96 protein-coding genes (1 of these 96 running past the window's edge) are annotated in these 115,343 nt (G+C 71.7%); 38 read left to right on the plus strand and 58 right to left on the minus strand.

The window, feature by feature from the left end; genetic code table 11:
- Positions 1–130: 130 nt before the first annotated feature.
- Both AC07AG_RS05825 and zapE read right to left on the minus strand, forming a co-directional pair.
- The gene (locus AC07AG_RS05825) at positions 131–1,495 is read right to left on the minus strand and encodes an alkaline phosphatase PhoX (protein WP_478752267.1); all 1,365 of its coding nucleotides are present in this window, start codon (positions 1,493–1,495) and stop codon (positions 131–133) included.
- 93 nt (positions 1,496–1,588) lie between these two features.
- Positions 1,589–2,680, minus strand: a complete 1,092-nt coding sequence (gene zapE, locus AC07AG_RS05830) for a cell division protein ZapE (RefSeq protein ID WP_478752269.1) — start codon at positions 2,678–2,680, stop codon at positions 1,589–1,591.
- A gap of 37 nt (positions 2,681–2,717) precedes the next feature.
- Between zapE and AC07AG_RS05835 the strand changes: the two genes are divergently transcribed.
- The 8 genes from AC07AG_RS05835 to AC07AG_RS05870 all read left to right on the plus strand — a co-directional run bounded on the left by AC07AG_RS05835 (position 2,718) and on the right by AC07AG_RS05870 (position 13,014).
- Positions 2,718–3,482, plus strand: coding sequence for a pyrimidine reductase family protein (locus AC07AG_RS05835; RefSeq protein WP_478752271.1), 765 nt, complete (start codon positions 2,718–2,720; stop codon positions 3,480–3,482).
- Between the two features lie 145 nt (positions 3,483–3,627).
- Positions 3,628–4,101, plus strand: a complete 474-nt coding sequence (locus AC07AG_RS05840) for an indole-3-glycerol phosphate synthase (RefSeq protein ID WP_249587098.1) — start codon at positions 3,628–3,630, stop codon at positions 4,099–4,101.
- A gap of 97 nt (positions 4,102–4,198) precedes the next feature.
- Entirely contained in the window at positions 4,199–5,593 is a 1,395-nt protein-coding gene (gene murC, locus AC07AG_RS05845) for a UDP-N-acetylmuramate--L-alanine ligase (protein ID WP_478752273.1), read from the plus strand.
- Positions 5,594–5,622: 29 nt separating this feature from the next.
- Complete coding sequence (gene msrB / locus AC07AG_RS05850) at positions 5,623–6,030, plus strand: peptide-methionine (R)-S-oxide reductase MsrB (RefSeq protein WP_453740765.1); 408 nt, start codon at positions 5,623–5,625, stop codon at positions 6,028–6,030.
- A 100-nt stretch (positions 6,031–6,130) separates the two neighbouring features.
- Positions 6,131–6,517 (plus strand): CU044_2847 family protein, encoded by a 387-nt coding sequence (locus AC07AG_RS05855; RefSeq protein WP_478752276.1) that lies wholly within the window; start codon positions 6,131–6,133, stop codon positions 6,515–6,517.
- 1 nt (position 6,518) lies between these two features.
- Positions 6,519–8,675 carry a VMAP-C domain-containing protein gene (locus AC07AG_RS05860; protein ID WP_478752278.1) on the plus strand — a complete coding sequence of 719 codons (2,157 nt, stop codon included), beginning with the start codon at positions 6,519–6,521 and terminating at the stop codon, positions 8,673–8,675.
- On the plus strand, positions 8,672–9,622 hold the full coding sequence (locus AC07AG_RS05865; protein WP_478752280.1) for an AAA family ATPase: 951 nt from the start codon (positions 8,672–8,674) through the stop codon (positions 9,620–9,622). Before AC07AG_RS05860 ends, AC07AG_RS05865 begins: the two co-directional genes overlap by 4 nt.
- A 2-nt stretch (positions 9,623–9,624) precedes the next feature.
- Positions 9,625–13,014, plus strand: coding sequence for an SAV_2336 N-terminal domain-related protein (locus AC07AG_RS05870; protein WP_478752281.1), 3,390 nt, complete (start codon positions 9,625–9,627; stop codon positions 13,012–13,014).
- Between the two features lie 30 nt (positions 13,015–13,044).
- On the opposite strand, the gene AC07AG_RS05875 is transcribed toward AC07AG_RS05870, so the two are convergent.
- From AC07AG_RS05875 to AC07AG_RS05885, 3 genes are all read right to left on the minus strand, one after another.
- On the minus strand, positions 13,045–14,373 hold the full coding sequence (locus AC07AG_RS05875; RefSeq protein ID WP_478752283.1) for a M28 family metallopeptidase: 1,329 nt from the start codon (positions 14,371–14,373) through the stop codon (positions 13,045–13,047).
- Positions 14,374–14,632: 259 nt separating this feature from the next.
- Positions 14,633–15,094 (minus strand): hypothetical protein, encoded by a 462-nt coding sequence (locus AC07AG_RS05880; RefSeq protein ID WP_478752284.1) that lies wholly within the window; start codon positions 15,092–15,094, stop codon positions 14,633–14,635.
- 93 nt (positions 15,095–15,187) lie between these two features.
- Positions 15,188–15,598, minus strand: coding sequence for an organic hydroperoxide resistance protein (locus tag AC07AG_RS05885; RefSeq protein ID WP_478752286.1), 411 nt, complete (start codon positions 15,596–15,598; stop codon positions 15,188–15,190).
- 175 nt (positions 15,599–15,773) lie between these two features.
- Here AC07AG_RS05885 and AC07AG_RS05890 point away from each other — a divergent pair, with 175 nt between their 5' ends.
- Entirely contained in the window at positions 15,774–16,274 is a 501-nt protein-coding gene (locus tag AC07AG_RS05890) for a MarR family winged helix-turn-helix transcriptional regulator (protein ID WP_478752288.1), read from the plus strand.
- 32 nt (positions 16,275–16,306) lie between these two features.
- Here the strand turns inward: AC07AG_RS05890 and AC07AG_RS05895 are convergent, their stop codons facing one another.
- From AC07AG_RS05895 to AC07AG_RS05920, 6 genes are all read right to left on the minus strand, one after another.
- Positions 16,307–17,338, minus strand: coding sequence for an ABC transporter substrate-binding protein (locus tag AC07AG_RS05895; RefSeq protein ID WP_478752290.1), 1,032 nt, complete (start codon positions 17,336–17,338; stop codon positions 16,307–16,309).
- A gap of 23 nt (positions 17,339–17,361) precedes the next feature.
- A complete protein-coding gene (locus AC07AG_RS05900; RefSeq protein ID WP_478752291.1) occupies positions 17,362–18,141 on the minus strand; it encodes an ABC transporter ATP-binding protein in 780 nt (259 codons plus the stop codon).
- A 1-nt stretch (position 18,142) separates the two neighbouring features.
- Positions 18,143–19,273 carry a FecCD family ABC transporter permease gene (locus AC07AG_RS05905; protein ID WP_478752293.1) on the minus strand — a complete coding sequence of 377 codons (1,131 nt, stop codon included), beginning with the start codon at positions 19,271–19,273 and terminating at the stop codon, positions 18,143–18,145.
- A gap of 84 nt (positions 19,274–19,357) precedes the next feature.
- A complete protein-coding gene (locus AC07AG_RS05910) occupies positions 19,358–20,641 on the minus strand; it encodes an MFS transporter (RefSeq protein ID WP_478752294.1) in 1,284 nt (427 codons plus the stop codon).
- 38 nt (positions 20,642–20,679) lie between these two features.
- Complete coding sequence (locus AC07AG_RS05915; RefSeq protein WP_478752295.1) at positions 20,680–21,507, minus strand: Rossmann-like domain-containing protein; 828 nt, start codon at positions 21,505–21,507, stop codon at positions 20,680–20,682.
- 95 nt (positions 21,508–21,602) lie between these two features.
- Positions 21,603–22,592: a pyridoxal-phosphate dependent enzyme gene (locus tag AC07AG_RS05920; protein ID WP_478752296.1), complete on the minus strand. Its 990-nt coding sequence runs from the start codon at positions 22,590–22,592 to the stop codon at positions 21,603–21,605.
- A 233-nt stretch (positions 22,593–22,825) separates the two neighbouring features.
- On the opposite strand from AC07AG_RS05920, the gene AC07AG_RS05925 reads away from it, so the two are divergent.
- Positions 22,826–23,719 (plus strand): GHMP family kinase ATP-binding protein, encoded by an 894-nt coding sequence (locus tag AC07AG_RS05925; protein ID WP_478753891.1) that lies wholly within the window; start codon positions 22,826–22,828, stop codon positions 23,717–23,719.
- A gap of 74 nt (positions 23,720–23,793) precedes the next feature.
- Here AC07AG_RS05925 and rbsD read toward each other — a convergent pair whose 3' ends face one another.
- The 8 genes from rbsD to AC07AG_RS05965 form a co-directional block, all read right to left on the minus strand.
- A complete protein-coding gene (rbsD, locus tag AC07AG_RS05930) occupies positions 23,794–24,183 on the minus strand; it encodes a D-ribose pyranase (RefSeq protein WP_478752297.1) in 390 nt (129 codons plus the stop codon).
- Entirely contained in the window at positions 24,180–25,115 is a 936-nt protein-coding gene (locus AC07AG_RS05935; RefSeq protein WP_478752298.1) for a ribokinase, read from the minus strand. Before AC07AG_RS05935 ends, rbsD begins: the two co-directional genes overlap by 4 nt.
- Before the next feature lie 65 nt (positions 25,116–25,180).
- On the minus strand, positions 25,181–27,127 hold the full coding sequence (locus AC07AG_RS05940; protein WP_478752299.1) for an ABC transporter permease/substrate-binding protein: 1,947 nt from the start codon (positions 27,125–27,127) through the stop codon (positions 25,181–25,183).
- A complete protein-coding gene (locus AC07AG_RS05945; RefSeq protein ID WP_478752301.1) occupies positions 27,117–28,697 on the minus strand; it encodes a sugar ABC transporter ATP-binding protein in 1,581 nt (526 codons plus the stop codon). The genes AC07AG_RS05940 and AC07AG_RS05945 overlap by 11 nt, the downstream gene beginning before the upstream one ends.
- Positions 28,694–29,710 carry a LacI family DNA-binding transcriptional regulator gene (locus AC07AG_RS05950; RefSeq protein ID WP_478752303.1) on the minus strand — a complete coding sequence of 339 codons (1,017 nt, stop codon included), beginning with the start codon at positions 29,708–29,710 and terminating at the stop codon, positions 28,694–28,696. The genes AC07AG_RS05945 and AC07AG_RS05950 overlap by 4 nt, the downstream gene beginning before the upstream one ends.
- Positions 29,711–29,865: 155 nt before the next feature.
- Positions 29,866–31,140, minus strand: a complete 1,275-nt coding sequence (locus AC07AG_RS05955) for a DUF1266 domain-containing protein (RefSeq protein ID WP_478752305.1) — start codon at positions 31,138–31,140, stop codon at positions 29,866–29,868.
- An 87-nt stretch (positions 31,141–31,227) separates the two neighbouring features.
- On the minus strand, positions 31,228–32,475 hold the full coding sequence (locus AC07AG_RS05960) for a cytochrome P450 (protein WP_478753893.1): 1,248 nt from the start codon (positions 32,473–32,475) through the stop codon (positions 31,228–31,230).
- A 169-nt stretch (positions 32,476–32,644) separates the two neighbouring features.
- The gene (locus AC07AG_RS05965) at positions 32,645–33,433 is read right to left on the minus strand and encodes an alpha/beta fold hydrolase (protein WP_478752307.1); all 789 of its coding nucleotides are present in this window, start codon (positions 33,431–33,433) and stop codon (positions 32,645–32,647) included.
- Between the two features lie 212 nt (positions 33,434–33,645).
- Between AC07AG_RS05965 and AC07AG_RS05970 the strand changes: the two genes are divergently transcribed.
- The 4 genes from AC07AG_RS05970 to AC07AG_RS05985 all read left to right on the plus strand — a co-directional run bounded on the left by AC07AG_RS05970 (position 33,646) and on the right by AC07AG_RS05985 (position 39,189).
- Positions 33,646–35,994, plus strand: a complete 2,349-nt coding sequence (locus AC07AG_RS05970) for a GTPase-associated protein 1-related protein (RefSeq protein ID WP_478752309.1) — start codon at positions 33,646–33,648, stop codon at positions 35,992–35,994.
- A gap of 230 nt (positions 35,995–36,224) precedes the next feature.
- Positions 36,225–36,884 (plus strand): vWA domain-containing protein, encoded by a 660-nt coding sequence (locus tag AC07AG_RS05975; RefSeq protein ID WP_249592785.1) that lies wholly within the window; start codon positions 36,225–36,227, stop codon positions 36,882–36,884.
- Complete coding sequence (locus tag AC07AG_RS05980) at positions 36,881–37,837, plus strand: PP2C family serine/threonine-protein phosphatase (protein WP_478752311.1); 957 nt, start codon at positions 36,881–36,883, stop codon at positions 37,835–37,837. Before AC07AG_RS05975 ends, AC07AG_RS05980 begins: the two co-directional genes overlap by 4 nt.
- The gene (locus AC07AG_RS05985; protein WP_478752313.1) at positions 37,831–39,189 is read left to right on the plus strand and encodes a protein kinase domain-containing protein; all 1,359 of its coding nucleotides are present in this window, start codon (positions 37,831–37,833) and stop codon (positions 39,187–39,189) included. The genes AC07AG_RS05980 and AC07AG_RS05985 overlap by 7 nt, the downstream gene beginning before the upstream one ends.
- 50 nt (positions 39,190–39,239) lie before the next feature.
- Here AC07AG_RS05985 and AC07AG_RS05990 read toward each other — a convergent pair whose 3' ends face one another.
- From AC07AG_RS05990 to AC07AG_RS06035, 10 genes are all read right to left on the minus strand, one after another.
- Positions 39,240–41,372, minus strand: a complete 2,133-nt coding sequence (locus tag AC07AG_RS05990; protein WP_478752315.1) for a hypothetical protein — start codon at positions 41,370–41,372, stop codon at positions 39,240–39,242.
- Positions 41,373–41,375: 3 nt separating this feature from the next.
- Positions 41,376–41,855 carry a hypothetical protein gene (locus AC07AG_RS05995; RefSeq protein WP_478752317.1) on the minus strand — a complete coding sequence of 160 codons (480 nt, stop codon included), beginning with the start codon at positions 41,853–41,855 and terminating at the stop codon, positions 41,376–41,378.
- Positions 41,852–43,372 (minus strand): hypothetical protein, encoded by a 1,521-nt coding sequence (locus AC07AG_RS06000; RefSeq protein ID WP_478752319.1) that lies wholly within the window; start codon positions 43,370–43,372, stop codon positions 41,852–41,854. The genes AC07AG_RS05995 and AC07AG_RS06000 overlap by 4 nt, the downstream gene beginning before the upstream one ends.
- Complete coding sequence (locus AC07AG_RS06005) at positions 43,369–45,246, minus strand: Hsp70 family protein (protein WP_478752321.1); 1,878 nt, start codon at positions 45,244–45,246, stop codon at positions 43,369–43,371. Before AC07AG_RS06005 ends, AC07AG_RS06000 begins: the two co-directional genes overlap by 4 nt.
- On the minus strand, positions 45,243–47,387 hold the full coding sequence (locus AC07AG_RS06010) for an Hsp70 family protein (RefSeq protein WP_478752323.1): 2,145 nt from the start codon (positions 47,385–47,387) through the stop codon (positions 45,243–45,245). The genes AC07AG_RS06005 and AC07AG_RS06010 overlap by 4 nt, the downstream gene beginning before the upstream one ends.
- Complete coding sequence (locus AC07AG_RS06015; protein ID WP_478752325.1) at positions 47,384–47,851, minus strand: nucleotide exchange factor GrpE; 468 nt, start codon at positions 47,849–47,851, stop codon at positions 47,384–47,386. The genes AC07AG_RS06010 and AC07AG_RS06015 overlap by 4 nt, the downstream gene beginning before the upstream one ends.
- Before the next feature lie 31 nt (positions 47,852–47,882).
- Positions 47,883–48,242 (minus strand): hypothetical protein, encoded by a 360-nt coding sequence (locus AC07AG_RS06020; RefSeq protein WP_478752326.1) that lies wholly within the window; start codon positions 48,240–48,242, stop codon positions 47,883–47,885.
- Positions 48,239–54,157, minus strand: coding sequence for a CHAT domain-containing protein (locus AC07AG_RS06025; protein ID WP_478752328.1), 5,919 nt, complete (start codon positions 54,155–54,157; stop codon positions 48,239–48,241). Before AC07AG_RS06025 ends, AC07AG_RS06020 begins: the two co-directional genes overlap by 4 nt.
- 9 nt (positions 54,158–54,166) lie before the next feature.
- On the minus strand, positions 54,167–54,880 hold the full coding sequence (locus AC07AG_RS06030) for a hypothetical protein (RefSeq protein ID WP_478752330.1): 714 nt from the start codon (positions 54,878–54,880) through the stop codon (positions 54,167–54,169).
- 167 nt (positions 54,881–55,047) lie between these two features.
- A complete protein-coding gene (locus tag AC07AG_RS06035; RefSeq protein ID WP_478752332.1) occupies positions 55,048–55,884 on the minus strand; it encodes a hypothetical protein in 837 nt (278 codons plus the stop codon).
- A gap of 313 nt (positions 55,885–56,197) precedes the next feature.
- Here AC07AG_RS06035 and AC07AG_RS06040 point away from each other — a divergent pair, with 313 nt between their 5' ends.
- On the plus strand, positions 56,198–56,671 hold the full coding sequence (locus tag AC07AG_RS06040) for a hypothetical protein (protein ID WP_478752333.1): 474 nt from the start codon (positions 56,198–56,200) through the stop codon (positions 56,669–56,671).
- A gap of 684 nt (positions 56,672–57,355) precedes the next feature.
- On the opposite strand, the gene AC07AG_RS06045 is transcribed toward AC07AG_RS06040, so the two are convergent.
- Entirely contained in the window at positions 57,356–57,862 is a 507-nt protein-coding gene (locus AC07AG_RS06045; RefSeq protein ID WP_478752335.1) for a hypothetical protein, read from the minus strand.
- Between the two features lie 124 nt (positions 57,863–57,986).
- On the minus strand, positions 57,987–59,207 hold the full coding sequence (locus tag AC07AG_RS06050) for a hypothetical protein (protein WP_478752336.1): 1,221 nt from the start codon (positions 59,205–59,207) through the stop codon (positions 57,987–57,989).
- Positions 59,208–59,651: 444 nt separating this feature from the next.
- Here AC07AG_RS06050 and AC07AG_RS06055 point away from each other — a divergent pair, with 444 nt between their 5' ends.
- Together AC07AG_RS06055 and AC07AG_RS06060 are read left to right on the plus strand one after the other, a co-directional pair.
- Positions 59,652–60,497 carry a PDZ domain-containing protein gene (locus AC07AG_RS06055; protein ID WP_478752337.1) on the plus strand — a complete coding sequence of 282 codons (846 nt, stop codon included), beginning with the start codon at positions 59,652–59,654 and terminating at the stop codon, positions 60,495–60,497.
- 201 nt (positions 60,498–60,698) lie between these two features.
- A complete protein-coding gene (locus tag AC07AG_RS06060) occupies positions 60,699–61,823 on the plus strand; it encodes an aminopeptidase P family protein (RefSeq protein WP_478752339.1) in 1,125 nt (374 codons plus the stop codon).
- A 15-nt stretch (positions 61,824–61,838) separates the two neighbouring features.
- Here the strand turns inward: AC07AG_RS06060 and treZ are convergent, their stop codons facing one another.
- A complete protein-coding gene (gene treZ / locus AC07AG_RS06065; protein WP_478753896.1) occupies positions 61,839–63,584 on the minus strand; it encodes a malto-oligosyltrehalose trehalohydrolase in 1,746 nt (581 codons plus the stop codon).
- A 178-nt stretch (positions 63,585–63,762) separates the two neighbouring features.
- Between treZ and AC07AG_RS06070 the strand changes: the two genes are divergently transcribed.
- Positions 63,763–64,314, plus strand: coding sequence for an FHA domain-containing protein (locus AC07AG_RS06070; protein ID WP_478752341.1), 552 nt, complete (start codon positions 63,763–63,765; stop codon positions 64,312–64,314).
- Positions 64,315–64,349: 35 nt separating this feature from the next.
- Here the strand turns inward: AC07AG_RS06070 and AC07AG_RS06075 are convergent, their stop codons facing one another.
- A complete protein-coding gene (locus tag AC07AG_RS06075; protein WP_478752343.1) occupies positions 64,350–65,600 on the minus strand; it encodes a M14 family zinc carboxypeptidase in 1,251 nt (416 codons plus the stop codon).
- 162 nt (positions 65,601–65,762) lie between these two features.
- Between AC07AG_RS06075 and AC07AG_RS06080 the strand changes: the two genes are divergently transcribed.
- A complete protein-coding gene (locus AC07AG_RS06080) occupies positions 65,763–66,929 on the plus strand; it encodes a cytochrome P450 (protein ID WP_478752346.1) in 1,167 nt (388 codons plus the stop codon).
- On the opposite strand, the gene treY is transcribed toward AC07AG_RS06080, so the two are convergent.
- Positions 66,912–69,353: a malto-oligosyltrehalose synthase gene (treY, locus tag AC07AG_RS06085; protein ID WP_478752348.1), complete on the minus strand. Its 2,442-nt coding sequence runs from the start codon at positions 69,351–69,353 to the stop codon at positions 66,912–66,914. The genes AC07AG_RS06080 and treY overlap by 18 nt on opposite strands.
- Positions 69,354–69,434: 81 nt before the next feature.
- Between treY and AC07AG_RS06090 the strand changes: the two genes are divergently transcribed.
- Positions 69,435–70,721, plus strand: coding sequence for an MFS transporter (locus AC07AG_RS06090; RefSeq protein WP_478752350.1), 1,287 nt, complete (start codon positions 69,435–69,437; stop codon positions 70,719–70,721).
- Here AC07AG_RS06090 and glgX read toward each other — a convergent pair.
- Positions 70,696–72,804, minus strand: coding sequence for a glycogen debranching protein GlgX (gene glgX, locus AC07AG_RS06095; RefSeq protein ID WP_478752352.1), 2,109 nt, complete (start codon positions 72,802–72,804; stop codon positions 70,696–70,698). The genes AC07AG_RS06090 and glgX overlap by 26 nt on opposite strands.
- Positions 72,805–72,962: 158 nt before the next feature.
- Between glgX and AC07AG_RS06100 the strand changes: the two genes are divergently transcribed.
- The 4 genes from AC07AG_RS06100 to AC07AG_RS06115 all read left to right on the plus strand — a co-directional run bounded on the left by AC07AG_RS06100 (position 72,963) and on the right by AC07AG_RS06115 (position 77,337).
- On the plus strand, positions 72,963–73,757 hold the full coding sequence (locus AC07AG_RS06100; protein WP_478752354.1) for a Tat pathway signal sequence domain protein: 795 nt from the start codon (positions 72,963–72,965) through the stop codon (positions 73,755–73,757).
- A gap of 64 nt (positions 73,758–73,821) precedes the next feature.
- Positions 73,822–75,141 carry a copper amine oxidase gene (locus AC07AG_RS06105; protein WP_478752356.1) on the plus strand — a complete coding sequence of 440 codons (1,320 nt, stop codon included), beginning with the start codon at positions 73,822–73,824 and terminating at the stop codon, positions 75,139–75,141.
- Between the two features lie 103 nt (positions 75,142–75,244).
- Entirely contained in the window at positions 75,245–76,486 is a 1,242-nt protein-coding gene (locus AC07AG_RS06110; protein WP_478752358.1) for an SAV2148 family HEPN domain-containing protein, read from the plus strand.
- A gap of 125 nt (positions 76,487–76,611) precedes the next feature.
- Entirely contained in the window at positions 76,612–77,337 is a 726-nt protein-coding gene (locus AC07AG_RS06115) for an exonuclease domain-containing protein (RefSeq protein ID WP_478752360.1), read from the plus strand.
- 99 nt (positions 77,338–77,436) lie between these two features.
- On the opposite strand, the gene AC07AG_RS06120 is transcribed toward AC07AG_RS06115, so the two are convergent.
- Entirely contained in the window at positions 77,437–78,291 is an 855-nt protein-coding gene (locus tag AC07AG_RS06120) for a phosphotransferase enzyme family protein (RefSeq protein WP_478752362.1), read from the minus strand.
- A gap of 180 nt (positions 78,292–78,471) precedes the next feature.
- Here AC07AG_RS06120 and AC07AG_RS06125 point away from each other — a divergent pair, with 180 nt between their 5' ends.
- Genes AC07AG_RS06125 through AC07AG_RS06135 form a run of 3 tightly spaced genes read left to right on the plus strand, consistent with a single transcriptional unit; the run spans position 78,472 to position 81,532 of the window.
- Positions 78,472–79,395: a carbohydrate ABC transporter permease gene (locus AC07AG_RS06125; RefSeq protein WP_478752364.1), complete on the plus strand. Its 924-nt coding sequence runs from the start codon at positions 78,472–78,474 to the stop codon at positions 79,393–79,395.
- Complete coding sequence (locus AC07AG_RS06130) at positions 79,392–80,228, plus strand: carbohydrate ABC transporter permease (RefSeq protein WP_478752366.1); 837 nt, start codon at positions 79,392–79,394, stop codon at positions 80,226–80,228. The genes AC07AG_RS06125 and AC07AG_RS06130 overlap by 4 nt, the downstream gene beginning before the upstream one ends.
- Positions 80,228–81,532 (plus strand): ABC transporter substrate-binding protein, encoded by a 1,305-nt coding sequence (locus AC07AG_RS06135; protein ID WP_478752368.1) that lies wholly within the window; start codon positions 80,228–80,230, stop codon positions 81,530–81,532. Before AC07AG_RS06130 ends, AC07AG_RS06135 begins: the two co-directional genes overlap by 1 nt.
- Before the next feature lie 62 nt (positions 81,533–81,594).
- On the opposite strand, the gene AC07AG_RS06140 is transcribed toward AC07AG_RS06135, so the two are convergent.
- The gene (locus tag AC07AG_RS06140; RefSeq protein ID WP_478752370.1) at positions 81,595–82,323 is read right to left on the minus strand and encodes a response regulator; all 729 of its coding nucleotides are present in this window, start codon (positions 82,321–82,323) and stop codon (positions 81,595–81,597) included.
- On the minus strand, positions 82,320–83,567 hold the full coding sequence (locus tag AC07AG_RS06145) for a sensor histidine kinase (RefSeq protein WP_478752372.1): 1,248 nt from the start codon (positions 83,565–83,567) through the stop codon (positions 82,320–82,322). The genes AC07AG_RS06140 and AC07AG_RS06145 overlap by 4 nt, the downstream gene beginning before the upstream one ends.
- A gap of 215 nt (positions 83,568–83,782) precedes the next feature.
- Here AC07AG_RS06145 and AC07AG_RS06150 point away from each other — a divergent pair, with 215 nt between their 5' ends.
- Entirely contained in the window at positions 83,783–86,032 is a 2,250-nt protein-coding gene (locus AC07AG_RS06150) for an MMPL family transporter (protein ID WP_478752374.1), read from the plus strand.
- Here the strand turns inward: AC07AG_RS06150 and AC07AG_RS06155 are convergent.
- Positions 85,930–87,030, minus strand: a complete 1,101-nt coding sequence (locus AC07AG_RS06155; protein ID WP_478752376.1) for an ABC-2 transporter permease — start codon at positions 87,028–87,030, stop codon at positions 85,930–85,932. The genes AC07AG_RS06150 and AC07AG_RS06155 overlap by 103 nt on opposite strands.
- Positions 87,031–87,111: 81 nt before the next feature.
- Here AC07AG_RS06155 and AC07AG_RS06160 point away from each other — a divergent pair, with 81 nt between their 5' ends.
- The 3 genes from AC07AG_RS06160 to AC07AG_RS06170 all read left to right on the plus strand — a co-directional run bounded on the left by AC07AG_RS06160 (position 87,112) and on the right by AC07AG_RS06170 (position 90,056).
- Complete coding sequence (locus tag AC07AG_RS06160; RefSeq protein WP_478752378.1) at positions 87,112–87,558, plus strand: MarR family winged helix-turn-helix transcriptional regulator; 447 nt, start codon at positions 87,112–87,114, stop codon at positions 87,556–87,558.
- An 85-nt stretch (positions 87,559–87,643) separates the two neighbouring features.
- Positions 87,644–88,864, plus strand: coding sequence for a macrolide-inactivating glycosyltransferase (mgt, locus tag AC07AG_RS06165; protein WP_478752380.1), 1,221 nt, complete (start codon positions 87,644–87,646; stop codon positions 88,862–88,864).
- Positions 88,865–89,087: 223 nt separating this feature from the next.
- Complete coding sequence (locus AC07AG_RS06170) at positions 89,088–90,056, plus strand: CDP-alcohol phosphatidyltransferase family protein (RefSeq protein ID WP_478752382.1); 969 nt, start codon at positions 89,088–89,090, stop codon at positions 90,054–90,056.
- 114 nt (positions 90,057–90,170) lie between these two features.
- Here AC07AG_RS06170 and AC07AG_RS06175 read toward each other — a convergent pair whose 3' ends face one another.
- On the minus strand, positions 90,171–92,435 hold the full coding sequence (locus AC07AG_RS06175; protein ID WP_478752384.1) for an MMPL family transporter: 2,265 nt from the start codon (positions 92,433–92,435) through the stop codon (positions 90,171–90,173).
- Positions 92,436–92,804: 369 nt separating this feature from the next.
- Here AC07AG_RS06175 and AC07AG_RS06180 point away from each other — a divergent pair, with 369 nt between their 5' ends.
- From AC07AG_RS06180 to AC07AG_RS06195, 4 genes are all read left to right on the plus strand, one after another.
- Positions 92,805–94,013: a S8 family peptidase gene (locus AC07AG_RS06180; RefSeq protein WP_478752386.1), complete on the plus strand. Its 1,209-nt coding sequence runs from the start codon at positions 92,805–92,807 to the stop codon at positions 94,011–94,013.
- Positions 94,014–94,094: 81 nt separating this feature from the next.
- Positions 94,095–94,658 (plus strand): DUF1697 domain-containing protein, encoded by a 564-nt coding sequence (locus AC07AG_RS06185; RefSeq protein ID WP_478752388.1) that lies wholly within the window; start codon positions 94,095–94,097, stop codon positions 94,656–94,658.
- Complete coding sequence (locus tag AC07AG_RS06190) at positions 94,651–95,034, plus strand: nuclear transport factor 2 family protein (protein ID WP_478752390.1); 384 nt, start codon at positions 94,651–94,653, stop codon at positions 95,032–95,034. The genes AC07AG_RS06185 and AC07AG_RS06190 overlap by 8 nt, the downstream gene beginning before the upstream one ends.
- Before the next feature lie 32 nt (positions 95,035–95,066).
- Entirely contained in the window at positions 95,067–96,110 is a 1,044-nt protein-coding gene (locus AC07AG_RS06195) for a ketopantoate reductase family protein (RefSeq protein ID WP_478752392.1), read from the plus strand.
- 6 nt (positions 96,111–96,116) lie between these two features.
- Here the strand turns inward: AC07AG_RS06195 and AC07AG_RS06200 are convergent, their stop codons facing one another.
- From AC07AG_RS06200 to AC07AG_RS06275, 16 genes are all read right to left on the minus strand, one after another.
- Positions 96,117–96,641, minus strand: coding sequence for a GNAT family N-acetyltransferase (locus AC07AG_RS06200; protein ID WP_478752395.1), 525 nt, complete (start codon positions 96,639–96,641; stop codon positions 96,117–96,119).
- Positions 96,642–96,687: 46 nt separating this feature from the next.
- Positions 96,688–97,545 carry an SCO6745 family protein gene (locus tag AC07AG_RS06205; RefSeq protein ID WP_478752397.1) on the minus strand — a complete coding sequence of 286 codons (858 nt, stop codon included), beginning with the start codon at positions 97,543–97,545 and terminating at the stop codon, positions 96,688–96,690.
- Positions 97,546–97,556: 11 nt separating this feature from the next.
- Positions 97,557–98,327: a sirohydrochlorin chelatase gene (locus AC07AG_RS06210; RefSeq protein ID WP_478752399.1), complete on the minus strand. Its 771-nt coding sequence runs from the start codon at positions 98,325–98,327 to the stop codon at positions 97,557–97,559.
- Positions 98,328–98,332: 5 nt separating this feature from the next.
- The gene (locus AC07AG_RS06215) at positions 98,333–99,235 is read right to left on the minus strand and encodes an ABC transporter permease (protein ID WP_478752400.1); all 903 of its coding nucleotides are present in this window, start codon (positions 99,233–99,235) and stop codon (positions 98,333–98,335) included.
- Complete coding sequence (locus AC07AG_RS06220) at positions 99,222–100,013, minus strand: ABC transporter ATP-binding protein (protein WP_478752402.1); 792 nt, start codon at positions 100,011–100,013, stop codon at positions 99,222–99,224. The genes AC07AG_RS06215 and AC07AG_RS06220 overlap by 14 nt, the downstream gene beginning before the upstream one ends.
- Before the next feature lie 65 nt (positions 100,014–100,078).
- Complete coding sequence (locus AC07AG_RS06225; RefSeq protein WP_478752404.1) at positions 100,079–101,209, minus strand: aliphatic sulfonate ABC transporter substrate-binding protein; 1,131 nt, start codon at positions 101,207–101,209, stop codon at positions 100,079–100,081.
- Positions 101,210–101,439: 230 nt separating this feature from the next.
- Positions 101,440–102,813, minus strand: coding sequence for a sulfate adenylyltransferase subunit 1 (locus tag AC07AG_RS06230; RefSeq protein WP_478752406.1), 1,374 nt, complete (start codon positions 102,811–102,813; stop codon positions 101,440–101,442).
- A gap of 2 nt (positions 102,814–102,815) precedes the next feature.
- A complete protein-coding gene (cysD, locus tag AC07AG_RS06235) occupies positions 102,816–103,754 on the minus strand; it encodes a sulfate adenylyltransferase subunit CysD (RefSeq protein WP_478752408.1) in 939 nt (312 codons plus the stop codon).
- A complete protein-coding gene (gene cysC / locus AC07AG_RS06240; protein WP_478752410.1) occupies positions 103,751–104,365 on the minus strand; it encodes an adenylyl-sulfate kinase in 615 nt (204 codons plus the stop codon). The genes cysD and cysC overlap by 4 nt, the downstream gene beginning before the upstream one ends.
- Positions 104,365–105,078, minus strand: a complete 714-nt coding sequence (locus AC07AG_RS06245; RefSeq protein ID WP_478752412.1) for a phosphoadenylyl-sulfate reductase — start codon at positions 105,076–105,078, stop codon at positions 104,365–104,367. The genes cysC and AC07AG_RS06245 overlap by 1 nt, the downstream gene beginning before the upstream one ends.
- Positions 105,075–105,254, minus strand: a complete 180-nt coding sequence (locus AC07AG_RS06250; protein ID WP_478752413.1) for a hypothetical protein — start codon at positions 105,252–105,254, stop codon at positions 105,075–105,077. The genes AC07AG_RS06245 and AC07AG_RS06250 overlap by 4 nt, the downstream gene beginning before the upstream one ends.
- On the minus strand, positions 105,251–106,948 hold the full coding sequence (locus AC07AG_RS06255; RefSeq protein ID WP_478752415.1) for a nitrite/sulfite reductase: 1,698 nt from the start codon (positions 106,946–106,948) through the stop codon (positions 105,251–105,253). The genes AC07AG_RS06250 and AC07AG_RS06255 overlap by 4 nt, the downstream gene beginning before the upstream one ends.
- A gap of 116 nt (positions 106,949–107,064) precedes the next feature.
- Complete coding sequence (locus tag AC07AG_RS06260; protein WP_323178717.1) at positions 107,065–107,148, minus strand: putative leader peptide; 84 nt, start codon at positions 107,146–107,148, stop codon at positions 107,065–107,067.
- 195 nt (positions 107,149–107,343) lie between these two features.
- Positions 107,344–107,907 (minus strand): GNAT family N-acetyltransferase, encoded by a 564-nt coding sequence (locus tag AC07AG_RS06265; RefSeq protein WP_478752417.1) that lies wholly within the window; start codon positions 107,905–107,907, stop codon positions 107,344–107,346.
- Between the two features lie 97 nt (positions 107,908–108,004).
- A complete protein-coding gene (locus AC07AG_RS06270; protein ID WP_478752419.1) occupies positions 108,005–109,297 on the minus strand; it encodes a GAF domain-containing protein in 1,293 nt (430 codons plus the stop codon).
- Positions 109,298–109,639: 342 nt separating this feature from the next.
- Positions 109,640–111,277, minus strand: a complete 1,638-nt coding sequence (locus tag AC07AG_RS06275) for an acyl-CoA dehydrogenase family protein (RefSeq protein WP_478752421.1) — start codon at positions 111,275–111,277, stop codon at positions 109,640–109,642.
- A gap of 17 nt (positions 111,278–111,294) precedes the next feature.
- Here AC07AG_RS06275 and AC07AG_RS06280 point away from each other — a divergent pair, with 17 nt between their 5' ends.
- Positions 111,295–112,437 carry a YihY/virulence factor BrkB family protein gene (locus AC07AG_RS06280; RefSeq protein WP_361054391.1) on the plus strand — a complete coding sequence of 381 codons (1,143 nt, stop codon included), beginning with the start codon at positions 111,295–111,297 and terminating at the stop codon, positions 112,435–112,437.
- A gap of 118 nt (positions 112,438–112,555) precedes the next feature.
- Here AC07AG_RS06280 and AC07AG_RS06285 read toward each other — a convergent pair whose 3' ends face one another.
- On the minus strand, positions 112,556–113,416 hold the full coding sequence (locus AC07AG_RS06285; protein ID WP_478752424.1) for an NAD(P)H-binding protein: 861 nt from the start codon (positions 113,414–113,416) through the stop codon (positions 112,556–112,558).
- Between the two features lie 80 nt (positions 113,417–113,496).
- Between AC07AG_RS06285 and AC07AG_RS06290 the strand changes: the two genes are divergently transcribed.
- The gene (locus tag AC07AG_RS06290) at positions 113,497–114,432 is read left to right on the plus strand and encodes an AraC family transcriptional regulator (protein ID WP_478752426.1); all 936 of its coding nucleotides are present in this window, start codon (positions 113,497–113,499) and stop codon (positions 114,430–114,432) included.
- A 26-nt stretch (positions 114,433–114,458) separates the two neighbouring features.
- Positions 114,459–115,178 (plus strand): DUF6597 domain-containing transcriptional factor, encoded by a 720-nt coding sequence (locus tag AC07AG_RS06295; protein ID WP_478752427.1) that lies wholly within the window; start codon positions 114,459–114,461, stop codon positions 115,176–115,178.
- A gap of 21 nt (positions 115,179–115,199) precedes the next feature.
- On the opposite strand, the gene AC07AG_RS06300 is transcribed toward AC07AG_RS06295, so the two are convergent.
- Positions 115,200–115,343 carry the final stretch of a VOC family protein gene (locus AC07AG_RS06300; RefSeq protein ID WP_478752429.1) on the minus strand. 276 nt of this gene lie beyond the right edge of the window, so 144 of the gene's 420 nt are visible here — the last part of the coding sequence; its start codon lies off the right edge, out of view — the gene reads right to left on this strand; its stop codon occupies positions 115,200–115,202.

Here is a 115,343-nt window from a genome sequence, read left to right on the forward strand (position 1 = left end):
GGGGGGGGGGGGGGGGGGGGGGGGGGGGGGGGGGGGGGGGGGGGTGGGGGGGGGGTGGTTGGGGGGGGGGGGGGGGGGGGGGGGGGGGGGGGGGGGAAGGAACCCCCCCCCCCCCCACCCCGCCCTCAGGTCAGGTCCTGTGCCAGGGTCCCGTCACGGCGAACGTCGTGCCGGGGGTGTAGCAGTTGACGTACATCGTGTCGTGGTCCGGCGAGAACGAGATGCCCGCGAACTCGCCCCACTCGGGCTCCTCCGGGGTGCCGATGTTCTGCCGGCCGCGGGCCATCGCGTAGACGTCGCCGCGGCGCGTCAGGCCGTACACGTGCTGGGCGCCCCCGCCGTCCTCGGCCACCATCAGGCCGCCGCTGGGCGCGAGGCAGATGTTGTCGGGGGACTCGCCGGGCAGCTGGATGTCGGTGCTCGGACCGAAGACGATCACGAGGGTGAGGCGGCGCTCGGACGGGTCGTAGCGCCAGATCTGGCCGAAGTGGTCGCCCGCCGAGCCCTCCGCGCTGTGCGCGAACGACGACACGAAGTAGACGGACTTCCCGCCCCAGTAGCAGCCCTCCAGCTTCTGCGCGTGCGTGATGCCCTTGGGGCCGAAGTCCTGGTCCCTGATGGGTGTCTGGGCGGCCAGCGGGTCAGGTACGTCGACCCACTCGATGCCCTTGAAGCACGCTCCCGTCTCCTGGATCGCGGACAGGTCGGGCACGCCCGGCACCCGCATGGCCTGAAGCCTGCCGCCCGCGCGGAGTGAACCGCGGCCGCCCTCGGGCTTCTTGGGCAGGAAGCGGTAGAAGAGACCGAAGGGCTTGAGGAAGGCGTCCTCGGTCTCGTAGACGACTCCGCGCCTGGGGTCGACGGCGATCGCCTCGTGCTGGAAGCGGCCCATCGCGGTGAGCGGCACGGCTCCGGTGCGCTGCGGGTCGACGGGGTCGACCTCGAAGATGAAGCCGTGGTCCTTGGTGTAGCCGTTCGTCCCGGCCTTGTCCTCGGTCTCCTCGCAGGTGAGCCAGGTGCCCCAAGGGGTGGGCCCGCCCGCGCAGTTGACCGCGGTACCGGCGATCGCGACGCGCTCGCTCAGGACGTTGTTGTGGCGGTCGAGCGAGAGCGCCGTACAGCCGCCCTTGCCCATCGGGTCGTAGGTGATCCCCTTGACCGTGGGCACGGGGATTCTGCCGTTGTGGCGGTTCTCGTGGTTGCGGACCAGGTGGGTGCCGCCGTGCTTGCCGCGGAAGGCGTCCATGCCGTCGAAGTTGCTCGGCACCTTTCCCTCGCCGGACGGCAGGTCGCCGCCCTCACGCGAGAGGACCTTGTAGCGGAAACCTTTTGGCAGATCGAGCAGCCCGGCGGGGTCGGGCACCAGCGGCCCGTACCCGGCCTTGCCCTGCGCGGCCGCGCTCCCGGCGAAGAGCTCCGAGAGTGCGCCGGTGAAGGCGATACCCGCACCCACCGCTCCGGTGCGGGCGAGTACTTGACGTCGTGTCGTGGACATTACGGTCGACCTCCTGCTGGCGGACAGGAACATGACCGGATGTGTGTACCACGCGCCCAGGCGTGCGGGAACCACGCGCGTAGAGGCGAGTCGCTACGCCCGCACGAGTCCCTTCGCGTCCCGAGCGAGCGCCGTGAGCCGGGAGATCGCCCGGAAGTACTTCTTCCGGTAGCCGCCGTTCAGCATCTCCTCGCTGAACAGCTGGTCGAAGGGGACCCCCGACGCGAGCACGGGGACCTCACGGTCGTACAGCCGGTCGGCGAGCACCACGAGGCGCAGCGCGGTCGACTGGTCGGGGACCGGCGTCACATCGGTGAGGCAGACGGCGCCGAGCCCGTCGGTGAGCGCTCCGTACCGGCTGGGGTGGACGCGCGCGAGGTGGTCGAGCAGCATCGGGAAGTCGTCGAGGCTCGCGCCCTCGGTCGCGTACGCGGCCTTGGTGACCTGCTCGTCCGAGTACGGAGCGGGAGCCTCCGGAAGACCCCGGTGGCGGTAGTCCTCGCCGTCGATGCGCAGCGACCGGAAGTGGGTGGACAGACCCTGGATCTCGCGCAGGAAGTCGGCGGAGGCGAACCGGCCCTCGCCGAGCTTGCCCGGCAGCGTGTTCGAGGTCGCGGCGAGCGCCACGCCCTCCTCGACCAGCCGCGCGAGCAGCGAGGACACGAGCACCGTGTCGCCCGGGTCGTCGAGCTCGAACTCGTCGATGCAGAGCAGCCGGTGCCCGCTGAGGGTGCGCACGGTCTGCTGGAAGCCGAGCGCCCCGACCAGGTTCGTCAGTTCGACGAAGGTGCCGAACGCCTTCTGCTCGGGCGCGGCGGGCGTCGCGTGCCAGAGGGAGGCGAGGAGGTGGGTCTTGCCCACTCCATAGCCGCCGTCGAGGTACACGCCGCGGGGGCCTGTGGGGGCGGCCGCCTTCTTCTGGAACCAGCGGCGCTTGCCCGCGCCGGACGCGTGCGCCCCGCCGAGCCCGGCCGCGAAGCCGCTCAGGACCCGCACGGCCTCGGTCTGGCTCGGCTGGTTCGGGTCCGGGATGTACGTATCGAAGCGGACGGAGTCGAAGCGCGGGGGCGGCACCATCTCGGCGACCAGACGGTCGGCGGGGACATGGGGCTCGCGGGCGCACAGCGACAGGGGAGCCGCTTCGGCTATGGGGCTCTGCCCGGGGGCGGCGGTGGAGGACGACACGGTTCCTAACTCTAAGCGCCGTGCAAGACTGCTGGACATGCGACGCCTGTTCCCTGTGACCGACCAGACAGACGAAACATCAGTACGAGAGTGGGGGCTGGGGGAGCTGGCCGACGCGTACGCCTATCCCTCGGGCGGCGCCACCTGGCTGCGCGCCAACATGGTGTCCACGCTCGACGGGGCGGCCCAGCACGAAGGCCGGTCGCAGCCCATCTCGAACGCCACGGACATGCGGATCTTCGGCACCCTGCGCGGGATCGCCGACGCCGTGGTCGTGGGTGCGGAAACGGTCCGCCAGGAGGGTTACCGCCCGGCACGCGCGCGTGAGGCCTTCGCCGAGCGCAGGGCGGCCGCCGGGCAGACGGTGGCGCCCGCGATCGCCGTGGTCAGCGCGAGCCTCGACCTTGATTTCACCCTTCCGCTTTTCACCGCGCCGCCGGTGCCCACGCTCGTGGTGACCGGCGCGGCGGCGCCCGCCGAGCGGATCGCCGCGGCCGAGAAGGCGGGCGCCGTGGTGGTGGTCGCGGGGGAGGGGGCGGCGGTCGAGCCCGAGCGGGTCGCACCCGCCCTGGCCGAGCGCGGCCTGACCCGGCTGCTCACGGAGGGCGGGCCCCGGCTGCTCGGCCAGTTCGTGGCGGCTGGGGCCCTGGACGAGCTCTGCTGGACGGTCTCCCCGATGCTCACCGCGGGGGACGCGCAGCGGATCGCCTGGGGGTCCGCGTTGGCGGTGCCGGAGCGATTCGCTCTGGCTTCCGTACTGGAGGAGGCCGGGTTCCTCTTCACCCGATACCGTCGAACCTGACAATCAGCGGAATCGACCGTTCCGTTTCGCTTCCGCTGGGCACACTAAAAGTCGCAGACCCCGTGCGGCCACGGGGCAGGATGGTTTCCGCAGGGGCCTGTCGAGACGGACTCTCGGCAGCCCACGGATGAGAAGGGCGCCTGTCGTGTTCACAAGCGTATTGATGATCGAGAAGGCCCTGACCTCCGCCGACGTGGAGTTCGTCACCACCTTGCACGGCGACGAGACGGTCACCTTCCGGGTGCTGCTCCAGCCCCGCGGCGATCAGGCGGACCGCCTGCTGCGGGCCATCGACGACGTGGCTCTCGGGGAGCTCGACGAGGCGGCGAGGGAAGGGGACGTCCCGGAGGGGCAGGATGCGACGGCCCCCGCGCAGAAGGCGCTGGAGGTCTCGCTGATGGCCCTGCACGCGGCGGGCTGCGAGGCGACGGGACAGCTGATCGAGGACCACCCCCTCGACGCGCTCAAGCAGCTGGTCGACGAGGCGGACGCGGACGAGGTCATCGTCCTGACCGACCCGCACTACGTGGAAGAGTTCTTCCACCGCGACTGGGCCTCGCGGGCGCGGCACAAGGTGGGGGTTCCGGTCCTGAAGCTGTTCTCGCACACGGAGGACTGAGCGATGTGCCTGCCGGACGGCCCAGGCAATAGTCTGGGCCCTGCTCATCTGCCGTAACTCTTTGCCGCAACTCTTGGACTCTTGGGGAGACACACGTATGGCACCCGGCCTGCCCACCGCCATGGACCGACCGCACTTCATCGGCATCGGCGGCGCCGGAATGTCGGGCATCGCCAAGATCCTGGCCCAGCGCGGCGCCAAGGTCGCGGGCAGCGACGCGCGGGAGTCGGCCACGGCCGAGGCCCTGCGGACCCTGGGCGCCACGGTCCACATCGGCCACGGCGCCGCGCACCTCGCCTCCGACGCGACCTGCGTGGTCGTCTCCTCCGCGATCCGTGCCGACAATCCCGAGCTGGCCCGCGCCACCGATCTCGGCATCCCGGTCGTGCACCGCTCGGACGCCCTGGCCTCCCTCATGGAGGGCCTGCGCCCGATCGCGGTGGCCGGCACGCACGGCAAGACCACGACGACGTCGATGCTCGCGGTCACCCTCTCCACCCTCGGCCTCGACCCCTCGTACGCGATCGGCGGCGACCTGGACGCCCCGGGCTCGAACGCGCTGCACGGCGAGGGCGACATCTTCGTGGCCGAGGCGGACGAGAGCGACCGCAGCTTCCACAAGTACGCGCCCGAGGTCGCCATCGTCCTGAACGTGGAGCTCGACCACCACGCCAACTACGCGTCGATGGACGAGATCTACGAGTCCTTCGAGACCTTCGCGGGCAAGATCGTCCCCGGCGGCACCCTGGTGATCGCGGCGGACCAGTCCGGCGCGGCGGAGCTGACGCGGCGCGTGCGCGAAGCGGGCGACCTGAAGATCGTCACGTACGGCGAGTCCGAGGGCGCCGACCTGCGCATCCACAAGGTCACGCCGCGCGGCCTGACCAGCGAGGTCACGGTGATCCTCAACGGCAAGTTCCTGACCTTCACGGTCTCGGTCCCCGGCCGCCACTACGCCCACAACGCGGTGGCCGCCCTGGCCGCGGGCATCGCGCTCGGCATCCCGGCGCACAACCTCGCCTCCGCCCTCGGCTCGTACACCGGCGTCAAGCGCCGCCTCCAGCTCAAGGGCGAGGCGAAGGGCGTCCAGGTCATCGACTCGTACGCGCACCACCCCACGGAGATGACCGCGGACCTGGAGGCGATGCGCTCCTCCGCGGGCGACTCGCGCCTCCTGGTCCTCTTCCAGCCGCACCTCTTCTCCCGCACCCAGGAGCTGGGCAAGGAGATGGGCCAGGCCCTGGCCCTCGCGGACGCCTCCGTGGTCCTCGACATCTACCCCGCCCGCGAGGACCCGATCCCCGGCATCACCAGCGCCCTGATCATCGACGCGGCCGTCGCGGCGGGCGCCGACGTACGGGCCGTGCACGACAAGACGGAGGCCGCGGCGGTCGTCGCGGGAATGACGAGGCCCGGCGATCTCGTTCTCACCATGGGAGCGGGCGACGTCACGGACCTCGGCCCGCAGATCCTGGCCGAGCTGTCGAAGTAGCAAGTCGAAGGATTAAGGGGTTCAGTCTCATGTCGTACGACGTCGAGAAGCCGGACGAGCAGTGGCGCGCGGAGCTCAGCCCCTCGGAGTACGCGGTCCTTCGCCAGGCCGGCACGGAGCCCGCGTTCGTGGGTGAGTACACCGACACCAAGACCAAGGGCGTCTACTCCTGCCGCGCGTGCGGCGCGGAGCTGTTCACCTCACAGGAGAAGTTCGAGTCGCACTGCGGCTGGCCGAGCTTCTTCGACCCCAAGGACACGGACGCGGTCGAGCTGCTCCAGGACTCCTCGCACGGGATGGTGCGCACGGAGGTCCGGTGCGCGCGGTGCGGGTCGCACCTCGGTCACGTATTCGAGGGCGAGGGGTATGCCACGCCGACGGACCAGCGGTACTGCATCAACTCGATCTCTCTGACGCTGGCGCCCGAGGAGGGCTGAGACGCCGACTCGGCCCCCTCGCGGGGGCCGAGAACCGCGGCGACCGCTCCGCTTCCGCCGAACCCGGTACGCCGTCGTCGCTGATCGGCACAATGTGTAGGTGCCCAACTTCACTGAGCTCGAGCTCGCCGACGGGACCGCCATCCGTTTCGAGGTGTTCCCCGCCCAGGGGCAGCCGCCCGTGCCGGGGCCGGAGTCGGACGGTGACCTGCCCGACGGCATGGGCCACAGCGTTCCGGTGTCACGGGGCGGCGATGCGGTGGCCGCGTTCGCCGTCGAGGCGCTGCGCGCCACCCTGCGGCCGCTCGGCCCCCTCATCCGCGAGGTCCATGACGCGGTGATGGAGTCCGAACGGCCCCCGCAGGAGGCGAGCGTGACGTTCGGCGTGCAGGTCGGACAGGACCTCAAGCTCGGCATCGTCGGCGGCAGCGCGCAGGCCCACCTCACCGTCTCGGCGACGTGGCAGCGCCCCGCGTCGGCCGGCTGACATGGGCTGGTTCCTGACCGAGGCCGGGTCCCCCTCGGCCGACCCTCGGCACTGCGTCGTCTCGGTGCTGCGCACCCGCGACGTCAAGACCGCGGGAGCCGGCGTGCTGTTGACCCCGACCCGGCTGCTGACCTGCGCTCATGTCGTCAACGACGCCCTGGGGCGCAGGCCGTTCGACACCCGGCACCCCGGTCGCGAGACGGTGCACGTGACCCTGCGGGGGCCGTCCGCCTCCGTCAACCACGAGACCAGAGTGGTCCATTGGGTGCCGCCGCGCCGGCTCGACGGCGCGGCGGAGGTGCAGGAGAAGAGCGACCACGAATGGCTCGGCGACCTCGCCGTGCTGCGCCTCGACTCGATGCCCCACGAGGCCGTCCCCTCGCCGTTGTGGCAGCCCATGGCGCAGGGCCAGTCGCTGCGGGCCTGGCACGGCAGCGGCATGAGCAGCTCCTTCGCCGACGTACGGGTCAAGACCTGCGACGACATGCTCGGGTACGTGGACGGAGAGCCCACCGGGATGGCCATCGGCCCCGCGTTCAGCGGCGGCCCGTTCTGGTCGGTCACCGACAACGCCGCCGTGGGCCTGGTCGTCGCCCACATCATGCCGCCCGCCGACCCTGCCACCGGGGCGGCAAGGCCCTTCAGCTCCCAGCACCTCTCGCGCCGCAGCTGGGGCATCCCCTGGCAGCGCATCGAGGCCGAACTGCGGTCCGTCGGCGCCGATGACCTCCTCGACGTTGCCGTGGCCGACCCGGACGACCCCGCGTTACCGGTGCTCACCGAACTCCTCGAGGGCGTCATGCCCTCACCCGTGCTGCGCGGGGACCACGCGCGAGCCGTAGCGCGCCGGTGCGGATACGGCCACCCGGGCGGCGAATCCGCCCCCACTCCCGCGGAGTTCGCCCAGCTCCTGGTCACCGAACCCCGCGCGCTCGCGGCGCTCACCGAAGTGCTGCGGCGCCCCGAACCCGCCGCCGTCCGCCCGCTGTTGAACGCCGGACAGTTCTCCCCGGTGCCCCGGCTGCTCTCGCCCGACGAGCACCGCAGACTCCACCAGACGCTGAAGGCGGTCCCCGCGGCCACCCTGGACCGGCTGCCGGAAGCGGTGCGCGCCGCACTGCCCCTGGCGGCCGCCTTCCCCCGGGAGGACTCCACCGACGCCTACCTCGACCACCTCGAATGCCTGCCGGGCGACAGCCGCACGGACGGGGAGGGGTTCCGGGTTCCGGCCCTGCTGCGGGTGATGGAGTACATGGCGGCCCTGTGCCTGCCCGCGCAGTGCGCACGGCTGCGGATGTGGTCGGACGGCGTCGCCAAGCGGCTCGGCATCCCCCGCTCGGCCCTCGCCGAACGCCGTTCCGACGCGGTGGACTGGTCCAGGACCCAGGGTCAACGCGACGTGCCACTGCGGGTGTTGGTGCAGGTGAGCAGCAGCGGGGAGGACCGCTACCGGCTGCGTGTCTGGTGCGACGAGGGCGCCGGGCCCCGTCAGGTGTCGACGGAGGGCGACGTCACGTTCAGCGCGGCGCTGGCCGCGCGGGAGCTGCTGCGGGTCCTGGAGTCGCTGCACCAGGCCTCGCCGAGCGACCGAAGACCCCTCGTGGAGGCACTGGTCGACCGGGCGGGACTGAATCTGCCGATAGACGAGTGGGAGAGCTTCGGGCCCGACGACCTGGTGCCGGGGGTCATCGGCGCGGAGTACCCACTGGTCGTCAACTGTCCGGAACTCCTGCGCCGCAACGAACGTTTTCTCCCTGACTGGCGCCGCCGCTGGCGCCAGCTCGACACGGGCGTCTCCCTGCTGTTCGCCGACGAATCGCTGGGCCGGCGCGAGATCTACGGCGCGTTGATGGACCACGCGGACGCCGTGCGCGTCGCGGTGGACGTCCCGCCGCGTCTGCGCGACGAGGTCGTGCAGGCCTGCCTGGTGGTCGGGATCCCGGTGGTCGTGTGGGACCGGGGCCTCGGGCGCGAGTCCCACGCCGTGGAGCGGATGAGCGGCGTCACCACCCGTGAACTCCCCGAAGGCGTGCGGTCGTACCGCGCCAAGACGGTGCACCAGCCCCGCGCCTTCCCCGGACGACCGGTCCTCGCCTGGGCCGACCCGGACCGCACAGTTCCGCAACTGCATCTGTCCGAGCCCCAGGAGGGAACATGAGCACGGACTCCAACGGCGGCTGGCGGATCTTCCGCGGCGACGGCACGCCCCGCCCCGTCACCATGCCGCCCGCCCCGCCCTGGCGCCGGTTCAGCCCGCCCGACGGATCGGCGGCGCCGCTGCCCTATCTGATCGCCCGGGAGCACGCGGACGTGGTCAACGCGGCCCTGCATCTGCGCAGGCCACTCCTGGTGACAGGCCCCGCGGGCACCGGCAAGTCCTCGCTCGCGCGGGCCGTCGCGCACGAACTCAGCCTCGGTGAGCTGTTGCGCTGGCCGGTCAACAGCCGCTCCAGCGTGCAGGACGCCCTCTATCAGTACGACGCCATCGGACGGCTGAGGGAGACCACCCTCAGCCGCGATCGCGGAGACCGCGAGCCCTCCATCGGCAACTTCATCCGGCTCGGTGCTCTGGGCACGGCCCTCGCGCCGACCGGCACACCCCGGGCGCTGCTCGTCGACGAGATGGACAAGGGCGACGTCGACCTGCCGAACGATCTGCTGACCGTCTTCGAGGAGGGCGTCTTCGAGATACCCGAACTGGCCCGGCTGCCCGAGGAGATGGCGACGGTCGACGTCCTGACGGCCGACCACCACGGCTCGGTCGCCGTCGAACAGGGCCGGGTGCAGTGCGTCGAGTTCCCCGTCGTCGTCATCACCAGCAACGGCGAGCGCGACTTCCCGCCCGCCTTCCTGCGCCGCTGCATCCGGCTCGACCTTCCGGTCCCGGACGAGGACCGGCTGCGCGCCATCGTCTCGGCACACCTGGGGGACGGAGCACTCCTGGAGGTCGACGACCTGCTGCAGGCGTTCCTGCGCCGCAGGGCACCCGGCGAACTCGCCACCGACCAGCTGCTCAACGCGGTGTTCCTGCGGGCAGGGGGAGTGGACCTGGACGCCGAAGGGCTGCTTGACGCCGTGCTCCACCAGCTGACGGGAACCCTCTGACCGTGGACCGCGGGGACGACACCCTGGGCGCCGCCCTGCGAGTCCTCAAGGCGGCGGGGCAGAGCCTCGACGCGCAAGAAGTCCTGGACGTGCTGTGGCTGGCCCACCGCCTGGCCGACGGCCCCGGAGAGCTGCCACTGGAACGTGCGAGCCGCCGCGCGCGGAGCCGCCCGGAGCCGTCCCCGCACACCGAGGCGCCCGAACCGGCCGGGGACGACGGCGAACCCCCCGAACCGGCCACGCCCGACGACGACCTGCCCGACCTCACCACTCCCGAGCTGCACGCCGCGTCCCTGCCCCCTCTCGTTCCCGACCGCCCCGCGCCCCTGCCGGCGGACGAGGAGCAGCCCGCCCTTCCGCTGCGTGTCCCCGAGGACAAGGCGCTGCGGCAGGAGCTGCTCATCGGCCGCGCGCTGCGCCCGCTGAAGCGCAAGCGGCCCAGCAGGTGGCGTCAGGAACTGGACGAGGCAGCGACCGCGGCGGCGCTGGCCGAGACACGGCTGCCCGACGTGGTCATGCGTCCGGCGCGTGAACGCTGGCTGCATCTGGCGCTGGTCGTCGACGGTGGCCTCTCGATGCTCCTGTGGCACCGGCTCGCCGCCGACCTGCGCACCGCGCTGCAACGCCTGGCCGCCTTCCGCTCCATCCGGGTCCTCGGTCTCGACACCCGCGGCGCCGACACCCCGGTCCTGCACGGCAGGCCCTTCGACAGCGGCGGCTCCACCATGTCGCCCAGCACCCTGCTGGACCCGACCGGACAGACACTGGTCCTCGTCGTCAGCGACGGCCTCGGCAGCGCCTGGCGGCGCGGCACCATGCACGACGCCCTGCTGGAGTGGGCCACCAGAGGCCCGGTGGCGGTGCTCCACACCCTGCCGCCCGCGCTGTGGGACGGCTCAGGCATCCAGGCCGACCGCTGGCAGGCCACCACCCGCAGGACCGGCGGTGCCAACACGTCGTGGGAGATCACCGACCGGGTGCTGCCCGTGGGCGTGGCCGACTTCTCCGGCGTGCCCATCCCCGTGCTGGAACCGGCGGCGGAGTCGCTGCGGGACTGGTCGCTGCTGCTCACCTCGCCGGGCACCACCGTCGAACTGCCTCTCCTGGCCCGCCCGCAGCGGCTCGCGCCGATCACGCCGGGGCGCGAGGTCCGCGGCATCCAGCACTTCCGCGACGCGGCATCCCCGGAGGCGTACCGCCTGGCCGCGCACCTGGCCGCCGTCTCCCCGCTGTCCGTCCCCGTCATGCGGCTCGTGCAGTCCGCCGTCCCGTGGCGGGCCCCGGCCGCGCAGCTGGCCGAGGTCTTCCTGGGCGGTCTGATGCACCCGTACCCGGCCCCCGTGCCGGGGCCGCTGCCCGCGAAGCACCGCATCTTCGACTTCACGGAGGAGACCAAGACCGCGCTCCTCGACGCCGTGCCCAGCTCCGAACTGCTGCGCACCGGGCGGGCCATCGGCCGGCGCCTGGAACAACTGGCGGGCCGCTCACCGGACTTCCCCGCCTGGCTCACCCACCCCGAAGGAGCGGACACGGTGCCCGCCGCCTTCCATTCCTTCACCGCGGTCGAACGCCGGCTCCTCGCACGGTTCGGCGTGGCGGCGCAGCCCCGTGGCCCGGCCTTCGACGCGCCGGACAGGCCCCGTGCGGAGCCGTGGGCACCCTTGACCCCGCAGGATCCCACGCGCCTCGGCCGCTTTCAGCTGCTCGGCCGCAGGGCAGGCACCCGCACCCTGGTCTACCGGGGCCGGGACGACAGCGGCGGCGAGGCGGCCCTGCGGGTGGCACGCCCCGATCTGCCCGTGGCCACCGAGCAGTTGCTGATCACCGAGGCCGAGGCGCTGCGCCGGATGAACGGGCGCTATGCCCCCGAGCTGCTTGCCTCCGGCCTCGACGCCCGCCCCGCCTGGCTCGCCATGCGGCTGGTCGCGGCCCCCGGGAACACGGATCTGCAGCCGCCCCGGCTCAATGAACTCCTCGCGTACGAGACACCGGAAGGCACCTCCGCGTTCGACATCCTCACCAGCCTGCTGCTCGCCTGGCACCTGGCGAGCGCGCTGAGCATCTGCCATCTCAACGGGCTGGTTCCGGCCGGTCTCACCCCGGACTCGGTGATGGTCCTGGAACGGTCCGTGGTGCTCGTCGGCCTCTCGGACTGTGTCGTGGACGGTGAGTTCTCCGGTGCGGGAGCAGCGCCGACGCGTGAGGACAACGTCAAGTCCCTCGGCGAACTGCTGCGGCTGATCAGCAGCAAGCGGCAGGCTGCCCTGCCCGGCCTGCCCGACGGCATGCAGCTCTGGCAGGGAACCACCTGGCAGCCCCTGCGCGACATGGTCAAGGAGTGCCTGGACGCGGACCCGGGGCGGCGGCCCACCGCTGCCTCCGTCGCCGACAGACTGGCCCGGTACGTCGCGATCGCGCAGGCCATGCGCGGTGACGGGAAGCCTTCCGGACAGCCGGCGGCCTCCTCCGGCCGTGTGCCGCCGCGCCCGCCCCTGCAGACCGCGGCGAGCGAGCAGGGCGCTCCCGCCGCTTCCCGCATCGGCCGTCGCAGACTCCGTGTGGACCTGGGGATCGGAGGCGCTCGCGCCGCGCACGAGAACCGCCTGGCCCTGGCCCGCCGCCCCCTCACGTACAGCAGACGCGTCACCGTGCTCGGCGCCCACCCGAGCTGCGGCCGGTCCACCACCACGTTCATGCTGGGCTCGCTGTTCGTGGCGGTGCGCGGCGAGCCGGTCCTCGCCATGGACGGCGCCCCGGTCAGCGGTGACCTGAACGGCTACCTGGTCCGGCAGAACACCGCGACACCCCGCGACCTCACCAGGCTGCCGATGGACGCGGGCCACGCCGACATCCGCCGCCTGACCAGCCTCGCCCCCTCGGGCCTCGAAATCCTCGCGCACCGGGCCAGCTACGCCGTCCGCAGCCCGGCCTACGCCGAGGAGTACCGCCGCATCCTCACGATGACGGCCCGCCACTACCCCGTGATGCTGACCGACTGGGCGGCGCCGACGCGGGACCCGGCGCTCGACGTGGCCCTGGACATGGCCGACCGTCTGATCATCTGCTGCACGACATCGGCGTACTCCGTGACGGCCGCCGCCGAGCTCCTCGACGACCTGCGCGAGCGGGGCCGCGAGAACCTGGCGGGCCAGGCCCTGATCGTCGCGTCCCGCCTCGGCGGCATCGACAAACCCCTGCGGGACGCGGAGGTCGAGGAGCGCTTCACCGACGTGTGCGCCGGCACCGTCCTCATCCCCTTCGACCTCCACCTCTCCGAACACCGCGCCAAGGAACTCGCCCGCCTCAGAGGACGCACGGCGGAGGCGTTCCTGGATCTGGCGGCGCGGGTCGTGTCGGGTCCGCGGGAGGCGGGAGCTCCCGACGCCGGGTAGACGCGGGAGCCGTCGCCGGACGGAGCTGGGTCAGAACGTCAGCTTCCAGCTGTTGATGTAGCCGGTGTCCTGCGCCGCCACGTCCTGCACGCGCAGCTTCCAGGCGCCGTTCGCCGCCTCGCTCGACGCGTTGACCGTGTACGTCGCGATGACGTTGTCCGCCGAGTCGTTGCCGCTGGAGTTCTTCAGGCGGTACGCCGTGCCGTCCGGGGCGAGCAGGTCGACGACCACGTCGCCGCGCCACGTGTGCCGGATGTCGACGTCCGCCTTGAGGGTGGCAGGGGCGTTGCCCGTGCGGCCGGTCACGTTCACCGTCGAGGTCACGGCCGCGCCGTTGTCCGGGATGGCGACGTCCGTGGTGTTCTCGTACGAGTCACCGGGCGGGGTGGAAGTCTCCGTGCCCAGGGTCCAGACGGCGTGGGCGATGGCGTCGCTGTTGCGGTCCAGGGCGGTGTCGTTGATGTTCGCCGTGGTGTCGCAGGACGAGTGGTAGCAGCGGTCGAAGGCCTGGCCCGCCGTGCCGCCCCACTTCTGGGCCTGGGCGCTGGACTTCGTACGGCTCGCGCCGGTGAACAGGCCGCCGACCGGGATGCCGACGTTCTTGAAGCTGGCGTGGTCGGAGCGGCCGTCGCCCTCGGTCTCTATCTCGGTGGGGACGTTCAGGCCCGCGTAGAAGTCCTTGAAGGTCTTCTCGATGACCGGGTCGTCGTCATAGACGAAGTAGCCCGGGTTCGGGGAGCCGATCATGTCGAAGTTGAGATAGCCGGAGACCTTCGAACGCTCGGTGGCGGGAAGGTTGTTGACGTAGTACTTCGACCCGACAAGACCCAGCTCCTCCGCGCCCCACCAGGCGAACCGCAGGTGCTTGGTCGGCTGCAGCTGCGCGCGCGAGACGGCGAGCGCGGTCTCCAGGACACCGGCCGAGCCCGAGCCGTTGTCGTTGATGCCGGGTCCCGATGTAACGCTGTCGAGGTGGGCGCCCGCCATCAGGACCTTGTTCGGGTCACCGCCGGGCCAGTCCGCGATGAGGTTGTAGCCGGTGGCGCCGCTCGAGGTGAACTGCTGCACGGTGGTGGTGAATCCGGCCGCGTCCAGCTTGGCCTTCGCGTAGTCGATCGATGCCTTGTAGCCGGGGCGTCCGTGGGCGCGGTTGCCGCCGTTGGCCGTGGCGATGGACTGGAACTGGGTCAGGTGCGCCTTGACGTTGGCGAGCGGGATGTCGGGGGCCGCGAGCGTCGGCGACGGGGCAGCGAGGGCGGTCGGCGCGGTGACGGCGATCAGCCCCGCGGCGGCGAGGGTGGCGACGCTCGCGGTGGCCCGTCTTATGGCGCGGGGCATGGCGGATCTGGAGATTCTCATGTGGGGCTCCGTATTCCGAACAGCAAGGGGGACGGAACGTACTGACGCCCTGCGACGCGGGTGCCGCAGGGCGCTGGAGCTGTACTGCTGAGCTGTACTGGGCTGCGCTGAGCCGGAGTGAGGTGTGTGGCGCGAAGTGCGTTGCCTGATATTGAAGGTGGGACGACCCACCGTCAAGGGAGGAAACCGGTCAGATGCCGGTCAGCCATATTCGGATACCGGACACGCTCCGGGCCCGGCTCACGGGGCCCGGCAGGGCTCAGTCCTCGTCCGGCGTCTCCGGACGCAGCAGCGGGTGCTTGACGCCCGGGAAGACCGTGGCGCGGATCACCGGCTCGGCGGACGCGCCCTGGACCACCGTCTCGGCGACGCCCCACGGGCGGCCGGGCAGGACGACGGTGATCGTGTACGAGGACGAGCAGCCCATGCAGTCGTAGCAGTCGACCCAGGTCTCGACCTCGGTGCGGCTGCCGGGGTAGCGGGCCACGTGGCGGTGGCGGGCGTGGCAGCGGTCGCACTTCTCGCCGGGCTCGCAGGTGCCGCCGCAGGGGCACGGCACGTCCAGGGTCTCGGCGGGCTGCCAGCGCTGGGTGACGACCGCCTCGCGGGTGGCGCCCATGTCCTTCATGGCCTTGAGGTTGCGGGCGGCGACGTTGTACGACTCGCCGGTCGACGTCATCCGGTTCCGGATCACGTCCTTGCGTCCGCGGTTCGTCGTCATGCTGGGCCTCCTGGGGTTCACGCAGCCCACCAGGAGGCCCATGAGATCGGTACCTCTACGGTACCCGCCGTCCGGCCCTCTCTTGTTCGATCCCTACTCGATGACGAGCTCGACCTCGATGTTGCCGCGCGTGGCCTTGGAGTACGGGCAGTACGCGTGCGTCGCCTCGACCAGCTGCTGACCGGCCTCGCCCGCCAGGGAGTCCGGCAGCTCCACGCGCATCACGACCGCGAGGCCGAAGCCCGCGTCGTCCTTGCCGATGGAGACCTCGGCGGTCACCGAGACGTCCTTGGTGTCGACCTTCATCTCGCGGGCGACCGCGCCCATCGCGCTGGCGAAGCAGGCCGCGTACCCGGCGGCGAAGAGCTGCTCGGGGTTGGTGCCCTGGCCGTTGCCGCCGAGGGCGGGCGGCATGGAGAGCGCGAGGTCGATCTGGCCGTCGGAGCTGACGGCGCGGCCCTCGCGGCCATTGGCGGTGGCGACGGCGGTGTACAGCGCGTTCATGGGTGTCCTCTTCCCTCGGGCGAAGTCGGTCGAAGCCGGTCGAAGCCGGGTGGAGTCAGTCGTAGTGGGGCGCAGAGCGAGAAGAACGGGGTTCGTTCGCTCGGTCACGTCAGTAATAGTTGCACACGATTAAGTTGTGCACAACTTAATCGTGTGTGCCAGGTACCCTGGACCCATGACGTCATCGCCGACCGCCGTACCTTCCGGACACGAGGTGCCCGACGTGCCCGACGTGCCCGACGACGCCGAGCTCCTCCGCCTCGACCACCAGGTCTGCTTCTCGCTGCACGCCGCCTCGCGCGCCTTCGGCGGCGTCTACCGCGATGCCCTCAAGGACCTGGGCCTCACTTATCCCCAGTACCTGGTGATGCTGGTGCTCTGGGAGAGCGGCCCGCAGCCCGTCAAGGCCATCGGCGAGCGGCTGCGCCTGGACTCCGGCACGCTCTCGCCGCTCCTCAAGCGCCTTGAGGCCGCGGGGCTCGTCCGGCGTGAGCGCAGTGCCGCCGATGAGCGCTCCGTCACCGTCCAGCTGACCGAGGACGGAGTGGAGCTGCGCGAGCGGGCCCTGCCCGTGCCGCGCCGGATCCTGGCCTCGACCGGCATGACGGTCGAGGAGGTCCTTGTCCTGCAGGGACTCCTCGGCCGCCTGACGGGCGCCCTCGACGAGGCTCAGTGAGGCTCAGTGAGGCTCACTGAGCGCGGTCGGCTTCACCGCTTCAGTTCCCGCACGTACTTCCCGAACTTCTCCAGGCCGTCGATGTTGCGCGGCCCGCTGATGCCCTCGTTGTAGTCGAGCACGAAGAAGTTGTTCTTCTTCACGGCGGGCAGCTCCTTGGTGTGCGGGGACTTCTTCAGGAAGTCGATCTTCTTCTTGGCGGGCATGTCGCCGTAGTCGAAGATGATGACGACCTCGGGCTCGGCCTCGGCGACGGCCTCCCAGTTCACCTGGGTCCACCGCTCGTCCAGGCCGTCGAAGATGTTCTTGCCGCCCGCGGACTTGATGATGTCGTTGGGCGGGACCTGGCTGCCCGCAGTGAAGGGCTGGTCCGTGCCGGAGTCGTAGAGGAAGACAGGGACCGGGTCGTCCTTGGGGGCCTTGGACTCGACGGCGGCCACGCGCTTCTTGAGGCCGCCCACGACCTCGTCCGCCTTCTCCTCGACGTGGAAGATCTTGCCCAGGCGGTCCAGGTCCGAGTACAGGGCCTTGAACGGGGTGACCTTCTGTGGGTACTTGGGGTAGTTGAAGCAGCTCTCCGTGTGCATGAAGCTCTGGATGCCGAGCTTGTCCAGGATCTGCGGGGTGATGCCCCGCTGGTCGCTGAAGCCCGAGTTCCAGCCGGCGACGACGAAGTCGGACTTGGCCTCCACGACGAGCTCCTTGTTGAGCAGGTCGTCGCTGAGCATCTTCACCTTCGCGTACTCCGACGCCCAAGGGGACTCGCTCACCGGCGGGTTGGCCGGTGGCATCACATAGCCGTGGACGTGCTCGGTCAGGCCGAGGCTGAACATCTTGTCCGCGCTGCCACCCTCGTAGACCACCGCGCGCCGCGGGGTCTTGTACGTGACCGGCTCACCGCAGCGCTTGACGGTGGTCTTCTCGGAGGGGCCCGCGGACTTGGAGTCCGCGTCGACCTCGGCGCCGCAGCCGCCCAGCAGCAGGGCGGCCGCGAGCGCGGATCCGACGGCGGTGCGTGTGCGTGCGCGTGTACGTGTGCGTGCGCGTGTACGTGTTCTGGGCATGGCCTGGTGGTGCCTTTCGGTGTTCAGAGGGGGGACGAGGGGCTCAGTGCGTAGAGGAGTTGGGGGTCGCCGGTCAGGGGGTGGCTGATCACGCTGGCCTTGACGCCGAACACCTCGTCGACGAGACCCGTGGTCAGCACCTCTGCCGGAGTTCCCGCGGCCACCAGCGCGCCCTGGGACAGCACCCCGATGCGGTCGCACGCGGCCGCCGCGAGGTTCAGGTCGTGCAGCACCACCAGGACCGTGAGGCCCGAGCCCTTCAGGAGCGAGAGGAGCTCGATCTGGTGGCGCACGTCGAGGTGGTTGGTCGGCTCGTCGAGGACCAGGATCCGCGGCTCCTGCACCAACGCCCTTGCCAGCAGCACGCGTTGGCGTTCACCGCCCGACAGGGTGAGTAGGCCGCGGTCGGCGAGGCGGGTCAGGTCGAGACGGGCCATCGTCCGTGCGCACAGGTCCCGTTCGCGCGCGCCGAGTGCCTGGTTCCCGCGCAGATGGGGGGCGCGGCCCAGGGCGACGACCTCCGCCACCGTGAAGTCGAGGTCCACCGCGCCGTCCTGGGCCATCGCGGCGACGACCTGCGCACTGCGGCGCGGCGTCAGGCGCGAGAGGTCGTCGTCGCCCACCCTGACCACCCCGGAGCTGGGGCGCAGCGCGCGGTAGACGCATTTGAGGGCGGTGGACTTTCCGCTGCCGTTCGGGCCGACCAGGCCCACGATCCGGCCGTCGCCCACCGTGAGGGACAGATCGCGGACGAGGACCTTGCCGTCGATCGTCACGGACATGCCGTCGAGTGCGAGCTCCATCTCAACGGCCCCCGAACATATAGCCCTTGCGCCGCATCAGCGCGATGAACACCGGCACCCCGACCAGCGCCGTGATGACCCCGAGCGGCAGCTCGCGCGGCGCCACGAGCGTCCGCGACACCAGGTCCACCCAGACCATGAACACCGCTCCGACCAGCGGTGCGACGGCCAGTACCCGCGCATGCGTGGCGCCGACCACCATCCGTACGAGATGGGGCATGACCAGGCCGACGAAGCTGATCGCCCCGCTCACGGCGACCATCACGCCGGTGACGAGGGAGGCGAGCAGGAGCAGGCCCTTGCGGTGCCGGTCGGGGCTGATGCCCAGGCTCGTCGCGGTCTCGTCGCCGAGCGCCAGGACGTCGAGCGCCCGGCTGTACCGGTACAGCACGGCGAGGCCGAGCAGCACACAGGCGGCCACGACGGGCAGGGCGCCCCAACTGGCGGCGCCGAAGCTGCCCATCGTCCAGTACAGGACCATGCTGGTCGCCTCGCTGTCCGGCGCGAAGTAGATGATCACGCTCATCACTGCCTGGAAGCCGAGCGCCATGGCCACGCCCGTCAGGACGAGCCGCAGCGGTGAGAGCCCGCCGCCGCGGCTCGCGGAGGCGACGTACACGAGAACGGAGGCGACGAGCGCGCCGATGAACGCCCCCGCCGACACCGCGTAGACGCCGAGCGCCGCGAGCCCGCCCGTGACCGTGACGCCGACCGCGCCGACCGATGCCCCGGAGGAGACACCCAGGACGAAGGGATCGGCGAGGGCATTGCGCACCAGCGCCTGGATGGCGACGCCGACCGCACTGAGGCCCGCTCCCACAAGTGCCGCCAGGAGCACGCGAGGTGTGCGGATCTGCCAGATGATCTGATACGTCGTCACCTCATCGGCGTCGATGCTCCCGCCGCTCATCGCCGCCCACAGGAGCCGGGCGGTGTCGCCCGGCGTGACGACGGCGGAGCCGAGGCCGATGGCCACGACGACGGAGACGAGAAGCGCGACGAGGAGCACGGCGCACGCCGCCGCAAGCCCCGCCCGGGAAGCGAGCCGGGCCCGCACGCCCCTGGCTGGAGGGGGTGGTTCGGGAGCCGGGCTGACGACTTCCGCAGGGGGGAGCGCGGGGGGCGGGGGCATGGCGGTCGGGCCTTTCAAGTCAGGGTGGAAGGAGGTGTGTTGGGGTCGGGGGAGGTGTGATGCGGCGGGCTTCTCCTGGCGCCGCTATACGGCGGGCCTCGCCGCCTCCTCCTGCTCAGGTCCCTCTCCCGCCGGTCCCTCTCCCACCGGCCCCGCCCGCAGCACGAACACCGCGGCCACCAGCGCCGCGACCACCAGCGCCCCGAAGGCCGCGGCGATCCCCGGATAGCCGGCGAGTCCGAGGCCGAGTCCGCCCAGGCCCGCGCCCACGAAGACCCCGAGGCTCATCCCCGCGGCGTTCACGCTCAGGGCCGCGCCCCGCTGGGTTCCGCAGCGCCGGACGAGCAGGCTGACCACGCACGCGGCCACCACGGCGTGGCCGGCCGCGTGCAGGGACGTCATGGCGAGCGCGAGCGGCAGCCAGTGCGTGAAGTAGAAGCCCACGACCGAGACGAGCGCGGCGACCAGGCCGATGGCCAGCAGCCGTTCGGTGCCGATCCGGGGCTCGGCGGAGTTCGTGATCCGTCCCGTGAGGAGATTGCTCACGAAGAACGAGGCTCCGCTGAGCGTCCACACGAACGCGAAGAGCCCGGGGTCGAGCTCGAACCGGTCGTCGTAGTAGGCCGCGAGGTAGGAGAGATACCCCATGAACACGGCCGTGCGGAGCAGGGCGATGAGCAGCAGCGGCACGACACCGGGGAGCGCACCGAGCGCCTTGAACGACGCTATGTAGCCCAGGCGTTGACCCGCGTCCTTCTCCTCCACCGGCTTGTCCTTGCCGCGCACGAAGAAGACGGCGGCCAGGAGCAGCGACACCCCGGTCACGGCGAAAAGGTCGCCCTGCCAGCCCCAGAAAAGGGCGGGCAGCGCGATGACTGGCGCCGCCAGCATCGCCGTCATCGACTGGGTCGCCGTGACGAGCGTCGCCGCGCGGCCCGCGGCCTTCCCGGATCCGAAGCGGTCGGCGGCGGCCGCCGTCAGCGCCGGGTTCAGCACCGACGTACTGGCGCCGACGAGCAGGCAGAACACGGCAAGCAGGATGAAGTCCTCGCTCGCGCCGAGGGCGGCGGACACGCCCAGCGCGGCGAGACCGCCCGCGGCGGCCCACTCCTTGCGCACCCGGTCGATCAGCGGGGCGAGCGCGGTGCCCACCAACAGGGCGGCGAGACCGCCGAGTCCGCGCAGGCCGCCCAGCGTGGCGACACTGCTGTCGGCGTCCTCGGCCATGGGGACCAGGTAGGTGCTGAAGACGGTGAACGGCAGCAGACCGACCGCGGACGCGACCAGGACCGGCCACAGCGCGCGGGCCATCCGCAGGTCGCCCGGCATCGCCTCGTCGTCGCCGTCGGCGGCGGCCCGGGAAGCCATTTCGGAACTCTGGGATTCGGAACCCTTGGAGTCGACGCTCACGCCGCCTCCCGGTAGCGGTAGAGGGGCGTCTCGTCGGCGCTGAACTGGGAGAACGCGAAGGGCTCCGCCGAGAGCCCGGTGACCCCCGCGGGCAGGAACGCGCGGGCCACGGCGCTGCCGCTCTGCGCGTACATCACCAGCGGCACCTCGTGCTCGCGGCAGTGCGCGAGGATCAGGTCGAAGGTGCCGTTGCTCAGCGTCATGCCGGTGGCGACCACGGCGTCGGCTTCCTTCAGGACCTCGGTCATGTCGTCGGTGATCCGGTCGCCCCACTGGGTCGTACGGAGATTGAGGTCGCAGGGCAGACAGACGCCGCCCCGCTCACGTATCGCCGCGACGAGGGGGTTGACCACGCCGATGAGCGCCACCTTCGCGCCCGGCTCGATGTCGAGCAGCCCGGCGATGGCGGCGTCGCGCGCCTTGGCCCGTACCTCGGGGGTCCCGGTGGGCAGCGTGACGCGCTCGGCTCCCGCGGCGTCCCGGTGCGGGCTCACCTGCGCGAGATAGGCGTCGAGCGCGGCGATGCGTACGGGTGTGGACTCAGCGCGAAGGAGCTTGTCGAGGGTGTGGCCCGAGGCGTTCTCGCAGAAGTCCGGGGCGAGTTCACCGGCCTCGAAGGAGCAGGCGCCGAACGCCGTGCCGACCCGGAGCAGCAAGTAGTGGTTGTGGTAGGTCACTTGGCTGCCCGCGAGGCGGGTCGTGTTGTACAGCCAGAACGCGCTGGTGACGGAGAGGTCCTTGGGGTCGGGTCCGTGGTCGCCCGCCAGGACGGCGTCGATGAGCTCCGCGACGTTGTGGGGCGTGCGCGGCTCGGGGTGTGCCATGTGGAGTGCTTTCAGAGTGGTGGTGGACGCGGGGGTGCGTGGTGCTGACGCTGACGCGGTACGTGGTGGTGACGCGGTGCGTGGTGCTGACGCGGTCACGGAAGGTCGGGCCAGGAAGTGGTCGACCAGGGATGCCTCAGCTCGTCGAGCGAGGTGATCTCATGCGGCTTCAAGGTGTCGATGTCCGGCGCCTGGGCGTGTTTCGTGTAGGCGCTCTCGACATAGCGGTGGCCCGTGTCCGCCGCGATGAAGACATACGTACGGGAGTCGTCTCGGCGCTTTTCCCACAGAGTGGTCAGATAGGCGGCCCCGGTGGAAAGGCCGGCGAAGATGCCGCTGGTCCTCAGGAGCGAGACCGCGCCGGACACCGCGCAGTCGAAATTCACCCAGTGCACGCGGTCGTACGCCTTGTGCCTGACGTTCCTGAATTCGATGGCGCTGCCGATACCGGCGATGATCATGTCGGGGTCGGCCACGCGCTCCGAGCCGAAGGTGACGCTGCCGAAGGGCTGCACGCCGACGAGCGACACATCGCGGCCCGCGTCCCGCAGATATCCGGCGATGGCGCCGGTCGACGCCCCTGAGCCGACCCCACCCACCAGGGCGAGCGGGCCGTCGGGGACCTCGGCGCCGATGGTCTCGGCCACGTCGCGGTAGCCGTAGTAGTGAATGCTGTCGTGGTACTGCCGCATCCAGTGGTACGACGGATTCGCCTCGAGTATCTCGGCGATGCGCCGCACTCTCAGCTCCTGGTCGAGCCGGAGATTCTTGGACGGACGCACCTGTTCCAGCGTGGCGCCGAGTATCTCCAGCTGGATGCGCAGGGTGTGGTCCACGGTCGTGGAACCCACGATGTGGCATTTCATTCCGTAGCGGTGACAGGCGAGAGCCAGGGCCTGTGCGTAGATGCCGCTGGAACTGTCGATGAGGGTGTCGCCGGGTTTCACGGCACCTGAATCCAGCAGGTGACGGACCGCCCCCAGAGCCGAATAGATCTTCATCGTCTCGAATCGGAGACAGACCAGGTCCGGCTCCAGGGATATGAGATCGGGTTTCTTCACCGCTTCGGCTATGTGGTCGTGCATGTCTGCCCTCTGCCCCCTGTGTTCGGTCGCCGAGCCGAGAGCATCACACTAGATGAAAATGATTGTCAAGACGGTTAGTGCTGTGGCAGCCTGTGGATCCGCAGGGGATGCCGGACGACGAGAGGAGACCTGTGAAGCTGTCCCAGGAGGTCGGACCGCGGCCCCGCCCGGCGGGCGTGAGGCCGGGCGTGAGGCCTGGCGCGGGGCCGGGTGCGGGAGCGGCCGGAACCGGAGTGGGCACCGCCTTCGGGACCTTCGGTGAGCTGCTTCAGGGCGTGCTGCCGGAGGAGGACGGGGACTTCCTGGTGACGTTGCCCGTCGCGCGATGGACGATGGCCACCTACCGGCGTGATCCCGGCTCCGAGGGTGTGGTGGTCCGTCCCGCCGGGAAGACCAAGGCGCTCCGACTCGCCCGTACGATCGGTGAGTTGGCCGAGCGGCAGACCGGCGTGCCGACCGGGGGAGGAACCCTCCACGTCAACAGCGTCATCCCCGAGGGCAAGGGCCTGGCGAGCTCATCGGCCGACCTGGTCGCGACCGCGCGGGCGGTCGGGCAGGCCCTGCGGGTCGAGATGCCGCCGTCCCGGATCGAGCGGCTGCTCGCGGACATCGAGCCCACGGACGGGGTGCTCTACCCCGCGATCGTCGCCTTCCACCACCGCACCGTGCGGCTGCGTGGCGTCCTCGGATCACTCCCGGTCATGGCCGTGGTGGGGATCGACGAGGGCGGTTCGGTCGACACGGTCGACTTCAACCGCATCCCCAAGCCGTTCACCCTGGCCGACCGCCACGAGTACGCGCGCCTGCTCGACCGCCTCGCGTGCGCCGTCCGCCGCCGCGACCTTGCGGAGGTCGGCAGGGTCGCGACCCGCAGCGCCCGGATGAATCAACTCCTGCGCCACAAGTGGTCGTTGGAGCCGATGCGGGAGATCTGCCGGGAGGTCGGCGGCCTGGGCGTCGCCGTCGCGCACAGCGGCACGACGCTCGGCATCCTCCTCGACACCGGCGACCCCTCGTACACGCAGCGCGTCAGTGCGGCGGCGCAGGCGTGCGCGGAGCTCGCGGGCGGAGTGACGGTGTACCGGACGCTGAGTTTCCCCGGGGGCGCCGGGACGGTCCCGGCCTAGCCCCGGAAGGGCCCGGGTCCGGGAAGGGCCAGGGTCCGGGACGGCTGGAGAACACCGGCCCGGGTCCGGGACGGCTAGAAGAACACCCCGCACCGCAACAGCACATTCGCGTACGGAGTGGCCTCACCGGTGCGTACCACCAGGCGGGCCTTCGCCGTGCGCAGCTTCAGCTCCTCGTGCGGGATCAGGGTCAGGGGCGTGACGCGGGAGACAAGGAGCCCGGCCGTCGCCGGGTTCGACTCGCGGACCTCATCCGCCGCCGTGCCGCCCTCCGTCACCAGCTCGGCGAGCAGCCCGTCAAGGACCTCGGCGAAGGACGGGACGCCCGCGCGGAACGCCAGGTCGACGACGCGTGGGCCCGGGGGTATGGGCATGCCCGCGTCGCAGATCAGGACCGTGTCCCCATGGCCCAACTCGGCGAGGGCGCCGGAGAGGTGGCGGTTGAGGATGCCCGTCCTCTTCATGCGGACGGCACCTCGTCGGACGTGGGGTACGACTCCTGCGCGCCCTGCCGGGTGACCGACGCCGCCCCGACGCGCGCCGCGTACGCAGCCGCCGTGGGGAGGTCGTCGCCCAGGCCGAGACGCCAGGCCAGGGCCGCCGTGAACGCGTCGCCCGCGCCGGTCGTGTCCACCGCGTCCACCTTCGGGCTGGGCACGGTGACGGGGGAGCCGTCGCCGTCCGCCGTCAGCGCTCCCTGAGCGCCCAGGGTGATCACCACCGAACGGGGGCCCAGGGCCAGCAACGCGCGCGCCCAGTCCGCGGGGGAGTCCGTGGCGGACGCGTCGTCGCCCAGGATGTAGCGCGCCTCGTGCTCGTTCACCACCAACGGGTCGCAGGCGGAGAGGACTTCGGAGGGCAGGGGAGCCGGAGGTGAGGGGTTCAGGACGAAGCGGGTGGCCGTCGGCAGGGTGCGTACGACCTCCGTGACCGTCTCGATCGGGATCTCCAGCTGGGTCGAGATCACCCGGGACGCGGCGAGCAGACTGCCCGCCGCGCGGATGTCCTCGGGGGTCAGCCGGGCGTTGGCGCCCGGCGAGACGACGATGCTGTTGTCGCCCGACGGGTCGACGGTGATCAGCGCGACGCCCGTGGGCGCCCCGCCGACCAGGACGCCCACCGTGTCCGCGCCCGCCGCGCGCTGCGAGTCGAGCAGAAGCCGGCCGTGGGCGTCGTCGCCGACCCGCGCGAGCAGGGCGGTGCGGGCGCCCAGGCGGGACGCCGCGACCGACTGGTTGGCGCCCTTGCCACCGGGATGCGTGGCGAGGTCGGAGCCGAGGACCGTCTCGCCGGGGGCGGGGCGGCGCTCGACGCCGATCACCAGGTCGGCGTTGGCCGACCCGACGACCAGGAGGTCGTACGTGGCGTCGTCGTGCTCGTGCGCGTGGTCGTGCATCTGTGGGTCCAGCTCCTGCTCGTACGGGGTGACGGTGATGGCGGGTTACGCGACGTGCGGCGGGGTCAGGAGAAGTCGGCCACGTTCTTCTTCGTGACCACCTTCACCGGGACCTTCACCATCGAATCGACGTCCTTGCCGCGCACCGCCTTCACCGCGTTCTGCACGGCGATCCTGCCCAGCTCCTTCGGCTGCTGCGCCACGGACGCGTACAGCGTGCCCGCCTCGACCGCCTTGAGGCCGTCGGGAGTTCCGTCGAAGCCGACCACCGAGACCGACTTGCCCGCCTTGCCGCCGAGCGCCTTGGCGGCGCCGAGGGCCATCTCGTCGTTCTCGGCGAAGACGCCGTCGATGCCGGGGTTGGACTGGATCAGGTTCGTCATGACGTCCAGGCCCTTGGTGCGGTCGAAGTCCGCGGGCTGGGAGGCGACGACCTTGATGCCGGGGTACTCCTTGATGCCCTCGGCGAAGCCCTTTCCGCGCTCGCGGCTCGCCGACGTGCCCGCGACGCCCTGCAGGGTGACGATCCTGCCCTTGCCGCCCAGCTTCTGAGCGAGGGTCTTCGCGGCCAGCTTGCCGCCCGCGACGTTGTCGGAGGCGACGAGCGTCGCCGCCTTCGCCTTGTTCACGCCGCGGTCGGCGGCGATCACGGGGATGTCGGCCTTGTTGGCGCCGCGCACGGCCGGGCCCACCGCGTCCGAGTCGACCGGGTTGACGATGATCGACTTCATGCCTTCGCCGGTGAAGTTCTGCAGCTGGTTGGTCTGCTGCGACGCGTCGTTCTGCGCGTCCGTGACCGTGAGGTCGATGCCGGCCTTCTTGGCCTCCGCCTGCGCGCCCTCCTTCATCTGGACGAAGAAGGGGTTGTTGAGGGTGGAGAGCGACATGCCGATCTTCGTCGACGTACCGGAGGAGCCGTTGTTGAAGAAGGAGACGGCGCCGACCACGGCCGCCACGAGCACGGCGGCGATCCCGAGCTTCAGGACCTGCGGCCCCTTCTTGCCGCCCCCGGCCGCGGCGCCGGTCGAGGCGCCCGGAGTCGCGCCCGCCTTGCGGCGCAGGGTGTCGAGGAGCACGGCGAGCGCGATGACGACACCGATCACGACCTGCTGCCAGAAGGCCGACACGGAAAGGAGGTTGAGGCCGTTGCGCAGGACCGCGAGGATCAGCGCGCCGATCAGGGTGCCCGACGCCTTGCCGACACCGCCCGCCAGGCTCGCGCCGCCGATGACGACCGCGGCGATCGCGTCCAGCTCGTAACCCTGCGCGGCCTGAGGCTGCGCGGAGACCAGACGGGACGCGAGGACGATGCCCGCGACGGCGGCGAAGAGGCCGGAGAGGCCGTAGATGACGAGCTTCTGCCGCTTGACGCGCAGGCCGGAGAGGCGGGCCGCCTCTTCGTTGCCGCCGATCGCGTACATGGAGCGGCCGATGTACGTACGGGCCAGGATGACGGCCGTGATCAGACCCATCGCGATCATCACGATGACGGGGACCGGCAGCCAGCCGCCGATCGTGTCACCGAGGTTGGAGACCGAGTCGGGGAACGGGATCGGGCTGCCCTGCGAGATGACCAGGGACAGGCCGCGGGCCACCGAGAGCATCGCGAGCGTCGCGATGAACGGCGGGAGTTTGCCGTACGAGACGAGCAGGCCGTTGACGAATCCGCACGCGATGCCGGTGCCGACGGCGAGGACGATCGCGAGCCAGACCGGCAACCCCTGTGAAGTCGCCGTCCAGGCAAGGACGGTGGCCGACAGCGCGGCCACCGAACCGACCGACAGGTCGATGCCCGCCGAGACGATGACGAAGGTGACGCCGAACGCCAGGATCGCCGTGACGGCGGCCTGCACGCCCACATTGAGCAGGTTCTGGGTGGTGAGGAAGTCGCCGGAGAGCAGCGACATCGCCACCAGGAGGACGACCAGGGCGCTCAGCGCGCCATTGTCGAGCAGGACGCGGCGCAGACCGGTGGCGCCACCCGCGTTGCTCTTCAGCGTTTCAGTGGCCACGGGAGGCCTCCCCTTCGGTTGTTCCGTTCTCGACTGCTGCCTGAACTGCCGTACTGCTGACGGCGAGTGCCATCACCGCGTCCTGTGTCGCGTCGTCCGCCGCGAGTTCGCCCGCGATGCGGCCCTGCGCCATGACGAGCACGCGGTCGCTCATGCCGAGGACCTCGGGCAGATCGCTGGAGATCATCAGGACCGCGTGGCCCGAGGCCGTCAGTTCGTTGATGAGCTGGTAGATCTCGACCTTCGCGCCCACGTCGATGCCGCGTGTCGGCTCGTCGAGGATCAGGACCTTCGTGTCGGCGAGCAGCCACTTGCCGATGACGACCTTCTGCTGGTTGCCGCCGGACAGGGTGCGCACGTGCTGGCCGATCCCGGCCATCCGCACGCCCAGCTGCTCGGCGATCCTTGCGGCCGCGACGCGCTGACCCTTGAGGTCCACGAGCCCGGAGCGGGTCGCCGAACGCAGCGTCACCAGACCGAGGTTCTCCTGCACGGAGGCGTCGAGCAGGAGCCCCTGGCCCTTGCGGTCCTCCGGTACGAGGCCGATGCCCGCGCCCATCGCGGCGATCACGTCATGCCGGGGCAGCCGCTCACCGCGTACGTCGACGGAGCCGGCGTCGTACGGATCGGCGCCGAAGACGGCGCGCGCCACCTCGGTCCGTCCCGCGCCGACGAGCCCCGCGAGGCCGACGACCTCACCGGCCCGCACCTCGAAGCTGACGTCACGGAAGACGCCCTCACGGGTCAGGCCCTGCACGGTGAGCAACGCGCCCCCGGTGTCCGGGCGTTCGCGCGGGTACTGCTGCTCGATGCTCCGGCCCACCATCAGGCGGACGAGTTCGTCCTCCGGGGTCGACGCGGGCACCTGGTCGACGCTGCGGCCGTCGCGCAGGACGGTGACGCGGTCGCCGAGTGCGGCGATCTCCTCCAGGTGGTGGGTGATGAAGACGACACCGACGCCGTCGGCGCGCAACTGCCGCACGATCGCGAAGAGTTTGTCGACCTCCTCGCTCGTCAGGACGGCCGTTGGCTCGTCCATGATCAGGACGCGGGCCTCCAGGCTGAGCGCCTTGGCGATCTCCACCATCTGGAGCCGGGCGATGCCCAGTTCGCGCACCTTGGCGCGCGGCGACACCTGGACGCCGACCCGCTTCAGGAGCTTCTCGGCGGCCTCCTCCATCGCCTTCCGGTCGATCATCCCGAAGCGGCGCGGCTGGCGGCCCAGGAAGATGTTCTCGGCGACGGTGAGGTCGGGTACGAGGTTGAACTCCTGGTAGATCGTGGCGATGCCGAGCCGTTCGGCGTCCTGCGCCCCGTGGATGCGGGCTTCCTTGCCGTCCACGAGGATGCGGCCGCTGTCGGGGCGGTAGGCGCCGGAGAGCATCTTGATGAGCGTGCTCTTGCCCGCGCCGTTCTCGCCGAGCAGGACGTGCACCTCGCCACGGCGGAGGTCGAAGTCCACGGAGTCGAGCGCGACGACACCGGGGAAGGTCTTGCGAATGCCTTCGATCCGCAGCAGTTCGGCCGCGTCGTGCTCTGTGGCGCGCGGCAACTCGTCCTGGTTGCTCACGTGGTGCTCCTCTGGTCGGTGGGGGACTCGCCGCAGGAGCGGCGTACGACGAGACGTGCGGGCAGGGTGACGGACCGGGGGCGTCTGCCCTCGATCCGGTCGACCAGGGCCTGCACGGCGGCCCGGCCCAGGTCACCGGTCGGCTGCGCGATGGCGGTGATCGGCGGATCGGTGTGCACGAACCACGGGATGTCGTCGAAGGCGGCGAGCCCGATGTCGTGCGGGACGCGCAGGCCGCGCGCGCGGATCGCGTCGAGCGCGCCGAGCGCCATCAGGTTGTCCGCGGCGAAGATGACGTGGGGCGGCTCGGGCAGTGAAAGGAACCGCTCGGTGGCCCGGCGCCCGCTGTCGGCCTGGAAGTCGCCCTGCCCGATGTGGTCGTCGGGCAGCGGGAGCCCGTACGCGCCGAGCGCCTCGCGGAAGGCCTCGACGCGCTCGCTGCCCGTGGTGGTGGCGGCGGGCCCGGCGATGATCGCGAGCCTGCGGTGGCCGATGCCGTGCAGGTGGGCGACCAGGTCACGGACGGCCGCGCGGCCGTCGGCACGGACGACGGGGACGTCCACGCCCGGGATCCAGCGGTCCACGAAGACCATCGGGGTGCTGGAGCGCGCGGTGTCGAGCATCAGCGGGGAGCCGCCGTCGGTGGGGGAGACCAGGAGCCCGTCGATCCGGCGGTCGAGGAGCGTGCGCACGTGGTGGTCCTGGAGCTCGGGCCGCTCGTCGGCGTTGCCGATGATCACGCTGTAGCCGAGTACGCGGGCCGCCTCCTCGACGGAGCGGGCGAGGGCCGTGAAGTACGGGTTCAGCACGTCGCTGATGACCAGGCCGAGCGTGCGGGTCTGGGCGGTGCGCAGCGAGCGGGCGACGGCGTTCGGACGGTAGCCGAGGCGCTCCGTCGCGGCGAGGACGCGGGCCCGTGCGGCCGGGCTGACCGAGGGGTGATCGTTCAGGACGCGCGAGACCGTGGCGACGGATACGCCTGCCTCGGCTGCGACGTCCTTGATGCTCGCCATCGCCGGTCCACCTCCTTGTGGAATCGATTACACGGAGGATTGGAATCGATTACACGGGTGGGTGGCAAGACCCTGGAGGGGCAGTGAGACCGGATTGTGATCCGGGGTGCTCAGGTGAGCGGAGTGGTCACCTCCGGCGGCGGGGCGTCACCGGATCACGCGAAGGGCACCGTCAGCCACGGGCTGTCCGGATCCGAGACCAGCTCGCGATGGGCCTGGAGCACCGTCGTGTACCAGTCGCCGAACTGCTCCTCGTCGAAGTGGAGGCAGCGGCCCAGGACGTAGCCCGCGGAGAACTCCTCCCACGACGTGTACGCCGACCGTGCCTCGCCGCTCACGCGCTCGATCGCCGTCTCCAGCTCCGCGTGGGAGGCGTACCGCGCGCCCCGGCCCCAGCGGGCCATCTTCGACGCGCGGCCGATGTCCCAGGCCGCGACCGTGCGGACGTGGCCGTCGGGCGGCAGGAGGCCGTCGGCGCGGAACCGGGACTCGTAACGGATGATCTTCCCGACGAGACCGCGCAGGGCCGCGACGAAGTCGTCCAGGTCGGGGTCGTCGCCCGGCTTGTGCGGCGATTCGGGCCCGCCGCTCTCGGCCATGCGGTTACGGATCGTCACCTCCACGCACTGGCGCCACAGCTCGGGATCGACGCGCGGGCCGAACTGCTCGATCAGCGACGTGCGGGCGCCGAGCACGAAGTCCCAGTACCACGGGCTGACTTCACGGCTCAGGAGCCGCTCCTGCGTACCGAGCCAGTCCTCGCGGCTGTGCACGCCCCACCACTCCGCCAGGCGCTCGACCTCGGAGTTGTGGCCCGCGCCGTGCCAGTCGAGGGTGTTCCAGGCGTCGCCGTTGGCGAAGCAGAGATGGGCGCCGCAGGCCAGGCCGTGCAGGAGGACCGGCGACTCGGGGGCGCCGGTGCGGCGGGTGTCGATGCGGTCGTGCAGGCGGCCGTCGACGTAGTGGTCCGCGTGCAGGTCCGCCCAGACGTCCCGCTCCTCCTCCGTCGTCAGGTAGAACTGCTGGCAGGGTGTGGCCGCGTTGACCACCAAGATGTCGATGTCGTCCGGCAGTTCGGCGGCGAGCGTGCCGAGCGTGACGAACTCGTACACCACCTCGGGGTGCGGACGGGGGAGCAGCCCGACGGTGTACATCTGCGCGATGCGGCGGCCGTCGGGGAGGTCGACGGTGAGGACCGGGCGGTCGGTCGCGCCCGGCTCGATGTCGGCCACCGACACCGGGCGGTACAGGCCGGTGATGGCTATCGCCCGCAGATACGTGTACCCGTCGTCGGCCTCGCACAGTTCGTACAGGTGCTCCTCGAGGTCGGCGGGCGCCTGCCAGGGAGTGCCGTCGTCGGGGGCGTCGACGTTCGGGAAGACGTCGTCGTGGTACTCGTCCTCGGCTGCGGGGGCGGCTGCGCCGTGCATGCGGGGTCTCCGTCGTGGGTGGCGCGCGCGGGTGCGCGCGGAGGGCATCGGGGCGGATCTTGAACCGTATCCGATGGCTCCGCGGGGCTACTTGCGCGCCTGCGGCTGCAGCCGCACCGGCACCGACTTCAGGCCGTTGATGAAGTTGGAGACCAGGCGCCGCGGAGGGCCCGCCAGTTGGGGAGGCGTGGGCTGTGCGGCGCTGAACTCCTCGTACAGAACACCGAGTTGGAGACGGGCGAAGTGCGCGCCCAGGCAGACGTGCGGGCCGTCGCCGAAGGAGACATGGGGATTCGGGGAGCGGGACAGGTCCAGGCGGTGGGGGTCCGTGAAGACGCGTTCGTCGTGGTTGGCGGAGGCGTGGAGGACGACCACCTTGTCCCCTGCGCTGATGGCCCGGCCCGCCAGGGTGGTGTCCTGGGCGGCCGTGCGGCGGAACGTGAGGACGGGCGGGTGATGGCGCAGGAGTTCGTCCACGGTCGTGGCGACCGGGACGTCGCCCGCGTGGAAGCGGCGGTACGCCTCCGGGTGCTCGGCGAACGCGAGCAGGCCGCCGGGTGCCGCGCTACGCACGGTGTCGTTGCCCGCGACGGTGAGCAGGAAGAAGAACATCTCCAGCTCGGGGTCCGTCAGTTCGGGGTCCGTCGCGAGGGTGGTCATGATGTCGTCGGCGGGCCGGCGGCGCTTGTGCGCCGCCAGGTCGTGGGCGTAGGCGAACATGTCGCGCAGCATCGAGGGCGAGCGCGGATCGACCGGCCTGCCGTCAGGGCCACGGACCGACTCACCCGCCTCGTCGGGGTCCTGGTAGCCGATGACGCGCTGCGTCCAGTGCAGGAGCAGGCCGCGGTCGCTCTCGGGGACGCCGAGGAGATCGGCGAGATTGAGCAGTGCGTAGTCGTCGGTGACGGCGGTGACGAGATCGCAGGCGCCGTCGGCGTCGCGGGCCCGGTCCGCCGCCGTGGCGAGCAGGGTGCGGGCCCGGTCGCGGGCCAGGGACGCGAAGCGTTCCACGCGCCTCGGCGTGAAGGCGCGGCTGACCAGGCGCCGCAGCCTGCCGTGGTCGGGGCGGTCCTGGTTGAGCATCATGCGGCGGATGAACGGCAGGTCGTCCGGGTCGGGATCGCGGATCTGCGTGGCGCCCAGGTGCGAGGAGTACGTGGTGGAGTCCCTCAGGACACGGACGACGTCCGCGTGCCGTGTGACCGCCCAGAAGCCCGGTCCTGACGGCCAGTCGAGCACCTGTGGCTCCTCCTGCCAGGCGACGGGGTGCAGGTCTCGGAGCAGGCGGTAGCGGTCGTGCGGGACCCCGGCCGCGTACTGCCGCGGGTCGAACACGTCGGGGACCGCTGCGGTTTCACTGCCCCGGGACGAGGTGACCGGCCCGCTCCTTCCCTCCGGCGGCCGGCTCACGAGACACCTCCGGGTACATGCCCGCGTTCCTGCCCGCATTCCTGCCCGCATTCCTGCCCACGTTCCTGCCCACGTTCATGAGGCATGCCCGCCTTCATGACGCGCCGCTGTCCCCGCCGTCCGCCCGCAGGAAGTCCTCCACCGCGCGGATGAGGGCGAGCGGCGTCTCGTCCATCGCGTAGTGGCCCGACTCGGCGAGTTCGGTGAGTTCGGCGCGTGCGTACCAGCGCAGCCACGTCCGGCGCATCAGATCCGCCCCGAGCGCGGGGTCGAGTGCCCCGACCACCGCGAGCGCGGGCACGGTCGAGCCCTCGATCCGGTCGTGGAAGTCCTCGCGCGCCCAGGAGTCGAGCCAGCCGCGGAAGGCCTTGGCGTCGCTGACGGCCAGGGAGCGCGCCACCATGCGGTCGAGCCAGGCCCCGGGCCGTACCCCGCCGGTGGTGATGTCGATGATCGCGCGGCGGTTCTCCGGCAGCCGGTCCGCCTCGGAGAACAGCTCCCACTGCTCGGGCGGCAGGTCGAGGCCGGACGCGGGCACGGGGGAGACACCGACCAGCCTGCGGATCCGGTGCGGGGCGATCGCGAGGACCCGCTGGGCGACGCTCGCGCCCATCGAGTGGCCGATCAGCGAGAACCGGTCCCAGCCGAGGCGATCGGCCAGGGCGACGACATCGGCGGCGCCCTCGGAGGCCGTGTACGCGCCGCTCGCGTCCTTGGCCTCCCCGTACCCGCGCAGGTCGGGCACCGCGTACTGGAACGAGGCGAGGTCGAGGTCCGCGAGCACCGGCGCGTACGCCGAGCGGTCGGCAAGCCAGCCGTGCACGGCGATCACCTTGTGCGGGCCGTCGCCCAGCAGGACATGGGGAAGCGCGAAGGAGGCCACGTCGACTCCGATCAGGGTCAGCGTCAGGAGACGGGCCGTTCGGTGGCGGCCCGCGCACCACCGTGGCCCCAACGCCCCCGTACCGCAAGAGCGCACGGCGTCGGCCGGCGTCAACCGCGTGCGGGGCGCGGGGGAGCCGGGTGAATCCCCGTGAAGAGGGGAAACTTGGCGGACGGCCTGCGATCGGGGCATGCGGTTGGTCAGAATGTGGCATGGCCATCCGCCGACTCAGCTACCGGCTCGACGAGGAGCCGGACACCGGAGCCGTCCGTCTGATCCCCGCACCGGCGGGACCGCAGGATCAGGAGAAGGAACAGACGCTCGAATCACCGGAGTTGACGGCGCTCGTGCAGGCCGTCGGACACCGTCAAGGTCTCAGCCGCAGCAGACTTCCGGACGGCGCGGGACTCCTGTGCCACACCGTCGCCGGGCCACCCGGAAGCGAGCCCGCCGAGCGCCGCGTCGAGGTGGCGTACGCGGACGGCACCGGTGAACTGCCCCTGTCCCTGACCCTGGGTGATGTCGCCCCTGAAGGGCTGATCGTCTTCGCCCGCGCGCACGCTCCCCGCGTCGAACCCTTCCTCGCCGACGTACGCCGTCTGTTCGACGAGCGGGCCGGGCGGCAGATCGTCGTCGCCGAGTCCGCCCCGGAGACCGTGGCCTGCTGGGTCGCCCTCGCCTGTGCCTCGCTGCCCGACGCGTACGCCGCATCGCTCACGTTCAGCACGCGGACCGCGCAGCCGCGCAGAGCGCCGCAGCAGATCCTCGGCATCGGGCCCGACGCGGACTTCGACCGGTTCGACGGGCCCACGCTCGATCACTTCTACCGCGTGCACGACGGGCTCGGCGGCCAGGGGAGCACCCCGATTCCCGACCCATGGGCCGAGGTGACCGCCCGGCAGTGGATCGAGGGGACACCGCCCGAGCCGCCGAGCGACGGCGACGACCCGTTCGCGCTCACCCGTCCGACCCTCGACATGCGGCAGTTGGCGGCCCTGTCGGACGACACCCGCCGGGACGTCGTGCGCGCCCATGCCCGGTCCGTGGCGAAGGAGGGCGCGGGCAGTCCCCTCGTCGACGAGCTGTACGGACTCTGCCGTGCGCTCGGGGCCGACGACCCCGAGGCGGCCGAACCGCTGGCCCTCGCCCTGGTCCGGCACTACGTGGCGGTGGCCGAGCAGCAGGGCACGCTGCCCGACCTCGCCGCGTGCGAGCGGCTCCCGCTGGGCGCCGACGCCTGGCAGCGGCTGCGCGGGGACTTCGGCAGCCGCGCGGACGACGTCCTGCGGCGCAGCCTCCATGAGCCCATCGGCGCCTGGACCGAACCGCTGCGGCTGGTGCTCGCCCTGGGCGCGGAACCCGGGCGTGGCCTGGGCAAGGCGACGGAACGGCTCGCCAACGCGCTGCTCAACCCCGGGCGGCGCGCCTGCGCGGAGTCCGTCGAGGTCCTGGAGGCTCTGGGCCACACGGGGCTGAACCGGCAGGTCCTGAGCCTGCTCGGCGGGGGACTCACCGAGGGCAAGCTGGGCAAGCTCCGTGACTTCGCCAACTCGCCCCAGGGGGAGTGGCTCCGGCGGCGCGTCGAGGCAGGCGAGGCGCCGCTCGTGCTCCGGCTCGCCGAAGCCGGTGCCCGCTTCCAGCGGCAGCCGCACTGTCTGCGGGGTGCCCGGCTCTTCGCCGCGCTCGCGGAGCTGGTGCCGGGCCGCGAGGCGGCCGATCCCGTGACGCTGCAGCGGCTGTGGCGGATCGTGTGGGGCGGCAAGCAGCCCGACCTCACCGACCTGGCGGAGCTCGCCCGCACCTGCTCGACGCGGCTGCTCGTCGACGCGGGATTCGCGGTCCCGCTCGCCGTTCTGCTCAGATCGCCGGAGCGGGTCGACCGCGAGCTCGTCGAGTTCGCCCGGGAGCTGCGGGCGACGGGGCAGCTGACCACGCTCCAGCGCGTCACGGCCGACCTGCTCATGACCTCGTACGAGTTCGCCGAGGGGCACCTGCCCCTGCGCGCCGCCGTCGAGCGCCTGCGCGTCCAGTCCGGGAAGGCCTCCCCGCTCGGTGCCGTCCTGCGGGAGGGGACCGGTGCCTGGGTGGGCCGGGGGTTCGCCCTGGCGGCCCCCGTCGAGTTGTGCCACCGTCCGACCCTGGACTTCCTGATGACCACGGGTGACGACGTCCTGCGGCCCTACCGCGAGATCTTCCTGGACGAAGGCGCACGCGAGGGGAGGATCCGCGAACTGCCGTCCCGCCCCGCCGACATCGCCGCGCTCCACTACATCTGGAGCCCCCGCCACGGGCACCCGATCACGGAGGCGTGGCAGCGGGTCGCCGACGAGCTGCTCACCCGTGTCCTCGCCCCCGTGGTGCCGCACCTGGACACCTGGACGCTCGGCGAGGTCGCCACGGAGATCGCCCGGCAGCCGCGCGGGGGGCAGAGGGTCCAGGAATGGAACGCCTGGCGCAGCCGGCTCGCCGGGGCGCAGGGGCCCCGGCCACCAAGACCGGGCTCCGCTCCTGGCCACGGCCCTGACCACGGCCCTGGCCCCGGCCCTGAGCGCTGCCGTTGACCCGGCGGCCCGGACCGCACGCCTGGGCCACCGCCCCGCCGAGCCATCGACCTCCCGATCCACCGATCTCCCGCCCCACTGATCTCCTGAGCCACCGATCTTCCCGATCCACCGATCTTCCCGATCCACAGACGCGCGAGAGGACCAGCGTGAGGAACACCAGCGACACCAGCGGAACCAGCGTGACCGTCGAGACCCATGCTGCCGCCGACAACTTCCCCGGCGGCAGCATGGCGAACCGCCCAGTCCACTTCATCTGGATGCTCGACTGCTCGGGCTCCATGGGCGTGAACGGCAAGATCGGCGAACTGAACTTCGCCATCCGCGAGGCCATTCCCGAGATGCAGCAGGCCGCCGAGTCCAACCCGGCCGCATCCCTGCTCGTACGTGCCATCTCCTTTGCCAGCGGCGCCAGTTGGCACGTCAGTGAGCCCACTCCGGTGGACCGCTTCGCCTGGGAGGACGTGCACACGTACGGCGGCACCGACATGGGCGCGGCGTTCAAGCTCGCCGCGGGTGCGCTGCAGACGCCGCCGATGCCGCAGCGCGCGCTGCCCCCGGTGCTCGCTCTCGCCTCCGACGGGCAGCCCACCGACGACTGGCGCGCGGGCCTGCGCGAGATCGACGCGACGCCGTGGGGCAAGCGTGCCGTGCGGGTCGCCGTGGCCATCGGGGACGACGCGGACAAGAGCATGCTCAAGGAGTTCCTCGCCAACCCGGAGCTCGAGCCCCTGCAGGCCAAGAACCCCCGCCAGCTCGCCGCGGCCATCCGCTGGATGTCGACGGCCGTCGTGAAGGACGCGTCGACGCCGAAGGTCGAGGACGCCAGGCCCGCGTCCCCGCTCGGACCCGCGCCGCTGACCAAGGACGACGAAGACGACATCTGGTGAGCGGGCCATCGACACCGGCACGGACACAGGCCACGACCGGCGGCCTGGCCATCCTCGGCGCCACCGTCAAGGGAGTCGGCAAGAAGTACAGCCAGGACAGCTGCGGCACCCTCTCCGTGGCCCAGGGGCGCGCCGCGGTGCTCACGGTGGCCGACGGGCACGGTTCCGCCGCGCACTTCCGCAGCGACCTCGGCTCCTGGTGGGCCGTCGAGGAGTTCACCGCGTGCGCGGAGGGCTTCGCGCGGGAAGTGGTGCGCGTCGGCGACGACGCGACGGGCTGGGCCGGTCTGCGCGCCGAGGCGCGCAGCCTGCCGCAGCAGGTGGCGCACCGCTGGCGCGAGCGCGCGCTGCTGCACGACTGGAACTCCCCGGCGCACGGTGGCCTCCGGCTGCCGGGCTCGGCCGGCGGTGCGCCCGACCTCGCCGTGTACGGCAGCACCCTCATCGGTGCCGTCATCACCGAACGCATGCTCTTCTGCTGGCAGTTGGGCGACGGTGACATCGTCCTCGTCGACGCGGACGGCACCCCGCGCACACCGCTGTCGACGGGGCCCGACATGGGCGACGAGACGGACTCGCTGTGCGAGCCGGAGCCATGGCGCAAGATGCGGTCGCACTGGCAGCCCTTCACCACGGGCCCGCCGCCGGCCGTGCTCATCTCCACCGACGGGCTCTCCAAGAGCTTCGCCGACCACCAGGGGTTCCTGGACTTCGCCACCGGCGTCACCGAGCGCGCCGCGGGTCAGGGTGTACCCGCGGTGCAGGCACAGCTCGCGGACTGGCTGGAGCGCGCCGCCAAGTACTCCGGTGACGACACGACGTTCGTGGGCGCTCTCGCGGCCACGGCACCCGCTGGGCCCGAGAGCTCAGCCGATCGCACAGCCCATCGCTCAGGCGATCGCTCAGCCCATCGCACAGCCGAACAGGAAGCCGAGAAAGGAACCGCATGGTGAACGGCATGCTCGCCGCCGGAAAGACCCTGGTGGCCGAGTCGGGGGAGAAGGTCACGGTCGCCGAGCTCTTCGGCTCCGGCGGCCAGGGCGAGGTCTACCGCGTGACGACGCCGCAGGGCGATCGCGCGCTGAAGTGGTACTACCCGCAGCTGGCCGACGCCCGCCAGCGCCAGATCCTCGAAGGGCTCATCGCCCGGGGCTGGAGCGACGACCGCTTCCTGTGGCCCACCGCCATAGTCCTCGACCCGGAGGGCCCCAAGAGCGGTGCGCCGGGCTTCGGCTATCTGATGGACGTACGCCCCGGACGCTTCCAGGACCTGCCCGCGCTGTTCCGCCGCGACCCCTCGGTGTCCGCCGCGACGATGCGCACGCTGGTCACCGTGGCACTGCACACCGTCGAGGCGTACCGGTCGCTGCACTCAAGGGGCATCGCCTACCGCGACATCAACTGGGGCAACATCTTCTTCGATCCGCGCACCGGGGACGTCCTGGTGTGCGACAACGACAACGCGGTGGTGGAGGGCGAGTCCGCCGCCGTCGCCGGGACCATGGACTTCATGGCGCCCGAGCTGGTCCGCCGGGACAAGGGGGCCCAGCCCGGCACGCAGACCGACCTGCACTCGCTCGCGGTGCTGCTCTTCCTGCTCCTCATGAACGACCACCCGTTCAACGGCGCGCAGGCCCTGCAGATCCGCTGCATGGACGAGGCGGCCAAGCGGCGTCTGTACGGCACCGACCCGGTGTTCATCTACGACCCGTCCGACGCCCGCAACCGCCCCGTGCCCGGCGAGCAGCCGACCGTGGTGGCCACCTGGGGCGCGCTGCCGCCGATCCTGCGCGACCTGTTCGTCCGTACCTTCACGGAGGGGGTACGGACCCCGGTCAAGCGGGTGCGCGAGTCACAGTGGTGCGACGCCCTGAGCCAGGTCCTCGACGCGATCACCCAGTGCGGTTCCTGCGGCAAACAGAACCTCACGCAGCCGGACGGCGCCGCCCCCGAATGCTGGAAATGCGGCCGTACGCTGGTGCTTCCGCCGCGGCTCGAACTGGTCACCGGCACCGGGACGTCACGCACCCGGCGCGGCATCAGGCTCGCCCCGAGCGCGCGGGTCTACGCCCATCACCTGGTCGAGTACCCCGACCGGCACGACTTCCGGGCCGTCGTCGGCGAGGTGACCGAACACCCCCAGAACCGGGGCAGGTTCGGGCTCACCAACCACACCAAGGACGTGTGGACCGCGCGGAAGGACGACGGGACCGTGCGGGACGTGGAGCCGGGGCGCACGATCGCGCTGCGGGCGGGTCTGCTCCTGGAATTCGGGGGTGGGGCGGAGGCGGAGGTGCGGGACTAGAACGGTGGGGCGGAGGTGCGGGGCTCGAAGGGTGCGGCGGAGGCGCGGGACTAGAAGGGGGCGGGCGTCCGCTTCGAGCGCCACCGCTGCCACCACGTCCGCCACCAGGGGGAGGCCACCGGCGGGACCGCCGGGGCCGGTGGCGGCTCGGCGGGCAGCACGGCCCGCGCCGACGGCACCCCGATGGCCACGGCATCCGGCCGCGGCAACGCGGTCACGGTGAACCGGCACTCCGCCGGGGAGACCTGGAGCGCCACGGCCTGGCCGGAGACATGCTGGCTGCGCGCCACGCGCCGCTCACCGCCCCGCGCGCCGTCCTCCCAGGAGATGAGCGTGAGCACGGCGGGCTCGGGCCACGCGAACCGCAGCTCCGCGCGGTCGGCGGCCACCCGGCGCACCTCCAGGTCCCGTACCTCCCCCTGGTGTTCGACGACTACGTTCGGCCCCGAGACGGCGCGGTCGCCGAGCACGCTCACGGCCGTCATCCGCAGCCGCTCACGGGGCGGCGGCAGCACGTCGACGGAGGTCGGCGGCGCGCCGTCGGGCGGTGCCAGCCTGCCGACGTGCTCGGACACGTCCGCGCCCGGCGGCACAGGGTGCGCGAACCACGGCACCAAGTGGCCCTCACCGCGCGACGGCGGCCGCCACGCGACGCGGACACGGCCGTCGTCGAGGCGCCGCACACTGAGCTCCTCCACCGGCGATGGCCAGCGGTCGACGCGGGCGGTGATGGTGCGCCCCGGTGACTGGACCAGGCGACCGGCGGGCCCCGAGTAGCAGCACTGGACCTCGTAGACGTACAGGCCGACGGCGAGCGGCGCGTCCAGGAGCTGGTCGTGCTCGCAGAACACCCGCTGCCCGGGGCCGTCCTCGCCGTCGGCCGTGCGCACGACACGGATCTCAAGGACCGAGGGGTCGGGCCGCCACCGCAGCCGCACGCCGTCCGGCACCGCTTCGGCGCGCAGCTCCGAGACGTCCGGGGTGAGCAGCACCTGCCGGGTGACGCGCGGCACCCCTGCGATGCGGTCGCCGCGCACCGGGAACACGGCGTAGCGCAGCGGGCGTCCGGTGGGGGCATCGAGGTCGACGGCCGTGCGGGCGGCGCTGCCCGCCGACACCTCGACGGCGAGCTCGGGCGCGCCTTCGAGGTAGCGCAGCACGCGGTACGACACCGTGTCCCGGCCATGGCTCGGGGCGTGCCAGGACAGCCGTACGGTCCGGTCCTCGACGACGGCCGTCACCTCCGACTCCTCGGTGGCGCGGGGGTCGTCGGCCAGGAGCGCGGCCACGCGCAGGAGGCCCGCCTGCGCGTCCACGTCGTCGCGGGCCTGCCGCAGCGCGCCGAGCCAGGCGGCCGCCGCGGCACGGAGGTCGCCCCGTTCCGTCAACTGCTCTGCCCTGAGCGTCAGTTGACGTACAGCGGCGGACCGGGCGTGGAGCGTGCCGAGCACCGTGGCAAGTACGTGATCCGTGGGCGCCGGGGGGATCAGCCGCGCGAGCTGTTCGGCCTCGCGCAGCCGCGTGCCCGGCCAGATGTCGTGGAGGGTCTCGGCGGCGTGCCGTGCGGCACCGGCCGCGGGGAAGCGGACGGCGGTGATGGCGGCCACGAGCAGGTCGGCCTCGCTGCGGTGGACACCGAGGGCCACGGCGTGCGCGGCGGAAGGCGGCGTGTAGACGGCCTTGGCCCCGCGCCCGTCCTTGGACCCGCGCCCGTCCTTGGCCCCCCGCTCCGCGGCGCCGTCGCTGAGGCGGCAGCACAGTTCCCACAGCACGATGCGGCGCAGGCCCATCGGGTCTTCGAGCAGGACGGATTCCAGGACGGTCAGGACGGCGGCCGCGTCCATGGCGCGCGGATGGCTGGAGGCGGTCCACCGGGCGCCGCAGTCCTGGACGTACGCCCGGTCGGCCCGCTGCCACAGGCCGCCGCGGGCGGGTAGCCACAGGCCGTCCAGGATGCGGAACCCGTCGTCGGCCGCCGCCTTCGGCAGGGTCCCGAACAGGGCCTGCGTCGACTGCGGGGGCGCGGGAGCACGGAGGGCGTCGGCCGCATGACGGAAGCTCAGTTTCTGCAGGACGTCGCGCAGCGCCTGATAGCCGCTCATCGCCGGGGTGGCGGGCAGCACGGGCAGGGGCAGGCCAGCCGCGTCGTCCGGCGGGCGCTCGCCCGGGTGCCAGTCCGTCATGGCTCAGCCGCCCGGCGTCGTGTAGAAGTACACCCGGACCTTCGCCGTCGACGCGGGGTCGCCCAGGTTGTGGAAGTCGTCCGTCGCCGTCTTCTTGGTGAACATGCCCGGACGGCCCTTGCCGAGCAGCGAGTTGACGCGGTGCGCGTACGTCTCGCCGTTGCCGGAACCGCCGAACGTCAGCACCAGCGCCGCCTCCCGGCCCGCCCACTTCCCGGTGTTCTTGTGGATCTGCCGGGTGAGATCACCCTTGTCCGCGCCCTTGACCCGGAACTCCTCCGGTTTCAGCTCCACCGAGCGCGGGCCCGTGGGGGGCTTGGACTGCGGTGGCTTCGATGGCCCCTTGGACGCTTTGGGGCGGTCGGCCAGGGGGTCGGGGCGGTCGGCCATCGACACCAGGGCAAGGACGAGGAGCAGATCGGCGAAGAGCCACCCCGCGAGGACCACCACGCTGATCCGCCCCCGGCGCCGCGGTCGGCTCACGCGTCGCTCCCGCCGGGCGGCTGGTTCCGGGGTTGCGGCGGCGCGTCGACGGGGCCCGCCGGAGAGGGGATGTGACGCCCGCGGCCGGGCAGCACACGGGTCGCTTCGCTCCGGAGATCGTCGTCGGGGCCGTCGGGGCCGTCGGGGCCGTCGGGGTCATTGGTGTGATTGGCGTGATTGGCGTGATCGGTGTTGTGGGGGCCGGCGGCGGTCGGCCCGTCGCCGTCGCCGTGCCCATTGGGCGGGTAGCCGTGGCCGACCGCCGGATCGCCGTTCGAGCCGCCCCACGCATGTCCGTTGCCGTCGGCTCCGGCCGACGCGGGCACGGTCCGTGTCCCGAGCAGGGCCGATGCGGGCAGGGTGGCCGAGCCCGGCAGGCCCGGCGCCCCCACCAGCGCCCCGATCCGTGCGTCGAGCCGCGCCGCCGCGTCCTGCCAGTGCGCCGCCGCCGCGTCCCACCGCTCCGTCGCCTCACGCATGCCCTCCACCGCGTCGCCCGTGCGCCCCGTGCTGGCGACCAGCGCCTGGGATGCCCGGTCGGTGGCCGCCGCCACCGACTCCGACTTCGTGACGAGCGACTGCTGGGCCGCGATCAGGGACTTCAGGGAGGTCTCGACCGTGTCGCCCGCCGCCTTGACGCGGTCGGCGATCCCGCGCGCCGCGTCCGCGCCGGCCACGCTCGCCTTGTCCGCCGCCGTCCTGCCGTCGCGCAAGGTCTGCTCGATGCGGGACGCCGCGACGCCCAGCTTCGGCACTTCGATGGTGAGCGCGTCCGCCGCGGCCTTCAGCGCGTCGATGGACCTGCTCACCGCCGTCGTCGTGCCGGTGAGCGCCTTGTGGCTGGTCTCCGCCTTCGACGCGAGCTGCCGCATCTGGGTGGCCGCCTTGGTCAGCTCGGAGGTGAACTGCTGGGGCGACGCGCTGCGGTGCGGGGCGAGCACCATCTGCGTACGCGTGAGGACGGACGCCAGCTCGGCGAGCAGGCGCTCCCGTTCGCTCTGCTGCTCCGTCTCCTCGCGCTCCGTGCGCGCCCGCACCCTCGCGTGCCACACCGAGAGCAGGACGAGGAGGGCGATCAGGAGCACCGCCATCAGGGCGACGTTCTCGAAGCGGCCGAGGGCCGACAGATGCCCGCCGAAGCCGGACTGCCACAGCTGGAGGAAGGGCCGCGTCGACTCCTTGGGGTCCTCCTTGCTCAGCTCCCCGTACGCCCGCACCGCCTCCCGCAGCCCGAACCACGTCACCAGGAGCGGGATGAAGACGAGGATCCCCAGCGCGGCCTCCAGGCGGCCGTCGTGCCGCCCCGCCTGCCCGAGGGGCGCAGTGACCACGCTCTCGGGGCGTACGTAGGCGTCCACGAGGTCCACCTCGGCCCACCGGTCGAGCTGGTGGGCCGGTTTCAAGTCCTGTGCCAGTACCGACAGTTCGGCCGAGCGGGGCGCGAGTGATGGATGGGCTGCCAGACGCTGCAACTCGTCGACGAGTTTCTGCTTGTCCAGCAGTTCTGCGGGCGTCAAACGCTTCCCCCTGTTCTCGGGCCTCGCCGGCTCCTTCCGTCGCGGTTCAACCGCCGCAACAGGGCCTCGGCATCGGCGTGTTCAGGATCCCATGTGAGGCACTTCCCCAGGGCCTCAATCGCCTCATCGCGCCCCCCGAGACGCTGCACCTCGACCGCGTGCCGGTAGGTGCGCTCGGCGAGGAGCCCGCGCACGCGCTCGCTGGTCGGGTCATGGCTGTACGCACACCGCAGCCACCGCTCGGCGTCGGGGAAATGGCCGGGCGCGGAGTCGGCCATCGCGGCCGCGCAGTGCACGTCGATCATCGCGTCGAGCACGTCGGCCCCCGCGGCCTTGGTGGCCGCCCCGAGCCACGCCGCGTGCGAGGCCTGCACGGCATCGTCGTACCGCCCGAGTTCCAACAAGCTCTCCGCGCGGGCGAGTTGCCGCAGCGCGATCCGGTCGGCGGGAGGCGGTGTGTCGGGCTCGGCGGCCACCGGCGGCGGATCCGGCAGCGCTCTCGGCGCCGCTTCCTGTGCGCGTGGTGCCTGCGGTGTGTGCGGTGCCTGTGGCGCCTGCCCTGCCTGCGCCGCCTTCGACGTGAGCGTGTCGAGCAGCGCCCCCGCCTCCGCGACGATCCCCCGCAGCAGCGCCACCGCCTCATCCGTGCGCCCCTGCCCCGCGAGCACCCGCGCCCGCTCCACGTCCCGGCCGGGCGGCGCGCCCCGCACCGGCTCCGTGCCCCCGCTCCCGCCCCCGACCAGCGTGGCCGTCAGGGCAGGCGGGTCCGAGAGCGTGTCGTCGGCGGGGTCGGCGGGCTGCAGCGGGCCCTCCTCAAGGGCGGCGGACCCGGCGGCCGCACCGCCCGCGAGCCGCACCGCGTGCTTCAGCGCCCCCAGGGCAAGCAGCTCGGGCGGTGCCTGCACCCGGTGGCCGCCGAGCTCGGCCACCCCCGAACTCACCTGTTCCATCAGGGTGTTGCCGCCAGTGAGGAGCAGCGTGTCGACGTCCGCCGGCGTCATTCCCGACTGGTCGAGGAGCGAGCGTGCGCGGTCCACCGTGCGCCGCACGTGCAGGGCGAGGAAGGCGTCCAGATGGGGCCGGGTGATCCGCACCTCCAGCGGCGGCCCCGTGCCCACGTCCAGGGACAACTCGGCGGCCCCCGCGCTGCCCGGTGTGCTCAGCGCCTCCCGCGCCTCCTGCGCCCGCGCCCGCAGCGCGAGCCACACCTCCGGTGCCACCCCCGACACCGCCCCGGGCCCCCGGTGTCTGCGCAGCAGCCGTACGGCCGACGAGAGCACCTCCCCGTCGAACGCGCGACCGCCCGAGGTGACCGCACCCTCGTGGCCGAGCGCGCGGTAGTGCCCGCGCACGCCGCGGACCAGGCCGATCTCGAAGCCCTCGTACCCCATCCCGTACACGAGGAAGGTGCCGCTCTCGCGCTCCGACGCGTGCCCGACGACCGCGGCCATCGCGTCGCTGATCAGCCGCGTGGGCGCGAGCCCCGCGTCCCGCGCCGCGTCCCGCAGTGCCGAACGCTGCGCCGACTGGTAGGCCGCGGGCACGCTGATCACGGTCTGCGCGACCGTCCCCGACGTCTGTGCCTCGACACGCTCCCGCAGCACCCGCAGCATCCGGACCACCAGGTGTTCGGGTGGGAGCGACGCCCCCCGCACCCGGACGGGCCGCCCGCTGCCGAGCCGGCTCTTGACGCCGGGGAAGGCGACGGGCAGCACGCCCGCAGGGGCGGGTTCGCACAGCGGCCACGGCCAGTCGCCCGCCGCGTGGTCGAGCCGACGCGCGGCCTCTCCGGGCAGCGCGAACAGCGCGCGCACGCCCGTGCTGCCGAAGTCGAGCCCGAGGCACACAGGGGTGCGCCCCACCGCCGCGGTCATCCCTCGACCGTGTCTTCCCCGACCTGGAGGATGCCGCCGTAGTCGGGCCGGTCGGGCAGCGACTGCACCCGGCGCTCCGACTGGGCCACCGCCACCAGACTGCGGAGGTTGCGGGCCTGCTGCGCCGTCTGCACCCGGTTGCCTTGCCGGTGGGCCTGCTTGACGAAGTCGACCGCTTCGTTGATCTGCCGCACCGTGTCCGGCGGCGCGCCCTCCGACGCCAGCTCGGCCTGCCGGAACTGGCTGGCAAGACCGCACTGGTGGAACACGTCGTCGAGCAGCAGCTCGGTGAGCCGCTTGTACTCGCCGCTGTCGCCCATCGCCGCCGCCCGCTGGGCCTGCTCGATGTCGCGGCGCACCTTCATCGCCTGCACCGGCTCGATGTACGTGCCGTACCGCTTCAGGAAGTGGTCAGCCTCCCGCTCGGCGTACCCCAGCTCCTCGCGCAGCACATGGCTGTCGACCTCCGCACCCGTCTCCGGCGGCGGGGTCCTCGGCCGTTCGCGGTTCGGGGTCGCCTCGAGCGTCATGTCCGTGCCGCGCACACTGATGCGTACGGTGATGATGCGGTCGGCGGAGTAGTTGAACGACACGTCCACGTGCCGGTTGACCTCGATCTCCTGCGGCAGGTCGAACTCGACGACACCTTGCTCGTGGTTCTCGCTCGCCACCTGGCTGTCGCCCTCGTAGACCGGGACGCGGATGCGGCGGCTGTCGGTCGCGTGGAAGGTGCGCTGCCGTGGCTCGGGCAGCGGGTAGGGCGAACCGGCCGGGATGATCTCGACGAACACGTCCCGCTGGGAGCCCTTGACCGCGGCGATCCCCATCGCCATGGGCGTCGACTCGTAGAGACCCGTGGAGCCGACGGGCCGGGCGTTGACCAGGCTCTCCGCGCAGTCCTCACAGGTCTGCGCCGAGTCGTCGTTGACCTTCGCGCACTGCGGGTCGGGGCACTCCACGCCGTCCAGGGTCTCGGCGAGCACCCCCGCCCCGAACGCCACGCACTCCATGGGGTTGATGTTCCTGCGGACCTTGTCCTTGCCGAAGTACGCCTCGACCGCTTCGTAGACGGGCCGCGTGAGCGTGCCGCCGCCCACCAGGAGGACGTCGGAGATGTCCGTGGGCGTCAGTTCGTAGCGGCCGAGGGTCTCCGTCACCAGGCCCATCGTCCGGGACACGAGGGGTGCGATCATCGCGTTGAACTCGCCCTGGGAGAGCGTCATCTCGACGTCGACGAGGACGCCCTTCCGGCTGCGGTGGGCCGCCGGGATCACGATGTACGTCTCGTCGAGGTCGTTCAGCTCCCGCTTGGCGCGCTCGGCCGCCTTCTTCGCCTGGAAGAGGAACGCCTTGTCGCCCGACGGGTCGACCTGGTGCTCGTCCTTCATCCACTGGATGATCCGCTCGACGATGGCGAGATCGAAGTCGTCGCCGCCGAGCCAGATGTCGCCGGCCGAACGCAGCACCTGGAACTGGCTGTTGCCCTCCCGGTCCTTGACCGCGTTCAGGACCGAGATGTCGAAGGTGCCGCCGCCCAGGTCGTAGACCAGGACGCGGCTGCGCTCGCCGCCCGGCTTGTGCAGGCCGAAGGCGACCGCGGCCGCCGTCGGCTCGTCCACGATCTTCTTCACCACCAGGCCCGCACGCTCGGCCGCCTCACGGGTCGCGGCCCGCTGGGCGTCGCGGAAGTACGCGGGCACGGTGATCACGGCGTGCGTCACCTGCTCGCCCAGGGTCCGCGTCGCGTCCTGGACGAGCTTCTCCAGGATCATCCGCGAGACGTCGGCGGGCGTCAGCGTCTTCTCGCCGAGCACCACGTGCGCGCGCGGGTCGTCGTCGGGGCCCGCGACGATCTCGTAGCTCAGCCTGTCGCGCGCCTCGGCCACCGAGGTGTCCGCGAAGTCCCGTCCCATCAGGCGCTTCACGGACACCACGGTGTCCTTGGGCTGCCTGATCGCCCAGTTCAGCGCGTCCTCGCCGACCAGCGGCTGGTGCGGGCGGTCCTGCCGGGCCAGGCCCACCACGGACGGGGTGAGCCGCTCGCCCTTGCTGTTGGTGAGCACCGCGATGTCCGCGCGGTGCGGGTCGTGGGCCGCCACCGCGCTGTTCGTGGTGCCGAGATCGATGCCGATGGCCTTCATGAACGCTCCGTTCCCTGCTCGGCGCCGCCGGTCACGGCGACAACTACCCGGGCGGCGCGCAGGACGTGCCCCCGGTATCGGTATCCGCGCTGCAGAATCTCCAGGACTTCGTCGTCGGCAGCTCCGGGTACGGTGCGGACCTCGGCGACGTGGTGGGTAGCCGGGTCGGCACGCTCGCCGACCCGGCCCACGGGCTCGACTCCCTGTCCCGTCATGGCCGTCTCCAGCTGCCGGGCGATCAGTTCCAGACTTCTGCGGTACGCCCGCGGGTCGACGTCAGCCCCTTCGGCGAGCAGCCGGTCGAAGGAGTCCAGCGTGTCGGCGAGCACGAGGAGCAGCTGTTCGGTCAGCGCCCGGTGGGCGGCGTCCCGCGCGGTGAGGGCCAGGGAGTTCTCGTAGGCGAGGCGCGCGGCGGTGGCCGTCGTCGCGGGGCGCGGGTGCGGGTGCGGGTCCTGCGTGCTCATCGAAGGCGGGCTCCTCGGTGTCGCGGGGGCGTCACGTGTCGAAGGTGATGAGGTCGTCGAGGAGGCGGGCGGTTTCCTCCGGGAGCGGAAAGGCGGTCGGCTCGGGGTGCTCGGCGGCGGCGAGGGCGCGGTCGAGACCGGCCTCCGCTGCGGTGGCGTCCGACTCCAAGTCCACGTCGTACAGCAGCAGTTCGGCCACCATCCGGCGGTGTACGACGCGCAGCTCGTCCCATGCCTGCTGGGTGACCGGTGTCATCAGGCGCCGGGCGAGCAGCTCGAAGGAGACGTCCTGGAGGTCGGCGTGCGACGTCCGGGGGGTGACGCCCACCTCGGCGAGCGCGTCGTAGGGGAACGGGCCGCCGTCCCAGGCCGTCGACGGGTCCTTGATCACTGAGCCTCCTCCTGTGTGTCCCGCGTCCCGTCGCCGTCCGTCAGCGCGTCGAGTCTGCGCCGGACGGCGTCGAGCAGCGCGCGCCGGATGCGGCTGTTCGTCGGGTCGGCGCGGGTGGCGCGGATCAGATGGTGCAGGGTGCGCTGGATGTCGCCCGCGCCGAGGGACTCCTCGGCGCGGTCCGTCAACAGCCCGGCCCAGGCGGCCAGTTCATTCTCGTCGGGCGGCGTCTCCTCGCTGTCGCTGCGCATCAGGTCGCGCAGTCCGTCCACCCCGAGATCCCGGGCGAGCAGCCGCTCCAGCTCGTCGAGGGCCTCGCCGAGCGTCTCGCGGTAGCCGTGCGTCAGGGCCTGACCGAGGCCCACGTCGAGGAGGCCGAGCGCCTCGTGGAGGATCTTCAGGCGGCCCGGGATCGTGTGCGTGTGCGCGTCGAGGGTGAAGACCAGGGCGCGCGCCAGGTTGTCGCGGGCGTGGCTGGACGCCGGGTTGAGCGTCAGGGCGCGGCGCAGGTCGGCCTCCGCTCCATAGGCGTCGGAACGCATGCCGTACTTGGTGCGCGTGTAGCCGCGCCACACGCCGCGCATGGAGAGCAACGCCGAGAGCTTGGTGGTGAGTTGGTTCACCAGATCGCGGTCGAGCGGGTGCAGGACCGGCGGCACGGCCTCGACGAGCGTGATGGCTTCGTCCAGGCAGTCGCCGCGCTGGGCGCCGCCCCGGTCGACCAGGGCCTCCACGCGGCCGAGCACGGTGCCGACCACCGCCTTCTTGCTGCGGGCCTGCATCCCGGCCCGCCGGGACACCCTGACGAGCTCGGCCCACTCGTCGAGGGCGCGGGCGAGGCCGCCCGCGCCGTCGGTGAGGGCGGTGCGGGCCAGGGCGAGGCGCACGCGCACGGCCAGCTCGACGCCGTCCTTGAGCAACTTTGTCTGCCGGTCGGGCAGTTGGACGTACGCGGGATTGCGGCGCAGGAAGTCCTCGCAGTGCGCGCAGGCCTCGATGTGCGCGGACGGCGTGGGTCCTGCCGCCGGGCCCGCGCAGTCGGCGGGCAGCGTGGTGAGGGTGGCGAAGGCGGGCAGTGCGCGCAGGGCGGGCCCGAACTTGTGGACCTCGGAGAGGACGAAGCTCTGCGCCAACTCGGAGAAGGCCCAGCGCAGTTCGCGTACCGCGTAGACGCCGGGGTCCTTGCCCTGCCCGGCCGCCGCGTCCAGGGCCGCGGCGAGTGCGCCGAGCGGTGCTTCCAGGTGGAGCAGGCGCAGGTAGCGGGGGCCGCAGGCGAGCGGCGCGGCGCCCGCGCCCGGCACGTCACGCAGGCCGCCCATGTCCTTCAGGACGCGGGCGGCGCCCAGCTCGGCTTCGAGCAGGGCTGCCAACTCCTGGTAGGCGGCGGCCTGTTCGGGTCGGTCCTGCTCGGTGTGGCGCTGTTCGCAGACGGACAGCTGCCCGAAGAGGTGCTGGCTCAGTTCGAGGCGCAGCTGGGCCATGTCCTCGCCCGGCAGGTCCCGTGCGTAGCAGGCGGCACGCTCGGCGCGCCAGCCGTCCCAGTACTCGTCGTCGCTCAGCAGCGTCGCCCAGTAGGCGAGCGCCGCCTCCCAGGCGGTGACCGCGTGCTCCCAGGCACCGCTCTGCTCCAGCTCCTGCGCCTGCCAGAACCGGGCGGCGGCCAGTCCGTGGACGACGGCCATGTCCCCCGGAGCCGCCGCGAGCCGCCGCTCCCACTCGGCGGCGGCCGCTTCCCGGTCCCGGGCGAGCAGCAGCAGGAGGGGCGCGTCCTGCGGAAACCGCTCGCACAGATCGCCGACGAGTCCCGCCCCTGCCCCTTCGTCCGGCGAGAGCCCGGCCATCGCGTCGCGCAGCGCGGCGGGGGAGTGCCACCGGTACAGGAGTGCGTCCAGCTGGAGCCGCCGCGCCGGAAGCCGCAGCCGGTCCCAGGCGACGCGCTCGGACCATGTCATGCCGCCGCGTTCGAGGAGCGTGTACGAGGCGTCGTTGACGACGTCCATGGTGGCGCCGGGATCGACGCCCGCGTCACGCAGCGCGAAGTACGGGTACGTGCGGTCGCTCGACGCGAAGGGGTCGGCCACGAGAGGGGCGCTGGTGAGCCCGTCGGCCCACGGCAGCAGTTCGAGCAGCCGGCGGAGCCTGCGGCACCGCGCGTCGGCCCGGTCGAGACCGCCACCGGCCCGCTCGTAGGCGGCGACGGCATCGCTCCACCGCCCGTCCGCCTCCAGCAACCTGCCCTGGGCGTACGCAAGATGAGCCTCCGCGTCCCGATGCCGCAGGCACCCCCGGAAGGCATCGGCGGCCTGCTGCCACTCCTGGTGGGCGTCGGCCAGGCGCCCGCGCGCGTACGCGCCGAGCGCGGCGGCGTCCCGGTGATCCCCGAGCGCGGCGGCCTCGTCCTGGACCCGGTCCCAGTCCCCCTCGGCCTCGGCGAGCCGCACCAGGGCGTACCTCCGGCGAGCGGCGACGTCCTCGAACGCTCCCTGCTCCACGGCACCGAAGGCGGCCACGACGGCACGCCACTCCACGGCACTCGCGGCGCCCCCCTCGGCGATCCGCGCACGCGCGTACCGCCGCCGCACGACGACATCGGCCCAACTGTCGGGCAGCGCATCGTAGGCAAGGCAGACGTCACTCCACGCGCCGACGAGCTCGTGGGCGCGGGCGAGGGCGTAGCGGTGGAGGTGGCGGAGTTCTTGGCCGGGGTTGTCGTGGGGGTCGGGGTGAGGGGCGTCGTCCGTGTCGCCGTACGCGGGAGGGGCGCCGTCCGTGTCGCCGTACACGGCATGCGTGCCTTCCGCGTTGGCGCCCTCCGTGCGGGCGTCCCGCGCGTAACCGTCGCCCCCTTCGGCACCTGCCGGAATCGCCCGTGCGTAGATCTCGCAGGCGCCGCCCCAGTCGCCCGCCGCCTCCGCAAGGCGGCCCTCCGCCTTGCGTCGCAGGATGCCGACCGCGCCCGCGCGGCCCGTGTCCGGTACGTCCGTGAGCAGGCTGAGCACCGCGCCCCAGTCGCCGCGCAACTCGGCGGCGACGCGGGCGCGCGCGTAGCGGCGGCGGTCGCGGACCTCGCCGTGGGCGTACGTGTCGGGCAACCGGCCGAAGCCGTCGATCACGCCGGCCCACTCGGCGCGGGCGTCGGCCGCCCTGCCGCGTGCGTACAGGAGGCGGTCGGGCACGTCGAGGAGGTCCGACGACAGCCGGGTGAAGCAGGCGAGCGCGTCCTGCCAGCGCGACTCGTCCTGGCGGCGGCGCCCCTGCGCGTACGTCCGCAGCGCGTCGGCGTCGTCGAATCCGCAGCCCGCATCGGCCGGGCCCGCATCGGCGCACTCCCCGAACGCCTCCGCCGCCTTCGTCCAGTCGCCGCCGGATGCCGCGACCTGGCCCCGGACGTAGCACTTGCGCGGCCCCACGTCGCGGTAGCCAGGGGGCAACAGGTCGAGGTTCGCCAGCGCATCCGCCCAGTTCCCGACCCCCGCCGCGTCCAGTGCCGCTCGGTACGTCCGCTCCCGCAGCCCGCTCAACCACGGCTCCGTGTCCCACCCTTGAGCGGCGGCGGCCTCCAGCTCGACGAGCGCCTCGGGCCAGGCTTCCCGCTCCGCGGCACACCGGCCCCGCGCGTACAGCAGCCGTACGCCTGCGTCCAGGAAGCCACCGGCGCGGGCGAACCCCTCGGCGGCTTCGGCCCAGGCGCGCCCGCCCTCGGCGACTCGTCCGGAGGCGTAGGCGTGCCAGGAGGGCAGGTCGGGGCCGGGGTCGGGGCTGGGGTCGGGACCGGGGCCGGGGCCGGGGCTGTCTGCGGTGCTGCTTCCGGGGCCTTTTCCGGAGTTCTTCGCTGCGGGGCCCTCTCCGGGGTCGGTTCCGGGACCCGCCCCGGGAGCTTCGCCGGTCCGCCGCGACTCTCCGCCCTCCGCCCTCAGCGCCTCCGCCTCCGCCTCGGCCACCGCCTCCGCGAACCCCGCGTACGCCGCCCCCCAATCCTCCGCCTCGACCGCCCCCCGCCCCCGGACGTACGCCGCCCGCGCCACGGAATCCGCGAGCCCCGCGCACGCCACGTACCCCGCCTCAGCCGTGCCCCACTCCCCGGCGTCCTGCGCGACCCGGCCGCCCACGTACGCGGCGCCCGCCCTGGCACCCTCATGGCCGGAGCGCCGGGCGACGACATCGGCGTACGCGGCTGCGGCGGTCGCCCAGTCGGTGCGGTGGCGGGCCCGCTCGGCGGTGGCGAAGGCCTCGGCCACGTGGAGTTCGTCGCGGGCCGCGGCCAGGCGGGACGCCGCGCCCCTGATGCCCGCGGGGTGGGCGGTGAGCAGCTCCTCGTACCGCGCGATCGCCTCGGCCCAGTTGCCGGCCTCCTCGGCCGCGCGCGCCCGCTCCGCGAGCCCCGTGAGGTGCCGGAGCCGCTCCACCTCCGCGGTGAGGCAGGCCGGCGGCGGTCCGGGCAGCGCGTCACGCAGGGACGCGAACTGGTCGACGACGGCGTCCGCGTCCCGCTCGGCCGCCAGCAGGGCGCAGAGCTTCTCCAGCTCGTCCCAGGCGAGTTCGAACGCCGCCTCCGCCCGCAGCCGCCGCTGCTCGTCCTCGAACTGACGGGTCTCGGCCCGCAGTATCCGCTGCACCTGCGCCCACTGCCCCAGATCGCGCTGGAACCGCGCCGCACCGATCAGAACCGTCGAGTCGACGTGCCCGACCGGGCTCTGGAAGGCCCGCAGCGCGTCCGCGCCCTCGCGCAGCGGATCGGCGACCGCGCCGCCGTCGTCCCGTACCTCCCGCGCCTTGAACAGCCAGCCCTGCCGACAGGACTCGTGCAGGAACAGCGTGGGCGTCGCCCACTCCACCGCCGTGTGCCCCGGCAGATGCGAGATGCGGCGTCGCGCCGCGCCCACGGCCTCGTCGATGGTGCGGTTCGCCGCGAGCCCCTTGAACAGCTCCGGGCTGAACTGCCCCGCCGACACATCGCTCACCCGCCCCCGCATCGCCACCACGGCAGGCACGCCCCCGCCGATCAGCGCCTGGGCTAGCCCGGAGAACGGCTCGGCGAGCGAACTGTCCGCCCCGGAACAGAGGTTGAGCGTCACGAGGCGCAGCCCCGGGGCCTTCAGGAGGATCCCGCTCAGCAGGTCGGCGGGCACGCGGTCGACTCCGCCGTCCTCGGTCTCCAGGGCCACCACGCCCTTGCCGAGTTCATGGTCGTACGTCCCGTGCGCGATGAGCAGCAGCGCGGTCGGCAGCGGGGAGTGGGCGCCGATGGCCGCCTCCAGGCTCTTGCGCGTCGCACGGCCGAGCACCGTGGTCCGCACCGCGACCTCGGGCAACTCGTGCCGTAGAGCGGCCACTTCGGCGTCGGGACGCAGCGGCGGGAGGCCCGCGCCGACGGGCGACGCGCAGGCCACGAGCAGCCGGATCAGGCTCGGCTCGTCCGCGGGCTCGGGAAGCCGCTGGCCCAGCGGGCCGCCGGGCAGCGAACGCACCAGTGAGTACCCGTGGTTGAGGGCGAGCGACTGCTGCGGCTGTCCCGGCGGCGCGCACAGCGCCTCCAGCGGGAGGTCGCGCAGCTCCTCCGGCACGTCGAACCGGATCCGCAGCCCGCGCGCGGGCCGCATCCGCTGCGCCCGCTCCAACGCCAGGCCGACGCACGCACCGACACCTTCCGGGTGCCGCTCGCCTCCGCCCGTACCGAAGAGCAGGCTGAAGACGCCGCGGCCAAGGCCCCTGAGCTGCGCCACCGTGTGCTGCTCGCCCATGGGGGACAGGCCGAGCTCGGCCGAGATCAGCTGGTCCCACTGGGCGCGGAACGCGGCGGGTTCGCCGTTCACCGCGATCACTTCGGCGGCGGTCGCGGGGCCGTTGGCGGTGACGAGATAGCGGGACATGCCGATGGGGCGGATACGGATGCGGAGTTCTTCGTAGGCGAGCATCGGCTGCCGTCACCTCCCGCTCTCTTGCTGCTCCGCCGTGACGTGATCCAGGTCGGCGACGGCCGCGTCGAGCTGCTCGGTCAGCTCCGGGTCGTCGGGGAAGTGGACCAGTGCCGCGCTGAGTTGGCCCACTGCTTCCCGCAGGGTCGCCCTGGCTCCGGACACGCTCCCCGAACGCCATCGCCGCGCCGCGAGCCCGCGCAGTACGACGCCGAGGCTGACCTGCGCGCGCAGCAGATGCGGGTTGAAGGCGACGGAGCGCCTCAGATCCTCGGCGGGTGCGTCGAGCGAGGTGCCGTCCCGGTTGACCGCCATGATGCCCCGGTCGGCGAGCAGCCGCGCCAACTGCCCTTCCAGGCGGCCTCTTTCATTGGCTCCGGTGATGGCACGCACCGCGTCGAGCGTGTCCACGGCCCGCGTCGGATCCCCGGCGCGATGCGCTGCCCGCGCCGCGCCGAGCGCCAGGTCGACGACCGCAGCCTGGGTCTCGCGGTACCGCTCCAGCTCCCTGCTGTGCACGAGGGCGCGCCGCCAGGAGGCCGCCGCGGCGCCGAAGTCGGGCCGGGCGGCGGTGAGTTCGCCGCGCCCCAGATCGATCCGGGCCCGCAGCGCGAGGGTGCGGGCGTCGCGCGCGAGGCGGTGGTGCTTGTCGGGGTGCCCGGCGTAGGAGGGGTTCAGCTCGTCGAAGCGGCCGCAGTCCGGTTCGCAGATGGCGGCGGCCACGCCGGGCGGACTCGCGGAGTCTTTACGCGGGGATGCGCTCGCCCGAGTCGTGGTCGTCCGCTCGCGACACCTGCGGCAGCGCAACTCGGTGAGGGCGGCGAGGGCTTCGCCGGGCTTGCCCTGCCGCAACAGCAGCTGGGCGAAGCCAAGTTCGGAGAAGGCGTACGTCAGCCGATCCCGCCCGTCAGCACTGGCACCCGCGCCCGCCTGGACGCCTGCGCCCGCACCTGTATCGGCACCGGCACCCGCGGCCGCCTGGACGTCTGCCCCCGCACCTCCATCGGCACCGGCGCCCGCACCTGCATCTGCGCCCGCCCCGGCACCCGCACCGGCGCCCGCATCGGCGCCAGCGCCCGGACCTGCATCGGCACCTGCGCCTGCGCCTGCGCCCGCACCTGCGCCTGCGCCTGCGCCCGCACCGCCATCGGCACCGGCACCGGCACCGGCACCTGCGCCCGTACCCGCATCTGTGCCAGCGCTCGCACCTGCGCCCGCCCCGGCGCCAGCGCTCGGACCTGCATCGGCACCTGCGCCCGAATTGGTGCCTGCGCCCGCACCGGCATTGGTGCCTGCGCCCGCATCGGCATCGGTACCAGCGCCATTGGCGCCTGCGCCCGCGCCAGCATCTGCGCCCGCATCCATATCTGCGCCAGCGCCCGCACCCGCATCGGGGCCCGCGCCAGCGCCCGCACCGGCATCGGGGCCCGCGCCAGCGCCCGCACCGGCATCGGGGCCCGCGCCAGCGCCCGCACCGGCATCGGCGCCCGCGCCAGCGCCCGCACCGGCATCGGCGCCCGCGCCAGCGCCCGCACCGGCATCGGCGCCCGCGCCAGCGCTCGCACCGGCATCGGTACCAGCGCCCGCGCCAGCACCTGCGCTCGCACCCACATCTGCGCCAGCACCCACATCTGCGCCAGCACCCACATCTGCGCCAGCACCCACATCTGCGCCAGCGCCCGCATCGGCGCCAGCGCCAGCACCCGAACCGGAATCAGCCCCGACACCGACGATGCTCGCGGCGAAGGCCCCGAAGTCGTCGACCAGGCCAAGCCCCGCGACACGCAACGGCCCGCACACCAAGGCCTCACCGCCGGGCCCGGCAGCGAACCCGCCCACCCCGGCCAGGATCTTCGCGGCCTCCGCCTCCCGCTGAAGCAGCGCCCCCGGCGGCACGCGGCACCCGGCGTCGCCCTCCGGCATCCGCCGCTCAAGCAGCTCTCGCAGATCGGCCCGGAGCCCGGCGGCGAGTGCCGCCTCCACGGGTACGCCGAACCTGCTCTCGGCCGATGCGCGCCGGTGCTCCCAGAAGGAGTCGTCGTGCAGGAGCGCGCCCCAGGCGGCGACACACCGCTCCCAGCGTTGCGCGGCATCACCGGCCGTACGGCCTTTCGCGTCCCCCGAGTTGAGCAGTGCGAGGGCCAGCGTGTGGGTGATCCGGTGGTCGGCTGGGTCGCGTCGGGCGGCGTCCTCCAGGAGTTCGACGGCGGCTTCGCGCCGCCCGCCGAGCACGAGGGCGACCGCGTACAGCGGCACGGACTCGCGCTCCACCGGCCCGGGCAGCCGCCGCGAGGCATCGATGAGGCGGGCGGCCCGATCCCAAGCCCGAGCCCCACCCCCATCCGGAGCCCCATCCCGAGCCCCACCCTCATCCCGACCCCGAGCCCCATCCCGACCCTGATCCCGACCCTGATCCCGATCCCGAGCCCCATCCCGAGCCTGATCTCGACCCCGAGCCCGAGCCCTATCCCGAGCCCCACCCCGTACCGCCCCGGACTCCCCACGCCCCCCTGAACCGCCCGTCATCCCGGCCAGCGCCGCCTTCCGCAGCAACAGGGCAAACTCCCCCGACGTGCCGCCACCGGACAGCGCCTCCATCACCCAGCGTGCGTCGGCGTCCAGCGCGTCCTTGTCGCTCGCCGCGCGCAGATCGTCAAGGGCATCCGCGTACCGCCCCAACCGCACGCGCACGTAAGCCCGTTGGACCAGCGACCGGCGGTGGGGTCTCGCACACCCGAGTGCCGAGGTGAAGTACGCGTCCGCGGCCTCGTACGCCGCCCGATGTGCCGCCGCGCACCCCAGCCAGTGCAGGGGCTCGGCCTCGTTGGGACGTAACTCGTGCGCCCGCTCGAACTCGGCGGCGCCTTGCTCGGCGTCCCCCGCCGCGAGGCGGACCCGCCCGAGGCCGACATGGACGCGGCCCAGGAGAGTCTCGCGGATTCCCTCGTCGTCGTACGCCCTGTCCCTGTCCCTGTCCCCGTCCCGGTCCCCGACCAGGGCGAGCGCAGCCAGGAAGTCCCGCTCGGCGGCGTCCCCGTCGTGGCGCGCCAAGCTCGACTCGCCCCTGGAACACGCCTCTTCCGCCCCGGACCACGCCTCCTCCGCACGGCTCAGGTCAGCATGCGGCCCCACGTCACACCACCCCCCTTCCCCGTTCCCCGCAACCGTTCCCCGCTCCCGTTCCCCGGTCCCGGCGGGTCAGCCGGCCGCTTCGTCCAGTTCGGAGCGCCAGCGGCCCTGCGCGCTGTCGTAGTGCAGCGGTCCCTCGCTGAACCGTGCCAGGTCGAGGCCCAGAAGCTGCTCGTACGCCTCGCCCGGCAGCCCCGGCTCCAGGATCACGCTCAGTCCCGTACGCCGGTCCTGGAGCACCAGCGGCCGAGGGGCGGGATCGGCAGGATCGGTGGGATCAGCGGGGTCGGAGGGGTCGGAGGGATCCGCCGCGCGCGACGAACGGCGCACGACATCCTTGAACGCCGTGTACGAGTCCTTGACCGCCTCCGCGCCGAGCCCGCTCAGGAACGCCTGCAAGGGCAGGGACGCCAGCATGATCCAGGGGATGTCCGCCGCGCCCCGGTGGTCGACCGCGCGGCGCACCCGCGCCGTGTGGACGCCGAGACCCTCCAGTGCGGAGATCAGCTCCCGCCGCAGGTCGTCAGAGGCGTCCCGGTCGAGGAGCAGCTCCGCGGGCAGCGGTGCGTCGGTCATGTGGGCGGTCCTTCCCGGAGGTGATCTCGATCCCCCGCCCGGAGCCGATGCCGTACTCCCGCTCCTGCCGAGCTGATCTCCGTCCCGCAGCCTAGAGGCGGTAGCCGCACCGGTGCGGGAAAATCTACGATTCCGCCGCTGCCGCCTCCACGGCCCTCCGCTCCAGCTCGGCGAGGCGCGCGTCGGCCGCCGCGCGGCCCTCGTCGGTGTCCTGGAGCGACCGGTGCAGACGCTGCGCCCGTATCGCCTGGGTGTAGTCGCCGATCAGTGCCAACTCGTCGCGCAGGACGGCCAGTTGAGCCGCATCCGAACCCGTGTCGTCCAGCTCACGGATCAGGTAGGTGCGGGCGGCCTCCACCATCCCCTGGTCCCGCGCGAGTTCGAGCCAGGTGGATTCCGGTTCGTCGTCGGGGTCCATCCCATAGTTGGAATCGTCGAACGAGCGAGCCCACTCCTGGACTTGACCGGCCTCACCCGGGAGCCCGGCGAGCCCGCACCAGGTGTCGTACGTCGTCTCATGGGCCTCGCGCAGCAGCGGCAGGTCCTCGGCCAGGCCATGGAGCCCCACCAGGACCACGGCGAGCCGCAGTTCGTCGGACATGGAGGCGTCCGCCTCGTGCTTGAGGAGGTGGCGCAGGAGCGCGCGGTCGGTGTTCCGCCGGTCGTACTGCGCGGCGCGCAGAGCCGCCACCCTGCGCGGCCGGTCCCCGGCGACGCCGTCCCAGACCGTGCGGTCGCCCGTCCGCAGCAGGGCCAGGTCGGTGCGGCCCCTGGCGAGCACCTGTTCCCACAGGGGCGGGCGCGGATGCGGATCGAGGCGCTGGTACGCCAAGTGCTCGACGGCGTTGAGGAGGAGGTGGTCCGGTTCGGTGCGCAGGAGCGCGGCGTGCAGGCGCGCGACGAGCTGTGCGGGGGAGCGTTCGGGGAACCCGAGCGCGGCCCGCAGCTCGGCGCGGCGCGCGTCGAGATCGGGCACGCAGTCCTCGCGGAAGTCACCCTCCGTGTCGGCGATCTCGGCGAGTATCCGCGCCTCGCCGTCGGTCGGCGACAGACCTACGTAGTCGTGCCAGCCGGGCAGGCCGACGAGGATCTCCAGGGCCTCGTCCACGGTGTCCCCGATGGTCCCCGCGGACCCCTCGGAGTCGGCGTACAGCACGGATCCGTCCCCGCACACGAAATACGTGCCCCCGGAGTCGTCCCCCGCGACCGGGTCCAGCGGCCCGCCCGACGCGAGGCGGACCTCTTCGACGTGGTCCGCGCGGGACAGGTCGAATGCGAAAGGGAACGCGGCCAGCTCGGCCAGACGTGGGTCCTGTCGCAGCAGACGGAGTGCACGTTCGGTCATGCTCCGAAAGTAACAGCGGTCACTGACGGCAGACCCTCAACAGGACTACCCGATTCCATATGCGGTTTCCGATACTTTTCTTGCAGAATGAGGGATTCGTGGAACTTGGCTGAGGCGCCGCCAGTCTTCTGATGTAAGGGGGCGGCCACTGACCGGGCCGTTCAACGGGCCGCACGACAGCGGCCGTTGCACTGCTCTGCATCGCCTTCTTGCTTTGCATTGATCAACGTGGTCATACCGAAGGAGGCCCTGAAGTTCGACCACGGGGCGGGGCACGGCGGTCATGACGGGGGCCACGGCGGGAGCGGGCACGAAGGGAGGCCACGCGGGCTGACGGAGGCTGCGGGGCGGCCGGTGTCCGCGTCGGCCGCACACGTGGACGTCACTCGTTCGTGAATCGTCGCGCCGGGTCACGCCGGGTAGGGCTGTGGCCGGAGGCGAGCCATGGAACAGACTGCGTTGCGTCCCAAGCCGATGCCCGGACAGGATTCCGGCGGAGGCGGCGGCAAGTTCGGCATCGGCCGGAAGCTCGGCATCGGCCGGAGGTCCGGCAGAGGCGGCGGGCTCGGTATGGCCCGGAGACTCGGCATGGGCCGGAAGACCGGTGCCCGGCGGACATCCGGCACGGGTCACAGATCCGGTCCCGGCCACCGCCCGCACGCCGCGCGGCGGCGCGGGCGGCGGATGATCACCCTGCTCCTCGGGCTGCTCTTCTCGGCCGTCCTCGTGCTGTCGGGGGTGGGGCTCGGCACCGTCAGCGCCACTGTCATCGGCATGAGCAAGCTCGCCGACATGCAGAAGGAGGCGCAGAAGCAGGCCCAGGCACAGGGCGGCGCCAAGGGGCAGGGCGGCGGGCGGGCGGGACCGGGAGGACCGGGAGGACCAGGAGGACCGGCGGGGCCCGGCGCGCCGGCTGCTCCGGGCACGGCCTCCAAGTCCGACGCCCCGCCGAAGCCGCCGCGGAAGGAGCCGGGCAAGGCGCCGGACAAGGCTCCGGACAAGGCCGGGGAGCGGGCCGCCGCGCGCCCCGCCATCGGCGTGGAGGCGGTCGACGCCCCCAGGGGCGCAGGTGCCCTGCTCGTCGGCGTGCACAGCCCGGGTCCCGGCCACACCGCGGGTCTCGTACGCGGCGACGTGGTGCTCGCCTTCGGCGGGACCCGCACCGCTTCGGCCAAGGCCCTCGCGGCCGCGGTCGCCGCCGCTGACCCGGGAAGGAACGTCACTGTGAGCGTCCGCCACGAGAGCGGAGTGCGGCAGTCCCTGTCGGTGACGCCGGGCTTCGTGACGTGAGGTGAGGGAGTGGCGTGAGGTGAGGGACGTGGCGTGAACGGGGAGCGAGGCGGCAGGGCTCGACGCCCTGTCGTGACGTGGCGGGGGCCGCCGTAACCCGGTCGCGTACGCGCGGCGGTGCGGGCAGGATCGGCTTCATTGGCAGCGCGCCGTACGAGCAGCAGGCCGTACGCGCACCAGTGAGCAGCCCTGGAGGCCCCCATGACCGGCACCCCCGCGCCCTTCACCGCCGACGACTACAAGGCCCGCATGGACCGCGCCGCGGCCACGGCGGCGGACGCGGGGCTCGCGGGACTGCTCGTCGCGCCCGGCCCCGACATGGTCTGGCTCACCGGCTACCGGCCGACCGCCGACACCGAGCGCCTCACCGTCCTCGTGCTCGCGGTGGGACAGGAGCCGGTGCTCGTGGTGCCCACCCTGGAGGCCCCGGACGCACAGCGGGCGGCGGGCGCGAGCGCGCTCTCGCTGCGTGACTGGACCGACGGGAAGGACCCCTACGCCGCGACCGCGCCGCTCCTGGACGTCGACGGCCGCTTCGGGATCAGCGACAACTCCTGGGCCATGCATCTGCTCGGTTTCCAGAAGGAGCTGCCGAACACCTCCTACGTGTCCCTCACCGAAGCGCTCCCCATGCTCCGCGCCGTCAAGGACGCCGCGGAGCTCGAGCGCCTCGCGGCGGCCGGTGCCGCCGCGGACTCGACGTACGAAGAGATCAAGAAGGTTCCGTTCGCGGGCCGCAAGGAGACCGACGTCGCCGCCGATCTCGCCGATCTGCTGCGGCAGTTCGGGCACTCCCAGGTCGACTTCACCGTCGTGGGATCCGGCCCGAACGGCGCCAATCCGCACCACGAGGCGGGCGAACGCGTCATCGGCCACGGCGACATGGTCGTCCTGGACTTCGGCGGCCTGCTGCACGGCTACGGCTCGGACACCTCGCGCACGGTGCACGTGGGCGAGCCCGATGCCGAGGAGCAGCGGGTCCACGACATAGTCCGCGAGGCGCAGGAAGCCGGCTGCCGCGCGGTGCGGCCCGGCGCCGCCTGCCAGGACGTCGACAGGGCGGCGCGGGCGGTGATCACCGACGCCGGGTACGGCGATCAGTTCATCCACCGCACCGGGCACGGCATCGGTGTCACCACCCACGAGCCGCCTTACATGATCGAGGGCGAGGAGCTGCCGCTCGTGCCCGGCATGTGCTTCTCCGTGGAGCCCGGCATCTATCTGCCGGGCCGCTTCGGAGTGCGCATCGAGGACATCGTGACGGTCACCGATGACGGCGTACGGCGCCTGAACTCCACGCCGCGCGAGCTGACGATCGTCAACTGACCGCTGCCGTCGGCCTCATGGCGTCGCGAGCACCGCGCACGACTCGGCGGGCAGCCGCAGCAGCCCGTCCGCGCCCGGCGCGGTGACCGGCTCCCACGCCGCGAGCACCCGCGCTCCCCGGCCGCCCAACGGGATGTCGACCGCCTCCTTGCCGATGTTCACCGCGATCCGCAGATCACCGCGCCGGAGTGCGAACCAGCGCGCGCTCTCGTCGTACGCGACCCGCAGCGCCGCCATATCGGGGTCGAGGAGGTCGCCGCGGGCGCGGCGCAGGGCGATCAGTTCGCGGTACCAGGCCAGCACGCGCGCGTGCGGGTCGGTCAGGGGCTCGGCCCAGTCGAGGCAGGAGCGGTTCCTGGTGGCCGGGTCCTGCGGATCCGGGATGTCGCCCTCGGCCCACCCGTGCGCGGCGAACTCCCGCCGCCTGCCCCGGCGCACGGCATCCGCGAGCTCGGGATCGGTGTGGTCCGTGAAGAACTGCCAGGGCGTGGCGGCGCCCCACTCCTCGCCCATGAACAGCATCGGCGTGAAAGGCCCGGTGAGGGTGAGCGCGGCGGCGCAGGCGAGCAGGCCGGGGGAGAGGGTGGCGGAGAGCCGGTCTCCTTGTGCGCGGTTGCCGATCTGGTCGTGGGTCTGCGTATAGCCGAGGAAGCGGTACGCGGGCGTCCGGGCGCGGTCCACGGGACGGCCGTGCCTGCGCCCCCGGAAGGTCGAGTACGTGCCGTCGTGGAAGAACCCGCCCGTGAACGTCTTGGCGAGCGCGGCGAAGGGTGCGTGGGCGAAGTCTTCGTAGTAGCCGTGCGATTCGCCGGTGAGCGCGGTGTGCAGCGCGTGGTGGAAGTCGTCGTTCCACTGCGCGTGCAGGCCGAGCCCGCCCTCCGCGCGCGGGGTGACGACCCGCGGATCGCCCTGGTCCGACTCGGCGATCAGCGAGAGCGGCCTGCCGAGTTCCCCGGCCAGCTCGTCCACGGCCGCCGAGAGCTCCTCCAGGAAGTGCCGCGCGCGCGTGTCGCGCAGCGCGTGCACCGCGTCCAGGCGCAGGCCGTCCAGACGGTAGTCGCGCAGCCAGGCGAGGGCGCTTTCGATCAGGTACGCGCGTACCTCGTCCGAGCCGGGGGCGTCCAGGTTGACGGCGGCGCCCCATGGTGTGTGGTGGGTGTCCGTGAAGTAGGGGCCGAACGCGGGCAGATGGTTGCCGGACGGGCCGAGGTGGTTGTGGACCACGTCGAGCACGACGCCCATGCCGCGCGCGTGCGCCGCGTCGACGAATCGTTTCAGCGCCTCGGGGCCGCCGTACGGCTCGTGCACGGCCCACAGGGACACGCCCTCGTACCCCCAGCCGTGCCGCCCCGGGAACGGGCAGAGGGGCATCAGCTCCACGTGCGTGACACCCAGTTCGGCGAGGTGGCCGAGCCGCCCCGCGGCCGAGTCGAGCGTGCCGTCCGGTGTGTACGTCCCCACATGCAGCTCGTACAGGACCGCGTCCCGCACCCCGCGCCCCGCCCAGGGCGCGCGCCAGGCGTACCGGTCGTGGTCGACGACGGCGCTGAGCCCGTCGGGGCCGTCCGGCTGGCGCCGCGAGCGGGGATCGGGCAGCACGGGGCCGCCGTCGAGCGAGAAGCCGTAGCGCGCCCCGTCGGCGGCGTCCGCCTCCACCGTCCACCACCCGGCCCGGCCTTCGGCGCGCTCCAACGCGCGCGTGGCGCCCTCGCACAGCAGCGCGACGCGCTCCGCCCCCGGTGCCCACACCTCGAACTCCACTGACAGTTCCCCCTTGTCTGTCATCTGTCCGTCATCCGCTGCCGGTCATCCGTGTTGATCTGTCCTCATCCGTACGTCATCCGTGGTGACGCCCGTCCATCGTGCTGCAGAAGTGATCGGTGCGGGGTCGTTCCGCGTTTTCTGGACACCCCGGCCGAGCTGACCGACAATCAGCAGGGTGACGTCGTCCTTTGAGATCCACACGTACCCCGCGCGGCTGACCGACGCCGAGCGCGACAGGGCACTTGAGGTGCTCAGGGAGGGCGCTGCCCTCGGCAAGCTGTCGCACGACACGTTCGTGCGGCGCATGGAGCTGGCGCTCGCCGCTCGCCAGCCCGACGAACTCGCCGCGCTCACCGCCGACCTGCGGACCGAGGGGCGCTTCTCGCGGGCGGTGTTCGGCACCGTCGGCGCGGTCTCCGGGTTCACGGTCCGGCTGCGCAGGGCCTGGCAGGCCGAGAAGCTGCCGAAGCTGCTCCTGCCGGTGCCGACGAACCCGCATCCGCTGCGGATCGGCCGCGACCCCGCGAACGGCCTCAGGCTCAGCCACGAGACCGTCTCCCGGGTGCACGCCGAGCTGAGCAGGCAGGGCGGCATGTGGGTGGTGCGCGACCTCGGGTCGACCAACGGCACGTCGGTGAACGGCCGCAGGGTGATCGGTGCGGCCGTCGTCCAGGACGGCGATCAGGTCAGCTTCGGGAAGATGGGCTTCCGGCTCTCCGGTTCGTGAAGCCCCTTCGGGGACGGCGCGCGGTGTGCGCGTCGTCAATCGCCCCGCACACGCGCGTGGCGTGCGGCCGCGACCGTCGTCCGTGACTGGTGCTCGACCTGGTCCTCCAGCGGCACCCAGCGCGCCCTGAACCGCTCGGCGAACGCGTCGCTCCAGTGCAGGACGAGCCGTTCGAGGCGGGGCGCCGCCCGGTCGCCCGCCGCCTCCAGGACCCGCAGCAGCATCGCGGCCGCCCGCAGCGGAAGGCGGCGCCCGAAGGCGTCGACGCTGCCGATGTACGCCATCGACGTCCCGGCGGGCGGCAGCCCTGCCCAGTCGTCGGCGAGGCCGGGCACCAGGTCGAGCGCCCAGCGCGCCGCGCGCAGCAGTGGTCCCTGCGCTTCGGGGAGCCGCGGCAGCGCCTCGCTGAGGATGTCCTCGACCAGGCGCGCGTCATGGCGCAGCCGCTCCGAGAAGCCGCGCAGCGCGAGCACCGGGGAGGGATGCAGGGTCAGGTCGTCCACCAGGTCGCTGGCCCACATCGGGACCTCGACGATGGCGGTCAGGCCGCCGTACCGGTGGGCGTGGTGCCAGGTGGTGTGCCGGGCGTCCTCGGGAAGGCTCGGATAGGCGGCCGCCGAACCGGGGCCCGGCAGCACATGCACCCCCGGCCCCGAGACCGGCCAGCCCGCGGCGTCCGAGGCCCCCGTCTCCACCGGGATGTGCAGCTCCGCCGCGGACTTGGCGAACGGCTCGGCGAGCCCCGGGATGTCCCGCGTCAACTGCACCCAGCTGCCGCCGAGATCGGTTCCGTGCAGGGACACCTGCAGGTAGGGCCGCAGTTCGTCGATGACGCCGGTCAGGGCGCGGGTCTCGGGCGGCAGCCGGTCGGGCGGCAGCACCGAGGGCGACCACTCCGGCTGTTCGGGTCCGGCGGGGCGGAAGAAGTGCCGGTGGTAGTCGAACAGGGTGCGCGGGGCGGGCGTGCGGTGCAGGTTCGCGCCGTCCGGGTCGGCGCACAGGAGGAAGTGCCAGGAGGTGTCCGCGCGGAGGTCCTCGTCCCGCAGGGTCCACTCCGCGAGGTTGAGCAGCGTCGAACCGCCGGTCGGTTCGTTCGAGTGGGCGCCGGCGACGATCAGGACGGCGCGGCGGGAGCGGCCGACGGACAGCAGGTGCAGTGGCCTTCCTGCGCGCGATGAGCCCACCTGGCGCAGGGTGCTGAGCTCGGGCCGGTGGGCTGCCAACTCCCGGGCGGACAGCACGAGTTCGGCCACATTGGGATACCTCTGCTCCGCCAGTTGACTCACCCCCGTCTTGTCCGCTGACGCAATCCGCAGTACGCCACGCGGTCGGGCGGGTGTCAAGCGTGCGGCCCAAGGGATGTCATCCCGCGGCGACCTTGTCCCACAGCGTCACCCGAATGGGCGTATGGAACTGCGTGAGGCGCCCTTCAATGATGCCCTGAATCCGTGCCAACGAGCTCGGCCCCCAGCGGGCAGCGCCTGTCACCGGCTCCGCCGAGCTCGTCCTCGAACGCCGGACGGGCCGGGCCCGCCTTGCCCGCGAGGCCGCCCGCGGGTGCCGGACGCGTCGGGCTGCCCAGTCTCCTGGCCCCCGGCGTGGAGCGTGACCCCTATCCGGTCTATCGCGCCCTCCGCGAGGACTTCCCCCTCGTCCGCGACGAACTCCTCGGGGCCTGGCTGCTCAGCCGGTACGCGGATGTGCGGGCCGCGCTCGGTGACGCGCGGCTCGGGACCGCGGCCGACGGGCCGGGCCCGGCCTACCAAAGGCTCATCGAGCCCGTGCTGCGCGCCGCCGCCGAGCGCACCGCCCACGTCCTCGCCCGGCGCCTGGCCGGGCGGCGCGAGGTCGATCTCGTCGCCGAGTTCAGTGCCTGGCTGCCCGCCGCGGCCGCCGTCGCCGCGCTCGGGCTGCCCTGGGAGGACGCCGCCCGGGTGCGGGAGCGGTGTCGTACGGGAGGGCTCGCGCATCCCGGCGGTCTCCATCCGGACCTCGGCGGACTCCTGCGGCCCCACGTCACGCGGCGGCGCGCCCACCCCGGCGCTGACCTGCTCTCCGTGCTGTGCGGCGCCCGCGTGGACGGGCAGGTGCTCTCCGACGAGGCCGTCACCGGCCTTGCCGGGACGCTCCTCACCGGCGGCGAGGCCACCGCCCTCGCGCTGGCCTCCTTCCTGGCCAACCTCCTCGACCACCCCGCCCAGTTGGACCTCGTGCGCGCCCGCCCGCGGCTGATACCCGCCGCCTGGGCCGAGTCCCTGCGCCGGGACCCGCCCACCCCCGTCGTGCTGCGCCGCGCGACCGCGCCGGTGGCACTCGGCGGCACCACACTGCCCGCGGGAGCCCTCGTCGCCTGCCTCATAGGCTCCGCGGGACGCGACCCGTTCCGCTTCGCCGACCCCGACCGCTACGACATCTTCCGCGCGGATCCGGCCCACCTCGCGTTCGGCGCCGGACGGCACTTCTGCCCGGCCGCCACCCTGGCGGGGCTCACAGCCGAGTGCGGACTGCGGGCCCTGCTCGACGCGATGCCGGGCCTGCGCTGGGCCCCCGGCTTCAGGCCCGCGCCCCAGGGACTCATGGCGCGGGCCCCGCGCCTGCTACTCGTCCGCCCCTGAGACATCGGCGTCAGTGGATACGCGCTCCAGGAGCACCACCGGCAGCTCCCCGAAAAGCTCCTCCACGCGCGCGTGCCCCGTGAACTCCCGCCCCCGGGTGAGCAGATCGGCCCACCGCCCTTCCGGAAGCGCCAGTTCCGTCGTACTCCAGCCGCCCGCGTCGGCCAGGCGCAAGGAGAGCCGGGTCACCGCCGCGATCACCTCCCCGGAGCGCGCGAAAGCCACGCAGTGCGCCGCGCCGGGGCCCCGCGCCGCCAGCGGCTCGTACGTCGCCGCTCCGCCGAACAGCTCCGGGCGGCGCCTGCGCAGCCGCAGCGCGGTCGCCGTGAGGGCCAGCTTCTCCTCGGAGAGGTCCCAGCGGTCACGGTGCTGCTCCAGGTACTCCAGGACATGTGCCTGGAGCCGCACGGGCCGCCGGTTGTCCGGATCCACCAGGGCGCGGTACTCGCCCTCGGTGCCCTGGTAGAGGTCGGGCACCCCCGGCATCGCCAGCTGGAGCAGCGTGGCCCCCAGGACGTTCGCCCGCACATGGGGCCGCAGGCCGCCCGCGAACTCCGCGACCGTGTAGAGCGGCGGCCCGCAGGGACCGGCCTCCACGAACGCCGTCACGGCCTTCTCGTACGCCTCGTTCGGCTCGGTCCAGCTCGTGTGCAGGCCCGCCTCGCGCACGTGCTTGAGCAGGGCCTTCTGCAGCCGTTCGTCGTAGGGGAAGCCGAAGCCGACGGCCGTCTGCCAGGCCGCCCAGGCCAGTTGGGGATCCGGCGCGCTGGTGCCGCCCACGCGCGCAGTCTGCTCGGTCACGTCGACCAGGAGGTCGGCCCACCGCTCCGGGCACTGCGTGAGCACGCAGATGCCCGCCCGTACGTCCGCGCTGCGCTTCGTGTCGTGCGTGGTGAGCACCGTCCCCGCGTACGGCCAGTCGCGCTGCACGCGCGCGCAGTAGGCGTGAAAGTCCTCCGGGGCCACCGCGGGCCGCTCGGGGGAGCCGCCCACCTCGGCCGCCGAGAGGAGCGGTGCGTGCCGGTAGAACGCCGTGTCCTCGACCGCCTTGGCCCGCAGCGCCGACGAGGTCTGCGCGAACCGCGCGCGGAAGCCGTCGAGCGCGGGCCCGGACCCCAGACGGCCAAGGACCAGGTCGCGTACGACATCGACGGCCTCGGCCTCCTCCCGCACCGCGAAGGCCGCCTTGGCCTCGTCGGCGGCCCGCACCGTGAGCACCGAAGCCGGTTCGACGCCCCCGGAGACGTACGGCCGGTAGACGGGAAGCCGCACGAGCAGCTCCAGGAGCGCCGTGCGCAGCGCCCACGGAGCGTGGTCGCGCAGCGCGGGGTCCGGGGCGCAGAGCGCGGTCGCCTCGCGCGTGAGGCGGTCGGTCTCGGCGGCCAGCTCATGGGTGAGCACCTTGTACGCGGCGCGCCGCACCGTCGCCCCCCAGTCGCCGCCCCGGTCCACCGCGGGCGCCGCGAACCTCCGGTACTGGCCCAGGAGTTCACCCGCCCCCGCCGGGTCCGTGAAGAGGCCGTCGAGATGGCGCAGGGCGTCGTACCCGGTGGTGCCCGCGACGGGCCACGCGGCGGGCAGCTGCTCCCCGTCGCCGAGGATCTTCTCGACGACCGTCCAGCGCCCGCGCGTGGCCTCCTGGAGCCGCTGGAGGTAGGCACCCGGGTCCGCGAGTCCGTCGGGGTGGTCGATCCGCAGCCCCTCCACGATCCCCTCCCGCAGCAGTCCGAGGATCTTCGCGTGGGTCGCGTCGAACACCTCGGGGTCCTCGACGCGCACCCCGATGAGGTCCGAAATGGTGAAGAAGCGCCGGTAGTTGAGCTCCGTACGGGCCAGGCGCCACCAGGAGAGCCGGTACCACTGGGCGTCCAGGAGCTGCGGCAGCGGCAGCTCCCCGGTGCCTTCGCGGAGGGGGAACGCGTGCTCGTGGTAGCGCAGCTCGTTCCCGTAGACCCGCAGGCGCTCCAGCTCGTCCCCGACCCCGCGCCCGAGCACGGGAAGGAGCACCTTCCCGCCGCCCGCGTCCCAGTCGATGTCGAACCAGCGCGCGTAGGGCGATCCCGGGCCCTCCCGCAGCACCTCCCACAGGGCGTGGTTGTGGCGCGGCACCGCCGCCATGTGGTTCGGCACGATGTCCACGACGAGACCCAGACCGTGCGCCCGCGCGGTGCGCGACAGGGACCGCAGCCCGTCCTCGCCGCCCAGCTCGTCGCGTACGCGCGCGTGGTCCACGACGTCGTAGCCGTGCGCGGACCCCGGAACGGCCTCAAGCACCGGTGACAGGTGCAGATGCGAGACTCCCAGCGAGGCCAGATACGGGACGGCCGCCTCGGCGGCCGCGAACGGGAACTCCGGCTGGAGCTGCAACCGGTAGGTGGCGGTGGGCGGTGGTGGCACCGCGGGCTCTGAGCGCTCAGGCGTCATGCGAACGTACGTACCCGCCTGGCGGGCTTTCGTGCCATCGACTCATGCGTGTGTCCGGCCGGGCGTCGTTAGCGTCGGACGATGGCGACAAAGGAACAGACCGGACGGGACGAGTCCGGCGCACGCGGACTCCTGGACACCTACCGGGAAGTGATCGGACACACCGGAGCGCTCCTTCCGGTGATCTCGTTCCTCGGCAGGCTCCCCGTGGCCATGATCCAGTTCGGCAGCGTCCTGCTGGTCACCGAGACCAGCGGATCGCTCGCCACCGGTGGCGTGGTCGCCTGCGCGCTCGCCCTCGGCCAGGTGACCATGGGCCCGTTCGTCGGGCGTCTCGCCGACCGCCGCGGCCAGCGCGCCGTCGTCCTCGGCTTCTCGCTGCTCAACGCCGTGGCCATCGCGGCGTACACGCTCGGCGCCCTCCTTCGGCTGCCCACGCCCGCCCTGATCGTCCTCGCCGTGCTCGCCGGCGCGAGCATCCCCGGGATCGGCCCGCTGGCCCGCGCACGCGCCGTCCCGCTGGTCCGCGAGGCGGGCGGCGACGCCCGTCTGGTCAACACCGTGCTGTCCCTGGAGAGCACCATGGACGAGCTGTCCTTCGTGCTCGGCCCCGCCCTGGTGGGCCTCGCGGCCGTGGCGGGCCACCCGGCGTACGCCTTCGGGGCCGCCGCGCTCCTTGTCGCCGTCTGCGGCTCCGGGTTCGCGCTGCACCCCACGGGCCGGACCGCCCACTCGGCGGAGCGAGCGCCACGCACGCGCGCCGGCCGGGAGCGCCTTCCGCGCGAGGTCGTCGTCGTACGCGTCGGGCTCGTCTTCGTCGGCGTCCTGCTCGGCGCCTGTGGAGCGGGCATCACGGCCCTCACCGAGGAGTTGGGGCAGCCGGGCCAGGCGGGCCTCGTCTACGCCGCCATGGGCGTCATGAGCGCCGTCGTGGGGCTCTCCATGGCCGCGCTGCCCGAGCGCTTCGGCCTGTACGCGCGCTGGCGCGTGGCGACGGCCGCCGCGGCGCTGCTCTCGCTGCCGCTGGTGTGGACGGACAGCATGACGGGCCTGTACCTCGTGGTGACCGTGTTCGGCGCCATCTTCGCCCCGAACCTGATCACCGGCTTCGCGCTCACCGAGCGCTCCTGCCCGCGCCGGCGGCTTTCCGAGGGGATGACGTGGGCCGCGAGCGCCTTCGTCGGCGGCCAGGCGGTCACGCTCGCCGTGGCGGGGCGCCTGGCCGAGTCCTACGGCCCCGGGGCGGCGTTCGCGCTCGGCAGCGCGGCCGCCGCCGTCGCGTTCCTCGTCGCGCTCGCCGCCCGCCCCTCGGCGGACGACGGCGCGCACACCACCTCCTTGGTCACGCAGGGCGCCGCAGGACGGTGAGGCTCCGGTCGGTGAGCGTCAGGCGCTCGCCGGCCCCCGCCTTCGGCCCCGTGTCCGGCGGCACACCCTCCGTCCGAGCGGTGTCCACGACCACCTGCCACTGGCGGCCGTGATTGACCGGAATCACGAACTCCAGCGGCTCGGCCGACGCGTTGAACATCAGCAGGAACGAGTCGTCGGCGATCCGCTCGCCGCGCGTGCCCGGCTCGGAGATCGCGTTGCCGTTCAGGAACACCGTCAGCGCCCGTGCCTGCGAGGCGTCCCAGTCCTCCTGCGTCATCTCCTCGCCCTCCGGCGTGAACCACGCGATGTCCGAGAGCTCGTCGTGCGTGCCCTCGACCGGGCGGCCGTGGAAGAACCGCCTCCTGCGGAAGACGGGATGATCGCGCCGCAGCCACGCCATCGCGCGCGTGAACTCCAGCTGCGTGCTCTCGCCCTCGGGCCAGCGCACCCAGGCGATCTCGTTGTCCTGGCAGTAGGCGTTGTTGTTGCCGCCTTGGGTCCGGGCGAACTCGTCTCCGTGGCTGAGCATCGGCACGCCCTGCGAGAGCATCAGCGTCGCGATGAAGTTGCGCATCTGCCGCGCGCGCAGCTCCAGGACGTCCGGGTCGTCGGTCTCGCCCTCGGCGCCGCAGTTCCAGGAGCGGTTGTGGCTCTCGCCGTCCTGGTTGTCCTCGCCGTTCGCGTCGTTGCGCTTGTCGTTGTACGAGACGAGGTCGTGCAGCGTGAAACCGTCGTGGCAGGTCGTGAAGTTGATCGACGCCAGCGGGCGCCGCCCGTCGTCCTGATAGAGGTCCGACGAACCGGTGAGCCGTGAGGCGAACTCGGCGAGCGTGCGCGGCTCGCCCCGCCACATGTCGCGCACCGTGTCGCGGTACATGCCGTTCCACTCGGTCCACAGCGGCGGGAAGTTGCCCACCTGATAGCCGCCCTCGCCGACGTCCCACGGCTCGGCGATCAGCTTCACCTGGCTCACCACCGGATCCTGCTGCACGAGGTCGAAGAACGACGAGAGCCGGTCCACCTCGTGGAACTGGCGGGCCAGCGTGGCCGCGAGATCGAAGCGGAAGCCGTCCACGTGCATCTCCGTGACCCAGTGCCGCAGCGAGTCCATGATCATTTGAAGGACGTGCGGCGACCGCATCAGGAGCGAGTTGCCGGTCCCCGTGGTGTCCATGTAGTAGCGCGGATCGTCCGTCAGGCGGTAGTACGAGGCGTTGTCCAGGCCCTTGTAGGAGAGCGTCGGGCCCAGGTGGTTGCCCTCGGCCGTGTGGTTGTAGACGACGTCAAGGATCACCTCGATGCCCGCCTCGTGCAGCGCCTTGACCGCCTGCTTGAACTCCAGGACCTGCTCGCCCCGGTCGCCCCAGGAGGCGTACGCGTTGTGGGGCGCGAAGAAACCGATCGTGTTGTAGCCCCAGTAGTTGTTCAGGCCCATGTCGACCAGACGGTGGTCGTTCACGAACTGGTGCACCGGCATCAGCTCGAGAGCCGTCACCCCCAGCTGCGAGAGGTGATCGATGACCGCCGGGTGCGCGAGCGCCGCGTACGTGCCGCGCAACTCCTCGGGAAGATCCGGGTGCTGCATCGTCAGGCCCTTCACATGGGCCTCGTAGAGCACGGTTTCGTTGTACGGGGTGCGCGGCGGACGGTCGTCGCCCCAGTCGAAGTACGGATTGACCACCACGGAGGTCATCATGTGCGGCGCCGAATCCATGTCGTTGCGCTTGTCCGGGGCGCCGAAGCGGTAGCCGTACACCTCCTCGCCCCAGTCGATCCGGCCACTGACCGCGCGGGCGTACGGATCGAGCAGCAGCTTCGCCGAGTTGCAGCGGTGCCCCTGCGCGGGGTCGTACGGACCGTGCACACGGAAGCCGTACCGCTGGCCCGGCATCACGCCGGGCAGGTACGCGTGCAGCACGAACGCGTCGGACTCACGCAGCTCGACGGCTGTCTCCGAGCCGTCGTCGTGCAACAAACAGAGCTCTATGCGGTCGGCGGTCTCGGAGAAGACCGCGAAGTTCGTGCCGGCGCCGTCGTACGTGGCACCGAGTGGATACGCCTGCCCTGGCCACACCTGCATGCATACGACTCTTCCACTACCGCCCCCTCGGCCCGGGGTCACATTGGTCAGAGTCTCCCCGAAAGTGGGGCAACCACGCGGGAGTTGAAGCCGTCTAACCGACCGACCACATACTCGGTATGCCCCTTCTTGGGGCTCGTGGGGGAAAAGGGGAGTAAGTGCGAGAGCTAGTCAGACGCAACCTGGGCAAGGTGATGGCGGGCGCGGCAGTCGCGGTGGCCGCCACCGCGGTGCTTGTGGGCGTCACACTGCCGGGGGCGGGCGAGTCGGGGGGCCGCCAGGCCAACGCGGCGGACGCGAAGCAGAACGCGATCGCGAAGGACGGCGTCGTCGAGGCGGCGCCCGAAGAGGGTGAGAAGGGCATAGGCAGCGACCCGCTGACCGACGCCGAGATCGAGCGCGCCGAGAAGGCATCGGTGTCGGGCGCCATGCGCTCGAGCGCCAGGGACGTCGAGGGTGACCGCGGCCCGCAGCTCCTGTCGACGAACCTCAGCGAGCCGGACCCCAGTGACGCGGGTGCCGCGGGCGGCGCGGCTCCGCGCCGTGCCGAAGTCGTCTACTACGACTACAAGAAGGACGCGGTCATCACCAAGACGGTCAACGTGGAGACCGGCAAGGTGGAGGACTCGAACACCACGCGGAACGTCCAGCCGCCGCCCAGCCAGGAAGAGCTCGCCGAGGGAGCCCAGCTGCTGATCGCGGACCCGCTCGGCAAGGGCCTGAAGCAGGACTTCAAGCACGCCACGGGCAAGGCGCTGACCGGCCCGGGACAGCTGCAGCTGAGCGGCATGGTCTTCCGCAAGGAGACCGTCGAGAGCGTCCCGTCCGACCTGACCGAGTGCGGGAAGCACCGGTGCCTCCAGGTCGTCACCAAGGTCAAGAACGGCCCGTGGATCGACACCCGGTCCCTCGTCGTCGACCTGAGCACTCGCTCTGTGGGCCGCCTCGGCTGATTTCGGCCGCTCACGCACGACACCACACTTCAGCTTCTCCTCGTACGAGGGAGTTCACACCGCAATGCACGTCAACAGACTTTCGCGCGCCCGCAAGAAGGCCACCATGGCCTTCTCGGTCGCCGCGCTGATCGGCGGCGCGATCACCGCCGCCTCGCCCGCATCCGCCGCCCCCGAGGCGCCGAGCGCCCCCGCCGCGGCGGCCGCCGACTGCAGTGACGCCTACAAGATCGAGCAGACCGTCGACGGCGGCACGACCTGGCGCATGTGCTGGCACTACAACTCGCTGTCCGGCCTGATCCTCGACAAGATCAGCTACCAGCCCAAGGGGGAAGAGAAGCCGATACCCGTCCTGACCAGCGCCCGGCTCGCGCAGGTCCACGTCCCCTACGACGACGGCGAGGCCGAGTACGACGACGTCACCGGCACCGACTTCGGCCAGGCCCTGCAGAACCTGAACCCCGACGAGTGTCCCGGCGGCACCATCAAGACCGTGAAGGTCCCGCAGCGGGGCGACGTGAAGGGGCTGTGCACCACCACGCGCGCGCGTGGGCACGCGTACCGCCTCAACGACGACGCGAGCACCGGCGGCAACGGCAAGGTCTACACCGGCCAGGGCAAGGACCTGCTCGTCTACACCGTGAACAAGGCCTCCTGGTACGAGTACATCACCGAGTGGCGCTTCTCCTCGGACGGCACCATCACCTCCCAGGTCGGCGCGACCGGCAGCCTCTCGCCGTTCGACTACGACGGCGGCGACGGCCGCGGCTGGCCCATCGGCAAGGGCGACCAGGCCAAGGCCGAGAGCCACGCCCACAACGTCTTCTGGCGGCTCAACTTCGGCCTGGACGGCTCCCCGAAGGCCAAGGTCGAGCAGTACGACTCCAAGGTCACCCCGCCCACCGGCCAGGGCAGCCCCAAGACGAAGACCACCCGCACCAAGGTCACCAAGGAGCTCGCCGGTGACCGCAAGGACATGCGCTGGTGGCGCGTGGTCAGCGGCGCGGGCAAGAACGCGGACGGTCACCCCCGTTCGTACGAGATCGTGCCGGGTCCCAGCACCAAGCACGCCGGACGCCCCTTCACCAAGCACGACGTGTACTTCACCGAGTACAAGAAGTGCGAGCAGTACGCGAGCAACAACCCGGGGTGCGCCAACGGAGCACCGACGAGCGTCGACAAGTGGGTGAACGGTCAGTCCCTGACGCACCCGGTCACCTGGGTCCACGTCGGCTTCCACCACATCGCCCGTGACGAGGACCAGCAGCCGATGCCGGTCCACTGGCAGGGCTTCTCGCTGGCCGCGCGCGACGTGACCGCTATGAGTCCGCTCACTCCGCAGGACCTCGCCGGCCAGAACGGGCAGCCGCCGCTGGGTGGTTGAGAATCCACCCTTGCCATCCGGCTGCACCGCCCGCCGCTCCCGGAGTACCCTTCCTTGATCGTTGAACGGGGGAGTGCTCGGGGGAGCGGAAGGGGTGCGCTGGGTGAGCTCGGGAGGGCGGGAACTGCCCCCTGGTGACGAGGGTCACGAGGGGAGTTCCGCGGACGGCCCGCCCGGAGCGGTGTCCCTGGCGCGGCCGATGGAGATGGGATCTCAGATCGGACCCGAACTGGACTGGGGCGCCGACGCCTGGCGCGAGGTGCGCACGCGCGCCCAGCGCGCCGGGCGGGCCTACATCTGGCTGAATCTCGTGGAGCAGCGGCTGCGCGCGGTCGTGGCCGCTGTTCTGCGACCCATCTACGAACCCGTCCACGCCGACGACTGGGTGGTCGCCGCCGCAGGCCCCGCGGGGCAGGAGTGGGTGCAGCGGGCCGTCGCCGTACGCGAAGTGAGCCGCCGCAAGGGCTACTTGCTCGACCCGGCCGACGACAACGTCCTCAGCTTCCTCACGCTGCCCCAGCTGCGCGAGCTGATGGTGCAGCACTGGCCGTGCTTCGAGCCGTACTTCGACGACCGCAGGGACGTCGAGCTCGCTCTGGACGAGCTGGAAGTGACCCGGAACGTCGTGTCGCGCAACCGCGCCCTGTCCACCGCCGTGCTCGCCCAGGCGGAGCGCGCGTCGGCCAAGCTCCTGGACATACTCGGCACGGGCACCGACACGCCTTCCGTGCGCCGGCTGCCCATCGACGCCGTCGAGTCCCTGGTCGGCGACCGGTACGCCGACGTGGTGGGCGTCCACTCGGACCGGGTGCGGCTGCTGCGGCAGTTCCCGGCCGAGGACATCTTCGGCGGGGCCCGCCGCCTCGACGCGATCGGGATAGGCCTGAACCTCCTGGTCCAGAACTTCTCCGGACGTCGTCTGGTGCGCCTGGCGGAGTCCGGCTGCCGGGTGCGGCTGCTCTTCCTCAACCCGGCGAGCAGCGCGGTCAAGCGCAGGGAGCGCGAACTGGGCCTGAAGCGGGGCGAGCTGAGTCGCAGCGTCGAGATGAACATCCTGCACATGCGCCGGGTGCGGGCCAGGCTGCGTGATCCGGGCGCCTTCGAGATCCACGTCTTCGACGAGACGCCGCGCTTCACCGCGTATCTGGTCGACGGGGACGGCGCGGACGGCATCGCGGTCGTCCAGTCGTACCTGCGCAGGACGCGCGGGATGGAGGCGCCGGTGCTCGTCCTTCGCGGCGGCCGCCGGGTGGTCAAGGCGGACGAGCCGGACGAGGGCGGACTCTTCGAGACGTACCGGGAGGAGTTCGAGCTGGCCTGGGCGGACTCGCGGCCCGTCTCCTGAGCCCGTCTCCTGGCCCGCCTCCTGAGCCGCCCGGGGCGGCAAGCGGAACGCGCGCCTCGGATTGTCAGTGGCGCGTGGGATCGTGGTGGTCAATGGGGGAAAGCACCACAGAGAAGGGGGCGGCCATGGGCTGGCACCGGGAGCTGCTGATCGGGTTCGACCTGGAGACGACGGGGACAGACCCGCGCGAGGCGCGCATCGTCACGGCGGCGGTGATCGAGGTCAGAGCCGGCGAGACGCTGGGCCGCAGGGAGTGGCTCGCCGACCCGGGGGTCGAGATCCCCGCGGAGGCGGTGGCGGTGCACGGCATCTCGAACGAACGGGCCACCGCGGACGGCAGGCCGGCCGCCGAGGTCGCCGACGCGATAGCGGCGGTGCTCGTGTCGTACTGGCAGTCGGGCGTCCCGGTCGTGGCCTATAACGCGACCTTCGATCTGACCCTGCTCTCCGCGGAGTTGCGCAGGCACGGCCTGCCGTCCCTGCGCGAGCGCCTGGGCGGCGCACAACCGGCCCCGGTCATCGACCCGTACACCATCGACCGCTCCGTCGAGCGCTACCGCAAGGGCAAGCGGAACCTGGAGGCGGTCTGCACGGAGTACGGCGTGCTCCTGGAGTCGGCCCACGACGCCATGTCGGACGCCCTCGCAGCGGCCCGCCTCGCCACCGCGATAGCCGACCGCCACCCCAAGCTGGCCGCGTTCGGCCCCGCGGAGCTGCACCGCCGCCAGATCGACTGGTATGCGGAATGGGCGGCGGACTTCCAGAAGTTCCTGCGGAAGAAGGGCGAGACGGACGCGGTGATCGACGGCACGTGGCCGCTGCGCGAGGAGTTCAGCGCGTCCGGCGTCTGAGGCCGCCGGACCGCCGGGCCGTCGGACCGCCGGGCCGTCGGACCGCCGGGCCGTCGCGGGGTGAGGAGCAGTGGCACCGGCGGGATCAGCGGCGACGGCTCAGAACGGATACCACCGCACGGCCGGATCCCCGTCCCGGAGCGAGGCCACCCGACGGCGGAACTCGGCCAGGGCCTTCGGATTGCTGGGGGCGTGCTGTGCGACCCACGCACAGCTCGCCGTCTCCCGGGCGCCCCGGAGCACCGCGCACCCCTCCCACTCCCGCACGTCCCAGCCGTACTCCGCGACGAACCCGTCGTAGGCGTCGGCGGGCAGTCCGTAGCGATCCCGCGAGAGCGCGAGCACCACGAGATCGTGCTCCCGCAGATCGGCGGAGAAGGTCTCCAGGTCCACCAGGACCGGACCGTCCGCGCCCACAAGGACATTCCGGGGGAGAGCGTCGCCATGAATGGGTCCGGGAGCAAGGCGGGGGGTGAGCGCCGATGCCGCCGCCTCGAACCCGTCCCTGCGCTCCCGCAGATAGTCCGCGTCCTCGACGTCGATCGCGTCGCCGGCGAGCCGCAGCCACCGCTCGACCCCGCCGAGGAGCTCGCGCCGGGGCAGCTCGAACCCGGGCGCGGGAAGCGCGTGCACGAGGCGAAGGAGCGCGGCGAGGTCACGCGGCTCGGCGGGCCGCACGGCATCCGGCAGCCGGTGCCACACCGTCACCGGATGCCCGTCCACCAGGCGGGGCTCCTCCTCGGCCGCCCGCACCGCGGGCACACCCGACTCCTCAAGCCACCGGGCGACCCGCAACTCCCGCCGCGCGCGGTCCAGGAGCTCCGGCGCCGCACGCCCGACCTTGACGACCGACCCGCCACTGCCGAACACCGCGTTCTCGCCGAGCGCGAGCAGCGCCGCGTCCCGATCGAGACCCGCGGCGCTCAGTACGTCCCGTGCCCGCGCCTCGTCCATCCATTGCCTCCCGCACCGCTCGCTGCGTCCGCCACGTCTGCAGGCACAGTCTCCCATTCGCACAGGCCAAGCGGCTGCGGAGCCTGCGCAGCTGCTTGACGTATCAAGATCCCATCAGCACGATGACGGGGGCCGCCTGGGCGGCCAAACCCCGATGAGCCGCCCAAAGGAGCCGATTCAGTGACATTGGCGACCGCAACGAAGCGGTCAGCGAAAGGCGCGTCCGCCCGCAGAGGCGCGGACCACGGCGCCTGGTTCCTGGTGCTGCCCGCGCTGATCCCGATCCTGATCCTCAGCGTGGGCCCGCTCCTCTACGGCATCACGCTCGCGTTCACCGACTCGCAGTCGGGCCGCACCGAGCCGACCCAGTGGGTCGGCGCCCTCAACTTCCAGGACCTGCTGCACGACACGCTGTTCTGGGACTCGTTCCGGATCGGTCTGATCTGGGCGTTCGGCGTCACCGTGCCGCAGTTCTTCCTCGCGCTCGGCCTCGCCCTCCTGCTCAACCAGCCGCTGCGGATGCGCTGGCTTGCGCGGGCGCTCGCGATCATCCCCTGGGCGATGCCCGAAGTGGTCGTCGGCATCATGTGGCGGCTCGTCTACCACCCGGACGCGGGCGTACTCAACGAGACGCTCTCCAACCTCGGCCTGGGGGAGGGCAAGGACTGGCTGACCGGGACGGCCACGGCGCTCTTCGCCGTCATCGTCGTCGGCGTCTGGGCCGGCATGCCGCAGACCACCGTCGCGCTGCTCGCCGGGTTGCAGAACACCCCGCGCGAGCTGCACGAGGCCGCCGCGATGGACGGCGCGGGCGCCTGGCGCCGCTTCCGCACCGTCACCTGGCCCGCGATCAAGCCGATCGCCCTCGCCATCACGGCGCTCAACTTCATCTGGAACTTCAATTCCTTCGCCCTGGTCTACGTCCTGACCCAGGGCGGCCCCGGCGGCCGCACCCGCCTGCCCATGCTCTTCGCCTATGAAGAAGCCTTCCGCTACGGCCAGTTCGGCTATGCCGCGGCCATGGGCTGCGTGATGGTCGCGGTGATCTCGGTGATCCTCGCCTTCTACCTCGTCGGCCGCCTGAAGGGAGGCGACGAGGCATGATGCGTACGAAGAAGTCCACGCGCGCCGCGCAGTACACGGCTCTCGCCGCCTATCTCGTCTTCCTCGCCTTCCCGTTCCTCTGGCTGATCTCCACGGCCTTCAAGCCCGCGCGGGAACTGGGCAGCCTGCATCCCACCTGGATCCCCAAGGATCCGACCCTGGAGAACTTCCGGCAGGCCTTCGACGAGCAACCGCTGCTCCAGGCCGCGGCCAACTCCCTGATCGCGGCGCTCAGCGCGTCCCTGATCGCGGTCGTCATCGCGACCCCCATGGCGTACGTCATGGCGCGGCACCGCAATCGCGTCTCGAAGGCGGCGACGGGCTGGGTGGTGATCAGCCAGGCGTTCCCCTTCGTCCTGATCATCATCCCGCTGTTCCTGATCCTGAAGAACCTGCACCTGATCAACTCGCTGCTCGGCCTGATCATGGTCTATGTGGTGTGGTCGCTGCCCTTCGCGCTGTGGATGCTCGTCGGGTACGTCCGTGCCGTGCCCACCGAACTGGAGGAGGCGGCGGCGGTCGACGGCGCGAGCAAGGTGCGTACGTTCGTCTCGGTCGTCGCGCCGCTGCTCGCCCCCGGCATCGTCGCAACGGCGATGTTCGCCTTCATCACCGCATGGAACGAGTTCTTCTTCGCGCTCGTCCTGCTCAAGACCCCGGAGAAGCAGACCTTGCCGGTCATCCTCAACCGCTTCATCGGCACCGAGGGCGTCGCGGACCTCGGGCCGCTCGCCGCGGCGGCGTTCCTCGCGACCATCCCCTCGCTCGTCATCTTCGCGATCATCCAGAAGCGGATCACGGGCGGCATGCTGGCAGGGGCGGTGAAGGCCTGATGCGCACGGCACCACGCCTCGCGACCACCGCCACCGCTGTCACCGCGGCTCTCGCGCTGCTGCTCACCGGCTGCAGCGGTGACTCCGGGGACGACGACGGGAAGATCACCCTTCAGTTCCAGTCCCTGGCCTGGCAGAAGGAGTCCGTCGACGCCAACAAGGCGCTCGTCAAGGAGTGGAACGCCACCCACCCGGACGTCAAGGTCGAGTACGTACAGGGAAGCTGGGACAGCGTTCACGACCAGCTGCTCACCTCCTTCGAGGGCGGAGAGGCGCCGGACATCATCCACGACGCCTCGGACGACCTCGCCGACTTCGCGTACGGCGGTTATCTCGCGGACATCGGCGATCTGCTCCCCGAGCGGCTCAAGTCCGACATCCCGAAGCGCAGTTGGGAGACGACGACCTTCGGGGGCAAGGTCTATGGAGTGCCGTTCCTCCAGGAGCCGCGCGTCCTGATCGCCAACGCGAAGTGGCTGAAGGAGTCGGGCGTCCGGATTCCCACGCCCCGAAAGCCGTGGAGCTGGGAGGAGTTCCGGTCGGTCAGCAAGGAACTCGGCGACGGCACGGACGGGAAGTACGGGGTGGCCTGGCCGCTCAAGGAGCCGGTGTCCGCGACGCTCAACCTCTCGCTCTCGACCGGCGGAAAGATGTTCCACCGGGGTGATGACGGCAAGGTCGACGTCCGCTTCGACGCGGCCGACGAGATCATGCCGCGCACGGTCCACGACCAGGTCAACACCGACAGGAGCGCGTCCGGCACGACGCTGGGCATGGGCGGCTCCGACACCCTGCCGGGCTTCTTCGGCGGCAAGTACGCGATGGTCCCGCTCGGCTTCTCCTACCGCCAGCAGATCGTCCAGCAGGCGCCCAAGGGCTTCGACTGGCAGGTGCTTCCCGCACCGGCCGGGTCCGACGGGCTCGCGCAGGGCGTCAGCCCGCAGACCCTGTCCGTCTCCGAGGACAGCCCGCACAAGAAGGAGGCGGCCGAGTTCATCGACTTCTTCCTGCAGCCGGACAACATGGTGAAACTCGCGCGCGGCGACTGGATGCTGCCCACGGGCACGGAGGCCCTGAGGGATCCCGCCCTGCGGACGAAGAAGGACGACTGGGCGGCGGGCACGGCGCTCGCGGAGCACTTGCGCCCGGCGCCCGCCCAGTCGGTGCGGGGGTATCCGGAGTGGAAGGACAAGGTCGCCACCCCGGCGCTCCAGGAGTACTACAGCGGGGCGATCGGCCTTGGTGAGCTGAGGAAGCGTCTGGTGAAGGACGGGAATCTGGTGCTCAAGAGGTACCAGCGGTAGGCCGCCGCCGGGAGTTCAGGGACGGGGCGCCTGAGGACGGGGCATCTCAGGGACGGGGCGCCTCAGGGACGGGCCCCGTTCCCCTGTCCCGCCCGCACGAGCCCCGACTCGTACGCGGCGATGACCGCCTGCGCGCGGTCACGGACGCCCAGCTTCGCGAAGATGCCGGTGGCGTGGTTCTTCACGGTCTGGACGCCGATCTCCATCCGCTGCGCGATCTCGGTGTTGTCGAGGCCCGCGGCGATCAGGCGCAGCACGTCGACCTCGCGCGGGGTGAGCCCGGCGAGGTCCGTGGCCGGCGGGTGCGATGCGGGAGCCGGGGTCACGAAGGTGGCGAGCAGCCGGGTGAGCAGCCGCGGGGCGACGACGGACTCGCCGCGGTGGACGGTGCGCAGCGCGGCCACCAGTTCCTCGGGGGAGACGTCCTTGGGCAGGAAACCCGAGGCCCCCGCCCGCAGCGCACCCACCACGTGCTCGTCCATGTCGAAGGTGCTGAGCGCGAGGACCCGGCACCCGGGCAGCTCGGCGGTCAGCCGCTCGGTGGCCCTGACACCGTCCAGGACGGGCATGCGGATGTCCATCAGGACCACGTCGGGGCGGAGTTCGATGGCCGACGCGACGGCCTGCTCGCCGTCGCCCACCTCGCCGACGACCCGGATGGCGGGGTCCGAGCGCAGGATCAGGGACAGGCCACGGCGCACCAGCGGCTGGTCGTCCGCGATGAGGACGGTGATGCCGTCGGGCTCGGCCCCGGGCGCGGGTTCGGGTTCGGGTTCGGCGGAGGATGTCATCGGGTCCCGTCCTTCTCGTAGGTGCCGGTCTCGTACGTGCCGGTGGGCAGCGGCACGCTGGCGACCACCTCGAACCCGCCTTCCGCACGGCTTCCGACACGCAGTGAACCGTCGTGCAGAGCGATGCGTTCCCGCATGCCCAGCAGACCGTATCCACCGCCCTCGACGCTCCCGCCGGGTGCCTTGCCGCCACCGGAGCCGACGCCGGAGCCCCCACCGGTGCCGTCGTCGGTCACTTCGACGGTGACCCGGTCCCGGAGGTAGGCGAGCCGCACCGTGGCGCGGGCCGCGGGGCCCGCGTGTTTGCGGGCGTTGGTCAGTGCCTCCTGGACGATGCGGTAGAGGGTGAGGCCGACCGTCATCGGCAGCGCCACGGGCCGCCCGGTGACGTGGAGTTCGGCCGGCAGACCCGCGGCGCTCGAATCGGCGACGAGCCGCTCGATGCCGTCCACCCCCGGCTGGGGTTCCGACGGCGTCTCCTCCAGGGTGTCGGTGCTGCGCAGGACCCCGAGCAGCTGCCGCATCTCGTGCAGCGCGGTGCGGCCGGACTCCTCCAGGGTCACCAGGGCCTCGCGGGCCGTCTCGGGATCGCGGTCCAGGGTCGATCTGGCGCCGCCTGACATCAGGTACATGGTGGTGATGTGGTGGGCCACGATGTCGTGGAGCTCCCGTGCGATGCGGCGCCGTTCCTCGGTCACCGCGCGGTCGGCGAGGAGCGTGCGGTTGATGTCCAGCTGCCGCTTCCACTGCCGCACGGCCAGGCCCACGGCGACGATGAGACAGGGCGTGAGCATCACATCGGTGAGGCCCATCCCCAGGAACGGTATGTCGTTGTGCAGATACCGCACGAGCTGCACCGGCGCGGTCGCCACGACACCCAGCGCCACGGCGCGCCGCCCGCTGTACCTGGCCACGGTGTAGAGCGCCACCGCGACGGCACCTCCGTAGCTGTTCGACATCGGGGCGCCCGGGTCGACGACGAGCCCCAGATTGACGGCCAGCTGCACGACGAGGACCGCGCCGAGCACCGGCAGGGGGTGATGGCGCCTGAAGAGCAACGGGAGCACGGAGGAAGCGACCAGCAGGACACCGAGCACGGTGACCGGCGCCCCCGGACCCTCCTCGCCCGGGGCGAGGTAGGCCAGTACGTCGAGCCCCACCGCGACGACGGCGACCGCCACGTCCCCCGGCGTCGGCCGCGCCCCGCCCGTGGGCGGAACGTGAGGGAAGAAGTCGCGGCCCATCCGGGCGCCTCCAGGAAAGCCGGTTCGGCGGGCCCTGTCGTCCCGCCTTCACGCCCCATTACATCCCGGCGCACGCGGCCATGAATGGCCGCAGGGGCGGTTCTTCCACCCAGTACCGGAGTACTGCCCGCGGCGAAGTACCGGACCAGGGTCAGGGGTGCGTGCCCTTCCGGCGGCCGACGCTCTCAAGGGGCCCCGCGTGATGACCTGTTGGCATGATCCGCAAGCTGACCTCGTTCTCCACCCGACATCGATGGCTGACGGTCGTCGTCTGGACCATCCTCGGAGCGGCACTGTCGTTCGTGGGGCAGACGATGATGTACGACGTCACCGACTCGCAGGCCGGGGACTTCCTGCCCAAGAAATACGACTCGGCCATCGCGCTGCGCATCGCGGAGGACGAATTCGGCACCAAGCCCGACCCCAACGCCCTGACCGTGCTCGTCGCCAGGGAGGACGGCGGCAGGCTCACGGCGGGCGACCAGCGGCACATCGCCGCCACCGCGGCCGGCCTGGGCCGGGAGCGGATCGTGGCACCGAAGCCCGAGCCGCTCATGAAGGACCACTCCCAGACCCCGCGCGTCGCGCCGGGCGCCGTGGCCCCGGACAAGAGTTTCCGGCTGCTCACGGTCTCGCTCGACGGAAACCCCAACGACCCCGGTCTGCAGGACGTCTACAAGGAATTCCGTGACGGCGCGAAGCATGAATTCGCCGCCGACGGCCTACGGGTGGGATTCACCGGCGGAATAGCCTCCACGGTGGACAACACGGACGCCGAGGAATCCACGGGGAAGGTCGTCGGCATGCTGACGATGGGCCTCATCGTCGTCCTGAACGTGCTGGTGTTCCGCAGCTTGGCGGCCGCGTTCGTTCCGCTGATCGCGGTGGCGCTGATCGGCGGTGTCGCGTCGGGAGCGGTGGTCGGCGCGGCGAAGCTCTTCGGCATCGGCCTCGACCCGTCCACCCCCTCGCTGATCGGCGTCGTGCTCCTGGGAATCGGCATCGACTACTTCCTCTTCCTGATGTTCCGCTTCAGGGAGCAGCTGCGGAACCATCCCGGGCAGAACGCCCGGACGGCCGCGGCCGAGACGACCGGGCGGGTGGGCAACGCGATCACGTCCGCCGCCCTGACGATCGTGGCGGCCTTCGCGACCCTCGGCCTGGCGAGCTTCGGACAGTTCCGGGTCCTCGGCCCCGCGATCGCGATCTCCGTACTCGTGATGCTCCTCGCCAGCCTCACGCTGATGCCCGCGCTTCTGGCCCTGCTCGGGCGCGGCATGTTCTGGCCCGCACGTGCCTGGAAGAAGGAGCGCACCGGCGGCGTCAGCGCACGCCTGGGGCACGCGGTGAGCGCCAGGCCGGTGCGGTACGCCCTTGGCAGCCTGGTGCTGCTCGGCGTCCTCGGCGCGGGCGCGGTCGGCATGAAGATGAGTTACGACCAGCAGGGCCTGCCCGAGACCGCGTCGGTCAGGACGGCGGAGCAGATATCGCGCAGCCTGCCCGCGGGCGTCTCCGACCCGCACAGCGTGTACGTACGGAGCACGAACGGCTCTGACATCAAGGGGAGTTCACTCACCGGGATGACCCGCGCCCTCGGCAAGGCGGAGGGCGTCGGGGAGGTCGGCGAACCGGTGCTCAGCAAGGACCGCACGGCCGCACGCTTCGATCTGTTCCTGAGCGTCGAGTCCGACACGCAGAAGGCACGCGACCTGGTCTCGGGACCCGTCAGGGACACGGTGGCGCGGACCGCCCCGGAGGGCACCGATGCGTACGTCACGGGAACGGCCGCGCTCTTCGCCGACATCTCGACGGCCGTGGAGAAGGACCTGCGCCTGGTGTTCCCGGTCGCGGCCCTGCTGATCGCGGTGATCCTCTTCCTGCTGCTGCGCTCCCTGCTGGCCCCGGTCGTGCTGCTGATCGCCGTGGGGCTCGGGTTCGTGGCCACGCTCGGCGCGAGCACGCTGGTCTTCCAGCACGGCCTCGACAGGACCGGGGTCTCGTTCACGCTGCCCCTGGTGCTCTTCCTGTTCGTCGTCGCCCTCGGCACCGACTACAACATCCTGATCACCGACCGGATCAGGGAGGAGATGGAGAAGCCGGTTCCGGCAAGGCACGCCGTGGCCGAGGCGGTGCGGCACACCGCGCCCGCCGTCGCCACGGCCGGAATCGTGCTCGCCGGTTCCTTCGCCAGCCTGGCCGCGAGCCCCGCGACCCAGGAGATCGGCTTCGCCACCGGCCTCGGGATCGTCCTGTCCTCGCTCGTGCTCTCCCTCGTCCTCGTGCCCGCGCTCGCCGCGATCCTCGGCCGCGGGCTGTGGTGGCCGCGCAGGTCGAGCCGGACGTCGGCGGACCGCAGGGGCCGTCACACCGCGACCGACTCCTCCATCTCCTCCTCCCTCTCCTCCCGCTCGGACCCGGTGCCCACGTCGCCGCCGGTCACGGACGGGGCCACCACGGTCCGCTGACGCCGCTCCCAGAGGGCCGCGATGCCGGTGATCACCAGGCCGAGCAGCAGCCACGCGGCCAGCGTCCACACGTGTGCGGCCACGCCGTGGCCGCCGAAGTACAGGTGGCCGCGGATGCCCTCGACGAATCCGGCGCCGTTCCAGAAGGCGTGCAGCGAACCGAAGAAGCCGTTCTGGAGCTCCGGCCTGAACAGACCGCCGGACGACGTGAAGTTGAGCATGACGAAGAGGACCATCATCGTCAGCGTCGTCCAGCGCTTCAGGAACGTGTGCAGTCCGATGCCGATGAAGAGGATGCCGGCCGAGTACAGCCACGCCATGGCCCACACGCCCCACAGGCCCTGGTGCACCAGGTGGAAGACGGGCCCGGCGAGCGCGGCGCCGATCAGGCTCACGGCGAACGAGACGCCGACGGCGAGCGCCGCACGGGCCCGCATCCGCATCCCGGCCCCGGCGGCGCCGAGCGCCGCCACCGACGCGTACGAGCCGATGCTCACCGCGACGAGCAGGAAGAACAGGCCCTGCCCCGTGGGGTCGTCGTCGACGGTCGGTGCCACATCGCTGACCTTGAGCGGGACGCCCTGCTCCGCCGCGGCCGGCGTGAAGATCTTCTCGACCGCCATGGCGCTCATGTCGGAGCCCGCGGTGGCCACGATCACCTCGGGGGTCTTGGCGTCGGGGACGTAGGCCCCCGATATGTCCATCGACTTGAGCTCGTCGACCGCCTGGGCGCGTGAGCCGACGGTCCGTACGTCGAGGGCGTCGCCCGCTTTGTCCTTCACGGTCTGCGCGAGGGCCTGCGTCTGTTCACCCGATCCGACGACGGCGATCGGCAGGTCGTGCGGCTGAGGCGTGACGAACGCGCCCATGTAGGCGAGGCCCATGCCCAGGCACATCAGCAGGGGCGTCACCAGGTGGAGGAGGACGTGGCGGAGCGGTCCAAGGGCGGGTGCCGGGCCGGCATGTGCCTTGTGGGCGGGCGCCGAGGTGGCGGTCATCGGAAGACCTCTCGAAATGGTTGGCTTATACACTTATTCTCGGTGTTGTACTCTACAACCATTCGTGGAGAGGGAGAAATCGTGGCCGACCGGGACGTGTCCATCGAGATCATTCAGCGGGAGATGACGGCGTTCGCCCGGCGGGCCCGCGCCACGGCCGCGCGGATGCACCCCGAGCTCTCGCTCGTGTCGTACACGCTCCTGAGTCACCTCGAGTACCAGGGCGGGTGCCGGGCCACCGATCTCGCGGCGCACTACACGCTGGACAAGTCCACGATCAGCAGGCAGGTGGGCGCCCTGGAGAAGGCCGGTCTGGTGGAGCGGCGTCTCGATCCGACCGATCACCGGGTGCACGTGCTGCACCTCACCGACCGGGGCATCGAGGTGCTCGCGCAGGTCACCGACGCGCGCCGGGTCGCCTTCCAGGAGCGGCTCACGGAGTGGAGCGGGCCGGACCTGGAGAAGTTCGCCGAGTGTCTGCTGCGCTACAACGACGCCGCGTCGCGCAGCGGTCTCGACGTCGAGTAGGCCGAGCGGCTCCGGAGGTGAGGTGGGCCGAGCGGATCCGGCAATAGAGTTGCACGAGACGTCTCGTCTCGCCTAAGGTCTGGGCATGACCACACGCCAGCGTGCCCATATCGCCATGTTCTCCATCGCCGCGCACGGGCACGTCAACCCGAGCCTCGAAGTGATCCGCGAGCTCGTCGCCCGCGGCCACCGCGTCACGTACGCGATCCCGCACCTCTTCGAGGAGAAGGTCGCCGAGACCGGCGCGGAGCCCGTCCTCTTCACGACGACACTGCCCGGCCCGGACGACGACCCGGAGGCGTGGGGGACCGAACTGATCGACAACATCGAGCCGTTCCTGACCGAGGCGATCGAGACGCTGCCGCAGCTGGCGGCGGCGTACGAAGGGGACGAGCCGGACCTCGTGCTGCATGACATCACCTCCTATCCCGCGCGCGTGCTCGCCCGCCGCTGGGGTGTGCCCGAGGTCTCGCTCTCGCCGAACCTGGTGGCCTGGGACGGGTACGAGGAAGAGGTCGCGGAGCCGATGTACGCCGAGCTGAAGGAGACCGAGCGCGGCCAGGCCTACTACGCGCGCTTCCATGCCTGGCTGGAGGAGAACGGGATCAGTCAGCACCCCGATCCCTTCGTCGGGCGCCCGCCGCGCTCGCTCGTCCTGATCCCCAAGGCGTTCCAGCCGAACGCCGACCGGGTCGACGAGACGGTGCACACGTTCGTCGGCGCCTGCCAGGGCGACCGGTCGGCGCAGGGCGACTGGGAGCGTCCCGCCGGTGCGCAGAAGGTGCTGCTCGTCTCGCTCGGCTCGTCCTTCACCAAGCAGCCCGGCTTCTACCGCGAGTGCGTCAAGGCCTTCGGGGATCTGCCCGGATGGCATGTCGTGCTGCAGGTCGGCAAGCATGTCGAGGCGAGTGAACTGGGGGACGTCCCGGGGAATGTGGAGGTGCGTCAGTGGGTGCCGCAGCTCGCGGTCCTCAAGCAGGCCGACGCCTTCATCACGCACGCCGGCGCGGGCGGCAGCCAGGAAGGGCTCGCCACCGCGACGCCGATGGTCGCGGTGCCGCAGGCCGTCGACCAGTTCGGCAACGCGGACATGCTCCAGGGGCTCGGGGTGGCCCGGCACGTACCGATGGAGGAGGCCACCGCGGAGACGCTGCGGGCGGCCGTGCTCGACCTGGTCGGCGACCCGGAGGTGGCGCGTCGACTCGCCGATGTGCAGGCCGGGATGGCGGGGGAGGGCGGCACGAAGAGGGCGGCCGACCTGATCGAGGAGGAGCTCGCGAAGGCGGCAGGGAGGGCCGGGGCGTAACACTCCGTGAAGCGATTCTGTTACGAACTGGTCATTTTTGTTACGACCCGGTCATTCGGTAACGCTCAGGTAACGCAGGGTGGTTCTGGCATAGGTATTGACTCGTCCTGAAAGGTTGACCGTTACCCCCCACCAAAGGTTGCACGCTCAGGTTCTTGTTCCTTGAACCAAAGTCTTCTTAGCGTGAGGTGAACGTTCCGCGAACGCCAGGAAGTTGACCCCCATGCGACGAGACATACCGCCCCTCGACGAGGTGCGCCGCATCACCCAGAAGAAGCGCGACGCGTGGTGGACCGTGATCCTGGTCGATCCGGTCGCCACGCCGCTCGTGCGGTGGACGGCGATGCGGACCAGAATCACGCCCAACCAGATCACCTGGGGCGCGTTCTTGCTGGGGCTCGTCTCCGCGGCGTTCTTCGCGATGGGTGACTGGCAGTGGCTGGTCGCCGGTGCCGTCGTCTACCACTTCAGCTTCATCCTCGACTGCATGGACGGAAAGGTCGCCCGCCTCACCGGCACCGGTTCGGTGTTCGGCGCGTGGCTCGACTTCGTCTTCGACCGCATCCGCGTGATGGCGTGCGCGGTGGCCCTGATGGGCGGCCAGTTCCACCGCACCGGGGATGCCTTCTACATCTGGGCCGCGGTCGCCGTGGTCGCCCTCGACACGCTGCGCTACATCAACGGGCTCGAGATCTTCAAGATCCGCCACACCATGCGCAAGCAGATCAAGGTCCGCATGAGGGCGGCCCGCCGGGCCGAGAACGAAGCCGAGCTGGCCTTCATGGAGGACCTCCTCCGGGACAACCCCGAGGCCGACATCGAGCAGGACATGCAGAAGGCGCAGTCGGAGCAGGGCGTTCCGGAGACCCCGGAGGCCCCGCAGCCCGTGTCCAAGCGCCAGGTCATCGACCTGCACCAGGAGTTCCGCCACAAGTTCCCCGCCTACCTGCGGGCGCGGTCCTTCCTGCTGCGGCACCGGATCCGTACGCACCTGGTGAGCGGCATCGAGTTCCAGATGGGCGTCTTCATGATCGGCCCGCTGTTCGACGTGGTGCTTCCGGCGACGATCGTCTCCGGCGCGCTGCTCCTCGTCTTCGAGCTGGCCATCATCTACAAGCTGCTGCTGTCGACGCGGGACTTCACGCGGACGATCGACTCCTTCGAGGAGCGCAAGCTGATCGCTGCGGCGTAGGCGGGCCGGGGGCCTGGCGCCGTTCATCACCGGCCTCGCCGAGTTCGTCCTCGGACGCCGGACGGGCTGAAGCTTCCCGGCCGGGCTGGATGTCTCCAGCCCGGCCGGGAAGTTCTAGCCCGTCACCCGGACCCGCTCCCCGGGCCGGGACACCGGCGCCTCCTCCACGGAGGACTCGTCATGCGTGAAGTCCGGCAGCCACCTCAGCCACCGCGGCAGATACCAGTTCCGCTCCCCGAGCAGCGCCATCACCGCCGGGAGCAGCACGCCCCGGATCACCGTCGCGTCGATCAGGACCGCCGCCGCGAGGCCGACGCCCATCTGCTTCATGGACTGCATGGACAGCGTCCCGAAGATCGCGAAGACGGCGACCATGATCACGGCCGCGCTCGTCACGACGCCCGCCGTGGTCACCACGCCGTGGCTGATCGCATCCTTCGTCGTACGCCCCTGGAGCCGCGCCTCCCGGATCCGCGACACGACGAACACGTGGTAGTCCATCGAGAGGCCGAACAGGATCACGAACAGGAACAGCGGCAGCCACGCGATGATCGCGCCCACCCCCTCGGCGCCCACCAGCGAAGCGCCCCAGCCGTGCTGGAAGACCATCACCAGGATTCCGTAGGCGGCTCCCACCGACAGCAGGTTGAGGACGATCGACGTGACCGCGATCGTCAGGGAGCGGAACGACAACAGCATCAGCACGAACGCGAAGACCACCACGAACGCGAAGACCGGCGGGACGGACGACGAGAGCTGGTCGTTGAAGTCCTTCGACCCGGCCACCTGACCCGTCACCGGCGCCTCGACCCCGTCGACCTCGCCGAGTGTCGCGGGCCGCACCTCGTCCCGTAGAAGATCGAGACTCTTCTCGGCCTTTTCCTGGTCGGAGCCGCCGACCAGCGGCACGGTCAGGAACGCGACGTCGTCGCTCTTGTGCACCTTCACGTCGACCGGCCCCTTGGACGCCCCCGAACTCACCGCCCGCTCACGGAAGTCGGCGATCGCCGCCCGCACCGGAGCCGCTTCGATGTCGTCGGCCTTCACCACGACCTCGGCGGGTTCCGAGCCGCCCGGGAACGCCTCGTTCACCCGCTCGTACGTCGCCACGATCGGCAGCGAGTCGCCGAACTCCTGGTCCAGCGTCAGCTGTTGGGTCTTCATGCCGAGCGCGGGCAGCGCGATCGCCGCGAGGACGCCCGCCGCGACCGCCACCGAGACGACCGGACGCTTCAGGACCCGGCCGACGACCGCGCGCCACAGCCTGCTCTCTCTGGGCACGCCGCCCGCCCGCTCCTTGCGCCGCAGGAACGGCACGCGGCCCTTCTCCACCCGCTCGCCAAGGAGCGAGAGCAGCGCGGGCAGGACCGTCACCGAACCCACCATGGCGACCGCGACCACCATCAGCGAGGCGACGCCCATCGCCTCGAACTCGCCGATGCCGGTGAACAGCATGCCCGCCATCGCCACGCACACCGTGATGCCCGAGACGACCACGGCCCGGCCGCTGGTGGCCGCCGCGATGCTCAGCGCGGTCCGCGCGTCATGGCCCTTGGCGCGCTCCTCGCGTTCGCGCCGCAGATAGAAGAGGCAGTAGTCGACGCCGACCGCGAGGCCGACCAGGAGCATCACCGAGTTCGCCGTCTCGCTCATCGGCTGGAACTGGCTGACCAAGGCCATCAGGCCCATCGTCGCCATGATCGCGGTGACGGCGAGTGCCACCGGGAGCAGTGCGGCGACCAGCGCGCCGAAGGCGATGAGCAGGATGCCGAAGGCCACCGGCACCGCGGAGTACTCCGCCTGCTGGAAGTCCTTGCCGAAGGCGTCGTCGAACGTCTTCTGCATGCTGGCGCCGCCGATCTCCTCGATCCGCAGCCCCTCGCTCTCGTGCGCGTCCGCCACCTTGCCGACCGCGTCGAGGACCGGCCCCACCCGGTCGCCCGCGGTCTCGTCGTCACCGCGCATGTCGAACCGCACCAGGGCGCTGCGGCCGTCCTTGGAGACCGAATCGCTCTTGTACGGTGACGTTACCGCCGTCACCTCACCGGTGGCCGTGACCGACTTCATGACGTCGTCGACGGCCCGGCGGAAGCGTGGATCGGTCGCCTTGAGTGCGTTGCCGCCACGCTCCTTCGCCTGGATCAGGACGCTCTCGCCGACCGGTTCCCTGATTCCGGCGTCGTCCACGATCTGTGTCGCCTGGTTGATCTCGCCCTTGAGATCGTTCTGGTCGACGTCGGTACGGCCCACGGCCGAGCCGATCCCCATGGACACGACGACGAAGAGCACCCAGATGCCCACGGCCGCCCATCGGTGCCTGGCGCTCCATCCGCCGGCACGGGCGGCTATCCCCCGTACTCGCATGCTCTGATTCCCCATGGCTCGAAGCTAGGGCGGGGCGGGGAGTCGCTCGTCGTGCTGGCCGGTGAACCGGGCGGGCGCGCTCTCCTCCTTGCGGACCGGAGGCCCTCCTCGTGAAGAAGGAGTCAGGCCGTCACAAGCCCCTTACATCTATGACGACTTGAGGGATGGGGCCGTGCGGTGTCCGATCTGCCGACGGGGGCCCGTTTTGTTATTACAGAACCTTGTTGAACAAGTCACAGGTGCATGTAGGTATTGATCTGCGCGCGTCAATCAGACATGGTTTCGTCCCAACGCCCGGAGATCTTCCGGATCTCAAGGGTCGTTGCAGTGAAGTTTTGAAAACCCCCCACATCCCCCCACATCACCACGAGGAGATCCCTCTTCATGGCAACACACAAGCGTGCACGCTCGGTGAAGCTCGTCTCGGCGATAGCCGCGACCGCCACCGCGGTCGGCGTCACCGTCTTCGCCACCTCGTTCGCCGGTGCGGCAACCCCGGCCGAGGGCAAGGTCTACGGAGCCGACGCCAAGGGTGCCGTCTCCGGCAGCTACATCGTCATGCTCGACGAGAAGGCCGACAAGGGCGCCAAGTCCGACCTCGCCGAGGAGTACGGCGGCGAGCTGAAGCGGAACTACTCGTCCGCGATCAACGGCTTCTCGGCCAAGAGCCTCACGGAGACCGAGGCCAAGCGCCTGGCCGCCGACCCGGCCGTCGGCAAGGTCGTCCAGTCCAAGAAGTTCAGCATCGACGCCACCCAGGACAACCCGCCGTCGTGGGGCCTGGACCGCGTCGACCAGGCGGACACCGCGGGCGACAAGAAGTACACGTACCCGGACGCGGCCGGTGAGGGCGCCACGGCGTACGTCATCGACACCGGCGTCCGCGTCAGCCACAAGGACTTCGGCGGTCGCGCCACGTCCGGCTTCGACGCCATCGACAACGACGACAACGCGGACGACGGCAACGGCCACGGCACGCACGTCGCCGGCACCATCGCCGGTGAGGCGCACGGCGTCGCCAAGAAGGCGAAGATCGTCGCGGTCCGCGTCCTTGACGACCAGGGCTCCGGCACCACCGAGCAGGTCGTCGCGGGCATCGACTGGGTCACCAAGAACCACGAGGGCCCCTCGGTCGCCAACATGAGCCTCGGCGGCGGCGCCGACGAGGCCCTCGACGCGGCGGTCCAGAAGGCGATCGCCTCCGGCGTCACCTTCGCGGTCGCGGCCGGCAACGAGTCCTCGGACGCCGGCCAGGGCTCCCCGTCCCGCGTGAAGGAAGCCATCACGGTCGCCTCCTCCACCAAGGACGACGAGCAGTCGGACTTCTCCAACTTCGGCTCGGTCGTGGACATCTACGCCCCGGGCTCGGACATCACGTCCGCCTGGAACACGGATGACGACGCCACCAACACCATCTCCGGCACGTCGATGGCGACCCCGCACGTCGTGGGCGCCGCCGCCATCTACGTCGCGGCCCACCCGGACGCCAAGCCGGACGCCGTCGCCAAGGCGCTGACCGACGGTGCGACCCCGGACAAGATCTCGAACCCGAGCGAGGGCACGCCCAACAAGCTGCTCAAGGTCGTCGAGTAACACCTGCCGGGCAACACCCACTGAACCGACGGCCGTCGCGCCCACCCCCACGGGGTGCGACGGCCGTCCTATGGTGTGCGGATGACGGTCAAGGCATACGCGGCGCTGCTGCGCGGCATCAATGTGGGCGGCAAGAGAAAGCTCCCGATGGGGGAACTGCGCCCACTCCTCTCCGATCTCGGATTCGGCGACGTACGCACCCATCTGCAGAGCGGCAACGCGGTCTTCACCTGCGAGGCCGCCGACGAGGACGCCCTGGCCGCGAAGGTGGGCGAGGCCATCGAGCGGCACTTCGGCTTCGACGTGGACGTCCTGGTGCGCGACGGCGCGTATCTGAAGGCCGTCGCCGACGCCTGCCCCTTCCCCGCGGCCACGCTCGAAGGAAAGCAGCTGCACGTCACGTACTTCTCCGAGCCGGTGGACGCCTCCCGGCTCGACGCGCTCGACCAGGCGGCCTTCCTGCCCGAGGAGTTCCGGCTCGGCGACCGCGCCCTCTACCTCTACGCCCCGGACGGCCTCGGCCGCTCCAAACTGGGCGAGGCACTGTCGCGTCCCGCCCTGTTCAAGGGCGTCGTCGCCACCTCCCGCAACTGGAACACGGTCTCCAAGCTGGTGGAGCTGACGCAGGAGCAGAGCCGTGGCTGACCGCACGCCCGCCGTCGACGCGGCCATCGAGGCCGAACTGCGCCTGCTCGCCCCCGAGGTCCGCGCGTCGCCCGAGCTGCTCGGGGAGCTGCTGCACCCGGAGTTCACCGAATTCGGCACATCGGGCACCCACTGGGACCGCGCGTCGATCATCAAGGCCCTGGCCGAGAGCGCGAACAGGACCGGCCGCCCGATCATGACCTCGCGGATGCGGGGCGTACAGCTCGCCGAGGGCGTCGTGCACCTCACCTTCGACACCGAGAGCAACGGCCGTCTGGCGCACCGCAGTTCGCTGTGGCGGCTGTACGAGGGCGAGTGGCTGCTCTGGTTCCACCAGGGGACGCCGTTCAGCGTGGAAGCGCCGCCGGAAGCCTGATCCTCGCGGGGTGATGTGCGAGGCTCGGATCCATGCGCTACATCATCATCGGAGCAGGGGCGATCGGCGGCACCGTGGGTGGACGCCTCGCCGAGACCGGACACGACGTGGTCCTCGTCGCGCGGGGTGCGCACTACGAGGCCGTACGGGAGAGCGGGCTGCGGGTCAGGACGTCGGAAGGGACGGTGACCCACCGCCTGCCCGTCGTCCAAACACCCGCCGAACTGGGCGAGTTGAGAGCGGACGACGTGCTGTTCCTCGCCGTGAAGACACAGGACTGCGCGGCCGCTCTCGACGCCTGGAGCGGGCGCCCGGTGGCGGGCGGCGGAACAGCGGGCGAGGTGCTTCCGCTGATCTGCGCGCAGAACGGCGTGGAGAGCGAGCGCATCGCGCTGCGCCGCTTCCGCAGGGTGTACGGGATGTGCGTCTGGCTGCCCGCGACCCATGTCGAACCGGGCTCGGTCTCCGCGGCGGGTGCCCCTTACACCGGCATCCTGCACCTCGGCCGCTACCCGAAGGGCACGGACGACACCGCCCGTCTCGTCTCCGCCGACCTGGAGAAGTCCAAGCTGCTCTCGCCCGTCGTGGCGGACGTGATGCGCTGGAAGTACGGGAAGCTGCTCGCCAACCTGGCCAACTCCATCGAGGCGGTCACGGGCGTGCTCAGCGGCAACGAGGCCATCGCGCTCTACCGGCGGGCCCGTGCCGAGGGCGAGGCGGTGCTCGCCGCCGCCGGCATCGAGGCGGTGAGCGAGCAGGAGCAGAAGGAGGCCCGTGGCGACCGCGTCCGCTTCGAGCCCTTCGACGGCGGCGCGGAGCGCGGCGCGGGCTCGTCCTGGCAGAGCCTGAGCCGGGGCACGGGCACCATCGAGGCGGACTACCTCAACGGCGAGATCGCGCTGCTCGGCCGCCTGCACGGAGTGCCGACGCCGGTGAACGACACCTTGCAGGGCGTGGCGAACGCGTTCGCGCGCGAGCGGCGCGACGCGGGGTCGATGCCGGTGACCGAACTGCTGGGACTCGTGGCGCAGGCAGAGGAGAAGGCGGCAGCGGAGAGGGCGGCGGCAGTCAGCTGAGCACCTTCAGCCGCGCGTCCCTCGGCTGAGCACCGACGTCATCAGGAGCGTGGTGCGGCCGTTGTCCTCCGGGACCTCGCGGCCCTGCGTGAAGCCGAGGCGCTTGAGGACGGTGAGGGACGCGATGTTCTGCGCGTCCACCGTCGCGTGCACCTCGGTCAGGGCCAAGGTCTCATGGCCGTACGTGGTGAGGAGCCGGGCCAGCTCCGTGCCAAGACCCTTGCCCCAGCTGCCCCGGAAGAGGCCGTAGACGATCTCGTGGCCGTCGAGCCACTTCTCGGGCGACGGCTTGATCTCCGCGTGGCCGACATAGTTCCCCTCGTGCCGCACGGCCCAGACCGGGAACTGGTTCTCGGCGTACACGAGGCCGAATATCCGGCGGAACAGGGCATGGGTCTGCTCCACGCTCTGCATCCCGTCCCCGAACCAGCGGCCCACGGCCTCGTCCTGAAGGAGCGAGACGAACTGCTCCTCGTCGGCGGCGGCATAGGGGGTCAGGCTCAGGCGCTCGGAACGGAGTACGGGGGTCATCGGCGTGACGGTAGGGGCAGGAACGGTACTTCGGCAACCGGATTGACTAACCCGTGGGCTGCGGAAGGCCGATGGGATTGGGGAAGGGGACGACGTCCGCCGACAGGATGTGCCGCACCGGACGTTCCAGCGCCGCCAGGAGCGTGTCGGCGTCCCGCGCGGCGAGCGGGCGCAGCAGACGAGCCGACAGGCGGTCCGTGTCGTCCTCGATCAACTCCCGCTCCGTGCGGCCGCGCTCGGTGATGTGCCCGTCACCGTCCACCAGGCCACGCCCGCGCAGCCGGTCCACCGCGTGGGTCCAGTCCTGCTCGCTCCACCCGCGGTCGTGCCGGATGGTGTCCGGGTCCACGCGGCCCGTGGCGGCGGCGAGCACCAGTGCCTCGCAGGCGTCGAGGCCGTGGTCGGCGAGCGCGGCGACATGCGCGTCGCCCCTGAACTCCCTCACGCAGGTGACCAGTTGCCACAGCCGCTGCACCGGGTCGGATCGCTCGCTCACGTCACGGTTGGCCGTGAACAGCGGGCGGGCGAGCGACGGGGCGTCGTCGACCATCGCGGCGAGGGGCGGACAGAGGGCGATGGCCTGGTCGTCGATGCCAGGCACCAGCGCGCGCAGGGCCCGCGCCGTATAGGCCGCGCGCTCCTCCACGATCCGGCCCGGCGACACGTACTGCCAGGCGGAGGGGAGGGCCCGCGCCACCATGCCGGGGGAGAAGACACCGAGCGCGGCCGTCGCGGGGCCCGACTCGACCGGGCCCATGGGAGCGGTGCGGGCCGCGAAATAGCCCATCCAGAATCCCTTGAGGCCAAGCGCCCTGCCCAGATCGCGGCAGTGCTCCTCGAAGTAGATCACTGCGTGCAGGGGCTCGGTCCGCAGCCAGAGCGTGCGGGATCTGGTAAGGGTCATGAACCCACAAACTAGGCCAGCACGGGAACCCGCGCCACCCGCCCGACCGCACCGGACTCGGCACGTGCCTCCTCGTAGCGCTGCACGAGCAGCCGCGCCAACCCGTCCGAAGGGCCCAGCACTTGGGCCGTGACGTCCGCTTCGGCCGCGCCCCGCGCGATGCGGTCCGGCAGGAAACCGGGCGCGATGACGTAAGGCGCCACCGCCACCCGCCGCACACCCAGGTCGCGCAGCTCCCGCACGGCGTCCTCCGTGCGGGGCAGAGATGCGGAGGCGAACGCAGGCCGCACGGCGCACCAACCGGTGTGCCGCCACTCCCGCGCGATTTCAGCGATCACTGCGATCGCCTCCGGGTCCGATGACCCCGCCGAGGCCAGCACGACCCCGGTCGAGGACTTGTCGGCGGGCGTGAGGCCCGCCTCGTACAGGCGCTGGTCCAGAGCGGTCAGGAGCAGCGGCGAGGGGCCGAGCACCCCCGCCTGCCGGATGCGCAGGCGGGACGGCGCCTGGCTCAGGGCCGCGGGGATGTCCGACTTCGCGTGGAACGCCCGGGTGAGGAGCAGGGGGAGAGCGATCACGTCGCGTACCCCCTCGGCGTCCAGGGACTCCAGGACCTCGGGGACCGAGGGCGAGTCGAAGTCGAGGAAGCCCGTCTCCACCCGCAGCCCCGGCCGCTGCTCCCGCACCCGGCGCACCAGGGCGCGCACCGTCGCGGCATGCCGCGGATCGCGGCTGCCGTGGGCGATGACGAACAGGACGGGGCGGGTGGGACGGCCGTACATGGTGGTCAGCTCCTCACGAGGAGTCCGCGGCTGCGCAGGACGCGCCGCTCCAGCGGGCTGAAGATCAGCAGGTCGATGGCGATGCCGACGATCAGGATGAGCAGGATCGCGAAGAACACCTGCGACATGCTGCTGTTCGTGCGGCCCGCCTCCAGGAGTTGGCCGAGGCCCATGCCCAGATCGGGGGACTGCGCGATGATCTCCGCGGCCATGAGCGAGCGCCACGAGAACGCCCAGCCCTGCTTCAGGCCCGCGAGGTAGCCGGGCAGCGCCGCCGGCATGACGATGTGCCAGGTGTGGCGCAGGCCCGTCGCCCCCAGGGTGCGGCCCGCCCGCAGGAAGAGCGGCGGCACCTGGTCGACGCCCGCGACCAGGCCGTTGGCGATCGAGGGGACCGCGCCGAGCAGGATCACCGCGTACATCATCTGGTCGTTGAGCCCGAGCCAGATCACGGCCGGCGGCACCCAGGCCACCGAGGGCAGCGACTGCAGACCGGACAGGATGGGGCCGATCGCGGCCCTGACGAACCGCACCCGGGCCACGATCAGACCGAGCGGCGTGCCGATCACCAGCGCCATCAGGAAGCCGAGCAGACCGCGCGAGACGGACGTCCAGATGTACTCCAGGAGCGTGCCCTGCAGCCAGGCCTCCTGCACCTCGTCCCAGACGGCGGACGGCGCGGGCAGCTTGTACGAGTCGGTGACCTTGGCCCACACCAGGATCTGCCAGACCACCAGGACCAGCACGATGGCGGTCACCGGGGGCAGGATCTTCTGGACGAAGGTCTGGCGGAAGGGCGTACGCCGGGTCTGGACCGCGTCCAGGGCGTCGAGGCCCGCCTCCAGACCGGCCAGGTCCTGGCTGCTGTCCCTCTCAGCCTTGTCGACCGGAGTGTCAGTGCTGGCCATGTCGGCGGATCTCCCCACGCAGTTGTTCGGTGATCTCGACGGACAGTTCCGCGACGGCGGAGTCCTCGATGCGACGCGGGTGGGGGATGTCCACCCGCCACTCGTGCGCCACCCGGCCCGGACGCGACGAGAGGAGCACGACGCGCTCGGCGAGGCGGACCGCCTCGCGCACGTTGTGCGTGACGAACAGGACGGAGACGTTCGTCTCGCGCCAGATGCGGGTGAGCTCGTCGTGCAGGACGTCACGCGTGATCGCGTCGAGCGCCGCGAACGGCTCGTCCATCAGCAGGATCTTGCTGTCCTGCGCGAGCGCGCGGGCCAGGGCGACGCGCTGGCGCATGCCGCCGGACAGCTCGTGCACCCGCTTGCCGTACGCCCCTTGGAGCCGTACGAGGCCCAGGAGCTCCTCGGCACGCTCGCGCCGCTCCGCCTTCGCGACGCCGCGCAGCTTCAGGGCGAGCTCGATGTTCTTGCCCGCGGTCAGCCACGGGAACAGCGCGTGCTCCTGGAACATCAGGGCGGGGCGGCCGTCGGTGGCGATGTCGCCGGCCGACGGCTTGTCGAGCCCCGCCACCAGATTGAGCAGCGTCGACTTGCCGCAGCCCGATGCTCCCAGGAGGGTGACGAACTCGCCCGGCGCGACATCGAGGGTGATGTCGTCCAGGACGAGCTGCTGCCCGGCGGGCGTGGCGAAGGACTTCGAGACGTGCTCGATCCGGGCTGCGTGCGGGGCGGCCGTGATGTCGTCCGCCGCCTTGGCGAGGGTGGTCGTCGCCATGGTCGTCACCTCCTGGGAACTTGGGGGTGCCCCCACGCATTGAGCAGTGGGGGATGATTCCGGGGTTACTTGACGCCGAGACCGGCGTCGTCGACGGCGGGCCGACCCGCGGCCTCGAGGACCTTGTTCAGCGGCCTCAGGTCGTAGATTCCCTTGAGGTTCGGCTTCTCCAGGAGCCCCGCCTTCACGGCGTGCTTGGCCTCGGAGTCGAGCGTGGCGGCCAGCGGGTCGTCCGTGGTCTGGATGGACTTCCACGCCGGGTCGATGACCTCGGCGGGCAGCTCCTTGCCCGACGCCTCCTTGAGGGCGGCGTTGGCGGAGGCCTTCGCCTTGTCGGGGTTGTCCTTGATCCACTGGTTGGTCTTCACCGAACCGCGCAGGACCGCCTCGACGACCTTCGGGTGCTCCTTCAGGAACGACTGCGACACGATGATGTTCGTGATCACGAACTTCTTGTCCGGCCACAGGTCGGCCTCGTCGAGGATCACCTTGCCGCCGTCGGCGACCAGCTTCGATGCGGTCGGCTCGGGCACCCAGGCACCGTCGATGGAGCCGGACTTGTAGGCGTCCGGGGTGATCTTGTTGTCGGAGCGGACCACCGAGACGTCGCCCTTGCCGCTCTCCGCGTCGACCTTCCAGCCCTTCTCGGCGATCCAGTTGAGGAAGGCCACGTCCTGGGTGTTGCCGAGCTGAGGCGTCGCGATCTTCTTGCCCTTGACGTCGTCGAGGGACTTGATCTTCTTGGGGTTGACCACCAGCTTCACGCCACCGGAGGCCGAGCCGCCGATGATGCGCAGGTTCTTGCCCTGGGACTTGGTGTAGCCGTTGATCGCGGGGGAGGGGCCGATCCAGCCGATGTCGATGGACTTCGAGTTCAGCGCCTCGATCTCCGAAGGACCGGCGTTGAACTGTGTGTACTTCGCCTTCGTCGCGCCCAGTTCCTTCTGGAACAGGCCCTCCTGGTCACCGACGAGCGCCGTGGCGTGCGTGAGGTTCGGGAAGTACCCGATCTTCACCTCGTCCAGGCCCTCGATCTTCTTCGCACCGGCGGCCACCTTGGCCTTGTCGTCCTCCTTGTCGGCGGAGGATCCGTAGCCGCAGGAGGTGAGCACCACGGCGAACAGCGGCAGGGCGGCCACGGCGGCCAGGGCGCGGCGGCGGCCGGTGGTGCGTGGTGTGCGGAAGCTGGCAGGCACGGGAGGTGGTCCTCTCGTTGGCCCGGCTCTCACGCCCTCAGGGCGCGGCCGGGAGATCGGCAGGTTTTCGTCTTCGCAGGTCGAACTCGCGGGGGGTGTGGGCGCGCAAGCGGTGCGCGTACGTCATCACGCACATCGCCCCACCCCGCCCTGACCGCTGCCGAGGGCGCCGCTGCCGACGCGGCCGCCCTCCTTCGCGAAGGTCGAGAAGTAGTCGATCGAGGTCATGGTCAGAAGTCCCAACCCTCGTCGTCCGCCGCCGACTTGGCATCGTCGGCGCTCTCTTCGGCGGTGGCGAACGCGTCGCCCGCCATGCCCGCCGCGAGCGTCGTGCCGTCCGCCGGGTCGATCAGGAGGAAGGAACCGGTGCGGCGCGACGCGGCGTACGCGTCAACGGCGATCGGCTCCGCGGTGCGGATGACGACGCGGCCGATGTCGTTGGCCACCAGCTCGCCGGGGGCCGGGTGCTGGGAGAGGTCGTCCAGGGTGAGCCGCGAGGGGATCTCCTTGACGATCGCCTTGACCGTGCGCGTGGTGTGCTTGAGCAGCACCCGCTGGCCGACGGCGAGCGCGGTGTCCGCGACATGGCAGACCGTCGCCGTGAGGTCCTGCGAGATCGGCGGCTGGTCACCGCTCGGCACGATCAGGTCGCCGCGCGCGATGTCGATGTCGCTCTCCAGGAGCAGCGTCACGGACTGCGGCGTCCAGGCGACGTCCACCGGCTCGCCCAGGAGGTCGATCCCGGCGATCTTCGACGTCTTGCCCGAGGGAAGCACGGTCACGGACTCGCCGACCCGGAAGGTGCCCGCCGCGATCTGCCCCGCGTAACCCCGGTAGTCGGGGTGCTCGGCGGTCTGCGGGCGGATCACGTACTGGACGGGCAGGCGCGCGTGGCAGGAGGTCAGGTCGTGGCTGACCGGGACCGTCTCCAGGTGTTCGAGGACGGTCGGGCCGCCGTACCAGTCCATGTTGGAGGACGGCTCCACCACGTTGTCGCCGGCGAGCGCCGAGATCGGGATCGCGGTGATCTCCGGTACGCCCAACTCACTGGCGTACGCGGTGAATTCCTCGGCGATCTTCGCGAAGACGGTCTCCTCGTACGCGACGAGGTCCATCTTGTTCACGGCGAGCACGACGTGCGGGACGCGCAGGAGCGCGGCCACGGCGGCGTGCCTGCGGGTCTGCTCGATGACGCCGTTGCGGGCGTCGACCAGGACCACGGCGAGGTCGGCCGTCGAGGCACCGGTGACCATGTTCCGCGTGTACTGCACGTGGCCCGGGGTGTCGGCGAGGATGAACCGGCGCCGCGGGGTCGCGAAGTAGCGGTAGGCGACGTCGATGGTGATGCCCTGCTCGCGCTCGGCCCGCAGGCCGTCGGTGAGCAGCGCCAGGTCGGGCGCCTCCTGGCCACGGCCCAGCGAGACGCGCTCCACGGCCTCCAGCTGGTCGGTGAGGACCGACTTGGAGTCGTGCAGGAGCCGCCCCACCAGGGTGGACTTGCCGTCGTCGACGGACCCCGCGGTGGCGAACCGCAGCAGGGTGGTGGCCGACAGCTGCTCGGTGGAGAGCGGCTGCGCCTTGTCGGGTTCGGTGGTGCTGGTCATGTTTAGAAGTACCCCTCGCGCTTGCGGTCTTCCATCGCGGCCTCGGACATCTTGTCGTCGGCGCGGGTGGCGCCGCGCTCGGTCAGACGGGAGGCGGCGATCTCGGTGATGACGGCGTCCAGCGTGGTGGCGTCGGAGTCGACGGCACCGGTGCAGGACATGTCACCGACCGTGCGGTAGCGGACGAGCCGCTTCTCGACCGTCTCGTCGTCCTTGGGGCCGCCCCACTCGCCGGCGGTCAGCCACATGCCCGAGCGCTGGAACACGTCCCGCTCGTGCGCGAAGTAGATCTCGGGGAGCTCGATGCCCTCGCGGGCGATGTACTGCCAGACGTCCAGCTCGGTCCAGTTGGAGATCGGGAAGACGCGGACGTGCTCGCCGGGAGCGTGGCGGCCGTTGTACAGCTGCCACAGCTCGGGGCGCTGACGGCGCGGGTCCCACTGCGAGAACTCGTCCCGCAAGGAGAAGACGCGCTCCTTGGCGCGGGCCTTCTCCTCGTCGCGTCGCCCGCCGCCGAACACGGCGTCGAACTTCTCGCTCTGGATCTTCTCGGTGAGCGGGACGGTCTGGAGCGGGTTGCGCGTGCCGTCGGGACGCTCGCGCAGCTTGCCCGCGTCGATGTAGTCCTGCACGGAGGCGACGTGGAGGCGAAGGCCGTGCTGGGCGACGACGCGGTCGCGGTATTCAAGGACCTCGGGGAAGTTGTGCCCGGTGTCGACGTGCAGGAGGGAGAAGGGAATCGCCGCGGGGGCGAAGGCCTTCAGCGCCAGGTGCAGCATGAGGATCGAGTCCTTGCCGCCGGAGAAGAGAATCACCGGCCGCTCGAACTCGCCCGCCACCTCGCGGAAGATGTGCACCGCCTCGGACTCCAGCGCGTCCAGGTGGCTGAGCGCGTACGGGCTGTCGGTGCCCTCGCTCACGGTGGCCACGGTCGTGGTCATGCCAGACCCCTTTCGATGAGCAGCGCGCGCACGGCCGCCGCGGACTCCTGCACGGTCTGGTCCTGGGACTCGATGCGCAGATCGGGTGACTCGGGTGCCTCGTAGGGGTCGTCGACGCCCGTGAGTCCGGAGATCTCACCGGCCGCCTGCTTGGCGTACAGACCCTTCACGTCGCGTACGGAGCAGACCTCCACCGGCGTGGCCACGTGGACCTCCAGGTAGGGCGTGCCGCCCGTCTGGTGGCGCTTGCGCACCGCCTCGCGGCTGTCCGCGAACGGCGCGATCACCGGCACCAGGACCTTCACGCCGTTGCGCGCGAGCAGTTCGGCGACGAAGCCGATGCGCTGCACGTTCGTGTGCCGGTCCTCGCGGCTGAAGCCGAGGCCCGCCGAGAGGAACTCGCGGATCTCGTCGCCGTCGAGCACCTCGACCCGGTGGCCGTCCTCGCCGAGCTTGCCCGCGAGTTCGTAGGCGATGGTGGTCTTGCCCGCGCTGGGCAGACCCGTGAGCCAGATGGTGGCTCCGGTGGTCACGTGCTTCTCCGATACGTGTCGGGGACCGGCCGCTGTCCGAGACCCTGTCGGCTCTGTCAGCTCTGTCGGCTCTGTCATCAATGGATCCCGCACTCGGTCTTGGCGTTGCCCGACCAGCGTCCGGCGCGTGCGTCCTCGCCCTCCAGGAGGCGGCGGGTGCAGGGCGCGCAGCCCACGGAGCCGTAGCCGTCCATGAGGAGGGGGTTGGTGAGGACGCCATGCTCCAGGACGTAGGCGTCCACGTCGTCCTGCGTCCAGCGGGCGATCGGGCAGACCTTGACCTTCTGGCGCTTCTCGTCCCAGCCGACGACCGCGGTGTCGGCCCGGGTCGGGGACTCGTCGCGGCGCAGGCCCGTCGCCCACGCGGCGTACGAAGTCAGGCCCTCCTCAAGGGGCTTGACCTTCCGCATGGCGCAGCACAGGTCGGGGTCGCGGTCGTGCAGCTTCGCGCCGAACTCGGCGTCCTGCTCGGCGACCGTCTGCCGCGGCGTGAGCGTGATGACGTTGACGTCCATCACGGCGGCGACGGCGTCACGGGTGCCGATGGTCTCGGGGAAGTGGTAACCGGTGTCGAGGAACACGACGTCCACGCCGGGGCGGGCCCGCGCGGCGAGGTGGGCGACGACGGCGTCCTCCATCGAGGAGGTCACGCAGAAGCGCTCGCCGAAGGTGTCGACGGCCCACTGCAGGATCTCCAGCGCGGACGCGTCCTCCAGGTCCCGCCCGGCCTGCTCGGCGAGAGCCTTCAACTCGTCGTTCGTACGCTGCTCTGTGGTCTGAACGGTCGTCATATCTCTTCCCCTCCACCGCTGTTCTGCTGAACTCCCTGGGCGAGGAGCCCGAGGAACTTCAACTGGAAGGCTCGATTGCACGCGGCGCATTCCCATGCGCCGTGACCGGTCTCGTTCGGGCGCAGGTCCTCGTCGCCGCAGTAGGGGCAGTAGAAGGGGGCGGCACGTTCGCTCACTTCAGTGCCTCCTCGCTCGCACGGGCCACCCAGGTGGCGAAGCGCTCGTCGTCCGCGCGCTCCTCCTGGAAGCGCGTGAGGACCCGCTCGACGTAGTCGGGCAGCTCGGCCGAGGTGACCTTCAGACCGCGGACCTTGCGGCCGAACCCGGCTTCAAGGCCGAGCGCGCCGCCCAGGTGCACCTGGAAGCCCTCGACCTGGTTGCCCTCGTCGTCCAGGACGAGCTGGCCCTTGAGGCCGATGTCGGCGACCTGGATACGGGCGCAGGCGTTGGGGCAGCCGTTGATGTTGATGGTGATCGGGTGGTCGAACTCCGGGATGCGGCGCTCCAGTTCGTCGATGAGCGAGGCGCCGCGCGCCTTCGTCTCGACGATCGCCAGCTTGCAGAACTCGATGCCGGTGCAGGCCATGGTGCCGCGCCGGAAGGGGGAGGGAGTGACCCGCAGATCGAGGGCTTCGAGCCCGGCGACGAGGGACTCCACCTGAGCCTCCTCCACATCGAGCACGATCATCTTCTGCTCGGCGGTGGTGCGCAGGCGGCCCGAGCCGTGGGCTGCCGCGACGTCGGCGATCTTCGTGAGCGTCGTGCCGTCCACGCGGCCGACGCGGGGGGCGAAGCCGACGTAGAAGCGGCCGTCTTTCTGCTTGTGCACGCCGAGGTGGTCGCGCCAGGTGCCGGTGGGCTGCTCGGGCGCGGGCCCGTCGACGAGCTTCCGCTTCAGGTACTCGTCCTCCAGGATCTGCCGGAACTTCTCCGGGCCCCAGTCGGCGACGAGGAACTTCAGACGGGCGCGGGTGCGAAGGCGCCGGTAGCCGTAGTCACGGAAGATGCCGATGACACCGCCGTACACGTCAGGGACCTCGTCGAGCGGCACCCAGGCACCGAGCCGGACGCCCAGCTTCGGGTTGGTGGAGAGCCCGCCGCCGACCCAGAGGTCGAAACCGGGGCCGTGCTCGGGGTGGTCGACCCCGACGAACGCGATGTCGTTGATCTCGTGCGCGACGTCGAGCTGGGGCGACCCGGAGATCGCCGTCTTGAACTTGCGCGGCAGGTTCGAGAAGTCGGGGTTGCCGATGAAGCGGCGCTGGATCTCGTCGATGGCGGGGGAGCCGTCGATGATCTCGTTCTCGGCGACTCCGGCGACGGGCGAACCGAGGATGACGCGGGGCGTGTCACCGCAGGCCTCGGTCGTGGAGAGCCCCACGGCTTCGAGCCGCTCCCAGATCTCGGGAACGTCCTCGATGCGGATCCAGTGGTACTGCACGTTCTGCCGGTCGGTGAGGTCGGCGGTCCCGCGCGCGAATTCCTGCGAGATCTCGCCGATGACGCGCAGCTGCTCGGTGGTGAGGCGTCCGCCGTCGATCCGCACCCGCAGCATGAAGTACTCGTCGTCCAGCTCCTCCGGCTCCAGGATCGCGGTCTTGCCGCCGTCGATGCCCTGCCGACGCTGGGTGTAGAGCCCCCACCAGCGCATACGCCCACGAAGATCGTTCGGGTCGATGGAGTCGAACCCGCGCTTGGAGTAGATCGTCTCAATGCGTGTCCGCACATTGAGACCGTCGTCGTCCTTCTTGAACTGTTCGTTCCCATTGAGCGGCGTGAAGTGGCCTACGGCCCACTGGCCCTCACCACGGTGACGGCTCGCCTTGCGCCGGGGCGCGGCAGTCGTGGGTTTTTCAGGGGTGGCAGCCATGGCTATACGTCCTTCAAGGCGGGCTGAGGGCGGCTCTGACCTGCACACTTCGCGCCAGGGGCGCGGCGGTGCGCAGATAAGTGGTCAAGCAGAGAGAGTCGTCGGCGCTGGTGCTGTCAGCTCGCCGGACACATGGCGCTGGACATGCGGCAGAGATCGACGTGACGTCGACTCACCAAGGCAATTCCAGTGCGATCCATGACGGAAGCGTGTCACGGGACTTTCGACCCAGTCCACCATTATCCAGAATGTGGACGTGATGGTCTCGCATTACGAGACAGTGTGGTGTCGGTCACTTGTCGCAGCCCCGGCAATGGCGCCCCAAAGGGGCGCGGGGAACTGCGCGACCAGCCACGACGGTCCCGCAGTCGACTCCCGCACAGCCGCCCGCAGGGCTACGCGCCGGGCCAGGGGCCAGGCGTGGCTACGTCCGGCTCCTGCTCGACCTTCGTGTCGAACAGCTTGAAGCCGCGCCGCAGGTAATTGTCCATGGCGTGCTCGCCGTCCTTGGAGCAGGTGTGCAGCCACACCCGCTTGGTCGGGGGCAGCTCGGGCCAGCGCTCGGCCAGGTCCCAGGCCCGCCGCACCCCGTACGAGAGCAGATGCCCGCCGATCCGCCGCCCCCGGAAGGCGGGAATGAGCCCGAAGTACACGATCTCGACGACACCGCCCTCCTGCGCCGCCAGCTCCACATACCCGGCGGGAGTCCCCTTGTCGTACGCGACCCAGGTCTCGACGCCCGGCTTCCCGAGCTCCTCCTGCCACTGGGCGTAAGAGAGGGAGAGCCGGTCCGTCCACCGGATGTCGCCGCCGACGGAGGCGTAGAGGAAACGGCTGAACTCGGGGGAGGGGACCTCGGCCCGGACGATCCGTACGTCGTCGCCTTCGGGAGCGGCGGCAGGCAGCAGATCGGTGGGAGCGGTCTGCTCCAGGGACCAGGTGGTGACAGTGAGGCTCATGCAGGTCAGAGAACCATGGGGCGGGGGTGAGGGCCAAGGCGGGCCTGCCTCGACGCCGTCCCCGGGCGGCGGTGCGACTGCGGGCGGTCAGCCGCACTCAAGGCTCCGGCACCCTCCGCGCCTCGCGCACCGCGGGAGCCGTCGAATGCGGCAGCAGGTTCGCGGGGCGCTCGGGCAGGATCACCTCCACGTCCACGTCCTCCGGGAAGCGGTAGGGGCGGTGGGCCAGGAGCCCGCCCAGGTAGCGGCGGACCCGGGAGATCTCGGCGCGGACCGTCACCGTGCGCGCCGGGTCGCCGAACATGTCCTCGGCGAGGCCGGAGGCGCTGCGGCCCTTGGGGTGGGTGGACAGGAGATAGAGCAACTCCGCGTGCCGCGGGCTCAGTTCCTGCGTCCAGCCGCCCGCGCCACCGCCCTCGACGGTGACCGACCAGCGGCGCCGCCCGCTCACGTCGAGGATCAGGCGGGTCGGGGTCAGCGGCTGCGGCTCGTCCTCGACGCGCAGCAGCCAGCCGCCGGGCAGCGGCTCCACCGCGCAGGTGCCGAGCGAGGGCAGCCACATGTGCCCGGCGGCCAGCTGCTTGGGCAGGGCGAGCCGGTCCATGTGCGGAGTTCCCGTGACCGCCGCGGTCCAGCCGTGCGCGTCCACCGCGACGGCACGCCCCTCCAGGCGGGCGAGGACCGGCGCCGCCACCGAGCGCAGCCGGCCGAGCGCCGTCAGATGGCTCTCGCGCAGCCGGGCCTCGGCGAGCTTCGCCACCGTGTCGACCAGGGCGAGCATCGCCGGATGCATCGTGTTCAGCGGACCGCTGATGTCGACCACGCCGAGCAGGCGGCCGTCACGGGGATCGGTGATGGGCGCGCCCGTGCACGTCCATGCGTGATGCGTCTCCACGAAGTGCTCGGCGGAGAACACCTGCACGGGCCGGCGCACGACGAGCGGTGTCCCTATGCCGTTCGTGCCGACGATGCTCTCGGCCCAGTCCGCGCCCAGCTCGAAGCCGAGCGAGTCCGCCTTGCGCAGCACCGTGGAGTTGCCCTCGCGCCACAGCACCCGGCCCTCGGCGTCGCAGACCACCATGATGTGGTGCGCCGTGTCCGCCACGGAGACGAGCGCGTCCCGCAGCACCGGCATGATCTCGGTCAGAGGCGAGGCGCGGCGCCGCTCCTCCAGCTCCTCGTAGCTGAGCAGCCGGGAGCGGAAGTCGTGGTCCGGATCCACCCCGTCGAGCAGCATGCGCCCCCAGGACTCCTCGATCACCGGACGCGGAAGCACGGGCGGCTGCTGTCCGGTGAGCGCCGCGTGGCGGACACCCGCGAGCAGTCGCGCGGCCCGCGCGGAGTCCATGGCGGAGATCTTCGCGAGGCTGATCGTCGAAGTCGCGTTCATCACCGGGTCCTTCCCGAGCAGGGCCTGTGCGTCGGGGGGTGTCCACCCATCGTGCCCCCTCGGCGCACGCAAGGGTATTAGTTCAGTAATGAACCGATGTAGTTCAGCAATGAACGGATGTAGTTCGGTGTGAACCGACGGGCGGTTCGGTGATGAACCGATGGCGGCTTGCAACGGTCTGCAACTCTCGCGAACAGGAGTGCGGCGGCCGAAGCTGATGTCAACGCCGCTCAGGCGGCGTTCATGCTCCGCAACGGGGCTTGAACGCGGGGGTGGTGCCGTGTCGGCGCAGCACCACCCCCGTGACTCCCTCCGGTCCCTACCGGCCCTTCCCCGTCGCTTCTAGTGCCCTCCGGGCGCGGCCCGCTCCACCACGGAGGCCAGATCGAGGGTGTGCGGCAGCGTCCCGAACGCCGAGCCCCAGTCTCCGCCGAGCCGCGAGGCACAGAAGGCGTCGGCCACCTCCGGGGGCGCGTACCGCACGAGCAGCGAACCCTGGAGCACCAGCGCCATCCGCTCCACGAGCCGGCGCGCCCGCGCCTCGATGCCGTCCAGATCGGCCAGTTCGGTGAGCAGCCCCTTGATCGCGCCGTCCAGGCGGTGATCGGCGCCGCGCGCGAGGCCGACCTCCTGGAGGAAGGCGTTCAGGGCCAGCGGCTCGCGCTGCAGCGCACGCAGGACGTCCAGGGCCTGTACGTTGCCCGAGCCCTCCCAGATCGAGTTGAGCGGCGACTCGCGAAGGAGCCGCGGCATGCCCGAATCCTCGACGTAGCCGTTGCCGCCGAGGACCTCCAGGGCCTCCACCACGAGCGGCGTGCAGCGCTTGGTCACCCAGTACTTCGCGGCGGGCACCGCGATCCGCAGGAACGCCCGCTCCTGTTCGCCCCCTTCGTCGTACGCCGCCGCGAGCCGCAGCGCGAGCGTCGTGGCCGCCTCCGACTCCAGGGCCAGATCCGCCAGGACGTTGCGCATCAGCGGCTTGTCGACGAGCTTGCCGCCGAACGCCTCGCGGTACGTGGCGTGGTGCACGGCCTGCGCGACGGCCTGGCGCATGATCGCCGCCGAGCCCACGACACAGTCGAGCCGCGTGGCCGCCACCATCTCGATGATGGTGCGCACCCCGCGTCCTTCGTCGCCGACCCGGCGCGCCCACGTCCCGTCGAACTCGACCTCGCTCGACGCGTTCGACCTGTTGCCCAGTTTGTCCTTCAGGCGCTGAATGGCGAACGTATTCCGGGTGCCGTCCTCAAGGACACGCGGCACGAGGAAACAGGTGAGTCCCTCGTCGGTCTGTCCGAGTACGAGAAAACCGTCGGACATGGGCGCGGAACAGAACCACTTGTGCCCCGTGAGTTCATAGGTGCCGTCTTCCGCGAGGGCGCGCGCACGCGTCGTATTTGCGCGCACATCGCTGCCGCCCTGTTTCTCCGTCATTCCCATCCCGAAGAGCACTCCGGCCTTCTGGGACGCGGGCCGAAGACCTTCGTCGTAGACAAGAGAAGTGAGCTTGGGCTCCCACTCGGCGGCGAGCGCGGGATCGGTCCGCAGCGCGGGCACCGCCGCGTGCGTCATCGACAGGGGGCAGCCGTGCCCCGCCTCGACCTGCGTCCACACCAGGAATCCGGCAGCGCGCCGCAGATGGCCGCCCGGCCGCGACCAGGCGGTCGTCAGGCCGTGCGACACGGCCTTGCCGAGCAGCCGGTGCCACGAGGGATGGAAGGCGACTTCGTCGATGCGATTCCCATAGCGGTCATGGGTGTGCAGAACGGGCGCTTTCTCATTGGCGAGCACTCCCCATTCCTGTGCCTGGACCGAGCCCGCCGTGCGCCCGAGTTCGGAGAGTTGCTCACGAGCGGTACCGAGAAGGGCGGGATCGAGATGCCGTTCGACTCCCTCTGTGAGAGCGCGGTCGGACGTAAAGACGTCATATCCCACCAGGGGCGGAGCCTGGTTGGTCACTGTGTGGGTGGTGGCTGCCATGCCGCTACGGTAAGGAGGTGCACCAGGCAAATGAAACACCCGGGAGGCCGTCCGGCCGCTGGCACCGGGCCCGCGCTCTCTACAGCAACGTCTCCAAGCGCAGGACTGCCTGGCTGCTGCTCAAGGACACGGTCAACTCGTGCGTGGAATACCGCATCCTGGGCCTCGCGGCCGAGGCGGCGTTCTTCACCCTCTTGTCCGTGCCGCCGCTGCTCCTGAGCCTGATCGGTCTGCTCGCGTACGTGGACCGCTGGACCGGCGCGAACACGATCGCCAGCGTCGAGAACAACATCCTGGAGGCGTCCCGCACGGTCCTCTCCGACAAGGGCGTCAGCCAGATCGCGCAGCCGATACTGGAGGACGTGATGCGGGTCGGCAGGCCCGACGTCATCTCGATCGGTTTCCTCTTCGCCCTGTGGTCGGGCTCGCGCGCCGTGAACGTCTTCATCGACACGATCACGGTCATGTACGGCCTGGACGGCGCACGCGGCATCGTCAAGACCCGGCTGCTCGCGTTCGGCCTGTTCATCGTGGCGCTCCTGATCGGTTCGGTGGCGCTGCCGCTGATGGTGGCGGGGCCCGACGCGGTGGTGAAGCTGGTGCCCGGCTCCACGACGGTGGTGCAGGTCCTGTACTGGCCGGTGGTGACACTGCTGTCCGTGGTCTTCCTGACCACGCTGTACCACGTGTCAGTGCCGGTGCGCTCGCCCTGGGTGGAGGACATGCCCGGTGCGCTGATCGCCCTGGGGATGTGGGTCCTGGGGAGCTTCCTGCTCCGGATCTACCTGACGAGCACGGTCGAAGGACCCACGATCTACGGTTCGTTGGCGGCGCCCGTGGCCGTGCTCCTGTGGATAGGGGTGTCGGCGTTCGCGGTCCTGGTCGGGGCCGCGGTGAACGCGGCGATCGACCGGGTGTGGCCCTCCGTCGCCACGGCGGCCGCGAGGGCGGCCAACGACCGGATCAGGGAGGCGCGGGCGGTGGAGGTGGTGGCCCGCGCGGCCGCCGCCCGGGAGGCTTCCGCGGACCCGGACGACCAGGACATGCCGTCCGAGTTCCCCGAGCGGTGGTCGCGGTTCCTGCCCCCGGACGATGTCTCCTCGCGGCTGCGGACGCATGTGAAGAAGAACGGGGGCGGCGAGGAACCGCCGCCGGAGTAAGGGAAACGCAGGCCGGGCCGGAAGTATCCGGCCCGGCCTGCGTCTTACGGCCCTTCCGGCGATCGAGGACGAACCCGGCGAAGCCGGTGATCGACGGTGCGCGAGGCTCCGGAGCCACTCACACCTTCCAGACGCCGGCGTGCTCCCTGGCGAAATCGGCGAAGTCACGCGGCTCCCGCCCCAGGATCTCCCGCACCCCCTCCGAGAGCCGCGCGTTGCGCCCGTCCAGGTTCGTCTCGAACAGCTCGATCAGGAACTCCGTCTCCTCCTCCGGAACCCCGAACTCGGCGAGAGCACCCCCGTACTCCCTCGCCGACACGGGGACGTACCGGATCTCCCGCCCCGAGGCCGCCGCGATCTCGGCCACCGCGTCGCGGAACGACAGCAGGCGCGGTCCCGACACCTCCACCACCCGTCCCGCGTAACCCGAGTCGGGGCGGAGCACCGCCACCACCACGTCCGCGATGTCCCGCGTGTCGATGAACGGTTCGAGCACCTCCCCGCCGGGGAACACCAGTTCCCCTTCGCGCATGCCGTCGAGGAGATGGCCCTCGCTGAGGTTCTGGGCGAACCAACTCGCCCGTACGACGGTCCACTCCGCTCCGGACTCCCGCACCGCCCGCTCGGTGGGCTCCGCCTGGTCCTCGCCCCGCGCGGACAGGAGCACGATCCGCCGCACACCGAGCTCCACCGCCTGCCGGGCCAGCGCACCCACCGCGTCGCCCGCGCCGGGCGCGCCGACGTCCGGCTGGTAGGCGAGGTACGCGGCGTCCGCGCCCCGCAGCGCGTCCTCCCACGTCGAGGGGTCGTACCAGTCGAACCGCACCGCGCCCGACCGCGAAGCGGCCCGCACCGTGTGGCCCGCCGCCTCGGCGGCCTCCGCGACCCGGCGCCCTGTCTTGCCGGAAGCGCCCGTGACCAGGACCGTCATGTTCTGAGTGGTCCCTGTGCTCTGTGTGTTCAGCGCGTTTTCTGTCATGACTTCAGTGAACTGGCCCGCGCCACAAGGAGCCATCCGTCAGGGACTCACCCCCATACGCGTGCGTCTACGCTTCCGGTATGGACGTACTCGCAGGCTTGCTGGAGGGCCCCCGCGCGCGAGGAGCCTTCATGATCCGTGCGTGCTTCGACCCGGCCTGGTCCGTGCGCATCGCGGACGAGGCGCCGCTCTCGGTCATGATCATGGTGCGGGGCACCGCCTGGATCGTGCCCGACCACGGCGAACCCCAGCTGATCCGCCCCGGAGACGTCGCCGTCGCGCGCGGCCCCGACCACTACACCGTCGCCGACGACCGGACGAGGAAGCCCCACGTCGAGATCCGGCCCGGCGAACGCTGCGTGCCCCTCGGCGACACCCCGGCCGAGCAGTACCGCGACCTCGGCCGGCGGACCTGGGGCCAATCGCCCGACGGCGCGGCGGAGATGCTGATCGGCACCTACCAGGCGCGCGGCGAGATCACCGGTCGGCTCCTCGACTCGCTGCCCCCGCTCCTGATCCTGCCCACCGAGGTGTGGGACTGCCCGCTCACCCCCCTGCTCGCCGACGAGATCGCCAAGGACGAGCCGGGGCAGGACGTCGTGCTCGACCGGCTGCTCGACCTGCTGATGATCGCCACCCTGCGCGCCTGGTTCTCCCGGCCCGAGGCGGAGGCCCCCGCCTGGTACCGGGCGATGGGGGACCCGGTCGTCGGGCAGGCGATCCGGCTGCTCCAGGACGACCCCGCGCACCCCTGGACCATCGCGGTGCTCGCCGCGAAGACGGGGGTCTCGCGGGCCGCGCTCGCCCGGCGGTTCACCGAGCTCGTGGGCGAGCCGCCGATGGCGTACCTGACGGGCTGGCGGCTCGCGCTCGCCGCCGACCTGCTGCGGGACACCGAGCAGACCATCGCCGCGATCGCCCGCCGTGTCGGGTACGGCAGCGCGTTCGCGCTGTCCAGCGCCTTCAAGCGGGTGTACGGGGTCAGCCCGCAGGAGCACCGCTCACCGGCCGCGTAGCCCCCGTGCGGCGTAGCCTGGAAGGCGTGTCGCACGAGACCGTCGAGTACGCGGAGCGGCCGTCCCTGGTCCCGGGCGCGGTCCTGTGGACGCGTGCCGGCGGCGGTGCGGACCGTGCCGTGTACCCCGTGCTTCCCGACGGCTGCATGGACCTGCTGTGGAGCGGCGGCAGGCTCCTGGTCGCCGGACCCGACACCCGCGCCTACCGCCCCGATGCGGACCCCACCGCCCGGTACGTGGGCATCCGCTTCTATCCCGGCACCGCCCCCGCCTTCCTCGGCGTGCCCGCGCACGAGCTGCGCGACCGGCGCGTCGACCTGGCGGACCTGTGGCCGTCGGCCGACGCGCGCCGCCTGACCGAGCGCATGGACGCGGCCCGCGACCCGGCGGCCGTCCTGGAGTCCCTCGCCGTGGCGCGCGCGGGCGAGAGCGAGCCGCCCGACCCGCTGCTCGCGCACGTCGTCAAGGCCCTGGAAGCGGGGCGGTCCATCGCGTCGACCGCCGACGAGGCGGGCATCAACGCCCGCCTCCTGCACCGGCGTTCCCTTGCCGCGTTCGGCTACGGCCCCAAGACGCTGGCCCGTGTCCTGCGGCTGCAGCGCGCGCTCGCCCTGGCCAGGGGAGGCCTGGCGTACGCGGAGACCGCGGTCGTCGCGGGCTTCGCCGACCAGGCCCATCTGGCGCGTGACGTCAAGGAGTTGGCGGGGATGCCGCTGGGCGAACTGCTCAGCCGGCGGCCGGACTAGGCTCCGGACCGGAGAGCCGGACTATGCGGCAGGGCCGCCCGGCAGCGGTGCGAACAGGTCGACGCCGTTGCCGTCCGGGTCGAGGACCGAGGCGTACCGCTGGCCCCAGAAGGCGTCCCACGGCTTGAGCTCACCGTGATACCCGGCGCCGACCAGCTCCTCGTA

The sequence above is a fragment of the Streptomyces sp. NPDC044044 genome, from assembly GCF_056434405.1.

Excerpts from the sequence above, each read along its gene's own strand:
- AC07AG_RS06005 (WP_478752321.1), bottom strand. The coding sequence starts at position 45,246 with ATGACCGCGGCGGTGGGGCGCACCCCTGTGTGCCTCGGGCTCGACTTC.
- AC07AG_RS06170 (WP_478752382.1), top strand. The coding sequence starts at position 89,088 with ATGCGACGAGACATACCGCCCCTCGACGAGGTGCGCCGCATCACCCAG.
- AC07AG_RS06245 (WP_478752412.1), bottom strand. The coding sequence starts at position 105,078 with ATGACGACCGTTCAGACCACAGAGCAGCGTACGAACGACGAGTTGAAG.
- treY (WP_478752348.1), bottom strand. The coding sequence starts at position 69,353 with ATGACGCCTGAGCGCTCAGAGCCCGCGGTGCCACCACCGCCCACCGCC.
- AC07AG_RS05905 (WP_478752293.1), bottom strand. The coding sequence starts at position 19,273 with ATGCCCCCGCCCCCCGCGCTCCCCCCTGCGGAAGTCGTCAGCCCGGCT.
- AC07AG_RS05915 (WP_478752295.1), bottom strand. The coding sequence starts at position 21,507 with ATGGCACACCCCGAGCCGCGCACGCCCCACAACGTCGCGGAGCTCATC.
- AC07AG_RS05950 (WP_478752303.1), bottom strand. The coding sequence starts at position 29,710 with ATGGCGAGCATCAAGGACGTCGCAGCCGAGGCAGGCGTATCCGTCGCC.
- AC07AG_RS06210 (WP_478752399.1), bottom strand. The coding sequence starts at position 98,327 with ATGTACGGCCGTCCCACCCGCCCCGTCCTGTTCGTCATCGCCCACGGC.
- AC07AG_RS06230 (WP_478752406.1), bottom strand. The coding sequence starts at position 102,813 with ATGACCAGCACCACCGAACCCGACAAGGCGCAGCCGCTCTCCACCGAG.
- AC07AG_RS06135 (WP_478752368.1), top strand. The coding sequence starts at position 80,228 with ATGCGCACGGCACCACGCCTCGCGACCACCGCCACCGCTGTCACCGCG.
- AC07AG_RS05985 (WP_478752313.1), top strand. The coding sequence starts at position 37,831 with ATGGTGAACGGCATGCTCGCCGCCGGAAAGACCCTGGTGGCCGAGTCG.
- AC07AG_RS06265 (WP_478752417.1), bottom strand. The coding sequence starts at position 107,907 with ATGAGCCTCACTGTCACCACCTGGTCCCTGGAGCAGACCGCTCCCACC.
- AC07AG_RS05890 (WP_478752288.1), top strand. The coding sequence starts at position 15,774 with ATGACGTCATCGCCGACCGCCGTACCTTCCGGACACGAGGTGCCCGAC.
- AC07AG_RS05865 (WP_478752280.1), top strand. The coding sequence starts at position 8,672 with ATGAGCACGGACTCCAACGGCGGCTGGCGGATCTTCCGCGGCGACGGC.
- AC07AG_RS06015 (WP_478752325.1), bottom strand. The coding sequence starts at position 47,851 with ATGAGCACGCAGGACCCGCACCCGCACCCGCGCCCCGCGACGACGGCC.
- mgt (WP_478752380.1), top strand. The coding sequence starts at position 87,644 with ATGACCACACGCCAGCGTGCCCATATCGCCATGTTCTCCATCGCCGCG.
- rbsD (WP_478752297.1), bottom strand. The coding sequence starts at position 24,183 with ATGAAGAGGACGGGCATCCTCAACCGCCACCTCTCCGGCGCCCTCGCC.
- AC07AG_RS06255 (WP_478752415.1), bottom strand. The coding sequence starts at position 106,948 with ATGGCTGCCACCCCTGAAAAACCCACGACTGCCGCGCCCCGGCGCAAG.
- AC07AG_RS06115 (WP_478752360.1), top strand. The coding sequence starts at position 76,612 with ATGGGCTGGCACCGGGAGCTGCTGATCGGGTTCGACCTGGAGACGACG.
- glgX (WP_478752352.1), bottom strand. The coding sequence starts at position 72,804 with ATGCAGGTGTGGCCAGGGCAGGCGTATCCACTCGGTGCCACGTACGAC.
- AC07AG_RS06285 (WP_478752424.1), bottom strand. The coding sequence starts at position 113,416 with ATGACAGAAAACGCGCTGAACACACAGAGCACAGGGACCACTCAGAAC.
- AC07AG_RS06045 (WP_478752335.1), bottom strand. The coding sequence starts at position 57,862 with ATGACCGACGCACCGCTGCCCGCGGAGCTGCTCCTCGACCGGGACGCC.
- AC07AG_RS06220 (WP_478752402.1), bottom strand. The coding sequence starts at position 100,013 with ATGGCGACGACCACCCTCGCCAAGGCGGCGGACGACATCACGGCCGCC.
- AC07AG_RS06215 (WP_478752400.1), bottom strand. The coding sequence starts at position 99,235 with ATGGCCAGCACTGACACTCCGGTCGACAAGGCTGAGAGGGACAGCAGC.
- AC07AG_RS06140 (WP_478752370.1), bottom strand. The coding sequence starts at position 82,323 with ATGACATCCTCCGCCGAACCCGAACCCGAACCCGCGCCCGGGGCCGAG.
- AC07AG_RS06010 (WP_478752323.1), bottom strand. The coding sequence starts at position 47,387 with ATGAAGGCCATCGGCATCGATCTCGGCACCACGAACAGCGCGGTGGCG.
- AC07AG_RS06150 (WP_478752374.1), top strand. The coding sequence starts at position 83,783 with ATGATCCGCAAGCTGACCTCGTTCTCCACCCGACATCGATGGCTGACG.
- AC07AG_RS06105 (WP_478752356.1), top strand. The coding sequence starts at position 73,822 with ATGCACGTCAACAGACTTTCGCGCGCCCGCAAGAAGGCCACCATGGCC.
- AC07AG_RS05970 (WP_478752309.1), top strand. The coding sequence starts at position 33,646 with ATGGCCATCCGCCGACTCAGCTACCGGCTCGACGAGGAGCCGGACACC.
- AC07AG_RS05875 (WP_478752283.1), bottom strand. The coding sequence starts at position 14,373 with ATGAGAATCTCCAGATCCGCCATGCCCCGCGCCATAAGACGGGCCACC.
- AC07AG_RS05895 (WP_478752290.1), bottom strand. The coding sequence starts at position 17,338 with ATGCCCAGAACACGTACACGCGCACGCACACGTACACGCGCACGCACA.
- AC07AG_RS06120 (WP_478752362.1), bottom strand. The coding sequence starts at position 78,291 with ATGGACGAGGCGCGGGCACGGGACGTACTGAGCGCCGCGGGTCTCGAT.
- murC (WP_478752273.1), top strand. The coding sequence starts at position 4,199 with ATGGCACCCGGCCTGCCCACCGCCATGGACCGACCGCACTTCATCGGC.
- AC07AG_RS06180 (WP_478752386.1), top strand. The coding sequence starts at position 92,805 with ATGGCAACACACAAGCGTGCACGCTCGGTGAAGCTCGTCTCGGCGATA.
- AC07AG_RS06090 (WP_478752350.1), top strand. The coding sequence starts at position 69,435 with ATGGCGACAAAGGAACAGACCGGACGGGACGAGTCCGGCGCACGCGGA.
- AC07AG_RS06060 (WP_478752339.1), top strand. The coding sequence starts at position 60,699 with ATGACCGGCACCCCCGCGCCCTTCACCGCCGACGACTACAAGGCCCGC.
- AC07AG_RS06200 (WP_478752395.1), bottom strand. The coding sequence starts at position 96,641 with ATGACCCCCGTACTCCGTTCCGAGCGCCTGAGCCTGACCCCCTATGCC.
- AC07AG_RS05975 (WP_249592785.1), top strand. The coding sequence starts at position 36,225 with ATGGCGAACCGCCCAGTCCACTTCATCTGGATGCTCGACTGCTCGGGC.
- AC07AG_RS06275 (WP_478752421.1), bottom strand. The coding sequence starts at position 111,277 with ATGGCAGCCACCACCCACACAGTGACCAACCAGGCTCCGCCCCTGGTG.
- AC07AG_RS06155 (WP_478752376.1), bottom strand. The coding sequence starts at position 87,030 with ATGACCGCCACCTCGGCGCCCGCCCACAAGGCACATGCCGGCCCGGCA.
- AC07AG_RS06145 (WP_478752372.1), bottom strand. The coding sequence starts at position 83,567 with ATGGGCCGCGACTTCTTCCCTCACGTTCCGCCCACGGGCGGGGCGCGG.
- AC07AG_RS05935 (WP_478752298.1), bottom strand. The coding sequence starts at position 25,115 with ATGCACGACCACGCGCACGAGCACGACGACGCCACGTACGACCTCCTG.
- AC07AG_RS06185 (WP_478752388.1), top strand. The coding sequence starts at position 94,095 with ATGACGGTCAAGGCATACGCGGCGCTGCTGCGCGGCATCAATGTGGGC.
- AC07AG_RS05835 (WP_478752271.1), top strand. The coding sequence starts at position 2,718 with ATGCGACGCCTGTTCCCTGTGACCGACCAGACAGACGAAACATCAGTA.
- cysD (WP_478752408.1), bottom strand. The coding sequence starts at position 103,754 with ATGACCACGACCGTGGCCACCGTGAGCGAGGGCACCGACAGCCCGTAC.
- AC07AG_RS05860 (WP_478752278.1), top strand. The coding sequence starts at position 6,519 with ATGGGCTGGTTCCTGACCGAGGCCGGGTCCCCCTCGGCCGACCCTCGG.
- AC07AG_RS05885 (WP_478752286.1), bottom strand. The coding sequence starts at position 15,598 with ATGAACGCGCTGTACACCGCCGTCGCCACCGCCAATGGCCGCGAGGGC.
- AC07AG_RS06130 (WP_478752366.1), top strand. The coding sequence starts at position 79,392 with ATGATGCGTACGAAGAAGTCCACGCGCGCCGCGCAGTACACGGCTCTC.
- AC07AG_RS06175 (WP_478752384.1), bottom strand. The coding sequence starts at position 92,435 with ATGGGGAATCAGAGCATGCGAGTACGGGGGATAGCCGCCCGTGCCGGC.
- AC07AG_RS05990 (WP_478752315.1), bottom strand. The coding sequence starts at position 41,372 with ATGACGGACTGGCACCCGGGCGAGCGCCCGCCGGACGACGCGGCTGGC.
- AC07AG_RS05920 (WP_478752296.1), bottom strand. The coding sequence starts at position 22,592 with ATGCACGACCACATAGCCGAAGCGGTGAAGAAACCCGATCTCATATCC.
- msrB (WP_453740765.1), top strand. The coding sequence starts at position 5,623 with ATGTCGTACGACGTCGAGAAGCCGGACGAGCAGTGGCGCGCGGAGCTC.
- AC07AG_RS06290 (WP_478752426.1), top strand. The coding sequence starts at position 113,497 with ATGGACGTACTCGCAGGCTTGCTGGAGGGCCCCCGCGCGCGAGGAGCC.
- cysC (WP_478752410.1), bottom strand. The coding sequence starts at position 104,365 with ATGACAGAGCCGACAGAGCTGACAGAGCCGACAGGGTCTCGGACAGCG.
- AC07AG_RS05880 (WP_478752284.1), bottom strand. The coding sequence starts at position 15,094 with ATGACGACGAACCGCGGACGCAAGGACGTGATCCGGAACCGGATGACG.
- AC07AG_RS06260 (WP_323178717.1), bottom strand. The coding sequence starts at position 107,148 with ATGGATCGCACTGGAATTGCCTTGGTGAGTCGACGTCACGTCGATCTC.
- AC07AG_RS06025 (WP_478752328.1), bottom strand. The coding sequence starts at position 54,157 with ATGCTCGCCTACGAAGAACTCCGCATCCGTATCCGCCCCATCGGCATG.
- AC07AG_RS05825 (WP_478752267.1), bottom strand. The coding sequence starts at position 1,495 with ATGTCCACGACACGACGTCAAGTACTCGCCCGCACCGGAGCGGTGGGT.
- AC07AG_RS05910 (WP_478752294.1), bottom strand. The coding sequence starts at position 20,641 with ATGGCTTCCCGGGCCGCCGCCGACGGCGACGACGAGGCGATGCCGGGC.
- AC07AG_RS06270 (WP_478752419.1), bottom strand. The coding sequence starts at position 109,297 with ATGAACGCGACTTCGACGATCAGCCTCGCGAAGATCTCCGCCATGGAC.
- AC07AG_RS06195 (WP_478752392.1), top strand. The coding sequence starts at position 95,067 with ATGCGCTACATCATCATCGGAGCAGGGGCGATCGGCGGCACCGTGGGT.
- AC07AG_RS05900 (WP_478752291.1), bottom strand. The coding sequence starts at position 18,141 with ATGGAGCTCGCACTCGACGGCATGTCCGTGACGATCGACGGCAAGGTC.
- AC07AG_RS06205 (WP_478752397.1), bottom strand. The coding sequence starts at position 97,545 with ATGACCCTTACCAGATCCCGCACGCTCTGGCTGCGGACCGAGCCCCTG.
- AC07AG_RS06050 (WP_478752336.1), bottom strand. The coding sequence starts at position 59,207 with ATGACCGAACGTGCACTCCGTCTGCTGCGACAGGACCCACGTCTGGCC.
- AC07AG_RS05955 (WP_478752305.1), bottom strand. The coding sequence starts at position 31,140 with ATGCACGGCGCAGCCGCCCCCGCAGCCGAGGACGAGTACCACGACGAC.
- AC07AG_RS06055 (WP_478752337.1), top strand. The coding sequence starts at position 59,652 with ATGGAACAGACTGCGTTGCGTCCCAAGCCGATGCCCGGACAGGATTCC.